Source organism: Geodermatophilus sp. SYSU D00698 (assembly GCF_054050335.1).
The window spans coordinates 1-112,295 of record NZ_JBJGZD010000005.1; the positions used below are offsets into that span (position 1 = coordinate 1).

Below are 112,295 nucleotides of genomic sequence, written 5' to 3' on the forward strand. Positions count from 1 at the left end.
GGCCCGGCTCCTCCAGGAGCCGGGCCCGCGGCGTCCCTAGTGGGCGTTGGCCAGCGGCGGCGGGCGGCCGGGCTCGCCGGTGCGGGCCGCCGGGTCGACGGGGGCGTCGGTGGCCTGGCAGGTCGGGCACCAGTACGTGATCCGCTCCTGCAGGTCCGGGCCCTGGTCGCCGCGCAGGATCGGGGTGCCGCAGCGGTAGCAGGGCTTGTCCTTGCGGCCGTACACCCAGTGGTCGCGGCCGCGGCGCAGGTCGCCGGTGGTGCTCTGCTCGGGGCGGTCGCGGTTGGCCAGCATCAGGGTGCGGGTCCGGTCGACGAGCCCGGGGAGGTCCTCGACGTCGGCCACCCGCATCCACGGGTGCACGCCGCAGACGAACAGCCCCTCGACCTTGTAGAGGTTCCCCGGCCCGCACAGGTTGCGCTGGTCGAGGATCGCGACGCCGATCTGCTCGTCGAGGTGTGCCCGCAGCCGGCGCAGCGCCTCGTCGAGGTCCCAGTCCGGTCCGAGGACGTCGGGGCCGAGGTGGCCGACGACCTGCTCCTCGTCGGTGGTGCGGACCATCGTGACGTCGTGCAGCCGGTAGCCGACGCAGTCCCACCGGTCGGTCGCGAGGATCGCGCGGATGGAGAACGCCGGCCCGCCGTGCCAGCGCGCGCCCTTGCGGTAGATGTGCCAGCTGCCGTCCATGCGGTAGTGGGTGCGCAGGGTCCAGCCGTCGGTGAACCGGGTGAGCATGTGCTTGCCGCGGGGGACCACCTCGCGGACCGTGCGGCCCTTGAGGTCGGTGGCGGCCAGCTGCGGCACCCGCAGCTCCCCGCGGCGCAGCGTCTCGCCGGCCAGCGCGGTGTTCATGCGCTTGGCCGCCAGCCACACGGTGTCTCCCTCGGGCACCTCCCCAGTGTCCCTGGTGACCGTCTCCTCGGCCCCCCGCAGGCGCCCGCCGCGAGCGTGCGAGCGGTGGGGGCAGGGGGTCCTCCGACTGCTGGGGAGCGAGGGACGTCACCCCGGCGGCGGGAACGGCGCGCCGGGTGCGGGCGCTGCAGCACGCGTGCAGCGACGTCCCGCCCCGGCCAGCTCCACGCCCTCACACCTGACGACCGCCGGCGAGCCGGTGACGGTGACCGTCGCCCGTGACGTGCGGCCCGCCCAGCGCGAGGCGTTCGAGCGCTGGGCCGACGACGTCCTCGGCCAGGCCGCGGCGTTCCCGGGCAACTTGGGCACCAGCCTGCTGCGGCCCGGGCCGGGCTCCACCCGCTACCACCTGGTCTACCGCTTCGCCGACGGCGAGTCGCTGGCCCGCTGGGAGCGCTCGGCGCAGCGGCAGCAGGCGCTCGAGCGCGTCGAGCACCTGGCCGACGGCGCCGACTACGCCCGCGTCGCCGGGCTGGACAGCTTCTTCACCGCGCTCACCCCGCCGCGCCCGGGCCCGCGCTGGCGGCTCACCGTGCTGACGATCGCCGTGGTCTTCGCCATCACGCTCGGCTTCCAGCTGCTCGTGGCCCCGCACATCACGGCCTGGCCGCTGCCGGCGCGGCTGCTGCTGTCGGCGACCGTCGTCGTCGTGCTGCTCGGCCAGGTGGTCATGCCGCGGCTGTCGCGCTGGCTCGCCCCCTGGCTCCGCGGCTGCCGCTGAGGACCGTCGCGCAGCCGGGCGTCGGTGCTGGTGGAGGCCGCCCGCGGGGAGCGGGCGGCCCGCACCGGCCGACCTAGCCGAGCGGGCGGACGCCGCTGGCGCTGGTGCCGCGGGCGCCGGAGGTGCGGGTGAACGCGACCCGCTGGCCCTCCTCGAGCTCGCGGTAGCCGCCGTCGTCCTCGATCTCGGAGTAGTGCACGAAGACGTCGTCGCCGCCGTCGTCGGGGGTGATGAAGCCGAAGCCCTTCTCGGCGTTGAACCACTGCACGGTGCCCTCGGCGTCGCCGCCGGCGTCCCCGCCGCGCGGGGCGCGGGCCGGCCGCTGGTCCCGGCCACCGCGGTCGTCCCGGCGGTCGCGGGGTGCGGGGCGGTCGTAGCCGCCGCGGCGCGGGGTCGACGGCAGCAGCCGCACGGAGTCGGCCTGCAGGCCGCGGCTGCCCTCGACCAGCTCGAACTCGACCCGGTCGCCCTCCTCGAGGTCGCCGCCGCGGGTCACCGCGGAGACGTGCACGAAGACGTCCTCGGGGACGATGAACCCGAAGCCGCGGTCGGCGTCGAAGCGCGCCACGGTGCCCTGGACGACGATGCCGCGCGGAGCCCGGCCCCGCCCCCGGTCGTCCCGTCCCCGGTCGTCCCGTCCCCGGTCGTCCCGTCCCCGGTCGTCCCGCCCCCGGTCGTCCCGGCCGCCGCGGTCGTCGCGGCGGCCGCCGCGCGGGGCGCCGCCGGTCGGGCGCACCCGCTCGGCCTGCGGGCCGCGCGGCCCCTCGGTGGCGTCGTACTCGACGGGCTGGCCCTCGTCGAGGGTCCGGAAGCCACCGGTGTCCTCGATGGACGAGAAGTGGACGAAGACGTCGTCCCCGCCGTCCTGGGGCTCGATGAACCCGAAGCCCTTGTCCGCGTCGAACCAGCGGACCGTGCCGGCTGCCATGTCTGTATCCCTCGATCCCTCACGTACTGCGACGGTCCACGGTACGCGTCCGGGGCGGGCCGGCTCCCGTCAGCCGCGGAGACGCAGCCCGCGCGGGGTGGCCGCGAACCCGGCCGCCTGCAGCGCCGACGACAGCGGGGTGTCCTGGTGCACCGAGGCGCCGTCGGCCTTCTGCACCACCATCCGGCCCAGCGCCCCGGCGGCGACGGCGCCCGACAGCGCGGTGGCCGCCTCCTTGAGCGTCTGCTCGTCCTCGGTCCACGACAGCAGCGTCTTGCCGCCGCGCTCGACGTAGAGCACCAGCTCGCCGTCGACGAGGACCACCAGCGCCCCCGCCTTGCGCCCGGCGCGGTGCCCGGTGGCCCGCTTCCCGCCGCCGGTGCCCTCGCCGACGTCGACGGCGACCTGCGCTGCCGACGACCCCGTGGACTCGCCGTCGGCGGAGCCGGTGCGGTCGGGCCAGGGGAGGGCGGCGCCGTAGACGTTGGCCGGGTCGGTGGCCGCGAGCACCACCGCGCCCTCGGGCGTGCGGTCGGGGACGGCGAACGCGCGCAGCCGGTCGACCGCGCCGACCGTGCCGAACTGCGCGGCGCCGAGGGTCTCGACGAAGTAACCGCGCCGCGCCCGGTTGTTCTCCTCGAACGCGCGCAGCACCGGATAGACCGCGGAGAACCCGCCGGGCACCTGCTCGGCCACGACCGCGCCGCGGGTCAGCACGCCGTGCCGCTCGAGCAGCGCCTCGGCCCGGGCGGTGGTGCGCCGGGTGGGGTTGGCCTCCCGGTCGGGCAGCCGCGACCAGCGGCCGGCGACCGTGGGCGGGCCGGTGCGGCTGGGCATCGCCGGGCGGCCCAGCCGGGTGCGGCCGTAGCGGGTGCGGTCCACGCGGGCGCGCGGCGGCGCCGGCGTCCGCTTGTGCGTGCCGCCGCCGGCCAGCCGCGTGCGCAGCGGGGCGAGGGTGTCGTTGGTGAGGAGCCCGGCCCACACCAGGTCCCAGACGACGTCGGCGAGCGCGGTGTCGTCGGTGGAGCCGACCAGGTCGGACAGGCCGCGGAAGAACACCGCCTGCCCGGCCGACAGCTGCTCGAGGACCGCGAACCCGACGCCGCCCTCCTCCGGCAGCTCGACGGTGTCCGGCAGCAGCAGCGGGGCGAGGTCGGCGGGCACCAGGCTGATCCAGCCGTCCCCGCCGGGCAGCCCGCCGGCGCCGGCCCACAGCACCTCGCCGGCGCTGGTCAGCTCGTCGAGCATCGCGGGGGAGTAGTCGCGCACCCGGGTCGGGAGCACCAGCGTCTCCAGCGCGCTCGCCGGCACCAGCGCGCCGGCCAGCTGCTCGACGACCGCGAGGACGCCGTCGACGCCGCGCATCCGGCTGCCCACCGACTGCCAGGCCGGCGTGAACCGGGCCAGCGTGCCGATCGGCACCGGCTCGACCTCCTGGCGCAGCCTGGCCAGGCTGCGCCGGCGCACCGAGCGCAGCACCTCGGCGTCGCACCACTCCTGGCCGGTGCCGCCGGGCCGGAACTCCCCGGTGACCAGCCGGCCGGTGCCGACCAGCCGCTGCAGGGTGGCGGTGACGACGGCGACGCCCAGCCCGAGCCGCGCGGCGACCTCGGCCGGCTGGAACGGGCCGTGGGTGCGGGCGTAGCGGCCGACGATGTCGCCCAGCGGGTCGGCGACCGGCTCGGTGAACGCCTCGGGCACGCCCACGGGCAGCGCGGTGCCCAGCGCGTCGCGCAGCCGGCCGGCGTCCTCGATGGCGACGTGCCGCTCCTCGCCGGCGATCCGCACGACGATCGCCCGCCGCGAGGCCACCAGCTCCTCCAGCCACGCCGCGGGGACGCCGCGCAGCGCCGCCTCGGCGGGGGTGAGGTCGCCCAGGCCGCGGAGCAGGTCGGAGGCGCCGTCGACGTCGCGGGGGTGCCGCTCGGCGGGCAGCCGCTGCAGCTCGCGCTCCACCTCGGCCAGCGCCTCGGCGTCGAGCAGCTCGCGCAGCTCGGAGCGGCCGAGCAGCTCGGCGAGCAGGCCGGTGTCCAGCGCCAGCGCCTGCGCGCGGCGCTCGGCCAGCGGGGCGTCGCCCTCGTAGAGGAACTGCCCGACGTAGCCGAACAGCAGCGACTGCGCGAACGGGCTCGCGGCCTGCGTCTGCACGTCGACCACCCGCACCCGCCGGGAGCGGACGTCGCGCATCAGCTCGACCAGTCCTGGCACGTCGTAGACGTCCTGCAGCACCTCGCGGGCGGCCTCGAGCGTGATGGGGAAGGACGAGAAGTCGCCGGCCACGCTGAGCAGCTGGGCGGCGCGCTGGCGCTGCTGCCACAGCGGCGTGCGGCGGCGCGGGTCGCGGCGGGGCAGCAGCAGCGCGCGGGCGGCGCACTCGCGGAAGCGGCTGGCGAACAGCGCGGAGCTGCCGACCTCGGCGGTCACCTCGCGCTCGACGTCGTCGGGGTCGAGGACGGCGAGGTCGGCCTCGGGCGGCTCGCCGGTGGTGTCGGGCAGCCGCAGCACGATGCCGTCGTCGGAGTGCATGGAGGCGACGTCGACGCCGTAGCGCTCGCGCAGCCGGGCGGCGAGCACCAGCGCCCACGGGGCGTTGACCTGCGCGCCGAAGGGGGAGTGGACGACCAGCCGCCAGTCGCCGAGCTCGTCGCGGAACCGCTCGACCAGCAGTGTGCGGTCGTCGGGGAGGTGGCCGGTGGCCGCCTTCTGCTCGGCGAGGTAGGCGAGCAGGTTGGCCGCGCCCCAGTCGTCCAGGCCCGCGGCCTGCGCCCGCTCCCGGCCCCTGTCCGGCGTCGCCGACCCGACCTCGCGGAGGAACGCGCCGAGCGCCCGGCCCAGCTCCAGCGGCCGGCCGGGGGCGTCGCCGTGCCAGAACGGCATCTTCCCGGGCTGGCCGGGCGCGGGGGAGACGAGCACCCGGTCGTGGGTGATCTCCTCGATCCGCCACGACGACGAGCCGAGCAGGAACACGTCGCCGACCCGCGACTCGTAGACCATCTCCTCGTCGAGCTCGCCGACCCGGCGCCCGCCGGACCCCTCACCGCCGACGAGGAAGACGCCGAACAGCCCGCGGTCGGGGATGGTGCCGCCGCTGGTGACCGCCAGCCGCTGGGCGCCGCTGCGGGCGGTCAGGGTGTCGGTGACCCGGTCCCACGTCAGCCGCGGCCGCAGCTCGGCGAACGCGTCGGAGGGGTAGCGGCCGGCCAGCATGTCGAGGACGGCGTGCAGCGCGGAGTCGGGCAGGCCGGAGAACGGCGCCGACCGGCGCAGCAGCGCACCGACCTCCTCGACCGTGCGCGGGCCCTCGGACACGATCGCCACGATCTGCTGGGCCAGCACGTCGAGCGGGTTGCGCAGGTAGCGGATCGACTCGATCGCGCCGGCCTTCATCCGCTCGGCGACCAGCGCGCACTGCACCAGGTCGCCGCGGAACTTGGGGAACAGCACGCCGCGGCTGACCGCGCCGACCTGGTGCCCGGCGCGGCCGACCCGCTGCAGGCCCGCGGCCACGGTGGGCGGCGCCTCCACCTGGACGACGAGGTCGACCGAGCCCATGTCGATGCCGAGCTCGAGCGACGACGTCGCGACCACCGCCGGCAGCCGCCCGGACTTCAGCGCCTCCTCGACGATCGCCCGCTGCTCCCGCGACACCGAGCCGTGGTGGGCCGCGGCGACCGGCTGCACGCCCTCGGGCACGCCGCCGCCGGAGCCGGCCTGCGCCATGAGCGCCGCGGCGTTGGTGCCGGGCGGGACGGCCTCACCGGTGGCCCGCTCGTAGGCCATCTCGTTGAGCCGGCTGGTCAACCGCTCGGCCAGCCGCCGGGAGTTGGCGAACACGATCGTGCTGCGGTGCGCCTCGACCAGGTCGAGCACCCGCTCCTCGACCGCCGGCCAGATCGACGTCCGCGGCTGGTCCCCGGCCGCCGACCCCTCCAGCTCGCCGGTGGGCTGCCCCAGCTGGCTCATGTCCTCGACCGGGACGACCACCGACAGGTCCCACTCCTTGCCCGCCGGCGGCTGCACCACCCGCACCGGCCGGCCGCCGGCGAGGAAGGTGGCGACCTCCTCGATGGGGCGCACCGTGGCCGACAGGCCGATCCGCTGCGCGGGGCGGTCCAGCAGCTCGTCGAGCCGGTCGAGCGAGACGGCCATGTGCGCCCCGCGCTTGCTGTCGGCGACGGCGTGCACCTCGTCGACGATCACCGTCTCCACCCCGCGCAGCGCCTCCCGCGCCGAGCTGGTGAGCATGAGGAACAGCGACTCGGGCGTGGTGATGAGGATGTCGGTGGGCCGCCGGGTGAAGGCCCGCCGCTCGTCGGCCGGGGTGTCGCCGGAGCGGATGCCGACGGTGATCTCCGGGCGCGGCAGGCCCAACCGCATGGCCGCCTGCCCGATGCCGGCCAGCGGGGCGCGCAGGTTGCGCTCGACGTCGACGGCCAGCGCCTTGAGCGGCGAGACGTAGAGGACGCGGCAGCGGCGGCTCTCGTCGGCCGGCGGCGTGCTGGTCAGCCGGTCCAGCGACCAGAGGAAGGCCGCCAGCGTCTTCCCGGACCCGGTGGGGGCGACGACGAGCGCGTGCTCGCCGCTGCTGATGGCGTCCCAGGCGCCGTCCTGGGCCGCCGTGGGCTCGGCGAAGGCGCCGGTGAACCAGGCCCGGGTGGGCGCGGAGAACCGGTCGAGAGCGGGCACGTGTCCAGTGTCCCCGCGGGTACGACAGTCCGCTGGCCTGCGCCGACGCCCGGAGCGGACGGCGTGCGCCCGGGCCGGGGTGGCGTGCGGCACACTGCCCGCCATGCGCCACTCGCTCCACGAGGCCGAGCACGAGGACTTCCGGCAGACGGTCCGCACGTTCCTGGAGAAGAACGTCGCGCCGTTCCACGACCGGTGGGAGCGCGAGGGGATCGTCCCGCGCGACGTGTGGCTCGCCGGCGGTGAGCAGGGCCTGCTCGGGATGGACATCGAGGAGCGGTTCGGCGGCGGCGGGGTCCGGGACTTCCGCTACAACGCCGTCCTCGACGAGGAGGTCACCCGGGTCGGCGCCAGCGGCCTGGGCTTCGGCCTGCACAACGACGTCGTCTCGCCCTACCTGCGCGACCTGTGCACCGAGGAGCAGGCGCAGCGCTGGCTGCCCGGCTTCTGCCGCGGTGAGCTGATCACCGCGATCGCGATGACCGAGCCGGGCACCGGCAGCGACCTGCAGTCGATCCGCACCACGGCCCGCCGCGACGGCGACTCCTGGGTGCTCAGCGGCGCCAAGACCTTCATCACCAACGGCATCAACGCCGACCTGGTCATCGTGGTGGCGCGCACCGATCCCGACGCCCCCGGCGCCAAGGGCACCAGCCTGCTCGTCGTCGAGCGGGACATGCCCGGGTTCACCCGCGGCCGCAACCTCGACAAGGTCGGCCTCAAGGCGCAGGACACCGCCGAGCTGTTCTTCGACGAGGTGCGGGTGCCGGCGGAGAACCTGCTCGGCACGGAGAACCGCGGCTTCGCCCACCTCATGGAGAACCTGCCGCAGGAGCGGCTGTCGATCGCCGTGGGTGCGGTGGCCGCCTGCGAGACGGTGCTCGCCCGGACCCTCGAGTACGTGACCGGCCGGACCGCCTTCGGCCGGCCGGTCGGCAGCTTCCAGAACAGCCGGTTCGTCCTCGCCGAGCTGCACACCGAGATGACGGTCGCGCGGACGTTCGTCGACGAGTGCGTGCGGCAGCTGGGCACCGGCGAGCTGACCGCCGTCGACGCGGCGATGGCCAAGTACTGGACCAGCGAGCTGCAGAACAAGGTCGCCGACCGCTGCCTGCAGCTGCACGGCGGCTACGGCTACATGGACGAGTACCCGGTGTCCAAGGCCTGGCGCGACGCCCGGGTGCAGTCGATCTACGGCGGCACCAACGAGATCATGCGTGAGATCATCGGCCGGTCGCTGGGGCTGTGACGACGCGGGAGGCCGTCGACGTCGGCCGGGTGCAGCGGCGCAGCGTCGCCGTCCTCTCCGGCGCGGTCGCGCTCGGCGGCCTCGGCGTCACCGTCGGGATCACCGTCGGCGGGCTGCTCGCGCGGGAGGTGTCGGGCAGCGACGCCGCCGCGGGGCTCGGGCAGACGATGGGCGTGTTCGGCGCCGCGGTGCTCGCCGTCCCGCTCGCCCGGGTGTCCGACCGGGCCGGGCGGCGGGCGGGGCTGGCCGCCGGGTACGCCGTCGCCGTCGGCGGCGCGGTGGTCACCGTCGTCGCTGCGGCGCTGTCCTCGCTGCCGCTGCTGCTCGCCGGGCTGTTCGCCTTCGGCGCGGCGACCGCGTGCAGCCTGCAGGCGCGCTACGCCGCGGCCGACCTCGCCGTCCCCGAGCGGCGCGGCCGCGCGCTGTCGCTGGTCGTCTGGGCGACCACGGTCGGCTCGGTCCTCGGCCCCAACCTCGCCGCGCCCGGCGCCGACCTCGGGCGCGCGCTCGGCCTGCCCGCGCTCGGAGGCGGCTTCGCCGTGTCCGCCGCGGTGTTCGCCGTCGTCACCGCCGGCCTGTGGCTCGCCCTGCGCCCGGACCCGCTGCTGCTGGCCCGCCGGCTCGCCGACGACGGCGGACCGGCGCCCGGCCGCCCGCGGCGGGCCACCCGGGGCGCGCTGGCCGCGGTGTGGGCCGACCCCGGCGGCCGGCTCGGCCTGGTCGCCGTCGTGGTCTCCCACGCGGTGATGGTCGGCGTCATGGTCATGACGCCGGTGCACATGGGTCACGCCGGCGGGCACGACGACGCGACGACGCTGCGGCTGGTGGGCGTGGTCATCAGCGTGCACGTGGCCGGCATGTACCTGTTCAGCCCGCTCGTCGGCTGGCTCGCCGACCGGGTGGGCCGGCGGGCGACGGTGGCGCTGGGCGGCGCGCTGCTCCTCGCCGCCGCGGGCGTGGCCGGGACGGCGCCGCCGGAGGCCGCCGGCCGGCTGGGCGTCGGCCTGCTGCTGCTCGGGCTGGGCTGGTCGTGCGGGCTGATCGCGGGCTCCACGCTGGTCACCGAGGCGGTGCCGGCGGAGGTGCGGCCCACCGCGCAGGGCGGCGCGGACCTGCTCATGGGCCTGGGCGCGGCGGTCGCCGGGGCCGTCGGCGGCCCGCTGCTGGCGCTGGGCGGCTTCGGCCTGGTCGCCGGGGTGTCCGCGGCGCTGGTGGTCCCGCTGGCGCTGGTCTGGCTGCGGCGCTGAGCTGAGCGCCCGGCTGCTCAGCGGCCGCGCATGTTGCGCCACAGCATCACCAGCGTGATCAGCAGGCAGACCGCGATGCCGATCTCGAGGACGACGTCCCACGTCGCCGAGCCCGTGCTGGGGAACACGCCTCCAGCCTAGGCCGTCGTATACCGTGAAGGTGGTTCACGGTGTAGGGGGTTCACGATGACGGAGGCGCGGGTCGCGGCACTCGACCGGGTCCTGGAGGTCACCGTCCTGCTCGGGCGGGACATGGCGACGTCGCTGGCGGCCGAGGGGCTGACCGTCGCCCGCACGACGCTGTTGTGGCGGCTGCGCTCGGCCGGCCCGAGCACCCAGCGCGCGCTGGCCGACGCGCTCGGGGTCAGCGCCCGCAACGTCACGGGGCTGGTCGACGGGCTGGCCGGGGCCGGGTTGGTCACCCGCGAGCCGCACCCCACCGACCGGCGGGCCACCCTGGTGACCCCCACCGCCCGCGCCGGGCGGCTGCTGGAGGAGATGGCGGCGGGACAGGCGCAGCTCGCGGAGCAGCTGTTCGGCGGACTGACGCCGGACCGCCTCGACGGGCTGGTGTCCGCCCTCGACGAGGTCCTCGACCGGCTGCGCGCCCTGGTCCCGGGCGGCGCGGCCGCGGGGGAGACCCCGTGACCGCCCGCGAGCTGGTGCGCCGCGCGGTGGCCTTCGAGCTCGGCACCTGGCGCAGCCTGTGGCGGTGGGTGCGCCGCCGTCCCGACGTGCCGGCCGGCGCCGACGCCTTCCCGTACGCCTCGGCGGCCGCGCCCGTGATGTGGACGTTCATCGTGCTGTCGGCGGTCGAGATCCCGCTGGTGGACTGGCTGCTGCCGTGGCCGTCGCTGCGCGTCGCGGTGGCGGTCCTCGGCGTCTACGGGCTGCTGTGGATGGTCGGGATGCTCGCCGGGCAGCGCGTGCACCCGCACACCGTCGACGCCGCGGGGCTGCGGGTGCGCAGCGGCTGGACCGTCGACGTCCGGGTGCCGTGGGAGGAAATCGCCGCCGCGCGCGTGCGGCGGCGCAGCGTCGAGGGCTCGCGCACGGTCGTCGTCGCGGAGGAGGGGGAGCGGCGCGCGGTGTCGGTCGCCGTCGTCGCGTCCACGCAGGTCGACGTCGAGCTGCGGACGTCGCTGGTGCTGCCGCTCGCCCGCACCGGCGGCCGCCCCGTGAGCGAGCTGCGGCTGGCCGCCGACGACCCGGCGGCGCTGGTCCGCCGGCTGCGGACGGGGATCGCCGACCACGCGGCCGCCACGGCCGGCGGGGACGCGCGCTAGCGTCGGGGACGTGCGCCTGCAGGAGTTCTGGTCCCGGCTGGAGACCCAGTTCGGGTCGATGCGGGCGGAGAGCGTCGCGCGCGACCACGTGTTCTCCGTGCTCGGGGGCCGCTCGGCGGTCGAGGCGATCGAGGCCGGGGTGCCGGTGCGCCGCGTGTGGCTGGCGATCTGCGAGGAGTACGACGTCCCCGCACGGGACCGCTGAGCCCGCCGGCGTACTCCGCGCGGAGTAGCCGCCCGCGCCGGAGTGCCTCCTGTCGGCCGACGCGCCGGGGCCGCCGCCGTCCCTAGCGTCGGCGGCGTGATCGAGATCCGCGGACTGACCAAGCGCTACGGCGATCGCACGGCCGTCGACGACCTCACCGTGACCATCCGCCCCGGCCGGGTGACCGGCTTCCTCGGCCCCAACGGCGCCGGGAAGTCGACGACGATGCGCGTCGTCGTCGGCCTCGACCGGCCGACCGCCGGCACCGTGCGGGTCGACGGCCGCCGCTACGCCGACCTCCCGGCCCCGCTGCGCGCCGTCGGCGCCCTGCTCGAGGCCCGCTCCGCCCACCCGGGGCGCACCGCGCGCGACCACCTGCGCCTCCTCGCGGCCACGGCCGGCCTGCCGCGGTCGCGGGTCGACGCCGTCCTCGACCTCGCCGGCCTGGCGTCGGTCGCCGACCGGCGGGTCGGCGGCTTCTCGCTCGGCATGGGCCAGCGCCTCGGCGTCGCGACGGCGCTGCTCGGCGACCCGGCCACCGTCGTGCTCGACGAGCCGGTCAACGGCCTGGACCCCGACGGGGTGCTGTGGATCCGCACCCTCACCCGGCAGCTGGCGGCCGAGGGGCGGACCGTGCTCGTCTCCTCCCACCTCATGAGCGAGATGGCGGTGACCGCCGACCACCTGGTCGTCCTCGGCCGGGGTCGGCTTGTGGCCGACGAGCCGACCGCCGACGTCCTGCAGCGGGCCGGCGGCTCGTCGGTACGGGTCCGCAGCCCGCGCCCCGCCGCGCTCGCGCCGCTGCTGGCCGGCGACGGCGTCGTCCTCTCCTCGCCCGAGCACGGGTTGATCGAGGTGCAGGGGCTCTCGGCCGCCGAGGTCGGCGACCGGGCCGGCCGCGCCGGCATCACGCTGCACGAGCTGACCCCCGTGTCGGCCTCCCTCGAGGAGGCGTTCATGGACCTGACCCGCGAGGACCAGGAGTACCGCACCGACGCCCGGCAGGAGGCCCTGGCATGAGCACCGGCACGGCGGGCACCGGCACGGCGGGCACCGGCACCCTCGACGCGCGCCGCCCCCTCGTGGGCCCCGCTCCGCCCCGACCGGCCGGGGGCGGCGTGCGCGGCCTGCTCGCCGGGCAGTGGGTCGCCGTCCGGTCGCTGCGGACCACCTGGTGGCTGCTCGGCGGAGCCGCGCTCGCCCTGGTCCTGTTCGGCCTGCTGTTCACCGCGACGGCGGAGTCCGGTGGACCCGCGGGGCGGGGCGGCCCGCCCGGCCTGGACCTGGCCGACCCGGTCGCCCTGAGTCTCGGCGGACACAACCTCGCCGGGCTCGTGGTCGGGGTGCTGGGCGTCCTGCTGGTCACCGGCGAGTACACCAGCGGCGCCGTGCGGGTCGTCTTCGCCGCGGTCCCGCAGCGCTGGCCGGTGCTGCTGGCCCGTGCCGCCGTGCTCGCCGCCGTGGCCCTGGTGACCACGTGCCTGGCCGCCCTGGCCGCCTTCCTCGTCGGCCAGGCCGTGCTGGGCGACGCCGGGGTGTCCCTCACCGACGCCGGGGTGGCGCGCACCGTCCTCGGCGCCGCGCTGTACGTGACGGCGATCGGGCTGCTGGGTTCCGGTCTGGGCTGGCTGCTGCGCTCCACCGGCGGCGCGATCGGCACGCTGTTCGCCGTCGTCTTCCTGCTGCCGGTGCTCGGCAGCCTGCTGCCCTCGAGCTGGGGCCCCGACGTCGTCCGGTGGCTGCCCGGACAGGCCGGGTCCAGCGTCGCGCAGCTCGCCACCGGACCCGACGAGCTCGCGCCGTGGACCGGCTTCGCGGTCCTCTGCGGTTACCTCGGGGTGCTGTTCGCGGCGGCGGTGGTGACGGTGCGCCGACGGGACGCGTGAGCTCCCGTCCCGGCCGCGGGGGCGGCACGATGGCGCCCGTGGAGCCGGTGCGGGGGGCGGGCGGGTCGGTGGTGCGGACGGTGGGCCCGGTCGTCGGCGGCGCCCTCCTCTCCGTCGGCCCGCTCGTCCGCTTCGGTGGGCCGACCCCCGCCGAGGTCGCCGTCTCCCTCCTGCTCTGGGCGCTGGCGTTGGCCCGTGCCCGGGCGCCGTTCGCCGCGCTCGTCGCCGGCGTGACGCTGGTGCTCGGCTGGTGGGCCTCGCACGGTCCGGAGCCCCGCGCGCTGCTGCCGGCCGGCGTCGTCGTGTGGTGGCTGCTGGTCTGGGTCGCCGACCGGTGTGAGCCGGTACGCGTCGCCGCCGCCGTCGGGACCTGCCTGCTGGTCCCCCTGGCCGTGGGGGTCGCCGCGCTGGCCGGCCGCCCGGACGGCGCCGCCGTCGTCCCGCTCTCGGCGGTCACCGTGACCGCCGCCGTCGTCGGCCGCAGTCGGCGCACGCGCCGGGCCTACCTGCAGGCCCTGGAGGACCGCGCCGAGCGCGCCGAGCGGGAGCGGGACGCGCAGGCCCGCATCGCCGTCGTCGAGGAGCGCGCGCGGATCGCCCGCGACCTGCACGACGTCGTGGCCCACAACCTGTCGGTCATGACGGCGCTGGCCGACGGCGCCGCTTTCGCGCCCGGCACCGACCAGGCCCGCGCGGCCGTGGCGCAGATCGCCGCCACCGGCCGGGCGGCGCTCGCCGAGATGCACCGCCTCGTGGGCGTGCTGCGCACCGACGGGGACCGGGCGGAGCTGACGCCGGCCCCCGGGCTGGCCGACGTCGGCACCGTCGTCGAGCAGGTGCGCGCCGCCGGCCTGCCCACGGCGCTCACCGTCACCGGGGACCCGGTCCCGCTCACCGCCGGGGCCCAGCTCGCGGTCCACCGGCTGGTGCAGGAGGCGCTGACCAACGTGCTGCGCCACGCCCGCGGCGCCCGGTCGGCCACGGTGCGCCTGGACTGGCACCCGGCCGAGCTGACCGTCGAGGTCGTCGACGACGGCGCGCCCGCCGCAGCAGTCCCCGGCCGGGGCGGCCACGGCCTGGTGGGCATGCGCGAGCGCGTGGCGGCGTGGGACGGGTCGGTCACCGCCGGGCCGCTGCCCGGGGGCGGCTGGCGGGTCGCGGCGGTCCTCCCGCTGTCGGCGGTGCGCGCTGCAGGGGACGGGTCCCCGGTGGCGGCCCCGTGACCACACGGGTCCTCCTCGTCGACGACGAGCCGCTGGTCCGCGTCGGCCTGTCGATGGTGCTGGAGTCGCAGGAGGACCTCACCGTCGTCGGCCAGGCGGGCGACGGCGCCGGGGCGGTCGCCCTGGCCCGCGAGCTGCGCCCCGACGTCGTCGTCATGGACGTGCGGATGCCCGGTGTCGACGGCGTCGAGGCGACCCGCCGCATCGTGGCCGAGGACCTGCCCAGCCGGGTCCTCGTGCTCACCACCTTCGACCTCGACGAGCACGCGTTCGCGGCGCTGCGGGCCGGCGCCAGCGCGTTCCTGCTCAAGAACGCCGAGCCGACCGAGCTGCTGCGCGCCGTCCGCGCCGTCGCCGCCGGGGACGCGGTGGTCTCCCCCCGGGTGACCCGCCGGCTGCTGGAGACCCTCGCCCACCGGCTGCCCGGCGGGACGCCGCCCGACCCGCGGGTCGCGCTGCTCACCGAGCGGGAGCTCGAGGTCCTGCGCGCGGTGGCCCGCGGGGAGTCCAACGCCGAGATCGCCGAGGCACTGGTGCTGTCGGAGCTGACCGTGAAGACCCACGTCGCCCGGATCCTGGGCAAGCTGGAGGTGCGCGACCGCACCCAGGCGGCGGTGTTCGCACACACCCGCGGGCTGGTCTGACCCGACACCGGTCGGCGCCCGTCCGTGGTGCTCGACTCGAACACGTGTTCGCCCTACAGTGACGGGTGGGTCCACAGGGAGGTCGTCCCTCCACAGGTCGAGTCGGTCACCGGAAAGTGTCAGACCCCCGGCCTAGCGTTCCCCTCCGACACCGCATCGACTCCACGACACGCGACTTCCCGAAGGTGAGCACCATGGCAACGCTCGACCGCGACAAGGCCCTCGACATGGCCCTCGCCCAGATCGACAAGCAGTTCGGCAAGGGCTCGGTCATGCGCCTGGGCGACAGCACCGCGCAGGCGATCAAGGTCATCCCGACCGGCTCGATCGCCCTCGACATCGCGCTCGGCATCGGCGGCCTGCCCCGCGGCCGCATCATCGAGGTCTACGGCCCGGAGGCCTCCGGCAAGACCACGGTCGCCCTGCACGCGGTGGCCAACGCCCAGGCCGCCGGCGGCATCGCGGCCTTCATCGACGCCGAGCACGCGCTCGACCCGGAGTACGCCCGGGCCATCGGCGTCGACACCGACGCGCTGCTGGTCAGCCAGCCCGACACCGGTGAGCAGGCCCTCGAGATCGCCGACATGCTGATCCGCTCCGGCGCGCTCGACATCATCGTCATCGACTCCGTGGCGGCCCTCGTGCCCCGCGCCGAGATCGAGGGCGAGATGGGTGACAGCCACGTCGGCCTGCAGGCCCGCCTCATGAGCCAGGCGCTGCGGAAGATCACCGGTGCGCTGAACAACTCGGGCACCACCGCGATCTTCATCAACCAGCTGCGCGAGAAGGTCGGCATCGTCTACGGCTCGCCCGAGGTGACCACCGGTGGCCGCGCGCTGAAGTTCTACTCGTCGGTCCGCCTGGACGTCCGCCGGATCGAGACCCTCAAGCAGGGCACCGAGGCCGTCGGCAGCCGGGTCCGCGTCAAGGTCGTCAAGAACAAGGTCGCCGCGCCGTTCAAGCAGGCCGAGCTCGACCTGCTGTGGGGCGTCGGGTTCAGCCGCGAGGGCGGCCTCATCGACGCCGGCGTCGAGCAGGGCTTCATCCGCAAGTCCGGTGCCTGGTACACGTACGAGGGCGACCAGCTCGGCCAGGGCAAGGAGAACGTCCGCACGTTCCTGCGCGACAACCCCGACCTCGCCGACGAGATCGAGAAGAAGGTCAAGGAGAAGCTGGGCATCGGCCCGCAGGTCGACGCCCCGGCCGCTGACCCGGTCGACTTCTGAGCGACCTCGTGACCGGCTGGTCCGGCCCGGCCCCCGAGGAGGCCGGGCCCGAGCAGGCCGATCGCCCCGCAGGCCGCCGCGCCCGGGGAGCTCGCCAGCCGGGCTCCCCGGGCCGGGGTGGGCGCGGGCGGCGGCGGTCCGGGCCGTCCCCTGACCCGGACGGCCCGGCCGCCGCCGGTGCGGGGACCGCACCCGTCCCCTGGGACCGCGACGCCGACGACCCGGGGGACCCGGAGTCGGTGGCCCGGGCCATCTGCCTGCGGGCCCTGACCGGCGCGGCCAGGACCCGCCGGCAGCTGGCCGACCTGCTCGAGCGCCGCGGCGTCCCGGAGGAGGCCGCGACCGCGGTCCTCGACCGGTTCGGCGACGTCGGGCTCATCGACGACGCCGCCTTCGCCCGCGCGTGGGTGAGCTCCCGGCAGGCCGGCCGCGGCCTGGCCCGGCGGGCGCTGCGCGCCGAGCTGCGCGCCAAGGGCGTCGACGGCGAGGACGCCGAGCAGGCCCTCGCGCAGGTCGACGAGGAGGACGAGCGGGCCGCCGCCCGCCACCTGGTGGAGCGCCGGCTCCCGGCGCTGCGCCGGGTGGACCGGGTCACCGCCACCCGCCGGCTGGTCGGGATGCTCGCGCGCAAGGGCTACAACGGCGGCCTGGCCGCGGGCGTGGTGCGCGAGGTCATGGACGAGACCGGCTTCGGCACCGACCCCGACGAGGACTCCGCGGGCTGGGGCGACGCCGACCTCTGACGGGCCCGTCCCCGTCCGTCCACGGAACGCCAGCGGCCGGCCGCCCTCGGGGCGACCGGCCGCTGTCCGTCCGGAGTGGGGTCAGCCCGCGAGCGGGGTGGCGACGGCGGGCACCGCTGCGGTCGCCGGCGCGTGCGCGGGCCCCGGGACCGCCTGGGCCCTCTGCAGCGGCATCGCCTGGGTCGGCAGGCCGGCCGCCGCGGGCCGGCCGGTCCACGCGGTGAGGTCCACGGCGACGCCGTCGGGCGCCTCGTCGTCGGCCACCAGCCACTCGCCCTCGTCGCCCACCCGGGCGGCCAGCCACTGCTGGATCTGCTGCTCGAACGTGCGGTCGGGCAGCACGGCCGGCCGGCTGACCGGGCCGAGGAAGGTCAGGTCGCGCTCGCTGCCGTCGGCGGCGCGCAGCACCACCCGGCAGCGGGCCCGCCGGTGCCGGGCCGGCGGCACGGCCTCGCGGACCACGGCGGTCTGGGCACCGGCGGCGACGGCGAACTGCACGGCGGCCGCGCGCAGGCGGGTCACGAAGTCCTGGGCGACGTCGACCTGTCCCTCGGGCAGGCGCACCACCGAGGGCAGCGGCGGCACGGCGGGGCGGAGAGCGGTGTCCACGGGTCCCCTCTCGGCAGCCCCGCCGCGCGGGCTGACCACCGACGGGCCCGGGGTGCGCGGCGGGGCGGACGGGACGCCGCGTGACCGTTCCGTGTCCCGCGGCCCCCGGGTCAGACCGGCCCGCCGCCCCCGCCCATCTGCACGTCGGCGGGCAGCTCGACGTCCTTGGCCGCGGCCGCCTTCGTGTTCCGCCGGGTGCGCTTCTCCACGTACCTGGCCAGCCAGGACAGCAGCACGTTGACCACGATGTAGATCACCGCGGCGGCCACGTACAGCTGGAACGTGTAGGTGTTGCCGAAGGAGAAGGCGAAGAACTCCACCAGGCTCCGGGCGGTCCGCAGCAGCTCGACGTAGCCGACGATGAAGCCCAGCGACGAGTCCTTGAGCAGCACCACCAGCTGGGCCACCAGCACCGGCAGCATCCGCCGCACCGCCTGGGGCAGCAGGACCAGGGTCATGACCTGCGTCTTGCGCATGCCGAGGGCGAAGGCCGCCTCCCGCTGCCCGCGGTCCACCGACAGGATGCCGGCGCGGAAGATCTCGGCCAGCACGGCCATGTTGTAGAGCGTCAGGCCGAGGACCAGCGCGCGGAACGCGGTCATCGGGACGCCGACGGTCGGCAGGAACAGCAGGCAGAACAGGATCAGGATCAGCAGCGGCACGGCGCGGAAGAACTCGATCACCACACCGACCGGGGCCCGCACCCAGGCGTGGTCGGACAGCCGCCCCACGGCGAGCAGCGCGCCGAGCAGGGTGGCCAGCACCATGCCGACGGCCGCCGCGGCGAGGGTGTTGACCAGGCCCTCCCACAGCGCCTGCGGCACCCCGGACGCCGGGTCGAACAGGATGGCCCAGCGGTCGGGCTCGAGCTGGCCGTTGACGCCCAGGCGCCACAGTGCCCACCCGACGAGGGCCGCGATGACCAGCGCGCCGACGACGGTGCCGATCCGCTGGCGGCGGCGGGCCTGCGGGCCGGGCAGGTCGAACAGGACGGTGCTGCTCATCGGACGATCGCCACCCGGGTCTCGACCACCCGGATCAGCCAGGCGGAGGGCAGTGTGATGACCAGGTAGCCGGCGACGACCGCGGCGAACACGGCGAGCAGCTGGTCGGCGTTGGTGTTGGCCAGCCGCTGCAGGGCGGCGGTCAGGTCCGTCACCGCGAAGCCGGCGGCGATCGAGGTGTTCTTCGCCAGCGCGATCCACACGTTGCCCAGCGGCGGCACCACGGTGCGGAAGGCCTGGGGGAGCACCACCTGGCGCAGCGACTGGCCGAAGGTCAGGCCCAGCGCGCGGGCGGCCTCCGCCTGCCCCGGCGGGACGGCGTTGATGCCCGAGCGCAGCGCCTCGCAGACGAACGCGGCGGTGTAGAGCGACAGCGCGGCGACGGCGGTGATGAACCGGCTCGGGAACTGCAGGTCGATCTGCACGATGCCGAAGGCGAGGAAGAAGAACACCACCGTCAGCGGGGTGTTGCGGAAGACCTCGACGTAGAAGGTCGCCAGCCCGCGCAGCGGCGGGACGGGGCTCACCCGCATGCCCGCGAGCACGGTGCCGAGCACCAGGGCGCACACGCCGCTGACGACGGCGAGGGAGAGCGTCGTCAGGAACGCGCTCCACAACAGGTCGGAGTTGTCGCTGAGGAACTGCACCGCGCCCTCGGGAGGTCGGGGACGGGGCGACGCCGCCGGGCGGGAGCCCGCCCGGCGGCGTCGCGTCCGTCCGGGTCGAGTGGGATCAGTACCGGTCGACCGTCGGCGGCTCGGGGGCCTCCTCGCCGGTGATGGAGCCGGCGGTGCGGTCCCACGCGTCGGCCCAGCGGCCGTCCTCGAAGGACTCCTCGAGGACGTCGTTGATGAAGTTGCGGAAGTCCGTGTCGCCGAGCTCGAGCCCGATGCCGTAGGGCTCCTCGGTGAACGGGTTGCCCACCAGCTCGAAGGCGCCGTCGCTGCCGGCGACCAGGCCGGTGAGGATGACGTTGTCCGTCGTCACCGCCTGCACGTTGCCGTTGCGCAGGTCGTCGGCGCACTTGGAGTAGACGTCGTAGGTGACCAGTTGGGCCTGCGGGTAGTTGTCCCGGATGTTCTGCGCGGGCGTCGAGCCCTCGACCGAGCACACGGTCTTCCCGGCCAGGTCGTCGGGGCCCTCGATGCCCTCGGGGTTGCCCTCGGCGACCATGATGTCCTGGCCCGCGATGTAGTACGGCCCGGCGAAGTCCACGACCTGCTTGCGGGCGTCGTTGATCGTGTAGGTGGCCACGACCATGTCGACCTGGCCGTTCTGGATGAACGGCTCCCGGTTGGCCGACACCGTCTCGGTCCAGGTGATGCCGTCCTCCGGGATGCCCAGCTCGGCCGCGACGATCTTGGCGATCTCGACGTCGAAGCCCTCGGGGTCCCCGGTCTGCGGGTTGAGCAGGCCGAAGCCGGGCTGGTCGAACTTGGTGCCGATGGTGATGGCACCGGCCTCGTTGAGCTCGGCCATCGTCGTGCCGGCCTCGAACTCGACGTCCTCCTGGACCTCGGCGGTGTTCTCGGCCGACTCCTCGGCCTGGGTGCCCGCCTCGCTGGAGCAGGCGGCCAGGGCCAGGCCGAGGGTGGCCAGGGCCGCGAGCCGTCGGGTGCTGCGCATGGGGTGTCCTCCCGGGTGGGTCAGTGGTTGAGGATCTTGGACAGGAAGTCGCGGGCCCGCTCCGAGCGCGGGCTGGTGAAGAAGGTCTCCGGGTCGGCGGACTCGACGATCCGGCCGCCGTCCATGAACACCACCCGGTTGGCCGCCCGGCGGGCGAAGCCCATCTCGTGGGTGACGACGACCATCGTCATGCCCTCGCGGGCCAGCGAGGTCATGACGTCGAGGACCTCGTTGATCATCTCGGGGTCGAGGGCCGACGTCGGCTCGTCGAAGAGGATGACCTTGGGGTCCATGGCCAGCGCGCGGGCGATGGCCACGCGCTGCTGCTGGCCGCCCGACAGCTGGGCGGGGTACTTGTCGGCCTGGTGCCCGACGCCGACCCGGTCGAGCAGCTCGCGCGCCCGCCGCTCGGCGTCGGCCTTCGGCATCCGGCGCACGCGCGTCGGGGCGAGGGTGACGTTCTCGAGGATCGTCTTGTGGGCGAAGAGGTTGAAGCTCTGGAAGACCATCCCGACGTCGCTGCGCAGCCGGGCGAGCGCCTTGCCCTCCTCGGGCAGCTTCTCGCCGTCGATGCGGATCTCGCCCTGCTGGATGGCCTCCAGCCGGTTGATCGCGCGGCACAGCGTCGACTTGCCCGACCCGGACGGCCCGATGACCACGACGACCTCGCCGCGGTCGATCGAGAGGTCGATGTCCTGCAGGACGTGCAGGTCACCGAACCACTTGTTGACGCCGGTCAGCTGGACGAGAGGTCCTCCGGCGAGCTGGCTGGTCACGTCCGGAACCCTAGGGCCGTGAGCAGGTGCCGACGTCCCGGGGGCGTCACGGTCGAGTAACGAAGGCGGTGACGCCGTGTGACCGGTGTCGCGCCGTACCCTCGCAGGCGTCATGGGAACCGAGGTCGCCAGCCCGCCGCGCACCTACCGGGTGCGCACCTACGGGTGCCAGATGAACGTGCACGACTCCGAGCGGCTGTCCGGGCTGCTGGAGGCCGCCGGCTACGCGGCGGCGCCCGAGGGCGAGGACGCGGACGTCGTCGTGCTCAACACCTGCGCCGTGCGGGAGAACGCCGACAACCGCCTCTACGGCAACCTCGGCCACCTGCGCCCGGTGAAGGACGCGCACCCGGGCATGCAGATCGCCGTCGGCGGGTGCCTGGCGCAGAAGGACCGCGGCGAGATCGTGCAGCGGGCGCCGTGGGTCGACGTCGTCTTCGGGACGCACAACGTCGGGTCGCTGCCGGCGCTGCTGGAGCGGGCCCGGCACAACGCCGAGGCGCAGGTGGAGATCGCCGAGGCACTCGAGGTCTTCCCCTCGACGCTGCCGGCCAAGCGGGACTCCGCCTACTCCGGGTGGGTGTCGATCAGCGTCGGCTGCAACAACACCTGCACGTTCTGCATCGTCCCGGCGCTGCGCGGCAAGGAGAAGGACCGCCGGCCGGGTGAGATCCTGGCCGAGGTGCAGGCGCTGGTCGACCAGGGCGTGCTCGAGGTGACCCTGCTCGGGCAGAACGTGAACGCCTACGGCGTCGAGTTCCGGGACCGGGGCGCGTTCGCCGACCTGCTGCGCGCCGCCGGCCGGATCGAGGGCCTGGAGCGGCTCCGGTTCACCAGCCCGCACCCGCGGGAGTTCACCGACGACGTCATCGAGGCGATGGCCGAGACGCCGGCGGTGTGCCACCAGCTGCACATGCCGCTGCAGTCGGGGTCCGATGACGTGCTGCGCCGCATGCGCCGCGGCTACCGGCAGGACCGCTACCTCGGGATCATCGACCGGGTCCGCGCCGCCATGCCGGACGCCGCGATCACCACGGACGTCATCGTCGGGTTCCCCGGCGAGACCGAGGCCGACTTCGAGCAGACCCTCGAGGTGGTGCGGCGGGCCCGCTTCGCGAGCGCGTTCACCTTCCAGTACTCCAAGCGTCCCGGGACGCCGGCCGCCACGATGGACGGCCAGCTGCCCAAGGAGGTCGTGCAGGAGCGCTACCTGCGGCTGACCGCGCTGCAGGACGAGATCAGCTGGGCGGAGAACCGCGCGCAGGTCGGCCGCACGGTGGAGCTGCTGGCCGCCGCGGGGGAGGGCAGCAAGGACGCCCGCACCGGCCGGATGAGCGGCCGCGCCCGCGACGGGCGGCTGGTGCACTTCGCCGGCGGCGAGGGCGTGCGACCCGGCGACGTCGTCGAGACCGTCGTCACCGCGGCCGCGCCGCACCACCTGGTCGCCGACGGCCCGCTGCTGTCGCACCGCCGCACCCGCGCCGGCGACGCGCACGAGGCCGGAACCCGCCCGACCACGCCCGGCGTGCTGCTCGGCATGCCGCGCATCGGCGCACCCGCCTGACACGGGAGGGGCCCGCCCGGATCCCCGGGCGGGCCCCTCCGGTGTGCGGACGGCTAGCGGCGGGAGGACCGCTCGGCCTCGGCCAGCCACTCGCGGCGGGTCTCCAGGTCCGCCCGCGCCCGGGAGATCCGCTTCGCGTCCCCGGAGGCCTCGGCCTTGGCCAGCTGCTCCTCGGCCTTGGTGACGGCGGCCCGCATCGAGGCGACCATCGGGTTCTCCGGCGCGGTGCGCACCCGGCCGGCGTCCGCGGGGCCCCGGACCCGCTGCTCGACGGCCTGCATGCGGTCCTCCAGCGAGCGCATCGCGCCGCGCGGCACGTGGCCGATGGCGTCGTAGCGCTCCTGGATCCGGCGCAGCGCGGCCTGGGCGCCGCGCAGGTCGGTCGACGGGTCGAGCTTCTCGGCCTCGGCCAGCAGCTCCTCCTTCGCCTGCTGGTTGGCCAGCTGCTCGGAGTTGCGCGCCTTGTCCGACTCCGCGCGGGCGGTGAAGAAGACGTCCTGCGCGGCGCGGAACTGCTTCCACAGGTCGTCGTCGCCGTCGCGGCCGGTGCGCGGCACCGCCTTCCAGCGGTCCATGAGCGACCGCATCGCGGCGCTGGTCGGGCCCCAGTCGGTCGACGTCGACAACTGCTGCGCCTCGGCGATGAGCTCCTGCTTGGCCGCGCGCGCCTCGCCGCGCTGGGCGTCGAGGGCGGCGAAGTGCGCGCCGCGGCGGCGGCCGAAGGCGTCCCGGGCGGCCGCGAAGCGCGACCACAGCGCCTCGTCGGTCTTCCGGTCGATCCCGCGGATGGTCTTCCACTCCTCGACGATCGCCTTGAGCCGGTCGCCGGCGGCCTTCCACGACGTCGACTCCGCGGCGATCTGCTCCGCCTCGGCGGCCAGCGCCTCCTTGCGGGCGACCTGCGCGGCGCGGGCGGCGGCCTTCTCGGCGCGCGACTCGGCGGCGGCGGAGTCGGCGGTGTCGACCATCGCGCGGGCGCGGGCGGCCAGCCCGTCGAGGTCGCCGACGGCGGTGGCCGCGGGGATGGTGTCGGCCAGCGCCTGCGCCTTGGCCTTGATCTCGTTCGGGTTGCCGGTGTGCGCCTTCAGCCGGGCCTCGAGCAGCCCGACCTCGGTCGCCAGGTCGTCGTAGCGGCGGGCGAAGTGCGCCAGGCCCGCGGCCGGGTCGCCGGCCTGCCAGGAGCCGACCGCGCGCTCGCCGTCGGCGGTGCGCACGTAGACGGTCCCGTCCTCGTCGACCCGGCCCCACTGCGCGGGGTCCGACGCCGCCTCGGCGGCCGGCGCGGTCACCACCCCGGCGGGCGGCGCGGCCTCGGGGGTGGCGGCCTCCGGGGCGGCGGTCTCGGGGGTCGCGGTCTCGGGGGTCGCGGTCTCGGCGGCGGGGGTCTCGGCGGCGGGGGTCTCGGCGGCGGGGGTCTCGGCAGCGGGGGTCTCAGCGGCGGGGGCCTCGGCCTCGGGAGCGCTCCCGCCCGCCGCCGGGTCGGCCAGCGCCGCCGCGTCGGGGGTGGGCGCGGCGGGCGTCCCGGCCTCCGGGGTGACCGCGTCGGGACCCGCCGTCTCGGGCGTGGGGACCTGCTGCGACCCGTCTCCGGGGTTCGTCGTGCTCGACACGCACCGCAGTGTCCCACGCCGCATCGGCGAGACTGCTCCGGTGAGCAGCAGTCCCGCCGCAGCCGTCCCGGTCGCGTTCTGCCCGTGCCCGCCGCTGCTGCTCCCCGAGGTCGCCGGACGGGCCGCCGCGGACACCGCCGCGCTGCTCGCCGCGTGCACCGACGCGGTCGCCGCACTGGTGGCGGCCGCACCGGGCCCGGTGGTCGTCGTCGGCCCCGACGCGGAGGGCCGGCACGGCCCGGGCGACGCCGGGGACCTGCGCGGGTTCGGCGTGGACGTCGAGGTGCCGCTGGACGGGGAGGTGCGGCCCGGCGGCCGGCGGTTGCCGCTGTCGCTGACCGTCGGCGCGTGGCTGCTGCGCCGCGCCGGGCACCCCGGCCCGCGCGTCGGCGTCGGCCCCGGCGACCTCGCCGCCGCCGTCGCGGAGCTGCCCGGTGCCGGCCTGCTGGTCATGGGCGACGGCTCCGCGCGCCGCAGCGAGAAGGCGCCCGGCCACCTCGACCCCGCCGCCGCGCCCTTCGACGCCGCCGTCGCCGCGGCGCTGGCCGCCGGGGACGCCGCCGCGCTCGCCGCGCTGGACCCGGCCGAGGGGGAACGGCTGCTGGCGGCCGGCGTGCCGGCCTGGCGGGCGGCCGGCGCGCTGCTGGCCGGCCGGGACGTCGCCGCCGAGCTGCGCTTCGACGACGCCCCGTTCGGCGTGGGCTACCTCGTGGCGTCCTGGACGGCCGCCGGGACCACCCCGTGACGGCGCCGCCCGTCGTCGCCGTCGTGGGGCCGACGGCGACCGGCAAGACCGCGCTCGCGGTGACGCTGGCGCAGCGGCTCGGCGGCGAGGTGGTCAACGCCGACTCGATGCAGCTCTACCGCGGCATGGACATCGGCACCGCCAAGCCCGACCTCGCCGAGCGGCAGGGCGTGCCGCACCACCTGCTCGACGTCTGGTCCGTGCGGCAGGCGGCGTCGGTGGCCGAGTACGCGCGGCTGGCGCGGGCGGAGGTGGACCGGCTGCGGGCTCGCGGGGTGCTGCCGCTGCTGGTCGGCGGGTCGGGGCTGTACGTGCGCGCCGTCCTCGACGACCTCGACATCCCCGGCACCGACCCCGCCGTGCGGGCCCGGCTGCAGGCGGAGCTGGAGGAGTCCGGCCCCGCCGCGCTGCACGCCCGGCTGGCCGCGGTCGACCCCGCCGCCGCGGCGGCGGTCCTGCCGTCGAACGGGCGGCGGATCGTGCGCGCGCTGGAGGTCGTGGAGATCACCGGCCGGCCGTTCCGCGCGACGCTGCCCGAGCCGCGGCCGCACTACCCGGCGGTGGTCGTCGGCCTGGACCGCGAGCCCGCCGAGCTCGACGAGCGGGTCGCCGCCCGGGTGGACCGGATGTGGGCCGCCGGGTTCGTCGCCGAGGTCGAGGCGCTGGTGGCCGAGGGTCTGCGCGAGGGCCCCACCGCCTCCCGGGCGCTCGGCTACGCGCAGGTGCTCGCCCAGCTCGACGGCGCGCTCACGGCTGACGAGGCGCGCGAGCGGACGGTGGGCACCACCCGCCGCTTCGTCCGCCGTCAGCGCTCCTGGTTCCGCCGGGACGCGGCGACGACGTGGTTCGACGCCGCCCGCCCCGACCTCGCCGACGCCGTCGGGGCGCTGCTCGCCGGCCGTACGATCGGGCGGTGAGCGACCGGTTCCTCCTCGGGCACGGCACCGAGAACGACTTCGTCGTCCTGCCCGACCCCGACGGGGACCGCTGGCCCGAGGCCCGCCTCGACGCCGCCCTCGTGCAGCGGCTGTGCGAGCGCCGTGCCGGCCTCGGCGGCGACGGCGTCCTGCGGGTCGTGCGCAGCCGGCACGTGCCCGACGCGCCCGCCGTCCTCGGCGACGCCCTCGACGCCTGCGAGTGGTTCATGGACCACCGCAACGCCGACGGCTCGCACGCGGAGATGTGCGGCAACGGCATCCGGCTGTTCCTGCACGCGCTGGTCACCGAGGGCCTGCTCGACCGCGCCGCCTGCGCCGACGGCGTGCTGGTCGGCACCCGGGGCGGCCCGCGGCGGGTCGGCGCGGGCGCCGACGGAACCTACTGGGTCGACATGGGCCCGGCCCGGCCGTTCGGCCGCGGCGAGGCCACCGTCGGCGGCCAGGCGTTCCCCGGTCAGGCGGTGTCGATGGGCAACCCCCACCTGGTCTGCCTGACCGACGCCGACCTCGACGCCCTGGACCTCGGCCGGCAGCCGGACTTCGACGCGGGCCTGTTCCCCGAGGGCGTCAACGTCGAGTTCGTGCGGGTGCTCGCGAGCCCGGCCGAGGGCGCCGACGCGCACGTGCGGCTGCGGGTGCACGAGCGCGGGGTGGGGGAGACTCGCTCCTGCGGCACCGGCGCCTGCGCCACGGCGTACGCGGCGCTGGCGGCGGGCGCGGACGACGCCGCGGTGCGCGGCACCGTCGTCGTCGACGTCCCCGGCGGCCGGCTCACGGTGGACGTCTCCCCGGAGACGACGGTGCTGCGCGGTCCCGCCGTCGTCGTCGCCTCCGGCGAGCTGACCCGGGAGTGGCTCGGCGCCTGACTAGGGGGTGTCCGGGGTGTCGGCGCGCGTCTCGGGCTCGTCGGTCGGCGCCTCGGGCTTGTCGCCGGGGCCCACGTTGCCGGTGCCGCGCGGCTTGCCGGCCCCGGTGTCCTGGTCGGCGCCGCCGAAGGGGTTGCGCGGCACCTCGAGGCCGGCGGGGTCGCGGCCGGGGTCGTCGGTGCCGGCGTCGCTGCTGGTGCTCACGGGAGTTCCTCCTCGGCTGTGGTGTCCGTCCCGCCCTACCCGCCTCCCGGCGGGATGCACCTGACCCGTTCCGGTGTTGTAGGGGACGTATGACGACTGCAGAGACGACAACCCAGGTGACCGGCGCGGCCTCGCGTGTCACGCTGGACGTGATGACGACCGCCCCCGAGAGCACCCCGCTCGACGACGACACGCTCGCCGAGACCCGTCCCGCGCCGGCCGGCCAGTGGGACGAGGACGACGACACGACCGGCTCCTACGCCCTCGAGGCCCGTGGCGCACTGCGCCGGGTCGCCGGGCTGTCCACCGAACTCGCCGACGTCACCGAGGTCGAGTACCGGCAGCTGCGCCTCGAGCGCGTGGTGCTCGTCGGCGTGTGGACCGAGGGCACCCAGGCCGACGCCGACCGCTCGCTGGCCGAGCTGGCCGCGCTCGCCGAGACCGCGGGCTCCCAGGTCCTCGAGGCGGTGAGCCAGCGGCGGGACAAGCCCGACGCCGGCACCTACGTGGGCTCGGGCAAGGCGAACGAGATCCGCGACATCGTGGCCGCGACCGGCGCCGACACCGTGATCTGCGACGGCGAGCTGACCCCCGGCCAGCTCAACGCGCTGGAGAAGATCCTCAAGGTCAAGGTGGTCGACCGGACCGCGCTGATCCTCGACATCTTCGCCCAGCACGCCACCAGCCGGGAGGGCAAGGCCCAGGTCGAGCTGGCGCAGATGCAGTACATGCTGCCGCGCCTGCGCGGGTGGGGTGAGTCGATGTCCCGGCAGGCCGGTGGGCGTGTCGCCGGCGGTGGCGGCATCGGTACCCGCGGCCCCGGTGAGACCAAGATCGAGACCGACCGGCGGCGGATCCGGTCCCGGATGAGCAGGCTGCGCCGGGAGATCACCGGCATGGCCACCGCCCGGGTCACCCAGCGGCAGTCCCGCAGCCGCAACGCCGTCCCGAGCGTGGCGATCGCCGGGTACACCAACGCCGGCAAGTCCAGCCTGCTCAACCGGCTGACCGGCGCGGGCGTGCTCGTGGAGAACGCGCTGTTCGCCACGCTCGACCCGACGGTGCGCCGCGCCATGACGCCCGACGGCCGCGAGTTCACGCTCACCGACACCGTCGGCTTCGTGCGGCACCTGCCGCACCAGCTCGTCGACGCCTTCCGCTCCACGCTGGAGGAGGTGGCCGGCGCCGACCTGCTGCTGCACGTCGTCGACGGCTCCGACCCCGACCCGCTCGGCCAGATCGACGCGGTGCACGTGGTGCTGCGGGAGATCGACGCCGCGGCGGTGCCCGAGCTGATCGTCGTCAACAAGGTCGACGCCATGACCGAGGACGACGTGCTGACCCTGCGCCGGGCGCTGCCCGGTGCCGTCTGGGTCTCCGCGCGCACCGGTGAGGGCCTCGAGCAGCTGCGCGAGGTCGTGGCCGCCCGGCTGCCGCACCCGGACGTCGAGGTCGAGGTGCTCGTGCCCTACGACCGCGGCGACCTGGTCGCCCGCGTGCACCGCGACGGCGAGGTGCTCAGCGAGGAGCACGAGGCCGCCGGCACCCGGCTGACCGCCCGCGTCGACGGCGGGCTGGCCGCCGCGCTCGAGCGGTTCGCCGTCCCGGTCGGCTGACCGCCACTGCACCCAGGGCCGCCCGGGTGCCCGGCTCCGCGCCGGGTGCCCGGGCGGCTCGCCGTTCCGGCCCGCCGAGGTCACGGACGGGTCACGGCCCGGTACCGTGATCCGGTGACCAGCGGCGTGGTGCGGCGCACTCCCGGCGCGCCGGCCGGGCGCCCGGAGCGGACCGCCCGGCCGCCCGCCGTGGTGCGTGCCGGGCGCCCGCCGTGGTGGCTGCTGGTCGTCGCGTTCGCGGTCACCGTCGGGGTGACCGTCGACCTGCTCAGCCGCGGGGTGCTCGAGCGGCTGGACCTCGAGGTCTCCGAGGTGGTCAGCGCCTGGGACCTGCGGAACTCCCCGGCCTACTGGCCGGTCTGGGCGGTCACCCAGATCGGCGGCCGCGGGACGATCCTCATCGTGCTCGCCGCCCTGGTCGGCTGGCTGTGCCTGCGGGAACGGACGCTGCTGCCGCTGGTGCGGGTGGTCACGGCGCTGGCGCTGCTCACCGTCGTCGTCTACGCGTTCAAGTTCGGCACCGGCCGCACCGCGCCCGCCTATCCCGGCTCCTTCTTCCACCGCGACGGCGCCAGCTACCCCTCCGGGCACGTGGCCAACGCGGTGCTCATGTGGGGCGTGGCGCGCTGGCAGGCGGTCGAGTACGGGCTCGGGCCGCGGGTGCAGCGCACGCTGTGGTGGCTGGCCGTCGTCGGGCCGGTGGCCACCGGGATCGCGATGGTCTCGCTGGACTTCCACTGGGTCACCGACGCCGTGGTGGGCGCGGCCGTCGGGCTGCTGCTGCTGGGCGTGGTCCACGCACTGGACGCGCTGGTGCTGTCACGCTGGGCGAGTGCCCGAGCCGGCCGCCCGTCCGCGTAGCGCCGCCCGGCGGGCACCGGCCGTCCTGCTGACCGCGGGCCTGCTCGCCCTCCCGGCGGCCCCGGCCGGCGCCGAGGAGCCGGCCGCCCCGTCGGTCCGCTGCCAGGTGACCGACCTGCGGCTGGCTGAGCTCTCCGGCCTCGTCGACGTCGGCGACCGGATGCTCGCCGTGGTCGACGGCGGGGACCAGGTGGCCGTGTACGTGCTCGACGACGCGTGCCAGGTGGTCGACGTGACCACCGCGCCGGTGGACCCCTACGACCCCGAGGACCTCGGCGTCGGTCCCGACGGCACCGTGTGGCTGGCCGACACCGGCGACAACACCACGGTCCGGACGACGGTCGCGCTCGTCGCGCTGCGCCCCGACGGCGGGACGGCGCTGTACCGGCTGACCTATCCCGACGGCCCGCACGACGCCGAGGCGCTGCTGCTGGCCCCCGACGGCACCCCGTACGTGGTGACCAAGGAGGTGCTCGGGGCCAGCCACGTCTACCGGCCCGCCGCTCCGCTGGTCGACGGCGGCACGGTCGCGCTGGCCGACGTCGGCACGGTCGCGTTCACGCTCACCGGCACGCCGGGCGGTCCCGTGGGCCGGGCCGGTCAGCTGCTGGTCACCGGCGGGGCGGTCGCCCGCGACGGCAGCCGCATCGCGCTGCGCACGTACACCGACGCCTACGTCTGGCCGCTGACCGGTGCCGACGTCCCGGGGGCGCTGGCCGGCGAGCCGGTGCGGATCGCGCTGCCCGAGGCGCCGCAGGGGGAGGCGGTGTCGTTCACCGCGGACGGCCGCGCGCTGCTGCTGGCGGGCGAGGGCGTGCCCGGGGACGTCACCGCGGTACCGGTCCCGGCGGGGTCCGCGCCGCCCGCGCCGGCAGGGTCCGACGCCGCCGACACCTCGCCGTCGGCGCTGCTCGGGGGGGACCCCGCGGGCCTCTCGCCGGTGACCGCGGGCGTGGCCGCCGCCGTCGTCGCGACCGCGCTGGTGTGGATCGGCGGGCGACTGCGCCGCCGCCGGTCCGGTGGTCCGCCCGCCGGCGCCTGAGCTCCGGCGCCGGCGGGGGACCTGCGGCTCAGACCCGCCGCAGGACCGTGACGACGCGGCCGAGGATGGTGGCCTCGTCGCCGGGGATCGGCTCGTAGGCCGGGTTGTGCGGCAGCAGCCAGACGTGCCCGTCGCGGCGCTTGTAGGTCTTCACGGTGGCCTCGCCGTCGAGCATCGCGGCGACGATCTCGCCGTTCTCGGCGGTGGGCTGCTGGCGGACGACCACCCAGTCGCCGTCGCAGATGGCCGCGTCGACCATCGAGTCGCCGGCGACGCGCAGCATGAACAGCGTGCCCTCGCCGACGAGCTCGCGGGGCAGCGGGAAGACGTCCTCGACGGCCTGCTCGGCGAGCACCGGGCCACCGGCCGCGATCCGCCCGACCAGCGGCACGTAGGTCGGGGCGGCCGAGCCGTCGGCGGCCGCGGCGGGTGCCGCCGGGGCGGCCTCGCCCGCGGTCTCGCCGGGCAGCCGCACGTCGAGCGCGCGGGGCCGGTTGGGGTCGCGCCGCAGCCAGCCCTTCTTCTGCAGCACCGACAGCTGGTGGGCGACCGACGACGCCGACGACAGGCCGACCGCCTCGCCGATCTCGCGGACCGAGGGCGGGTAGCCCCGCCGCTCGATCGAGTCGCGGATGACCTCGAGGACCCGGCGCTGGCGCTGGGTCAGGCCGTCACCGGCCTCCCCGCGGTCGGGGAAGGTGCGCACGGCGCCCGTGCCGTCCGTGCCGGCGCCGCGCTCCGCGGCCGGACGGCGGGTCGCCGTGCCGCCGCCCCGGGTGCCCTGGCCGGTCCCGCTCGTGCCCGCCACGTCTCCTCCTCGCCGGCCGCGTCCCCGCGGCCCGTCCGTCGCCCTCCCGGCCCGGGGGCCGGTCGGCGGGCGGTACGCCCGCACGGACCGTAGCGCGCCGGCGCCGCAGGTTCAAACGTGTGTTCGAAGGACACGCCGCGCCGCTCTCGCACTCGTCGGACCCGTGCGGTAGACATCCGGACAGACGTTCGATCGAACACGCGTTCGAAGCGTTCGACCCGATCAGGAGGAGCGGTCATGGGCAGCGTGCGGCAGGCAGTGCTCGAGTTCGACGCGGCGGTCCGGGTCCCGTGGCGGCCGCCGCTCCGCGGGGAGGTCGCGACCGCGTCCGCCGGCGCACGCCGGTCCGCCTCCCCGGGTGGCGCCGGCCGGCCGGCGCAGCGCGCCGCCCTGCCGGGCTCCGGTCCCCGCGTCACCGGGCACCTGCGGCCGGTGCCCGACCGTCCCGCCGCGGCTCCCGCGCGCACCGCCGGCCCGGCCGCCGAGGGGCCGCGCACCCGCCGCGACCCGGCCCGCCCGAGCGGGCGGCCGGTGCGCTCGGAGCCCGCCCGGGCCGCCGTCCGCGCGCGGTGCGCACCGGCCCCGGCGCCGGTGCGGCTGACCCGCCGCGGGCGCCGCCTGGTCACCGTGCTGGTCCTCGCCGCCGGCGTCGGCGGCGCCGCCCTCGGCCGCGGATTCCTCGCTCCCGACGACGGCCTGCGCCTGGCCGGCGAGAGCAGTGTCGTGGTCGAGAGCGGTGACACGGTGTGGTCGATCGCCGCGGAGGTCGCCGGCGCCGGCCAGGACGTGCGCGCGGTGGTCGACGCGATCCAGGCGCTCAACGACCTGGAGGGGGCGGTCGTCGTCCCCGGGCAGGTGCTGCGCCTGCCGTAGGCGCTCCGCCCGGCGTCGTCGTCACGAGAAGTGACGAGAGCGCGCCGGTGACTTCGTCAACCCTCCGGGCCCGGTCGTTGACGGTCCGGAGTCATCAGGACACTTACGGTCAGGAGCGTGTCAGCAGCCGTGAACAGCAGCGCAGCGGTGACCTTCCGCTCCCCGCAGGACGTCGAGGTCCTCGTGGACGGCGCCTGGGTGCCGGGCGCCATGCTCGGCTGGCGGCACGACGCGACCGGCGGCTGCGAGGCCCGGGTCCGGCTGCGCGACGCCGGAGTGGCCGTGGGGGAGCAGGAGGCCTGGGTGGACCTGGTCGCCGTCCGGCTGCCCGAGCGGCACCTGACGCTGGCGTCCGGCCGCGCGGACGGTGCCGCCGACGCGGCGGGGACGGTCGTGATGCCGGCCGTCGGCCCGCGCGCCGTCGTCCCGGGGGCGCGCCCCGCGCGCCGGGGCGTCCGCCGGCACGGTGGCGACGTCACCGCCGAGCAGCCCGCCGTCGCCCCGTCCGCCGTGGGCCGGCACCGCGCGCCCGGCGGTTCGGGCCGGCACCGCGCGGCGACCGCCGAGATGCCGGTCGTCACCTGCCCGGCCCCGGCCGGCGGTGCGGTCGCCGACGAGCCGGACATGCTGACCCGCCCGATCCGGCTCGGTGACCTGGTGCCCCACCCCCGCGGCGGTCGTCCCGCCGTCCGCCCCACCGCCTGACCCGTCGCCGGGGCGTGTCCCCGGCGGCCCCTCCGCACACCTCCACCGGCGTCCCCGGGAGGCGCCTGCGCGCCCTCCGGGTGCCCGCCCGCGTCCTGCCGGCTGCGGCCGGGTACACCCGCACGACCCCTCCCGCGCGCCGACACGCGCGGTACCCCGGCGTGTCGTGTGACGGGAGGGGTCCCTGCTCGCGCCTGGTCACCACGGGGTCACGGCCGGATCTCGGTGGAAGAGACACGCGGGTTCTCGTCTTGCAGATGTAGTGGAGCGCGGCCTACTGTCCCCCTACATCTAGTAGTTGCACCGATGGAAGTCCTCCACAGGCCGTCCTCAGGACCTCCACGGGGTGTCCACCGGATGTCCCCAGAGGGGTCCACAGACAGACGCAGGCGGGCGGGTCCGGCAGGACCGGACGAGCCCGCCGGCACGAGCCGCCCGAGCCGGGGTCCCCGGTCCGGGCGGGTCTTCCGCGGAGGGAGGTGAACCGCAGTGCGCTGCCCGTTCTGCCACAACCCCGACAGCCGCGTGATCGACTCGCGCGAGGCCGACGAGGGGGCCACCACCCGTCGCCGCCGCTCGTGCCCGGCCTGCGGCCGCCGGTTCACCACCGTCGAGGAGGCGGTGCTCGCCGTCGTCAAGCGCAGCGGGGTGAGCGAGCCGTTCAACCGGACCAAGGTCGTCGCCGGCGTGCGGCGTGCCTGCCAGGGCCGGCCGGTCGACGAGGACCAGCTCCAGCAGCTGGCCCAGCAGGTCGAGGACGCCATCCGCGCCAGCGGCGTGGCCGAGGTCCCCAGCCACGAGGTGGGGCTGGCCATCCTGCAGCCGCTGCGCGAGCTCGACGAGGTCGCCTACCTGCGCTTCGCCAGCGTCTACCGCGCCTTCACCTCGGTCGAGGACTTCGAGAAGGAGATCACCGAGCTGCGGGCCCGCCACCACCGCGGCGGCACCCCGCCGCTGCCCGGGCTGCAGATCGAGCCGCCGGCGCCGCGCCGCCGGGGCTCCGCCCGCACCCCCTCCACCGCCCGCGACGGCTGACCGCCGCCCGCGCGACCAGACGTGCGCCGGCAGCGTCGCCGGCCCTCTCAGCACCACCGGAACCGTCAGCAGGACCAGATAGGAACAGGGTGGCTCTCTTCCCCAGCCGCCCGCACCACTCACCGAGGGAGAGCTCGTGACCGAGATCGAGGACCGCCCGGCAGGCCGTACGCGCCGGGCCGCCAAGGCGCCGACCAGGGGGAAGGGCCTGAAGGTCAAGCGGGTCTACACGACCGCCGGCGTCCACCCGTACGACGAGGTGACGTGGGAGCGTCGCGACGTCGTCATGACCAACTGGCGTGACGGCTCGATCAACTTCGAGCAGCGCGGCGTCGAGTTCCCCGCCGAGTGGAGCATCAACGCCACCAACATCGTCACCACGAAGTACTTCCGCGGCGCCGTCGGCACCCCGCAGCGGGAGACCAGCCTGCGTCAGCTCATCGACCGGGTGGTGCTCACCTACGGCGCGGCCGGTCGCGAGCACGGCTACTTCGCCACCGAGGGCGACGCCGAGGTCTTCGAGCACGAGCTGACCTGGATGCTGCTGCACCAGGTGTTCAGCTTCAACAGCCCCGTGTGGTTCAACGTCGGCACGAGCGCGCCGCAGCAGGTCAGCGCCTGCTTCATCCTCGCCGTCGACGACACGATGGACTCGATCCTCAACTGGTACCGGGAGGAGGGGCTGATCTTCAAGGGCGGCTCCGGCGCCGGCCTGAACCTCTCCCGCATCCGCTCGTCCAAGGAGCTGCTGTCCTCCGGCGGCACCGCCTCCGGCCCGGTCAGCTTCATGCGCGGCGCCGACGCCTCCGCCGGGACCATCAAGTCCGGTGGCGCCACCCGGCGCGCGGCCAAGATGGTCGTCCTCGACATCGACCACCCCGACATCGAGGAGTTCATCGAGACCAAGGCGCGCGAGGAGGACAAGATCCGCGCGCTGCGGGACGCCGGGTACGACATGGACCTCGGCGGCAAGGACATCACCAGCGTCCAGTACCAGAACGCCAACAACTCGGTCCGGGTCTCCGACGAGTTCATGCGCGCGGTGGAGGACGGCACCGACTTCGGCCTGCGCGCCCGCCTCGACGGCTCGGTCATCGAGGAGGTCGACGCCCGGGGCCTGTTCCGCAAGGTCACCCAGGCCGCCTGGGAGTGCGCCGACCCCGGCATCCAGTACGACGACACCATCAACGACTGGCACACCAACCCCGAGACGGGCCGGATCAACGCGTCCAACCCCTGCTCGGAGTACATGAGCCTGGACAACAGCTCGTGCAACCTGGCGTCCCTGAACCTCATGAAGTTCCTCAAGGACGACGGGACGTTCGACGCCAAGACCTTCGTCAAGGCCGTCGAGCTGGTCATCACGGCGATGGACATCTCGATCTGCTTCGCCGACTTCCCGACCGAGCCGATCGGTGAGACCACCCGCGCCTACCGGCAGCTGGGCATCGGCTACGCCAACCTCGGCGCGCTGCTGATGGCCACCGGCCACGCCTACGACTCGCGCGGCGGCCAGACCCTGGCCGCGGCCATCACCTCGCTGATGACCGGCACCGCCTACCGCCGCTCGGCCGAGCTGGCCGGCATCGTCGGCGCGTACGAGGGCTTCGCCCGCAACGCCGACGCGCACGCCCGGGTGATGCGCAAGCACGCCGCCGCCAACGACGCCATCCGCCCGGTCGGCGCCGACGACGCCGACGTGCTGCGGGCCGCCACCGCCCAGTGGCAGGAGTGCCTGGAGATCGGCGCGGACAACGGCTGGCGCAACGCGCAGGCCTCGGTCCTCGCCCCCACCGGGACCATCGGCTTCATGATGGACTGCGACACGACCGGCATCGAGCCGGACTTCTCGCTGGTCAAGTACAAGAAGCTGGTCGGCGGCGGGTCCATGCAGATCGTCAACCAGACGGTCCCGCGGGCGCTGAAGAGCCTCGGCTACCAGGACGAGCAGGTCGAGGCGATCGTCGAGTACATCGCCGAGCACGGCCACGTCGTCGACGCCCCGAGCCTGCGCCCGGAGCACTACGAGGTGTTCGACTGCGCCATGGGTGAGCGGGCCATCTCCCCGATGGGCCACGTCCGCATGATGGCCGCGGTGCAGCCGTTCATCTCCGGCGCGATCAGCAAGACGGTCAACATGCCGGAGACGGCGACCGTCGAGGACGTCGAGAACATCTACTTCCAGGGCTGGAAGCTCGGCCTCAAGGCACTGGCGATCTACCGCGACAACTGCAAGGTCGGCCAGCCGCTGTCCGACGCCAAGGCCAGGAAGACCACTGCCGACGGTGGGGCCAAGGCCGAGGTGGAGGCCGCCCCGGTCGCCGCGACGTCGCACCCGGTCCGCCGCCGGCTGCCGAAGAAGCGGCAGAGCATGACGACGTCGTTCAGCGTCGCCGGCGCCGAGGGCTACATGACCGCCGGGATGTACGAGGACGGCAGCCTCGGCGAGGTGTTCCTCAAGCTCGGCAAGCAGGGCTCGACCCTGGCCGGTGTCATGGACGCCTTCTCGATCGGCATCTCGATCGCGCTGCAGCACGGTGTGCCGCTGGAGACCTACATCCAGAAGTTCACCAACATGCGCTTCGAGCCGGCCGGCATGACCGACGACCCGGACATCCGGATCGCCCAGTCGGTGATGGACTACATCTTCCGTCGCCTGGCACTGGACCACCTGCCGGTCGAGACCCGCGCGACCCTCGGCATCTTCACCGCCGAGGAGCGGGCGGCGCAGGTGTCGGGCACCTACGGCGGCTCCGCCTCGACGGCGGAGGTCGTCGAGGAGGAGGAGGTCGACGTCGAGGCGCTGCGCGGCTCGGTGCCGACCGAGGCGCCCGCCAAGCCGGAGCCGGCCGCCGAGAAGCCGGTGAAGGAGGCCCACTCCTCGGCCGAGCTGCTTGAGCTGGTCACGGGCAACGTCACCGACGCGCCGCTGTGCATGACCTGCGGCACGAAGATGCGTCCCGCCGGCAGCTGCTACGTCTGCGAGGGCTGCGGCTCCACCAGCGGCTGCAGCTGACCTGACCGGTCAGCGACGTCCCGCACCAGGCGGCAGGACGTCGGTGACCGATGACCGACCCGTCCACCGGCCCGGTCCCCTCGCGGGGCCGGGCCGGTGGCGTTCCGTGGGTCCGAGGACCGCTGGGAGCGAGGTGGACCGGGTGCTCCGTCCCGCTCGGCTGGGAAGGCGAGCGGGCCGGAGGCTCCGCACGGGCACCACCCACCGCACGGCAGGTCTCCGGCATGACCAGGCGGCGCGCTGGGCCAGCCACGGGTCACCACACGCCGGGACCCGCCGGTCGACCGGGGATCCGGGGGAACGCGCACGGGTGTCCGGCCGCGGATCACGTGCGACGGTGCTCCATCGCTTCCCAGCGGTCACGGACCACCGGAGGCGATCTCGAGTCCGCAGGGAGTCGCCATGCCGCTCGACCATGCTGTCCTCACCCGCCTGGCCCGGTCCGTCGCCGGTGAGGTGCTGCGACCGGCCGACCCCGGGTTCGCCGCGGCACGGGCCGGGGCCGTCTGGAACGGCGCCATCACGCGCCAGCCGGCGCTGATCGTGCGGCCTACGTCGGCCGAGGAGGTCGCGCGGACCCTCGCTGTCGTGCGCGAGGAGGGGGTGGACCTGACCGTGCGCGGGGGCGGCCACAGCGGAGCCGGGAACGCCGTGGCCGAGGACGCCGTCATGATCGACCTGTCCCGGATCGCCGGCGTCCGGGTGGATGCGGAGGCCCCCCGGGTCCACGTGGGAGGCGGCGCGACGTTGGCCGCCGTCGACGCCGCGACCGCGCCGCTCGGACTGGCCGTGGCCGGCGGCACGGTCAGCCACACGGGCGTCTCCGGGCTCACGCTCAGCGGCGGCCTGGGCTGGTTGACGTCCCAGCAGGGGCTGGCGTGCGACAACCTGGTGGCCGCCACCCTGGTCACCGCCGACGGGCGCACCGTGACCGCCTCCGAGGACACGGAACCCGAGCTGTTCTGGGCGCTGCGCGGCGCCGGCACCAACTTCGGGATCGTGACCGAGCTCGTGTTCGCCCCGCACGCGCTCAACCCCTTGGCGAACGTGGGCATGTTCTTCTGGCGACCGGACGACGCCCTCGAGCCGCTGCGCTTGCTCCGTGAGTACCTGTTCGACCTCCCGGCCGGGACCACCGGGGCCGTGGTCGGGATGTCCGCGCCGCCGGAGCCGTTCGTGCCCGAGGAGCACCGCGGCGAGCGGGGCGTCGCGGTGATGGTCGCCGGCTGGGGCAGCGTCGAGGAGCACGCCGCGGCGATCCGGCCGCTGCGGGAGCGCGACCCGCTGTTCGAGATGGTCACCCCGATCCCGCACGTGGCGCTGCAGCAGATGCTCGATGACGCCAACCCGTGGGGCATCCGCTCCTACGACAAGGGGCTGAACCTCGACCACCTGGGCGATGACGCGCTCGCGGTCATCCTGGAGCGGCTCCCCCTCATGCGCTCGCCGCTCTCCTACGTGCCGATGTTCCCGCTCACCGGCCGGTACAGCGAGATCTCCGACGACGCGACGGCGTGGGGCAGCCCCCGACGTCCGCACTGGGCGCTGGCTCTCCTCGCCATGGCCCCCGACGACGAGTCCTATGCGGCCGACCACGTCTGGGTCCGCGACCTCTGGAACGCCTTGCGCCCCTACGCCCCCGACGACGGGACGTACCTGAACTTCGAGGCCGACACCGACGACCGGCGGGTGCGAGCCTCCTACGGGGAGCGCAAGTACCGCCGCCTCGCCGAGCTCAAGGCCGTGTGGGACCCGGACAACGTCTTCCGGCACAACCCCAACATCCCGCCCGCCCCGGCCGGCATCCCCTCGCCCCGCGAGGCCGTGCCGGCGCGGACCGGCGGGACCGTCCGCTGACCCCGGCGGCGCTCGTCGTCCGGCACGTCGGATGGGGATCGTTCCGGACGGCGCTCCACGCGGTGACCGACGCCGCTCCCGGGTCCCGTCCTCCGGGCCCTCCGGTGGGTCCGTCCGGTCAGGGCAGCCGCGCGAGCAGCGCCCGGGCGAACGCCTCGGCCGCCGGGTCGGCCGGCTCGTGCGTCGCCGCGGCGCGCAGCCAGCCCGCGAGCGGCGCGGCCAGCGCGGGGGAGAGAGCCGCGATCCACGCGCCGGTCCCCGCCCGCGCCTCGGCCACGTGCTCGGTGCTCCCGTCGGGGAGGTGCGCGACCACCTCGGGGCGGGTCGCCAGCAGTCCGCCGGTCCGCCAGTCGCCGGGGGTCGTCCCGGCGGCGAGCGCCTCGAGGCGGTCGGCCGCCGTCCGCAGCAACTGCTCGGGGTCCACGGCCGGATGGTGCCCGACGCTGCGACCGGGGGGCCCGGGACCAGGGTCTCCTGCTCCGGCCGGGCGCCGGGTCTCGACTCCCTGGGCGCCGCCGGGCCGGACCATCGCCGAGCGTCTGGACAGCCCACACCCGGCGGCGGTGCACTACCGGTCCGCACAGGAGGCGCCATGACTGCGGAGCACGTCGTCGAGCCCGCCCGCGCCGGTGCACGCGGCGCCGCGGACTCCCTCGGATCCCCTCACGTCGCCGGCGGCACCCGGAGCTGAGGCTCCACGCTCAACGCTCACCGACAGGAGGACGTCCCGTGGACACCTTCCTCTCCACCGACCTCACCGGCCTGCCCGAGGCCGTCGCGCCCGAGGTGATCGAGCTGCGGAACGGCGAGGAGCTGCGGCTGCGCCCGGCTCCGGTCGCCAAGCGGATCGGGAACAGCACGGTGCGGATGCTGGCCTACAACGGCTCGATCCCCGGTCCCACGCTGAGGGTCCGGCAGGGCTCGGAGGTCGTCGTGCACGTCGTCAACGGCACCGACCTCGACACCACCGTCCACTGGCACGGGCTGCGCCTGGAGAACCGTTACGACGGCGTGCCGCACGAGACGCAGACCCCGATCCCGCCGGGCGGGGAGTTCAGCTACCGCATCCAGTTCCCCGACCCGGGCCTGTACTGGTACCACCCGCACGTCCGCGAGGACGTCACCCAGGAGCTGGGCCTCTACGGCAGCATCCTGGTCGACCCGGCCGAGTCGGACTACTGGCCGCCGGCGCACCGCGACGTGGTGCTGACCGTCGACGACCTGCTGCTCGAGGACGGCGCGATCGCGCCGTTCAGCCGCACCGAGACCAACTACGCGGCGATGGGCCGCTACGGCAACGTGATGCTCACCGGCGGGGAGACCGATCCGGCGTTCACCGCGCGGACCGGCGAGGTGGTGCGGCTGTGGCTGACCGACACGGCCAACAGCCGCGTCTTCCGCGTCGGGGTGCCCGGTGCCCGGCTGAAGCTCGTCGGCGGCGACAGCGGCCGGGTGGAGCACGAGGAGTTCGTCGCCGACGTGGTGCTGGCCCCGTCGGAGCGGGCGGTCGTGGACGTGCTGTTCGACCGGGCGGGCGAGTTCGCACTGGAGCACCGCACCCCGAACCGGACCTACCGGTTGGCGACGATCACCGTCACCGGCGAGGTCGCCGAGCCGCCGCTGGCCGAGCGGTTCGAGGCGCTGCGGACTGCTCCGGAGCTGGTGGCCGAGCGGGAGCAGCTCGGTGCGTGGCTGGCCGCGGCGCCCGACGAGGTCCTCGCGATCGTCGCCGAGATGGACGACCGGGCCGCGCCCGCGGCGGCGGGACCGGCGACCTACGCCTGCCCCATGCACCCCGAGGTGGTCAGCGACCAGCCGGGGCGCTGCCCGAAGTGCGGCATGAAGCTGATGGCGACCGCCTCGGGCGGGAGCCACGGTCACGACGCGGGCCACGGTCACGACGCGGGCCACGGCGCGGACGCCGCGGAGACGTCGGCGACGGGCCACGACGCCGCGCACACCCACCACCCCGGTCCCGCCACCGCCGACGGGATCGAGTGGGAGGACGAGATGGCCGAGACGAACCGGGCCACCACCACGGAGACGATGCGCTGGAAGCTGCTGGACCGCACCGCCGGCCGCGACGGGCTCCCCGTCGACTGGCACTTCACCGTCGGTCAGCGGGTCAAGATCCGGCTGGTCAACGAGATGGACTCCGACCACCCGATGCACCACCCGTTCCACGTCCACGGCGCCGGCCGCTTCCTCGTCCTCGCCCGGGACGGGACCCCCGAGCCCAACCTGGTGTGGAAGGACACCGTGCTCATCCCGACCGGTCAGACGGTCGACATCCTGCTCGACGTCACCAACCCCGGCCTGTGGATGGCGCACTGTCACATCGCCGAGCACATGCACGCCGGGATGATGTTCAGCTTCACCGTGGACCGGGGAGCGACGCCGTGACGGCGCCGACCGAGCCGCTCGACGTCGTCGTCGTGGGCGGCGGTCAGGCCGGCCTCGCGGCCGCCTGGCACCTGCGCGAGCGGGGACTGCGCTTCCTGGTCCTGGAGGCGGCGGCGGAGCTCGGGCACACCTGGCGCACGCGCTGGGAGTCGCTGCGGCTGTTCACCCCGGCCGAGCACGACGCGCTGCCGGGCCTGCCGTTCCCGGCGCCGGCCGGCACCTACCCGGGCAAGGAGGCGGTCGCCGACTACCTGCGCGACTACGCCGCCGCCTTCGACCTGCCGGTGCGGCTGGACGCGCGGGTGACCGGGCTGCAGCACACCGGTGCCGGGTTCCGGATCAGCACCGCCGGGGGGACGTACAGCGCCCGGCAGGTCATCGTGGCCACCGGACCGTTCCAGACCCCGTTCGTCCCGCCGCTGTCCGCCCGGCTGGACGGGCCGGTGACCCAGCTGCACAGCTCCGGGTACCGCAGCCCCGACGCGCTGCCCGAGGGGCCCGTCCTGGTGGTCGGCGGCGGCAACTCCGGCTTCCAGATCGCCGAGGAGCTGGCCCGGACCCGGCCGGTGCAGCTGTCGGTCGGCTCGGCGTACACGGCCCTGCCACAGCGACTGCTCGGCCGCGACCTGTTCTGGTGGCTGACCCGGCTGCGGCTGATGCAGGTGCCCGCCGGGTCCCGGCTCGGCCGCCGGATGCAGTCCCGCGGCGAGTTCCTGATCGGCAGCAGCCGGCGCGGCCTGCAGCGCACCGGCGTCCGCTTCCGGCCGCGGCTGGTCGACGCCGCCGGCCGCACGGTCCAGTTCGCCGACGGCACCAGTGGGGAGGTGGGCGTCGTCGTCTGGGCCACGGGCTACCGGCCCGACCTGTCCTGGATGGACGTCCCGGGGGTTCTGCGCGACGGCCGTGTGGTCCACACCCGCGGGATCACCGACGTCCCCGGGCTGTACTTCCTCGGCCTGTCCTGGCAGCACACCCGCGGCTCCGCGCTGCTGGGCTTCGTCGCCGACGACGCCGCCCACGTGGTCGACGCCGCCGCGAGGGCCGCCGCCCGCGTCCCCGGGCCGCGCGGTGCGCCGGACGCGCAGGCGGCTCCGCGCGACGTCCGGCACTGACCGCCCACCACCGGAGGGGAGACCGCCGTGCCCGGCCAGGAGAGGGTCCTCGCGTTCCCGGTCCACCCCGGCGTGACGCCGCTGGACCTCATCGGCCCGCTCACCGTGCTGAAGACCCCCGGCATCGGCGGCATGCGGTACCGCACCGTCGTGGTCGGCGAGCGCGCCGAACAGCTGGCCACCGACACGCCGCTGGGGCTGCTGCCGGCCGCCACCTTCGCCGAGGTGCCGGACCCGTGGGCGGTGATCGTGCCCGGCGGCGGGGCGAGCACCCTCACCGCGACGGAGGACGAGGCGCTGCTGTCCTACGTCCGCTCGGCCGCCACCGGGGCGGAGGTCGTCGGCTCCACCGGCAACGGAGCTCTCGTGCTGGCCGCCGCCGATCTGTTGCGCGGCGCGCGGGCGGCCGTGCACCGGGCCTACCGGGAGCCGCTGGAGGAGCTGGGCGCCATCGCCGCCCGGCAGCGGTGGCTCGTCGACGGCCGGCTGCACACCGCCGCCGGCGGCACCGCCGGCATCGAGCTGGCGCTGCTCCTGCTGGCCCGGCTGCGCGGCCGGGCGATCGCACGGCTGGGCCAGCTGTCCGCGGAGTACGACCCGCAGCCGCCGTTCGGCCGGGTGGGGCCGGATCCCGCCGACGACGACCTCGCCCGGACGCTGCGCGACCCCGGTGGCGCCCCCACCGGCGGACCCGCGCCGGACGAGCGGCTCATCGCCTTCGTGCTCCACCCGGGGCTGACCGTGCTCGACCTCGTCGGTCCGCTGCAGGTGCTGACCGTGCTGCAGGGGTTCGCGCCGGGCTACCGCCCAGTCACCGTGTGGGCCCGTCGTGAGCCCGTGCCCACCGACGCAGGGGTGGCGGTGGTGCCCGACCGGACGTTCGAGGAGGTCCCGCACCCGGCGATCGTGCTCGTGCCCGGCGGCGCGCTGCCCACCATCCGCGCGATGGGCGACCCGCGGGTCCGCGACTACGTGCGTTCCGCCGCCGCCTCGGCGGAACTGGTCACCTCGGTGTGCACCGGCTCGCTGATCCTCGGCGCGGTCGGGCTGCTGGAGGGGCGCGACGCCACCACCAACTGGTTCTACTCCGGGATCCTGGAGCGCCTGGGTGCCACGTACCACCAGCGGAGGTGGGTCGAGGACGGCGACCTGGTCATGTCCGCCGGCGTCTCCGCCGGCATCGACATGGCCCTGCACCTCGCCGCCCGCCTGACCGACGAGGCCACCGCCCGCCGGGTGCAACGAGCCGTCGACTACGACCCGCAACCACCCTGGGGCGGCATCGACTACGACCGGATCCCACGTCTCCCCCGCGCCGTGCGCGGCGCGATCGGGCTGACCGCGCCGGTGGTCGCCGGACGCGCCAGGCGGCTCACCCGCGCCGGACGCTGACCCGCGGCCGGACCGGCGTCGCGTCAGGGAGGGGAGGAGCGCGTGACGACCTCCGAGAGCGCGCAGCGCCGCGGCGCGACGGCCGCCGGGGTGCGCGCCCTGCGTGCACCGATCGCCTGGGGCGTGGTCTGGGGCTGCCTGCAGGCCGCGTCGCCGCTGGCCTTCCCCTGGCTCGACGACGCCACCGTCTACTCGATGGGGCTCGTCCTGATCGCCGCGGTCTACATCGGGTTCAGCGTGGCCGACGGGCGGGGCAGGGTCATCGCCGTCGAGACCGTCGTCGCCGGCGCCTTCGTCGTCGTCGCCGCGGCGGGGGTGACCGGCTCGGCCTGGCTGCTCGTGGCCGGCCTGGCCGGCCACGGCCTGAAGGACCTCTGGCAGCACCGCACCGGGTTCGTGGCCGGCACCCGCTGGTGGCCGCCGTTCTGCGCCGCCGTCGACGCCGTCGCCGCCGCGCTCCTCGCCGTCGGGATCGTGGCCGACGTCCACCTCGGGTGGTGAGCCGGCGCGGTGGTGCCGGCGCTCAGGCCGCGGTCGGCACCGTCCGGGCCAGTGCGGCGGTGAGGGTCAGCCGGAGGTCGAGCAGGTCGTCGAGCGCCTGCTGGGCCGCCTGGCACAGCGTGAAGCCCTCGCCGCTCGGGGAGTCGCGGAACCCGTCGCGGGCGGTGCCGAGCTCCTGGTAGGCGACCACGATGCGGCGGTCGACGTCGGGGACCTGGGGACGAGGGAGCGACACGTCGCCTCCTCCTGCGGTTCGGTGGTGCCGGGAGGGGGTTCCCGGTCGTCCGTGCGGCGCTCTACCCACCCGGGGCCGTGCGCACGCACGTTCCGCCGCGCGCGCACCGGGCACCCGGACGGGGGAACGCCGCCGGAGGAGTGTCGGTGCCGTCCCTGCGGTGAGGACCGTGACCCGTCGCACCTCCCGTCCTGCCCCGACTGCACCGGGTCCCCGCGCGCGGTCCCGCTCCTGTTCGGGCTGCCCTCCGCGGAGGCGTTCGACGCGAGCGACCGCGGTGAGGTCGTGCTGGGCGGCTGCCTGCTGACCGAGGGCGAGCCGCTGCCCGACCGGGCCTGCCCGCAGTGCCGGCGGCCGCTGTCCTGACCGTCGCGGGTCAGCCGATCCCGCACTCGTCGCGCAGGTAGGCCTCGACGTCGTCGCTCGCCGTGTCCAGCCCGTTCCCGGCCTCCTCCAGCGCCGCGACCGAGTCCGCGTCGGTCAGGTCGAGGTCGGCCACCGCGTCGGCCATCCGGTCCAGCCCGGTCCGCATGGTGTCCCAGTCGTCGGCGATCGCCTCCGGCGCGGTGATGTCCCGCATCTCCTCGGCGAGCTGACGGAAGACGTCGGGGACCGAGGTGTCGCCGCCGGCCTCGTCCACGGCCGCCTCGACCCGCTGGTCGAGGTCGGCTGCCCGGGTGCAGAAGTCCTCCCCGGCCGCCGTGTCCTCCGCGGGGGAACTGGTGGCCGGGGAGTCGGCTGCGGAGCCCCCGCCGTCGCCCGAGCCGCCGTCGTCGCCGGAGCACGAGGCGAGCAGGACGACGCCGAGGACCGCGGCCACCCCGGCCCGGACAGGACGCAGCTTCTGGCGCATGGAGCGACCGTCCCGCGACCGGCGGCCCGGGGGCAGGGTCGAAGGACCGCTCGGGGCGAGCGAGGTCACAGCGAGCGGCCTGCTGGCGCACGACCCGGCCCAGGTGGTCACCGACGCCGTCGTCGGCGCGGGCAACGCCGCGGTGCTCCCCGCCCTGCTGCTCACCCAGCCGGCGCTGCGCACCCGGCGGGTCCTGGCCCGCACCGCCTCCGGCGCCGCCGGGCTGACCGCCGTGGTCGGCGGCTGCCTGGTCGCGGTGGACCTCGGCGCCGCGCCGGCCGCGGCCGCCGCCGTCCTCGCCTCCGTGGCCGCGGTCGTCGGCGGCGCCGCCGCGGTGCCCCAGCCGCTGGGCCTGCTGCGCGACCGCACGCAGGACGTCTCCGGGCTCTCGCCGGTGCGGTGGTGGCTCGGCGCCGGGTCCTGCGCCGCGTGGACCGGCCACGGCCTCGCGGCAGGGCAGGTGGCCGTGGCGCTGTCGGCCGCGGTCGGGCTCGCGTGCGCCCTCGTCACCTGCGCGGTGCTCGCCTCCCGCCGGACGCCGGCGCCGGTCGTCCCGCTGCCGGTCCGCCGCCCGGTCCGCCCCGCCGAGGCGCGCCCGGTACTGGCCGCCGCGGCCCGAGGACGCCGCCCGGGCGAGGATCGGGCGACGTCCGCACCCACCCCGAGGAGTCGCGTTGAGCCCGAGCCCCGTCGCCGTCACCGGCTCGACCGGACAGGTCGGGGGCCGGGTCGCCCGCCGGCTGTCCGCCGCCGGCGTCCCGCAGCGCCTGCTGGTCCGCGACCCGTCCCGCGCGCCGCGGCTGCCGGGCGCGACCACCGTCGTCGCGCCGTACGCCGACGGCGACGCCGTCCGCCGGGCGCTGGAGGGCACAGGGACCGTGTTCATGGTGTCGGCGTCGGAGTCCGCCGACCGGGTCGACCAGCACCGCGCCTTCGTCGACGCCGCCGCGGCCGCCGGCGTGCGGCACGTCGTCTACCTGTCGTTCCAGGGTGCCGCCCCGGACGCGACCTTCACCCTCGCCCGCGACCACTGGGCCACCGAGGAGCACGTCCGCGCCCGCGGGCTGCGCTCCACGTTCCTGCGCGACGCGCTCTACGCCGACTTCCTGCCCGGCCTGGTGGGGGAGGACGGCGTGATCCGCGGCCCGGCCGGTGACGGGCGGGTCGCCGCGGTCGCCCAGGACGACGTCGCCGACGCCGCGGTCGCCGTCCTCCGCGACCCGGCCGCGCACGCCGGGCGCACCTACGACCTGACCGGTCCGGAGGCGCTGACCCTCGCCGAGGTCGCGGCCGCGATCACCGCCGTCACCGGCCGCCCGGTCCGGTACCACGCGGAGACCGTCGAGGAGGCCTTCGCCTCCCGCGCCTCCTACGGCGCTCCGGACTGGCTGGTCGAGGCGTGGGTGTCGACGTACACCGCGATCGCGGCCGGTGAGATGGCCGCCGTGAGCAGCGCCGTCCCCGGCCTGACCGGTCATCCGGCCACGCCGTTCGAGCAGCTGCTGCGGGTCGGCGACCGAGCCGCCCGCGCCATTCCGCCGACAGCGGAAGAATTGCGCGAATGGTGAAACGGGACCATTCGGGGGCGCATTCCTGCTGCGTTCCCGATTGACTGCGGCCGTCCGACCCCGGCGGCCCAGGAGGTACCGACCGTGCAGACCCCGACCGGCTCCCCGTCCTTGCACGACGCCGTCGCCGACCGCCTGCTCCGCGAGCGCATCGTCGTGCTCGGCAGCGAGGTGGACGACGACGTCGCCAACCGCCTGTGCGCGCAGATGCTGCTGCTCGCGGCCGACGACCCGCGACGCGACGTGCACCTCTACGTCAACTCACCCGGCGGCTCGGTGACCGCCGGGATGGCCGTCTTCGACACGATGCAGGCGATCGGCTGCGACGTCGCCACCTACGCGTTCGGGACGGCGGCCTCGATGGGGCAGTTCCTGCTGACCGCCGGCGCGCCGGGCAAGCGGTTCACGCTGCCGCACACCCGGATCCTCGTGCACCAGCCCTCGGGCGGGCTCGGCGGCACGCAGTCCGACGTCGCCGTCCAGGCCGAGGCGCTGCGCCGGCTGAAGCGAGACCTCGACGAGCTGCAGGCGCTGCACACCGGGCAGACCGTGGAGCAGATCGAGCGGGACTCCGACCGGGACCGCTGGTTCACCGCGCAGGAGGCCGTCGCCTACGGGCTGGTCGACCACGTCGTCGCCTCGGCCGCGGCGCTGCCCGGCCCGGCGCTGGTCCCCACCGGGTGGGGCGCGCCGTGACCGACTGGCTCACCGCGACCCTCGACGGCGCCCGCGCGGCCGAGCTCCGGCGGTCGGTGCGGCACCACCGCCGGGTCGCCGCCGCGGCCCGCCGACGCCGCGCCCGCCGGCTGGCCGCCCGTGCCGCCGCTCTCGCCGAGCGCTCCGCCGTCCTCGCCGCCCGGGCGGCGCTGCTGTCGCCCGGATCCCGTGCGGGTGCGCAGCCGGGGCGCGGGGCGGACCGACGGGCGGTCGTCTGACCTGCGCTCTCCCCTGTAGATGCGTTGCCGCCCACGTCCTGCGGCACCGGCCTCATCGCGACGACCACCCCACCGCCCCACCAGGCGGGGCCGGGAATGTCCCGGCGGACGGTGCGTTGGAGGGTGCCGGTCCGGTCCATGCCCCCGGGCCTCACCTCCTGCCGCTGCGAGCGGCCACTCGCCGAGAGGCGGCTGTCGGGCCGGCGCTGCACGATCCGGCCGTCCGGTCCACCAGGACCGGGCGGCCGTCCGCGTCCGGGGACCGGCCGAGGACGTGCCAGGGTGGCGGGCGTGCGTGTCCTCGTCACCGGGAGCTCCGGCCACCTCGGCGAGGCGCTGGTCCGCGTGCTGCGCGACGCCGGGGACGACGTCGCCGGCCTGGACCTGCTGCCCTCGCCGTGGACCGACGTCGTCGCCTCGGTCACCGACCGCGCCGCGGTCCGGGACGCCCTCGCCGGCGCCGACGCGGTGCTGCACACCGCCACGCTGCACAAGCCGCACGTCGGCACGCACGGCCGGCAGGCGTTCGTCGACACCAACGTCACCGGCACCCTGGCCGTCCTCGAGGAGGCGGCGGCCGCCGGTGTCGGGCGGGTGGTGGTCACCAGCACGACCAGCGCCTTCGGCCGCGCGCTGACCCCCGCGCCCGGCGAGCCCGCCGCGTGGGTCACCGAGGCCGTGCCGCCGCGGGTGCGCAACGTCTACGGCGCCACCAAGGTCGCCGCCGAGGACCTCTGCGAGCTCGTCGCCCGCGACACCGGCCTGCCCGTCGTCGTCCTGCGGACCTCGCGCTTCTTCCCGGAGGGCGACGACAGCGACGACGTCCGCAGCGCCTACGCCGACGACAACGCGAAGGTCAACGAGCTGCTGCACCGGCGGGTGGACCTCGCCGACGTCGTCTCCGCCCACCGCGCCGCCCTCGACCGCGCGCCGGCGCTCGGGTTCGGCCGCTACGTCGTCAGCGCCACCACGCCGTTCGGCCGGGACGACCTGGTGCAGCTGCGCACCGACGCCCCGGCCGTCGTCGGACGGCTCTTCCCCGACGCCCCGGCGCTGTACGAGCGGCTGGGCTGGCGGCTGTTCCCGTCGATCGACCGGGTCTACGTCAACGCCGCCGCCCGCGCCGACCTCGGCTGGACGCCGGAGTGGGACTTCCGCGCCGCCCTCGACGCCCTCGCCGCCGGGCGCCCGCCGCGCAGCGAGCTGGCGCGGACGGTCGGCGCGAAGGGCTACCACGCCGTCCCGACCGGCCCCTACACCGCCCGCTGACCGGGGGACTCCAGCACCACGACGTCGTCCTCGTGCAGGCCGGAGGCCACCAGCGTGCCGCCGCGCTCGGCGACCGCGGTGACGAAGCCGTAGCCGGCGTCGGTGGCGCGCAGGTCGTGCACCCGGCGGCCGTCGGCCGGGTCGAACGCCATCACCCAGGCGATCGGCGTCGCCTCCGGCCGCACCCGCTCCGGCACGTTCCACAGCAGCAGCCGCAGCACGCCCGGCAGCGGCAGCAGCCGGTCCAGCAGCGCGTTGCGCGGCGCGGCGATCGCCACCCACAGCAGCCCGTCGCTGCCGAGCGAGGCGTTGTCGGGGAAGCCGGGCAGGTTCTCCACCAGCGGCTCGGTCGTGCCCGCGCGCTCCCCGGTCAGCCAGTGCCGCAGCACCCGGTAGCGGGAGGTCTCGGCCAGCAGCAGGTGCGAGCCGTCGGGCGCCCGCACCAGCCCGTTGGCGAAGCCGAGCCCGGACAGCACCGTGGTCACCGTGCCGTCGGGGTCCCGCCGCACCAGCCGCCCGGTGGCCGAGTGCTCGAAGAAGTCACCGAGGTGGTGCTCGACGTCCCACCGGGTGGTCGACGTCGTGAACCACACCGTCCCGTCGGGCGCCGCGACGACGTTGCTCGCGAAGGTCACCGGCTCGCCGTCGACCTCGGACACCAGCACCTCCACCTCGCCCGAGGCGCCCACCCGCAGCAGCCCGAGGTCGTGGTCGCAGACGAGCACGCTGCCGTCGGCGCGCGGCTCCACCCCGAGCGGGCGGCCGCCGGTCCGGCCGACCGGCGTCCGCTCGCCGGTGACCGGGTCGATCCGCACGACGCTGCCGTCGCGCAGCCCGGTGACCACCAGGCCGGCGTCGTCGAAGAGCACGTCCTCGGGGCCGGAGTCGCCGGTCGGCAGCCGGCGGGCGACGCGCAGCGGCGCGGTCGGGCCGGGGTCGGCGAACGCCGGCGGCGTCCACCGGCGCGGCCGGATGCGGCGGCGGGTGAGCAGCGGACTGCCGACCTGCGCCGCGGCGCGGTCGGGCGTGAGCCGGCCGGCCCGCCGGATCACCGCCAGGCAGCGCCGCTCGAGCAGCCGGACGGCGAGGCCGAAGGAGCGGAACGCCGGGTTCGTCGTCTGCCCCGCCCGGTAGCGCGCCCACACCTGCTGGGCGATGACCGCGACGCGGAACAGGCCGAACGCCTCGTACCAGGCCCACTCGGCGTTGGTGACCCGCTGCCCGGTCCGCGCGCTGTAGTACGCGACCACCTGCTCGCGGCTCATCATCCCGGGCAGCGTCGTGGGCTGGCGGCTGAACCGGCGCATCAGCGGGCCGTCGTCGGCCTGGATCCAGTAGCCGAGCGCGCTGGCCAGGTCCATCAGCGGGTCGCCGACGGTGGCCAGCTCCCAGTCGAGCAGGCCGACCGGGCGGGTGGGGTCGGCCGGGTCGAGGACGACGTTGTCGAACCGGAAGTCGTTGTGCACCAGCGTGTGCGGCCGGTCGGCGGGCTGGTGCTCGGCCAGCCACGCGGTCACCCGGGCGAAGGCGGGCACGTCCCGCGTGCGGGCCCGCGCGTACCGCTTCGTCCAGTTCTCCACCTGGCGGCGCACGTAGCCGGGGCCGCGGTCGAGGCCGGCCAGCCCGGCGGCCCGCACGTCGACCGCGTGCAGGTCGACCAGCAGGTCGACGACGTTGCGGCACAGCCGCGCGACCTGCTCCCGGTCGAGGTCCACGCCCGGCGGCAGCGAGCGGCGGGGGATCGGCCCCTCGACCCGCCGGACGACGGAGAACGGCGTCCCGACGACGGCGGTGTCCTCGCACAGCGCGACGGTGCGCGGCACGTGCGGGAGGACCCGGCCCAGCGCGTCCTGGACGCGGTACTCGCGGGCGACGTCGTGCGCGGTGCCGGCGTGCTCCCCGCGCGGCGGGCGGCGCAGCACCAGGTCGCCGTCGGGGTAGCGCAGCAGGTAGGTCAGGTTGGAGACGCCGCCGGCGAACTGGCGCACCTCGGGGACGGCGGACAGGTCGACGCCGGCCCGCGCGGGGTCGGCGTGCGCGGCCAGCCAGGCGGCGACGGCGGGGACGTCGAAGGCGTCCTCGGCCCGGACCGGGCGCGCGTCGGTGGCGGTCACGAGAGCCGCCGGACGACGGAGAGCGGCAGCACCCGCATCGCGACGCCGATCGGCACCCACGGCCAGGCCGGCACGTACGCCTTCGCCCTGCGCGCCTCGATCGCCTCGACCATCGCGCGCACGCCGGTCCCGGTGTCCACCATGAACCGGGTGGCCTGCTGCACGTGCTCGTTCATCTCCGACCGGATGTAGCCCGGGTACACCACGGACACGTCGACGCCGGGGATGCGCTCGGAGCGCAGCCCCTCGGCGAGTGCCGCCACCCCGGCCTTGGTGGCCGCGTAGGTGGTCATGCTCCTCCGCATCCCGCGCAGCGCGGACATCGACGAGACGAGCACCAGGTGGCCGCGGCGCTGCCGGCGGAACACCTCCAGCGCCGCCTCGCACTGCGCCAGCGCGCCGACGAAGTTGGTCATCGCCGTCTCGCGGTTGGCGTCGGCGCGGCCGGTGCCGAGCGGGGCGCCCTTGCCCAGGCCGGCGTTGACGACCACCCGGTCGAGCCCGCCGAAGGCCTCGTCGAAGCGGCGGAACACCGCGGGCACGGCGTCGGCGTCGGTGACGTCGAGCGCCGCCGTCTCCACCCGCCGGCCGCTCGCCGTCCGGATCCCGTCCGCGAGGGCGTCCAGCCGGTCGGTCCGGCGGGCGCACAGCGCGAGGTCCCAGCCGCGGGCGGCGAACTGGCGCGCCATCTCCGCGCCGAGCCCGGAGCTCGCCCCGGTGACCAGGACGACACCCCTGCCCGGGCGGGCCTGGGGGGAGGACGGACCGGGACCGGGGGAGGAGGAGGGCACCCGGGCACGCTAGATCCGGCCGGTGCCGGCCCGGTGCCCGGGGGCCCGGCGGCCTCAGGCCCGGACGGCGGGACGCACCTGCGCCAGCACGAAGGCGGCGACGACGTCGTGCACGGCGTCGCGGTCGTGCTCGTTGAGGACGTCGTGCAGGTCGCCCGGGAAGGTGCGCAGCGTCGCCCGCGGCAGCCGCGCGACCAGCGCCCGGGAGTTCTCCAGCGGGACGACCGGGTCGGCCTCGCCGTGCAGGACCAGCGTCGGGACGTCGGGCCGGCCCCGGGTGAGCCCGTCGGCCACCGCGGCCCACGAGCGGACCACCGCCTCCAGGGTCTGCCGGGGCACCGGCCCGCGGTTCACCAGCGGGTCGGTGCGCAGCGCCTCCAGGTAGCCGGGGTGGGTGCTGAACACCTCCGCCGGGTCCGGGGGCTCGACCTCCCCGGCGTCCTCGGCGAGCATCGCCTCGATCACCGGCACGGGGAGGGCGGGCGGGTCGGAGACGACCAGCGCCTCCGCCAGGTCGGGGGACCGCTGGGCCAGCAGCAGCGCGGCCACGCCCCCGCCGGAGTGGCCCGTCAGCACCAGCGGCCGGCCGGGGTGCCGGGCCCGGGCGATCGCGGCCAGCGTGCGGAGGTCGTCGGCCTGGTCGTCCCGGCTGAGCATCAGGTCGCGCGCGCCGTCGCTGCGGCCGTGGCCGATCGCGTCCAGGGCGTGCACGGCGATCCCGTCGGCGGCCAGCCGCCGGCCGAGGGGCGCGTAGAGGCCCAGGTGCTCGCCGAAGTCGCCGTGGTGGAGGACGACGACGGCGCGGGCCTCGCCGTCGGGGAGCCAGGCGTCGTGGTGCACGCGGCCCCGGGTGCCGTCGAAGAAGGGCATCGCGGCCCCTCCCTCCGGGTCGGGCGGACGGGCCCCCGCGCCGGTGATCGTCCTCGCCGTCGCCCCGGTGCAGCCGGGTCCCGCCCCCTCCCGGGGGAGGGCCCGGCGCTGCGTCACCCGGGGCGCCCGGTTCGGCTCCCCGCGTGCCGGGCAGGATCGTCGTCATGACGTATGCCGCAGCCGAGGGACGCTACGACTCGATGACCTACCGCCGGACCGGCCGCAGCGGCCTGGACCTCCCGGCGATCAGCCTGGGGCTGTGGCACAACTTCGGCGACGACGTGCCGCTGGACCGCCAGCGCGCCATCCTCCGCCGGGCCTTCGACCTGGGCATCACGCACTTCGACCTGGCCAACAACTACGGCCCGCCCTACGGCAGCGCGGAGACCAACTTCGGCCGCCACCTGCGCGACGACTTCCGCCCCTACCGCGACGAGCTGGTGCTCTCCACCAAGGCCGGCTGGGACATGTGGCCCGGCCCCTACGGCCAGGGCGGCGGCTCGCGGAAGTACGTGCTCGCCAGCCTCGACCAGTCGCTGCGGCGGATGGGCCTGGACTACGTCGACGTCTTCTACTCGCACCGGCCGGACCCGACGACGCCGCTCGAGGAGACGATGGGGGCGCTGGACACCGCCGTCCGGTCGGGGAGGGCGCTCTACGCCGGCATCTCCTCCTACTCGCCGGAGGACACCGCGAGGGCCGCCGCGATCCTCGCCGACCTCGGCACGCCGCTGCTGATCCACCAGCCCAGCTACTCGATGCTCAACCGCTGGATCGAGACCGAGGGCCTGCTCGACACCCTCGCCGACGTCGGCGCCGGCTGCATCGCGTTCTCGCCGCTGGCGCAGGGGATGCTCACCGACAAGTACCTCGGCGGCATCCCCGAGGGCTCGCGGGCCAGCCAGGGCAAGTCGCTGTCGCCGGACCTGCTCACCGACGAGGCGATCACGCACGTCCGCGCGCTGGGCGAGCTGGCGGCCGAACGCGGGCAGTCGCTGGCGCAGATGGCGCTGGCCTGGGCGCTGCGCGACCCGCGGGTGACCAGCGTGCTCATCGGCGCCAGCAGCGTCGCCCAGCTCGAGCAGAACGTCGGCGCGCTCGAGCGGCGGGACTTCAGCGACGAGGAGCTCGCCCGCATCGACCGGCACGCCGTCGACGCCGGCATCGACCTGTGGGAGGGCGCCCGCACCGCCTGAGTCCGTCGGTGGCCGGGCCTAGCCTCCGCGCATGGACCCCCGGGTGGTGGCGTGGCGGCGGACCGACGAGGACGCCGGGCACAGCCTGGCCCGCGTCGAGCGGCGGGACGGCGGCTGGCTGCTCCACGGCACCGAGGTCCTCGCGGGCCCGGGGACCGTCCTCGCCTGCACGTTCCGCGTGCGGCTCGACGAGACGTGGGCCACCCGCGCGGTCGAGGTCTCGTCGGTGTCCGCCGCCGGAGAGCGCCGGCTGGCCCTGTCGGCGGACGACCACCGCCGGTGGACCGTCGACGGCGAGCGCGCCCCGGAGCTCGACGGGTGTGTGGACGTCGACGTCGCCGCCACTCCGTTGACCAACACCTTCCCGATCCGGCGGCTGGCGGGCCTCGGCGTCGGCGAGGAGGCGACGACGCCGGTCGCCTGGGTCGACGTGCCGGCGCTCGGGGTGACGCGGGTCGACCAGACCTACCGCCGGCTGGGCCCGCTGCGGTGGCGGTACTCCGACGACGCGCACGGCGCCTTCGAGCTCACCGTCGACGGCGACGGCCTGGTCGTCGACTACACCGGCATGGCCACCCGCGTCGCCGGCTGACCGCGCTCAGGCGCCGGTCACGACGACGCGGTTGCCGTCGGGGTCGGTCAGCCGCAGCACGCGGCTGCCGCCACCGGGCTCGGGCCCGTCGTGCGCGACGCCCGCGGCGGCGAGGTCCTGCGCGGTCGCGTCGAGGTCGGCGGCGCCGATCACCACCGTCGAGCGGCCGCTGCGCCCCGGCTCGCGCCACACCTGCACGCCGGCGGAGTCGGTGAGGTGCCACTCGAGCAGGCCGTCCATCGGGCGGCTGTCGGGGGCGCGGCCGAACAGCGCGGCGAACCAGCGCTCGGCGCGGTCGAGGTCGGCGACGGTGGCCTGGGCGAGCACGCGGGTGGCGTACACGGGGACCTCCTCGGGGTCGGGTTCCCCAGGGGGACCCGCCGGTGGCCGCGGACTCATCGGTCCGGCGTCACCGGTCCCGGCCGCGCGCCTCCGCCGCCGCCAGGCCCGTGGCCAGGCGGCCGTCCGGGTCGAGCCGTTCCAGGAGCGCCCCGGCGACGTCGGCGAGCTGGCCGACCTGCTCCGGCGTCAGCGCGTCGATGACGTGCTCGCGCACCGTCGCCAGGTGCCCGGGCGCGGTCTCGCGGACCTTGGTCCAGCCGGCGTCGGTGAGCCGGGCGTTGGTGGCCCGCCCGTCGGAGGGGCACGGCGCCCGCTCGACCAGGCCGCGCTCCTCCAGCCGCCGCACGACGTGCGACAGGCGGGGGAGCGTGGCGTTGGTGCGGGTGGCCAGCTCGGTCATCCGCAGCGTGCGCTCCGGCGCCTCGGACAGCATCGCGAGCACGTGGTAGTCGAAGTGGGTCAGCCCGGCGTCGCGGCGGAGCTGGCCGTCCAGCACGCCGGGCAGCAGCTCGACGACGGCGACCAGGCGCAGCCAGGCCCGCATCTCGTCGTCGTCCAGCCACCGGGGTCCCACGACGACATCGTCCCACCCGGGTGCTTGTCGCTTCAACCAACGGGGACTAGGGTCATCGGTTGTAGGTACAAGTGACGTGGAGGCCGCAGTGACCCTCTCCCTCGACCCGGACCTGGTGTCCCCGGTCCCCTCGGCGACGGTGCGCACCCGGGTGACCGTGCCGCTGCGCTTCGCCGACGGGTACGCCACGACGGCCGAGGTGGTGACCTTCGACGGGCTGGCCGACGGCCGGGAGCACCTGCTGCTGGGTCTCGGCGACTGGCGCGGCGCGCTGACCCGCTCGGCTGCCGGCGGGCAGGCGCCGCTGGTGCGCCCGCACAGCGAGTGCCTCACCGGCGACGTCCTCGGCTCGCAGCGCTGCGACTGCGGGCCGCAGCTGCGCGAGGCCGCCGAGCGGATCGCGGACGAGGGCGGCTTCCTGCTGTACCTGCGCCAGGAGGGCCGCGGCATCGGCCTGTACGCCAAGCTCGACGCCTACGCGCTGCAGGACGCCGGCCTCGACACCTACGAGGCCAACCGGGCGCTGGGCCGCGGCGAGGACGAGCGCGACTACACGGCCGCCGCGCAGATGCTGCAGGCGCTGGGCGCCGACCGGGTCCGGCTGCTGTCGAACAACCCCGACAAGGCCGCGCAGCTCGAGCTGCGCGGCGTCGCGGTGACCGAGCGGGTGCCCACCGGCGTCCACCTGTCGGCGGCCAACGCCCGCTACCTCGCCGTCAAGCGCGACCACACCCAGCACACCCTGGACCTGCACCCCCTGGACCTGCACGCCCTCGACCTCCCGCTGGCGGGCTGACCCGTGCACCCCACCGCCGCCGCGGACGCGCTCGTCGACCCCCGGCACCCCTTCGCCGCGCACCTGCGGCACGTCGCCGGGCTGGGGGAGCACCGCCCCTGGACGCCGGACGACGGCCCGCTGCCGTCGCTCTACCTCAGCCACGGCGCGCCGCCGCTGTTCGAGGACGCCGCCTGGATGCGCGAGCTGGCCGCCTGGGCCCGGGCGCTGCCCCGGCCGCGGGCGGTGCTCATCGTCAGCGCGCACTGGGAGTCCGACTCCCTCGGCATCACCAGCACCGTGCCCACCGAGCTCGTCTACGACTTCGGCGGGTTCGACCCGATGTACTCGCGGATGCGCTACGACACCCCGGAGTCGACCGAGCTGGCGCGGCAGCTGCTCGCCGTCCTGCCGGAGACGGCGCACGTGTACGAGCACCGCGGCCGGGGCCTCGACCACGGCGCGTGGGTGCCGCTGAAGGTCATGTACCCGGAGGCCGACGTCCCGGTGCTGCAGCTGAGCCTGCCGACGCACGACACGGCGACGCTGCTGGCGCTGGGGGAGCGCCTGCGGCCGCTGCGCGAGCAGGGCGTGCTGGTGGTCGGGTCGGGGTTCATGACCCACGGCCTGCCGTACCTGACCCGCGAGATGCTCGGCGGCGCCGTCCCCGGCTGGTCGGCGGACTTCGACGCCTGGGCCGCCGACGCGCTCGACCGGGGCGACGTCGAGGAGCTCGCCCGCTTCCGGCTGCGGGCGCCCGGCCTGCGCTACGCCCACCCGACGGTCGAGCACTTCACGCCGCTGTTCGTCACCCTCGGCGCCGCGACCGACCCGACGGCCGGCGTCACCACCGCGATCGACGGCTTCTTCATCGGCCTCGCGAAGCGCTCGTTCCAGGTGGCGTAGCGCCCGGTCGTCGCCGAGTGGCCGGTCGCCGGGGTCGTCGGGCACCCGAGACCCCCGTCGCTGACCACTCGCGTCCCCGGTGTCGACCTGCTGCCGTCTCGGCGCCCCGGAGACGGCAGCAGGTCGACGACCGGCGGGGTCAGGCCCGCTGGGCGCCCAGCTCGGCGAAGGTGTCGGCCACCCAGTCGGCGATGAAGGTGCTCACGAACGGCAGGTGGTCCAGGCCGATGTGCTCGGTCGCGCCCTCCTCGGGCGTGAACACCCGCAGCTCCCGCTTGGGCGAGTTGACCGCCTGGTCGTGGGACCGGTGCGCCATCTCCAGCGGGATCTGCCGGTCGTTGGCCCCGTGCGCGACGAGGAACGGCACGCGGATCCGCTCGACGACGCCCTCGAGGGTGACCTGGTCGGCGAAGTCGAGGAACGCGTCGAGGTGGTCCTCGTCGCCGTCGACGCCCCACACCCACAGGACGTGCTCCCAGTAGTGCGGCACCGGCCGCTCGCCCTCGCGCTGACGGCGGCGCCGCTGCACCGCGCCCCAGTCGTGGTTGGCGCCCCACGCCACGCACAGGGCGAACCGCGGCTCGAACGCGGCGGCCCGCGGGGCGTAGTAGCCGCCCAGCGACCAGCCGACGATGCCGATGCGGGAGGCGTCGACGTCGGACCGCTGCTCCAGCCAGTCGACGGCGGCGCCGGCCCACGCCTCGGTGTCGACCCGCGCGGTGAGCCCCTGCAGGCGCAGCGCCTCGCCGGTGCCGGGCTGGTCGAGCATCAGGCAGGAGATGCCGCGCGCGGCCAGCTCCTCCCAGTGGTTCGAGGCGTACATGTGCTCCTTGGTGGAGTCCAGCCCGTTGACCAGCACCACCACCGGGACCGGGCCGTCGTCGGCGGCCGGCGCCTGGGAGAAGTAGGCCGGCAGCGTCGTCCCCTCGTAGGGGACCGCGACGCGGGAGACGCGCGGGCTGTGCGTGTCGAACGCCTTCTGCGCGATCTCCAGCATCCGCCGGTAGGTGGGCACCCGGTTCGGGTCGGAGTGGGCGAGCATCCGCTCGGCCTGCGCGAGGTAGTTGCTGGCGCGGAACCACAGCTGCCCGGCGGTGCGCACGTGCCCGGCCTTCTCGGCCGCCTCCGCCTGGCCGACGAGCTGGTCGGTCAGCGCGGTCCAGGCGCGCAGGAAGTCCGGCGTCCCGGCGTCCTCGCCGGCGTTCGCGGCGTCCTTGATCGGCCGGCAGGCGCGGTCGACCTCGTCGATGAGCCCGCCGGAGTTCAGCGTGGCGACGACGCCGAGGTTCCAGGTGTAGGGACCGGTGGGGAAGTACTCGAACACGGGGCGGTTCCTCTCAGGATGCGGCCGGCGCCGCGGCGGACACGGCGTCGCTGATCGACTTCACGCCGCCGTGGGCGGTCATCCCGCCGTCGACGGGGATCTCGGCGCCGGTGATGAACGAGGCGCCGTCGCCGAGCAGGAAGGCGACCAGCGGCGCCACCTCGTCGACGGTGCCGGTGCGGCCGAGCGGGGTCTCGGCGACGTTGGCGGCGCGGAACGCCGGCGCCGCCGAGGCGGTCATCGGCGTCTCGACGTAGCCGGGGTGGATCGTGTTGACCCGGATGCCGCGCGGGCCGAGCTCCAGGCAGGCCGCCTTGGCCAGCCCGCGCAGCCCCCACTTGGACGCGGTGTAGGCGACCGGGAAGTGCCCGGTCAGCGCGGCCACCGAGCCGACGACGACGACCGAGCCGCCGCCGGTCATCAGCGGGGTGAGCGCCTGGATGCCGAGCAGCGTCCCGGTGACGTTGACCTCGGACACCCGGGCGAGGTCGGCGGGGTCGAGGTCGGCCAGCCGCGCCCGCCAGGTGACCCCGGCGTTGGCGACCAGCCCGTGCACCCGGCCGTGCTCGGCGCGGAGGTCCCCGGCCAGCGCGGCCCAGCCGGCGGCGTCGGTGACGTCGAGCCGCCGGTAGGCCGCCCCGCCGAGGTCCTCGGCGGGGCCGTCCTGCACGTCGGTGGCGACGACGGTCGCGCCCTCGGCGGCCAGCAGCCGGGCCTCGGCCGCGCCCTGCCCCTGGGCCGCGCCGGTGACGACGACGACCCGGCCGGTCAGGCTCACGCCGGGCGCTTGCGGGTGCGCGGCCGCGGCCGGGCGGCCGGCACCGGCGGCAGGTCGACGCCCTCGACCACCCGGTTGCGGATGGTGCCGATGCCCTCGACGGTCATCTCCACGACGTCGCCGGGCCGCAGCGGCGGCGGAGCGGCCTCGCCGCGGCGGCCCCACAGCTCGGCCAGGCAGCCGCCGTTGCCGCAGGTCCCCGAGCCGAGCACGTCGCCGGCGCGGACCTCGGTGCCGCGGGAGGCGTAGGAGACGAGCTCCTCGAACGGCCAGCCCATGTTGGACAGCAGGTCCTGGCCGACCTCGGTGCCGTTCACCGACACCCGCATGTCCAGCGCGAGGAAGCCCTCGTCGTCCCGGAAGGGCTCCAGCTCGTCGGCGGTGACCAGCCACGGGCCGAGCGTGGTGGCGGAGTCCTTGCCCTTGGCCGGGCCGAGGTTGACCTTCATCTCGCGGGCCTGCAGGTCGCGCGCGGACCAGTCGTTGAGCACCGTGTAGCCGAAGACGTGCTCGCGGGCCTGCTCCGGCGTCAGCGAGGCGCCGTCCCGGCCGACGACGACCGCCACCTCCAGCTCGAAGTCGAACCGCTGCGAGCCCGGCGGCACCGCGACGTCGTCGTGCGCGCCGACCAGCGCGTACGGGTTGGTGAAGTAGAACGTCGGCGCCTGGTACCACTCGTCGACCACGCCGGCGACGCCGTCGATCGCCTTGCGCACGCCTTCGACGTGCTCCTCGAACGCGACGAAGTCGCGCACGGTCGGCGCCTCCAGCGGCGGCAGCAGGCGGACCGACCCCAGCGGCACGGCCGGGCCGCGCAGCGCCTCCTCGCCGGCCGACAGCGCGGCGGGCAGGCCGGCGCGGACCAGGTCGAGGACCGTCGTCCCCTCCGGCAGGGCGTGCAGGCCGGCCGTGCCGTCGGGGAGGTCGCTGACGACGCCGGCCCGCACCGCGCCCCCGGAGGACCAGGTGGCGAACCGCATCAGACCGGGGGAGCGACGAACAGACCCTTGTCGGGGTCGTTGAACGACTTCCTCGCGACGAACTCGTTCATCGCGTTCGCGGTGCCCCACTGGTCGCTGACCTCGGGGTTGCTGAAGTCGTAGACGTGCGGGTGCCAGGTGTCCTCGTCGAGGACCTCGAGCTCGGTCGTGTACTCGACGGTGTTGCCGTGCGGGTCGAGGAAGTAGGAGAAGGTGTTGTTCCCGGCCAGGTGGCGGCCCGGGCCCCAGATCTTCTCCACGCCCTGGCGCAGCAGCCGGCCGGTGCCGCGCATGTACTCGTCGAGGCCGCGCAGCTCGAACGAGGCGTGGTGCAGCGAGGCGTGCGGACCGCGGGCGATCGCCATCGAGTGGTGCCAGGCGTTGGTCCGCATGAACCACATCATGTTGCCCATCCGCGGGTGCATCAGGGTGTCCGACAGCGAGAACGCCAGGTGCTTCTCGTAGAAGGCCAGGGTGCCCTCGGGGTCGGCGGAGTTGACGACCACGTGGGACAGCCGCACCGGGATCGACTCGCCCTCCTCGACCGCGCGGTGCTGCCGCACGGCGACGTCGGCGCTGACCTCGATCGTGCGGCCCTCGTTGTCGAAGAACCGGAAGCCGTAGCCGCCGCCGGGGGTCTGCAGGTCGGTCGGCTCGTGCACCAGCTGGACGCCGTCGCGGGCCAGGTTCCCGGCCAGGGTGTCGACGTCGGCCCGGTCCTTGGCGCCGAAGCTGATCAGGTCGATCCGCTTGTCGGTGGCCTCGCGCAGCCGGACGACGTACTGCTCCGGGCTGCCCTCGGCGGCGAGGAAGGCCAGGCCCGAGTCGGAGTGCTCGGCCGTGAGGCCCCAGGTGCCGGAGAAGAAGTCGAGCTGCTTGGCGAAGTCGGGCACGGCCAGGTCGACGTGCCGCAGGTGGGTGATCAGGCGCTGGGTCATGGGGTCTCCCTGGGTTACGCGGGCTGGGCGACGAGCTGGGCGATCGAGCGCATGAGGCCCGGGATGTCGCCCTGCACGTGGTCGAGCTGCCACTGGGCGAGCTGGTTGGAGGCGTCGACGACGGTCTTCGCGCGGTCGAAGCGGCGGGCGGTGAAGGCGTCCCACAGGTCCTGGTCCAGCGCGGACCGGGTGAGCAGCAGGTCGGTGAGCGCGTAGGCGTCCTCGAGCGCCTGCGCGCCGCCCTGGGCGATGGTGGGCGGGCAGGTGTGCGCGGCGTCGCCGACCAGCACCACCCGGCCGCGGTTCCACGGGGCGGGCAGCACGTGGGTCTCGAACCAGGTGTAGTTCACCCGGGACGGGTCGGTGAGCGTCTCGCGGACGTCGTCCCACGGCCCGTGGTAGGCCGCGGCGAGCTCGCGCATGGTGGCCAGCTGCTCCTCGGGCGTGAGCGTCGAGCGGTCCTGCGCCGGCTCCACGATGTAGGCGTAGAGCGAGTCCTCCCCGGTCGGGCAGTAGCCGGCGATGAACGACGGCCCGCCGTAGTACAGGTCGGTGCGGGTCACGCTCGCCGGCCGCGGGCCGAACGCGCGCCAGATGCCCATGCCGACCGGCCTGGTCTCCAGCTCGATGCCGAGCGCCCGGCGGGTCCACGAGCGCAGGCCGTCCGCGCCGACGACGAGGTCGTACCGGCCGGTCGAGCCGTCGGCGAAGGCGACGTCGACGCCGGTCGCGTCCTGGCGCAGCTCGGTGTGCGTCGTCCCGAACCGGACCTTGACGCCGACCTCGGCGGCGCGGTCGGTGAGGATGCGCGCCAGCTCCGGGCGCGACATCCCCATGACGGCGGGCAGGTCCGGGCCGCCCGTCTTCGCGTCGGGGACCTCCGCGACGACGGTGCCGGCCGGGTCGGGCGCCCGGATGCCGGTGACGTCGAAGGCGTACCCGGCGGCGGACACCCGCTCCCACACGCCGAGGGTGCGCAGCTCGCGCAGCGCGTTGCCCTGCAGCGTGATGCCGGAACCGAGGGCGGTCACCTCCGGCTTGATCTCGACCAGCTCGACGGCGACGCCGGCCTCGGCCAGGCGGATGGCGGTGGCGGCGCCGGCGAGGCCGGCACCGACCACCAGGACGTTGCTGACGGCGGGCATCGGGGGCCTCCTACTTGACGGCGATCGGGTTGACGGGGGCGCCGACGGCGCCGGTCACGGGCAGGGGGGCGGCGGCGAGGAAGAACTCCCAGACGCCGTCGGCGGCGCAGTCGGCCGCGAGGGCGTCGAGGTCCCACAGCTCGCCGAGGAACAGCCCGGTGTTCGGGATGCACACCTGGTGCAGCGGCTGGAAGGCGACGTCGAACTCGTTGGGCCGCACCTCGAAGCCCCAGGTGTCGGTGGCGACGCCGGCGATCTCGGTGGCGTGCAGCCAGTCGGCGGTGGTGAAGCTCAGGCCGGGCGCGGGGCCGCCGGCGTAGTCGCCCCACCCCTGCCCGGCGGCGACCGAGCGGCGGGCCCGGGTGAGCTGGCCGGTGCGCACCAGCAGCAGGTCGCCGCGGCCGACCCGGGCGGACCCGCCCTGGGCGGCGATGGTGGCCTCGAGGTGGTCGGGGGTGATGGCGAAGCCGTCCGGCAGCTCGCCGTCGGTGCCGATCGCGCGGCCGACGTCCAGCAGCACGCCGCGGCCGGCGATGCGGTCGGCGACGGTCTCGATGCCGGTGACGGCGTCGCCGAGGCTGGTGACGACGTCGCCGGCGCGGCGGCCGTTCCAGGCGTTGCCGTGGTCGAAGATGTGGCCCAGGCCGTCCCACTGGGTGGAGGCCTGCAGCGGCATCGCGATCACGTCATCAGCGCCGCCGATGCCGTGCGGGAAGCCCTGCACGCCGCGCTCGGCGTCGGTGCCGGTGTCGAGCATCGTGTGCACCGGGTTGGTGCGCCGGCGCCAGCCCTTCTGCGGGCCGTCGGCGTCGAACCGCTGCGACAGCGAGAAGCTCACGCCCCGGCGCACGAGCGCGGCACCCTCGCGGCGCTTGTCCTCGGTGAGGAAGTTGAGCGTGCCGAGCACGTCGTCGGCGCCCCAGCGGCCCCAGTTGGAGCACCGCTCGGCAGCGGCCTTGATCGCCGTCTCGGGGTCGGTGCGGTCGAGCTCGGCGGGGTCCAGCCAGGTGCGGTCGGGCACGGTCGCGTCTCCTTCGTCGTGACGCGGACCACGGTCCGTCACCCCGGGTGGGGGAGGGAAGACGAGATGTCTGATGGGGGTCATAGACGGCGCCGATACCGTCGGTGTCGTGAACCTCGCGAGCCTGGACCTCAACCTGCTCGTGTCCCTCGACGCCCTGCTCCAGCAGCGCAGCGTCACCCGGGCCGCGGCGCAGATGGGGCTGTCCCAGCCGGCGCTGTCGGCGTCGCTGGCCCGGCTGCGCCGCCACTTCGGCGACGAGCTGCTCACCCGGGTCGGCAACGAGTACCGGCTCACCCCGCTGGCCGTGCAGCTGCGCGAGCTGGTGCGGGTGGCGCTCAGCGGCGTCGAGCGGGTGTTCACCGCCCAGCCCGGGTTCGACCCCGCGTCGTCGACCCGAGAGTTCTCCGTGCTGGTGAGCGACTACGTCGTCGTCGTCCTCGGCGACACCATCGCCGCGCTGCTCGCCGAGGAGGCGCCGCACACCCGGCTGCGGCTGACCCCGCACTCGCCGGCGATCGTGGAGACCGCGTCCTCGGCGCTGCTCACCACCGACCTCATGCTGCTGCCGCACGGGTTCGCCGCCGACCTGCCGCACCGCGACCTCTACCGCGACGAGTGGGTGTGCGTGGTCGCCGCCGACAACCCCGTGGCCGAGCGGGGGCTCACCGTCGAGGACCTCGAGGAGCTGCCGTGGGTGGCGACCTACCACGGGCAGACGGCGTCCACCCCCGCCGCGCGGCAGATGCGCCAGCTCGGCATCGAGCCGCGGGTGCAGGTGGTCAACGAGAGCTTCCTGACCGTCCCGGCGCTGGTGGCCGGCAGCGACCGGATCGCGCTGCTGCAGCGCCGGCTGGTCGACCTGCTGCCGCTCGGCTCGGGCATCCGGGCGCTGCCGCCGCCGTTCGAGGCCGGGCCGCTGGTCGAGGCGATGTGGTGGCACCCGGTGTACGACGACGACCCCGAGCACCGGTACCTGCGCGACGTCGTCTCCCGGGCGACGGAGCTCGCCGTCCCACCGGGCGGGCGGGAGGGCATCGACCTGGCTGATACGGCACCCCGGGAGAAGTGATCCCCGCTCCGGGCGGGCGGTGCCCCCACCCCGGCGGCCGCCCGCTCGGAGGGGCTGCCGGCGCTGCCCTGGGCCCGGCTGGCCGCGCCGGTCGGGGTCACCCTGCTCGGCGGGCTGGTGTTCCACGTCCTGGTCGTCGAGCTGTCGTTCGAGCTCGACGCGATCGGCGTGACCGCCACCGGCACCGGCACCATCGGCGCGGTCAGCGCGACCAGCTCGCTCGGCACCGCGGTGGCCGCGCGCACCGACCGGCCCGCCCCGGCACCCCTGGACCTCCGGGGTGCCGGGGCGGTGCACTGGGCGCCCCGCGCCCGAGGAGGTCCCCGTGGACGTCACCGTCGTCTCCGTGCCCGTCACCGACCAGGACGCCGCGCTGCGCTTCTGGACCGGCCAGGTCGGCCTGGCGGTGCTGCGCGACGCGGAGTTCGCACCCGGCATGCGCTGGGTGCAGGTGGGCACGCCGGGCTCGGGCACCTCGCTGACGCTGGTCACCTGGTTCGACCGGATGCCGCCGGGCTCGCTGCAGGGCCTGGTGTTCGAGGTCGACGACGTCGACGCCGAGTACGCGCGGATGGCCGGTGCGGGCGTCCCGTTCGAGGGGCCGCTGACGACCGAGGCGTGGGGCCGGCAGGCGGTGTTCGCGGACCCGGACGGCAACCGGTTCGTGCTGAGCAGCCGCGCCCGGGTGCCGGCCTGAGGCTCAGCGGCGGGTGCGCTCCCGCATGCCGAGGGCGGCGGTGACGAGCAGGAGCCCCAGGCCGACGAGGACCAGCCAGAACAGGCCCTCGACGACCCACCCGACGATCGTCACGACCAGCCAGACGACCAGCAGCAGACCGAGCAGACGCAGCAGCACGGGGACCTCCGGGGGACGGCTGCGGCCAGCCTAGGCCCGGACCGGGGCAGGATGGCCGGGGTGGACGACGACCCGTGGGACCTCCTGCTCGCCGGCCTGCCGCCCGCCACCGCCGACCTCGTCCGCGCCGCGGACGCCCTCGTCCGCGAGGCCGACCCCGGCGTCGTGCGGGTGGTGTGGCCGCGCCAGCGCACCGTCGGCTACGGCGTGGGCCCGCGGAAGAACTCCGAGCACTACGCCTACCTCGACGTCTACGACCGGCACCTCAACCTCGGCTTCAACCGCGGCGCGGCGCTGGCCGGCGCCGGCCTCGACGGCGGGCTGCTCGAGGGCACGGGGACGTCGTTCCGCAAGGTCGCCGTCCGGGACGCCGCCGTCCTCGCCGACCCGCGGCTGCCCGGCCTGCTGCGGGCCGCCCGCGACGAGCGGCTGGCCGCGCTCGGCCGGTGAGCGGTCCTACTCGCGCAGCAGGGTGACCTCCTCCAGGTCCATCTCGTGCTGCACGCGCCGGAACACCTCGTCGTCGATGCGCCGCGCGTCGCGGTACCGGACGAACACCTCGCGCTCGGCCTCGAGCATGGCCCGGCGCATCCGCCGGTAGACCGCGCTCGGCGTCTCGCCGCCGCCGGGGACGGGGCCGCCGAGCCGCTCCCACGCCGCGTTGGTGCGCGCCTCCATCCGCTGCCGCAGCTCGGCGACGGTGGCGGCGTGCAGCGGGTCGCCGTCGTCGAGGCTGTCGAGCCGGGCCACGGCGGCCCGGCCGGCGTCGTTCTGGGCCTGCGCCTCGGCGAGGGCGTCGGCGGCCTCGTCCGAGGCCTGCACGCCCAGCCGCCGGATCACCGCCGGCAGCGTCAGCCCGTGCAGCAGCAGGGTGCCCACGGTGACCACGAAGGTCAGGTAGACGATCTCGTCACGCCCGGGGAAGGGCGCGCCCGACAGGGTGGTCAGCGGGATCCCGGCCGCCGCGGCGAGCGAGACCACGCCGCGCATCCCGGCCCAGGAGATGACGGCGGGGTACGTCCACGGCGGCGGGGTCCAGTCCGGGCGGCGGCGGGCCAGCGGCCGCAGGTAGGTGGTGGGGAAGACGAACACGACCCGGGCGGCCAGCGCGACGAGCACGAGGAACAGGCCGACCGCCGTCAGCGTGCCCACCGACGGACCGACGCCGGTGACCACCGCCCGCAGCTGCAGGCCGATCAGCGCGAAGACCGTCGCCTCGAGGACGGTGTCGGCCGCCTGCCACACCGCGCGGTCCTGCAGCCGGGCGACCGGGTGCGCCGCGGGGGAGCGGTGCCCGAGGTAGAGGCCCGCGAGGACCACCGCGAGGACGCCCGAGGCGTGCACCTCCTCGGCGACGGTGAAGCCGATGAACGGGACGAGCAGGCCGAGCGCGCTCTCCAGCACGCCGTCGCGCAGCAGCCGGCGGATGCGGTGCACCAGCCAGCCCAGCGCCCAGCCGATCGCGGCGCCGCCGGCGGCGGCGAGGACGAACACGCCCACGCCCTCGGCGATGCCGTAGCCGGCGCCCGCGGCGACCGCGACGGCGACCCGGTACACGGTGAGCGCGGTGGCGTCGTTGACCAGGCTCTCGCCGCCCAGGATGGTCATGACCTTCCGCGGCAGTCCCAGCCGGCGGCCGACCGAGGTCGCCGCGACCGCGTCCGGCGGGGCGACGACGGCGCCGAGCACCAGCGCCGAGACCAGCGGCAGGCCCGGCACCAGCCACCACGCGGCCAGCCCCACGGCGACCGTGGTGAGCAGCACCGCCCCGACGGCGAGCATGCCGATCGCGCGGAGGTTGGCCCGCAGCCGCAGGTAGGAGCTGTCCAGCGCCGCGGAGTACAGCAGCGGCGGCAGGACCAGCGTGAGGATCAGGTGCGGGTCCAGCGCGTAGTCGGGCACGCCCGGCAGGAAGGACACCGCGAGCCCGACCAGCACCAGGAGCAGCGGCGGGGAGATCCCCAGCCGCCGGGCCAGCGCACTGACGGCGAAGGAGCCGGCCAGCAGGCCGACGAGGGGCAGTTCCATCACACCAGCGCCTGGTCGACGTAGCACCAGCGCCAGTCCTCGCCCGGCTCGACCGAGCGGACGATGGGGTGGCCGCTGGCGCCCGCGTGCGCGGTGGCGTGCCGGTTCGGGGAGGAGTCGCAGCAGCCCACGTGCCCGCAGGACAGGCACATCCGCAGGTGCACCCACCGGCTGCCGATGGCGAGGCAGTCGCCGCAGCCCTCGTCCGAGTCCGGCGAGACGTCGCGGATCTGGTCCAGGTGCCCGCACGTCGTCATCACGGTCCCCCTCTCGTCGCGGCTGTCGCCGGGAGTCGACCACCCGCGCGACGCGGGCGGCAACGTCCCCCGGCCGGTCCGCTCTTCCCGTGGCAGGGTCGGCGGCGACCGTGCGAGCCGGGAGGAGGCGCCGTGGACCTCGACGAGGTCGCCGAGGAGCTCTATGCGGTGCCGCCCGGGCAGTTCGTCGCCGCCCGCACCGAGGCCGCCTGCCGCGCCCGGGCCGCCGGGGACCGGGCGCTCGCGCGGGGGATCGGCACCCTCACCCGGCCCACGGCCGCGGCGTGGGCCTGCAACGTCCTGGTGCGCGAGCAGCCCGACGAGATCGCCGGCCTCGTGGAGCTCGGCGACCTGCTGCGCGAGGCGCAGCAGACCCTGGCCGGCGACGAGCTGCGGCAGCTGGGCACCCAGCGCTCCCGGCTGCTGGCCGCGCTCACCCGCCGGGCCCGGGCGGTGGCCGCGCGCCGCGGTACCCCGCTCAGCGACGCCGTCGCCGACCAGGTGGAGGAGACGCTGCGGGCCGCGCTGGCCGACCCGGACGCGGGGGAGGCGCTGTTGGGCGGCCGGCTCACCGCGCCGCTGTCCTCCCGCGGCCTCGGGCCCGGCTTCGGCACCCGCCCGGACCTGCGGGTGGTGCCCCCGCCGCGGACCGGGCGCACCGCGCCGGCACCGGAGCGGCACGCCCGGGCGGACGCCGCCCGGCGCGCGGCGGAGGAGCGGCGGCGGGCCGCGCAGGAGCGGCGCGAGCGCGAGCTGGCCGCGGCCCGCGAGGAGGCGGGGACCGCGGAGCGGGAGGCCGCGGAGGCGGAGGAGGCCGCCCGGGCCGCGCACGAGCGGGCCGGGCGGGCCGCCCGCCGGCAGGAGGAGCTCACCGCCCGCGTCGGGGAGCTGGAGGCCGAGCTCGAGCGGGTGCGTGCCGACGCGGAGGCGGCCGGGGCCGAGGCCGCCAGGACCGGCCGGCGGGCGGCGGCGGCCGACCGGGCGGCGCGGCGGGCGGCCGCCGACCGCGACCGCGCCGCCGACCGCGTCACGGAGCTGGAACAGGCGCCGCTGGAGGCCTGACCCGTCAGCCCGTCGTCTTCTGCCCGGCGAGGGACTCGCGCAGGACGTCGGCGTGCCCCGCGTGCTGCGCGGTCTCGGCGATCACGTGCGGGAACACCCGCCGCGCCGACTGCACCGCGCCCGGCGCGAACCACGGCGCCTTCGCCCACCGGCCGATCCGGCGGCGCACCTCGTCGGCCGGGGCGGCGACGTCGGCCCGTGCCCGGGGAGCGCCCGGGCGGCTGCCGGGTGCGCGTCGACGGCGACGACCTCGACTGGGCGGCGTGCGCGCTGGTCGTCACGGGTGCGCCGTCCACCGTCCTGGGCCCGCCGGAGTTCGCCGCGCACCTGCGGGAGGTGGCCGCTCGCCGCACCGCCGCCGCGCGGGCCCCTGACGCCGCCCCCAGCATGGGGGCATGACGGAGTCAGCGAACCGCGTCGCGGTCGTCACCGGGTCGGAGTCGGGCATCGGGCGGGCGGTCGCGGTCGCGCTCGCCGAGCAGGGCTGCGACGTCGGCATCACCTGGTACCGCGACGAGGCGCACGCGCAGGGCACCGCCGACGAGGTGCGGGCCCGCGGGCGCCGGGCCGAGGTGCGCCACGTCGACCTCACGAAGCTGCCGGGCGCCGCCGCCGTCGTCGACGACCTGGCCGACGCCCTCGGCGGCGTCGACGTCCTGGTCAACGACGCCGGCACCGGCCACTCCACGCTGGTCCTGGACACCGACTACGAGACCTGGCGCGAGGTGCTGGCCACCGACCTCGACGCGGCGTTCCTCTGCCTGCAGCGCGCGGCCCGCCGCATGGTGGCCGCCGGGCGGGGCGGGCGGATCGTGAACGTGACGAGCGTGCACGAGCACCAGCCGCGGGTCGGCGCGGCCGCCTACTGCGCGGCCAAGGGCGGGCTCGGCCTGCTCACCCGGGTCGCGGCGATCGAGCTGGCCGAGCACGGCATCACCGTCAACGCCGTCGCGCCGGGGGAGATCGCCACCCCGATGACCGGCCAGGAGGACGAGGACCCGACCGCGCCCGGCCACGAGCGCCCCGGCGTCCCGGTCGGCCGGCCCGGGGACGCGCACGAGGTGGCCGCCGTCGTCGCCTTCCTCGCCTCGCCCCAGGCGTCCTACGTGACCGGCTCCTCGTACGCCGTCGACGGCGGCATGCTGCAGATGGGCCCGATGGCGGGCTCTCACCTGACCGGCGACGACTGGCGCCGCCCCTGACGAGTCACCGGTGTCAGGGCTCGGGGTCGTCAGAGTCCGCAGCGAGGGTCTGCGGCTCCGTCTCGGCCTCGCCGGAGGCCCCGGCCGGGGCAACTGCGGCGAGGAGGTCCGCGATCGTCGTCACCTGGTCGACGAGCGATCTGATGGTCTCATCCTCACTCGCCGAGGCAGGCAGGACGAGTGGGACGGCGAGGGAGCGATCCCTCTCGAACAGCCCGACGCCGCCTGCTGCCGCGAAGGGGGCGAGTGCCTGCTGCAGCAGGCGCCGGCTCCACAGTGGTGTGGGAAAGACCTCGGCCCAGAGCGGCGAGACGCCGTGATCCGCCCAGGTCTCGCTCCAGTAGCCGAACCAGAGCCGCTTTCCGGTCGATCGCGTGGCGACTCCCCAGCCGCTGAAGCCGTGGCGGTGTGACTCCCTCCGGCTGGCGTCCTGGAGGACGCCGAGTTCGAGAAGGTGACGGCAGCTCGCGTCGACGAGTCGTCTGAGCTGGTGCACCTGACGACCGACCTGCTGGTTGAGGTCCTCCGGGCGGACCGGCTCGTAGGCGCGGTCGTCCATCGCCTCGGTGAGGGCGAGCAGCTGTCTGACGTCCTGCCCGAGTCGCCGTTCGCCGGCCTGCTCGACAGCGTCCAGGACGCCGGTGACCAACCTCCGCCAGGAAGTCAGCGCGAGTCGGTGACCACGACCTGTCTCCAGGGATGCACGCGTCGGTGCGGCGGTCGAGGGCGCCGGGGCCGGACCAGCGCCGGGTAGGGCAGCCACGAGTTCCGACCAGAGGCTGGCCTGACGCCTCTCCGGCGCCACGACGAGCAACATCCCCGTCTCCTCGAGTGGCAGGCGACGCAGGTAGCCGCCCGGTTGGTGCTCGGTCAACGCGGCAGCGAACTTGGCCTCGATCAGCAGGCGCTCGCGACCCTGCTCGTCAGTTCCGACGACGTCCGGACGGCCGGTCTCGCTGTCGCTGACCTGGCCGGAGAAGTCGAGGTCCGCGGGCAGTTCGGCGCCCAGACTCCGAGCCGAGTCGATGACCGCGGCGCGGGCGGCGGGCGAGCGACGTAGCACCCAGGTCAGTGTCTCGGTGGCGATGACTTCCTCGCTGCGGGCGAAGCGGCGGGCCAGATGCGCGAGGACATGCTGCTCGGTCACCGTTCGTGGATACCCGGTCACCACACGGCAGCCCAGCGCAACCCGCCGGGCGGTCACGGCGAGCCGCCGTCCCTAGGCGGCCAGCAGCTCCAGCAGCCGGGCGCGGTCGGGGCCGGGGAACGGCCGCGGCGGGTCGGGCACCGCCGCGGCCACCCGCTCGCGGACCAGCGGCACGGCCAGCAGGTCGGCCAGCGGCGCCATGCACAGCCGGTACTCGAGCATGGCCCGGAACACGTCGGCGTCCTGCATCGCGACCCCGAGGAAGGCCGCGAGCTCCGGGTACAGCGGCGGCTCGGGCGCCCCGCGCCGGGCGGCGTCCATCTGGGCCAGCCGGGAGCGGTCCTCGGCCAGCTGGTCGGTGACGAACGGCCCGACCCGCCGCTCGGTCGCCGCGTCGAAGGCCGCGGCCAGGTCGGCGGGCCGGTCCAGGTCGCGGGCGACCGCGGCGCGCAGCAGCGCGGCGTGCGCGATGCCGACCGACAGGCCGCGGCCGGCCGACGGGTTGGTGCACGCCCACGCGTCCCCGACGGCGGCGAACCCGGTCACCACCGGCCGGCCGTCGACGGTGAAGCGGCGGCTGCGGTCCAGGCCCCCGGCCATCGCCGTGACCCCGCCCAGCGGCCGCCCGTCCAGCCAGTGCGCCTGCAGCGGGCAGGCCGCGACCACCCGGTCGAACACGGCGGGGTCGCGCAGCTCCCGCAGCGGCCGGTCACCGGTCAGCCCGAACACGGTCACCGACCAGGTGTCGTTGTCGCTCTCCACCGTGAGCACCGAGACGCTGCCCAGCGGCATGAGCCCGGGAGCGCGGCGCACCGGCCGGTCGGGGCCGGTGAAGTAGCGCGTGTAGTAGACGAACCCCGAGGCCTGCGCCCGCTGCTCCGGCGGCCGGGCGCCGAGGTCGGCCAGCCACTGCGCCGAGCGGGTGCGCCGGCCGGTGGCGTCGACCACGAGGTCCGCCCGCAGCTCCTCGCCCGCCGCCGTCCGCACCCCCGCCACGTGCGGGACGCCGCCGGCCGCGGGCGTCCCCGGCAGCAGAGCGGCCACCTGCACGCCGCGGCGCACCGTGACCCGCGGGGCCTCCTCGGCGGCGGCCGCCACCGTGGACTCCACCACCGGCCGGCGCCCGGTGACGAAGCGCAGCCGCTCGTCGGCGACCCGGGGCGCGCGGTCGGGGATCGACCGCGGCAGCATCGTGGTGTAGTCGATCCACACGCACCCGTCGGCGACCAGCCGGTCGGTGAGGCCGGGGAGCTCGTCGTCGGCGACCGCGCGGAACCGGGCGAAGAGGTTGTGCGGCTGCCGGAACTGCGCGACCCCGGTGCGCCGCCAGGACTCCCACGCCTCGGCGGGCGTGGTCGGGGCGCCGTCGGGGTCGGACTCGAGGACGGTGACGTCGTGACCGTCGGCCGCGAGCATCATCGCGGCGCACAGCCCCACCACGCCGCCGCCGCACACCACCACCGAGGCCATGGCCGCCCCCTCGCGCCCGGGACGGCGCGCGCGACCGGTCGCCGGGCGGGCCCAGGGTGGCACCGGCGGCGCCGCCCGGGCGGTGCCGCGGTCGGGCGGCGGCGGGGTCCGTGGCGCGTCGGCACCGAGGGGTGCCGGGCCGACGCGGGAGGTCAGCCGGCGGCCGGGTGGCGGGCGCGCTTCTCCCGGTACAGCGCGGCGTCGGCGCGGGCCAGCGTCGCGGCGAGGTCCTCGCCGGGCCGGGCGCCGGCCGCCCCCGCCGACCACGCCCCGACCGAGACGGCGCGCAGCCGGTCCAGCAGCTCGGCGGCGCGGTCGGTCCCGGTGCCGGGCAGGCAGAGCACGAACTCGTCCCCGCCGAGGCGGCCGAGCAGGTCGGAGCGGCGCAGCTCCCGGCTCCAGGCCGAGGCGAGCGAGCGCAGCAGCGCGTCGCCGGCGGAGTGGCCCCCGGTGTCGTTGACGGCCTTGAACCCGTCGAGGTCGAGGACCACGACGGTCAGCGGCTCCCCGGCGCGCTGCGCGTGGGCGAGCAGCCGGGCGGACTCGGCCTCCCAGGCGCGGCGGTTGGCCACCCCCGTCAGCGGGTCGGTGCCGGCTGCGCGGCGCAGCGCCCCGGACTGCCGGATCTGCGCCTCGGTGAGCACCGCGACCGTGGCGACGGCGGCCAGCCAGGCCGAGAGGAACCCCTCCGGCGTCGCGGCGAGCGCGCCCGCGGTGACGACGGCGACCCCGCCCGCGACGTGCAGCCGCGCCTGCGCGGGCGGCAGCACGTGCCCGGCGAGCACCCCGAGCGCCACCACGACCGGGCCGAGGCCGACGACGCCGACCGCGGTGACCGAGCGCCAGGCGAGGACCGCGGTGAGCAGGGACAGCAGCGCGAGGGCGGCGTGCACGACGGCCATGGGGGAGCGGCCCGTCGGCGCGTGCTCGCGCAGGTGCCACAGCGCCGCGGAGCCGAGCCCGCCGACGACCGCGAGCGCGGTCAGCAGGACGACCGGTGTCCGGGGGTGCATCGGCCACAGCGCACCGGCGGCGCACAGGACGGCGGCGCAGCCGTACAGCAGCGCGAGCAGGCCCAGCCCACCCCTGCGGTCTCCCTGCACGGGTCCTCCCTCCGTCGCGGACGACATCGTCACCCGTCACGCCGGTCCTGAGCGCGACGACGGCCGTCCCCCTCGGAGGGAGGGCGCCGGGGAGGGTCAGCCGGTGAGCTCGGTGGGCACCGCGATGACGTCGACCATCGCCCCGAGCCGGTACACCGTGACCGGCAGCGGCCGGCCGATCGCCTCGGCGAACAGCAGCCGCTGCAGGCTCTGCGCCTCGGCCACCGGCGCCCGCCCGGCCTCCAGCACCAGGTCGCCGGCGCGCAGCCCGGCCCGGTCGGCCGGCGACCCCGGGACGACGTCGACCACCCGCAGGCCGCGGCGCCGGCCGGTGCGCTCGGCCAGCGGGGCCGGCAGCGGCGCGGGGCTGCTGACCAGGCCCAGGTAGGCGCGGCGCACCCGCCCGTCGCGGACCAGCGCGTCGACGATGCGGCGGGTGGTGGCGTTGACCGGCACCGCCAGGCCCAGGCCCCACCCGGCGACGGCGGTGTTGATGCCGACCACCCGGCTGGCCGAGTCGGCGAGCGCGCCGCCGGAGTTGCCGGGGTTGAGCGCGGCGTCGGTCTGGATGACGTCCTCGACCACCCGGGCGGTGCGCCCGTCGCGGGTGGGCAGCGAGCGGCCCAGGCCGCTGACCACGCCCGCGGTCACCGACCCGGCCAGTCCGAGCGGGTTGCCGACGGCGACGACGAGCTGGCCCACCCGCAGCTGCGCGGCGTCGCCGAGCTCGGCGGGCTCGGGCGCGCCGGCGGTCGCCCGGACGACGGCGAGGTCGGACAGCGGGTCGGTGCCCACCACCTCGACGGGCGTCTCGGTGCCGTCGCCGAACACCGCGCGCCCGCTGCGCGCCCGGCCGACGACGTGCGCGTTGGTGAGCATCAGCCCGTCACCGGGGACGACGACCGCGGAACCGGCGCCGCCGCCGCGGCCGTCGGGCGAGGTCACCTGCAGGGCGGCGACGTGCGGGGTGAGGTCGGTGGCGACCGCGGTGACCACCTGGGAGTAGGCGTCCAGGGCCGCGTCGGTGTCGGGTCGGGCCACGGTCCACCTCCGGTCGTGATTACAGCGTTGCACCGACCAGTGCACGCCTCCCCGGGCCGCCCTGCCACCCCCTCCGTTGCGCCCACGGTGAACGGCGGGAGGTGTCCCGCGCGCACTCGTGCTCTGCCCACTCCTGCGGCCAGAGCACGAGCGGCCACGGCGGCACCTGCGGCGTCCCCCTTCGTGCTCTGCGCACGTGGGTGTGCAGAGCACGAGCGTGCTGGTCAGCAGGTGCGGCGGGGCCCCGGCGGCCGTAGCGTCGGCCTGCCCGGCGTCCGGACCGGCACCGAGGAGGGGCGTGCGCACCGACGGCCTGCAGACCGAGGGCGGTGCGGTCGGGCGCACCCTCGGCGTCGAGGAGGAGTTCCACCTCGTCTCCCCGGACACCCTGGAGCTGACGCCCGGCCCCCGGGCGTCCGCGGCGGCGCTGGCCGGCGAGGCGGGGGAGCGGGTGCACCCGGAGATCGCCACCACGCAGCTGGAGATCGCCACCGGCGTGTGCACCACGCTCGAGCAGGTGCGCGCGGAGCTGGTGGCCGCCCGCACCGAGGCGGCCGCCGCGGCCGAGCGCGACGGCCTGCTGCTCCTGCCCGCCTCCACCCACCCGTGGGACTCCTGGCACACCATGCCGGTCACCCCGGGCGAGCGGTACGAGGCGATGGTCGACCGCTGGGCCGGGCTCGCGCGCCAGCAGGACATCTGCGGCTGCCACGTGCACGTCGGCGTCCCCGACCTCGACACCGCCGTCGCCGTCCTCGACCGCACCCGCCCCTACCTGCCGGTGCTGCTCGCGATGACCGGCAGCTCGCCGTTCCACGACGGCGTCGACACCGGCTACGAGTCCTGGCGGACGCTGTGGTGGACCCGCTTCCCGCACGCCGGTGCGCCCGAGCCGCTCGGCGACGCCGACGGCTACCGCCGGGTGCTGTCCGCGCTGGTCGCCTCCGGCGTGGTGGCCGACGGGTCGCACCTGTACTGGGACGTCCGCCCCTCGGCGCGGCTGCCCACGATCGAGTTCCGGCTGGCCGACGTCTGCACCACCCTCGACGACACCGTCCTGCACGCCGCGCTGGTCCGCTCGCTGGTGCGCGTGCTCGCCGGGCGGGCGCAGCGCGGCGAGCCGGTGCCGGAGCTGCGCCCGGAGGTGCTGCGCGCGGCGCGGTGGCGGGCGGCGCGCTCCGGGCTCACCGGCCCGCTGTTCGACCCGCTGCGCGAGGAGCTGGTCGACGCCCGCACGGCGGTGACCGGGCTGCTGGCCGAGCTGGAGGAGGACCTGACCACGGCGGGGGAGTGGGACGAGGTGACCGCCCGGGTGCAGGACCTGCTCGGCCGGGGTACGTCGGCGGCGCGGCAGCGGAGCACCTGGCTGCGCACGGGCGACCGCCGGGCGGTCGCGGAGTGGGTCGTCCGCGAAGGGGCGGCCGGGAGGTCCTGATGGACGGCTTCGGGGAGCTGGCCCGCCCGCTGCGCGACGACGCCGACCTCGACCCGCTGCTCGAGCGCATCGGGGAGGCGCGCGTGGTGGCGGTCGGCGAGGCCAGTCACGGCACCCACGAGTACTACGCCTGGCGCGCCGCGCTGACCCGCCGGCTGGTCGAGGAGCGCGGGTTCGGGCTGGTCGCGGTCGAGGGCGACTGGCCCGACTGCGCCCGCGTCGACCGCAGCGTGCGGCTGCGGCCCAGGGGCGCCGAGGACCCGCGGACGGCCCTGGACGCGATCGACCGCTGGCCGACCTGGATGTGGGCCAACGACGACGTCGTCGACTTCTGCCGGTGGCTGCGCGGGGTCAACGCGGGCCGCCCCGAGGCCGCGCGGGTGCGCTTCGCCGGCCTCGACGTCTACAGCCTCTGGGACTCGATGCACGAGCTGCTGGCCTGGGTGCAGGAGCACGAACCCGGCCACGTCGAGGCCGCCCGGCAGGCGCTGCGCTGCTTCGAGCCCTTCGGCGAGGACGGCGTCGAGTACGCCTTCGCCCAGCGGTTCGCCCCGGCGGCGTGCGAGGAGACCGTCGTCGCGCTGCTGCGGCGGCTGTGCGAGCAGCGCGGCGCGGACGACGACCCCGACGACCGGTTCTCCGCCGAGCAGAACGCCGCGGTGGTCGTCGGCGCGGAGCGCTACTACCGGGCGATGGTCGGTGGCTCGGCGGAGTCGTGGAACGTCCGGGACGTGCACATGGCCGACACCCTCGACCGGCTGGTGGGCCACACCGGCGCGAAGGCCGTGGTCTGGGAGCACAACACGCACGTCGGCGACGCCCGGGCCACCGACATGGCCGACGCCGGCATGACCAACGTCGGCCGGCTGCTGCGCGAGCGGCACGGCGCCGACGACGTCGTCCTGGTGGGGTTCGCCGGCCACCGCGGCGGCGTCGTCGCCGGGCGGGAGTGGGGCGCGCAGGTGGAGCGGATGACCGTGCCGCCCGCGCGCGAGGGGAGCCTCGAGGACCTGCTGCACCGCGAGGTCGGGCACGACGCGCTCGTCGTCGTCCCGCCCGGGGAGCGCCCGGACTGGCTGGACCGGCGGCTCGGGCACCGGGCGATCGGCGTCGTCCACCGGCCCGAGCGGGAGCGCTGGGGCAACTACGTGCCCACGGTGACCGGCGACCGCTACGACGCTCTGCTGTACCTGGAGGAGACGACGCCGCTGCAGCCGCTGCACCTCGAGCGGCCGGACGAGCACGTGCCGCCGATGGCACACGCGGTGTAGTCCGGTGGCACTGCCCGCGGCCGGTGCCGGCCGCCTCGACGCCCGCCCCGGTGCGCAGCCCGCCGGGCCACCGCTGCCGGCCGGCACGACGGCGCTGGAGCTGGGCGGCCCGGAGGCGCTGGTCGCCGTCCCCGGCGGCCCGCCCGGCCCACGCCCGCTGCTCGTGTTCTGCCACGGGGCGGGCGGGACGGCGGACCAGTCGCTGGCCGCGGTGGGCGACGTCGCCACCGCCCGCGGGGTCGCCGTCCTCGCGACCTCCTCGGTCGCCTCGACCTGGGACCTGCTCGCCGGCGGGCTCGGCCGGGACGTGGCGGTCCTCGACGCGGCGCTGGAACGGGTCGCCGCCGGCCTCGCGGTCTCCCGGGTCGCGCTCGGCGGCTTCTCCGACGGCGGCTCGTACGCGCTGTCGCTCGGGCTGGCCAACGGCGACCTGTTCGAGGCGCTGCTGGCGTTCTCACCGGGCTTCGTCGCCCCGCCGGGCCGCACCGGCCGGCCGCGGATCTGGATCACCCACGGCACCCGCGACCGCGTGCTGCCGGTGGCGCGCTGCGGCCGCCGGGTGTCCCGGGACCTCGCCGCCGCCGGTTACGACGTCACCTACGACGAGTTCGACGGCGGCCACGTCGTGACCCCGGACCTCGTGACCGCCGCCCTGGACGCCTGGCTGCGCTGAGCCCGGACGCGCGACGGCCCGGCCCCCTCACCGGGGGTCCGGGCCGTCGGGACGTACGGGGTGGCTACGCGGTGCGGCGGCCGACGAAGTCGTGCTGCTGCTCGGCGTTGACCTCGTCCGGCGTGTGCGGGTGGTCCTTCGGCCCGCCGGTCTTCGACGCCTCGAAGCCGGGGCCGAGCTTCTCCAGCGCCAGCCGGCCGTAGACCTGCTGCTGGGTGGCCACCCGCTGCGACCGGCCGCGGCCGAGGAAGCTGACCATCCAGTGCAGCACCGTGGTGACCCGGCTCTTGAAGCCGATGATGTAGAAGAGGTGCACCACCAGCCAGATCACCCAGGCGATGAAGCCCTCGAACTTCATCTTCTTGATGTCGGCGACCGCGGAGAACCGCGAGATGGTCGCCATGTTGCCCTTGTCCCGGTACCGGAACGCGCCGCGCGGCTCCCGGCCGGCGAGCCGGCGCTTGATCTGGTCGGCGGCGTAGCGCCCGCCCTGGATGGCCACCTGGGCGACGCCGGGCAGCCGGTCGGGGTGGTTGGCCATGTCGCCGACGACGTGGATCTCCGGGTGGCCGGGCAGCGTCAGGTCCGACTGGACGGCGATGCGCCCGGCGCGGTCGACCTCTGCGCCGGTCTTCTCGCCGAGCAGCCGGCCCAGCGGCGAGGCCTGCACGCCGGCCGCCCACACCTTGGTGGCCGCCGAGATGCGGCGCAGCTGGCCGTCGGAGTCCTTGACGGTGAGGCCGTCGGCGTCCATGTCCGTGACCAGCGCGCCGAGCTGGACCTCGACGCCGATCTCGTTGAGGTGCCGGCGGGCCTTCTCGCCCAGCTTCGGCCCGAACGGCGGCAGCACCTGCGGCGCACCGTCGAGCAGGATGATGCGGGCCCGCTGCGGGTCGATGTTGCGGAAGTCGCGGCGCAGCGTGCGGTGCGCGAGCTCGGCGATCTGCCCGGCCATCTCCACCCCGGTCGGGCCGGCGCCGACGACCACGAAGGTCATCAGCCGGTCCACCTCGGCGGGGTCGGTGGCGAGCTCGGCCAGCTCGAAGGCGCCGAAGATGCGGCCGCGCAGCTCCAGGGCGTCGTCGATGCTCTTCATGCCGGGGGCGAACTCGGCGAACCGGTCGTTGCCGAAGTACGACTGCCCGGCGCCCGCGGCGACGACCAGCTCGTCGTAGGGGTGGATCGTGGTGCGGCCCAGGATGGTGGAGGTGACCGTGCGGGCGTCCACGTCGATGTCCACGACCTCGCCGAGGACCACCTTGGCGTTCTTCTGGTGGCGCAGCACCTCGCGGGTGGCCGGGGCGATCTCGCCCTCGGAGAGGATGCCGGTGGCCACCTGGTAGAGCAGCGGCTGGAAGAGGTGGTGGCCGGTCTTGGCGACCACGGTGACGTCGACGTCGGCGTTGCGCAGGGCCTTCGCGGCGAACAGCCCGCCGAAGCCGGAGCCGATGATCACCACCCGCGGCCGGCCGGTCGAGGAGCTGGCGGTGGGCGCAGGTGATGTCGTCATGATGACTGTGATCCTCTCCCGTCAGGGGCTCCGCTGTCTCCCGGCGGGCCCGTTCCGGGGGTGATCCCCGTCACGGCGGCCCTCCGCCGGTGCACTCGCGGTGTCCGGTCCTGCCCGGTACAACCAGGTCGGTGCCCGTCGTCATCCCCCGGCTCGTGGTCGTCCCGGGGCTGGGCCTGGACGGGCGGTCGTGGTCACGGCTGCGCCGGCGGTCGCCCGCCGACGTCGTGGTCCTACCCGGGATGGGCCGGTCTGCACCTGTGCCTCCGCTCGACGTGCTGGCCGCCCGGCTGCGGGACCGGCTCGGCCCCGGTCCGGTCGTGCTGGCCGGCCACTCGCAGGGCTGCCAGGTGGTGGCCGCGGCCGCCGTCGACCCGCGGGTGGCCGGTGTCGTCCTGCTCGGCCCGTCGACCGACCCGCGGCTGCGCCGGCCCGTCCAGCTGGCCGCGCGGTGGCTGCGGACCGCGCTGCACGAGCCCTGGTGGCAGGCGCCGCTGATCCTGGCGCAGTGGCTGGCCACCGGCCCCCGGGCGATGCGGGCGCTGTGGCGGGTGGCCGCGCCCGATCGCATCGACGTCCGGCTGCGCCGCGTCGGCGTCCCGGTGACCGTCGTCCGCGGCACGCGGGACCGGCTCTGCCCGGCCGACTGGGCCGCCGCGGTGGCCGCCGCCGCGCCGTCGGGACGGGTCGTCGAGGTGCCCGGGGCGGGGCACATGACCGTCCAGACCCACCCGGACGCCGTCGCCGCCGTCCTCCGGGAGGTTCTCCGAGCTGCCGGGATCGCGGAGGAGGGGGGACGCGCCTCCGGCGTGTCACCATGACGTCATGGCCTCCACGTCCGCCTCGGCCGGCGCACTGCTGCACCACGTGCGCACCGGCCGCGCGCGGAGCCGGGCCGAGCTGGTCGCGCTCACCGGGGCCGCGCGCAACACCGTCAGTGCCCGCGTCGACCAGCTGATCGCCGCCGGCCTGCTGCAGGAGGGCGGCCGCGGCGGCAGCACCGGCGGCCGCCCCCCGACGCTCCTGCGGTTCAACAGCGGCGCCGGCTGCGTGCTCGCCGTCGACCTGGGGGTCACCAGCGTCGACGTCGCGGTCACCGACCTGTCCGCGCAGATCCTCGCCACCGTCGGGCACCCGATCGACATCGCCGACGGCCCCGACGTCGTGCTCGCCGAGGTGGACCGGCTGGCCCAGAAGGTGCTCGCCGAGGCCGGGCTCACCCCGGCCGACGTGTGCGCCGTCGGGGTGGGCGTGCCGGGGCCGGTGGAGTTCTCGACCGGCCGGCCGTCCCACCCGCCGATCATGCCGGGCTGGCACGACCACGACATCCCCGGCGCGTTCGCCCGCTACGGCTGCCCGGTCCTCGTCGACAACGACGTCAACGTCATGGCGCTCGGGGAGATCGGCGTCGGCGGCTCGGCCGAGGACGTGCTGGTGGTCAAGGTCGGCACCGGCATCGGCTGCGGGGTCATCGTCGACGGCGAGGTGTACCGGGGCGCGCAGGGCAGCGCCGGCGACATCGGGCACATCCACGTGCCGACGCCGGACGGCCGCACCGTGCTGTGCCGCTGCGGCAACGAGAACTGCCTCGAGGCGCTCGCCGGCGGTGGCGCGCTGCTGCGCGACGCCGTCGAGGCGGGGCTGCCGGTGACCAGCACCCGGCAGGTCATCGAGCTCGCCGCCCAGGGCGACGGCCCGGCACTGGACCTGGTCCGGCGGGCCGGGCGCACCATCGGCACGGTGCTGGCCGCGCTGGTCAACTTCTTCAACCCGCACCGCATCGTGATGACCGGCGGGGTCGCGCAGGCCGGGGCGCCGCTGCTGGCCGGCATCCGCGAGGCGGTCTACGGCCGCTCCATGCCCCTGGCCGCCCGCGCGCTGGAGATCACCGTCAGCGACGCCCCCGACCTGTCCGGCCGGGTGGGCGCCGCGCTCATGGCCATCCAGGGCTACCTCGACGGGGACTCGGTCCACCAGGCCCTGGCCCGCTGAGCCACCGGCTGCCGTCGAAGGACGGCAGAGAGGGCCGTCTCCGCCCTGACCTGGCCCGTCGCAGGTCTCGGTTCGGTGACGCCGCTCACGGGGTCTTGACCCCTTGTGACTCCGTTCATATGGTCACCGCTGCACAGACTAATGGTCAGCGTTGAGCAGAAGTCCGAGGTGAGGCCATGCCACCGGCAGGGGCGCCGCTGCTGGAGATGCACGGCATCGTGAAGACCTTCCCGGGCGTCCGTGCGCTCGGGGGCGTGGACCTCGACGTCCGCGCGGGGGAGGTGCACTGCCTCCTCGGTCAGAACGGTGCCGGCAAGTCGACCCTGATCAAGGTCCTCGCCGGCGCGCACCAGCCGGACGAGGGCACCATCCTCTGGCGCGGCGAGCAGGTCCGGCTGTCCACGCCGCAGGCCGCGCTGGGCCTGGGCATCGCGACGATCTACCAGGAGCTCGACCTCGTCGCCGGGCTCACCGTCGCCGACAACGTCTTCCTCGGCCGGGAGCAGGCCCAGATGGGCTTCGTGCGGCCGCGCGAGCTCAACCGGCGGGCGGGGGAGCTGCTCACCCGGCTCGGCCACCCCGAGATCCGGCCGGCCGCCGAGGTGGGGTCGCTGCCCGCCGCCTCCCAGCAGATGGTGAGCATCGCGCGGGCGCTGTCCCAGGACGCGCGGCTGATCATCATGGACGAGCCCTCGGCGGTCCTCGACAACGAGGAGGTCGAGCGGCTGTTCACGGTCATCCGCGACCTCACCGCCCACGACGTCGCCGTCGTCTACATCTCCCACCGGCTGGAGGAGATCCGCGAGATCGGCGACCGGATCACCGTCCTCAAGGACGGCCGGACCGTCGCCACCGGGCTGCCGGCCCGCGAGACGCCGACCCGCGAGGTCATCACGCTGATGACCGGCCGGGACATCGAGTACGTCTTCCCCGAGCGCCACCACCGCCCCGCGCCCACCGCCGAGCCGGTGCTCGAGGTCGAGGACCTGTCGCTGCACGGTTCGTTCTCCCACGTCTCCTTCTCGGTGCGACCCGGCGAGATCGTCGGCCTGGCCGGGCTGGTCGGCTCCGGCCGGTCGGAGATCCTCGAGACCGTCTACGGCGCGCGACACGCCACCGGCGGCGCGGTCCGCGTGGACGGTCGCCGGCTGCGGCACGGCGACGTCGGCGCCGCGGTGGCCGCCGGCGTGGGGCTGGCGCCCGAGGAGCGCAAGAGCCAGGCCCTGCTGCTCGGCGAGTCCGTCGCCCGCAACATCAGCATCTCCAGCCTGGCCCGCTTCGCCCGCGGCGGCTTCCTCTCCGGCGCCGCCGAGCGCAAGGCCGCCCGCGAGCAGGTGAAGTCGCTCGACGTGCGCCCGGCCGACGAGACCCGCGAGGTGCGCACGCTGTCCGGCGGCAACCAGCAGAAGGTCGTGCTCGCCCGCTGGCTGCTGCGCGACTGCCGGGTGCTGCTGCTCGACGAGCCCACCCGCGGCGTCGACGTCGGGGCGCGCTCGGAGATCTACGCGCTGGTGCGCGACCTCGCCGACCGCGGCGTCGCGGTGGTCGTCGTCTCCAGCGAGATCCCGGAGGTGCTCGGTCTGGCCGACCGGGTCCTCGTCGTCGCGGAGGGCCGGGTGCTGGCGGAGGAGCCCGCCTCGGCCCTCGACGAGCACCGTGTGCTCGACCTGGTCATGGAGGGGACGTCGACGCACGGCGTCCCGGTGCACGAAGGGGACGTCGCATGAGTGGGCAGGGCATGAGTGAGGGCAGCACCGCGGTGACCGCGGGCTCCGGCAAGGACGCCGGCCGCAACCGGTCGGGGGGCGGGTTCATGAGCGGGCCGGTCGGCCGCAACCTGGGCCTGGTCGTCGCGCTGGTGGTCCTGTGCGTCGTCGGCGTCATCACGGCGGGGGACCGCTTCGCCGACGTCGACAACATCCTGACCATCCTGCGGCTGGCCTCGGTCATCGGCGTGGTGAGCGTCGGCATGACGTTCGTGATCATCGGCGGCGGCATCGACCTGTCGGTCGGCGCGCTGGTGGCGCTGGCGTCGGTGTGGGCCACCACGCTGGCCACCCAGCAGATGGCCGAGGACTTCCACTGGATCGTCATGGTCTTCACCGCGCTGGTCGTCGGCGCGGTGGCCGGGCTGATCAACGGCGTGGTCATCGCCTACGGCAGGCTCGCGGCCTTCATCGCCACCCTCGCCATGCTCGCCGCCGCGCGCGGCCTGGCCGAGATCATCGCCAACCGGCGCACCCAGATCGTGCAGGACAGCGACTTCCTGTCCTTCTTCTCCGGTGACGTGCTCGGCGTCCCGACGCTGGTGATCATCTTCGCGCTGGTCGCGATCGCCGGGTGGGTGCTGCTCAACCGGACCACGTTCGGCCGGCGCACCTTCGCCGTCGGCGGCAACGCCGAGGCCGCCCGCCTCGCCGGCATCCGGGTGCAGCGGCACACCGTCAAGCTCTACGTGCTCTCCGGCATCACCTGCGGCATCGCCGCGGTGATGATCATGGCGCGGACGACGACGGGCAGCTCGACCCACGGCACGCTCTACGAGCTCGACGCCATCGCCGCGGTCGTCATCGGCGGCACGCTGCTCATCGGCGGGCGCGGGACGATCGTCGGCACCGTCCTCGGCGTCCTCATCTTCACGACGCTCGGCAACGTCTTCACGCTCAACAACCTGTCGAGCTCGGCCCAGGCCGTGGCCCGCGGCGTGATCATCGTCCTCGCCGTCCTGCTGCAGCAGCGGCTGGCCACCGGCGGGTTCAGCTTCCGCCGGCCCACCGCGGGACCGCCGTCCGGCGGCCTGCCCCCGGCGGGCGGCCCGGCCGGGGCGGTCTCCGGCGGCTCGACCGTCGAGGGCGGACCGGGTGGCACGCGCCCGGCCGCGAGCGGCAAGACCCTCTGACTCCCGGCGCGCGACCCCGCGCGCCGGACCGCACCACCCACCGGACCCCCGTCCGGTGGCAGCCCACCGCCTCCGGAGAGGGGGCGACACTCGAGGAGAGAGCATGTCCGCAACGAGGCAGCGTCCGTTCCGCCGCCTGCCGTACGCCACGGTCGCCCTGCTCAGCGCGGGCGTGCTCGTGGCCGGCTGCACGAGCAACACCCCGGAGGAGTCGGGCGGCGGCGGGGGCAACCAGGCCGCCAGCGACAACGACGAGGCCGGCGACACCGTCACCATCGGCTTCTCGGCGCCGGCCGCCGACCACGGCTGGATGGCCGGCATCACCGAGGCCGCCCGCGCCGAGGCCGAGAACTACGAGGACGTCGAGCTGGTGGTCGCGGAGGGCACCAACGACGTCAGCACCCAGATCAGCCAGGTGGAGACGTTCATCAACGACGGCGTCGACGCCATCGTGCTGCTGCCCTTCGACGGCGCCGCGCTGACCCCGGTCGCGCTGCAGGCGATGGAGGCGGGCATCCCGGTCATCAACGTCGACCGCGAGTTCGACAGCCCGTTCGCCGCCCGGGCCACCGTCCTGGGTGACAACTACGGCATGGGCGTCTCGGCCGGCACGTACATCTGCGAGCAGCTGGGCGACAACCCCGACGCCGTCGTCGCGGAGATCGCCGGCATCGACTCGCTGCCGCTGACCCAGGACCGCAGCCAGGGCTTCGCCGACGCGCTGGCCGACTGTGGCCTCAACGTCGACAACCGCGTGGCCGCGGACTTCACCGTCGAGGGCGGCGAGGAGGCGGCGGCCAACCTGCTGCAGGCGGCGCCGCAGATCGACGCGATCTGGAACCACGACGACGACCAGGGCGTCGGTGTCCTGGCCGCGATCCAGAACGCCGGCCGCGACGAGTTCTTCATGGTCGGCGGCGCCGGCTCGGCCAACGCCATGCGGGCGATCCAGGAGGGCAACTCGGTCCTCCAGGCGACGGTCATCTACCCGCACACGCAGGCCGCCGACGGCATCAAGCTGGCCCGGCTCGTGGCGCAGGACAAGGCGCTGTCGGACCTGACCGAGGTGGAGGTCCCGCGGCAGATCGTGCTGAACGCGCCGGTCGTCACCGCTGACAACGTCGACCAGTACATCGACAACGCCTTCGAGTCCTGATCCACCCGGGCGGGGCCGCCGGTGCACGCCGGCGGCCCCGCCCCGTTCCGGGAGCCCTCATGACCTCACCTGACCGGCCGACCCTCGGGGTGGGCCTCATCGGACACTCCTTCATGGGCGCGGCGCACTCCCAGGCCTGGCGCACCGCCCCCCGCTTCTTCGACCTCCCGCTGCGCCCCGAGCTCACCGTCCTCGCCGGCCGGGACCGGGAACGGGCCACCGACGCCGCCGCCCGCCTGGGCTGGGCCTCGGTGGAGACCGACTGGCGGCGGGTCCTCGAGCGCGACGACGTCGGCCTGGTCGACGTCTGCACCCCCGGTGACACCCACGCCGAGATCGCCATCGCGGCGCTGGAGGCCGGCAAGCACGTCCTGTGCGAGAAGCCGCTGGCCAACTCCGTCGCCGAGGCCGAGGCCATGACCGAGGCCGCCGAGCGGGCCGCCGCGCGCGGCGTCCGCTCGATGGTCGGCTTCACCTACCGCCGGGTGCCGGCGATCGGGCTCGCCCGGCAGCTGGTCGCCGAGGGCCGGATCGGCCAGGTGCGCCACGTGCGCGCCCAGTACCTGCAGGACTGGATCGCCGACCCGTCGGCGCCGATGTCGTGGCGGCTGGAGAAGGACAAGGCCGGCTCGGGGGCGCTCGGCGACATCGGCGCGCACATCGTCGACCTCACGCAGTACATCACCGGCGAGACGGTCACCGGCGTCAGCGCCCTGCTCGAGACGTTCGTCAAGGAGCGCCCGCTGCCCGCCGCGGCCGGGTCGCTGTCCGGCGTCGCGGGCGAGGGCACCGGCCGGGTCACCGTCGACGACACCGCGGTGTTCCTCGGCCGGTTCTCCGGCGGCGCGGTGGCCACCTTCGAGGCCACCCGGTTCGCCCTGGGCCGCAAGAACGCCATCCGCATCGAGGTCAACGGCTCCGCCGGCAGCCTGGCCTTCGACTTCGAGGACATGAACGTCCTGGAGTTCTTCGACGGCGGCGAGCCCGCCGAGGTGGCCGGCTTCCGCCGCATCCTCGTGACCGAGCCCGGGCACCCCTACGTGTCGGCCTGGTGGCCGGCCGGGCACGGGCTGGGCTACGAGCACGGCTTCACCCACCAGGTCGTCGACCTGCTCACCGCCATCGCCAAGCAGGAGGACCCCACGCCGTCCTTCGCCGACGGCCTGCAGGTGCAGCGGGTGCTCGAGGCCGTCGAGCGCAGCGCCGCGGCCGACTCCGTGTGGACCCCCGTCCCCGCCTGACCCGAGAGGACACCCCCGACATGCCCCGTCCCGTCACCCTGTTCACCGGCCAGTGGGCCGACCTGCCGTTCGAGGAGGTGGCCCGGCTCGCGTCCGAGTGGGGCTACGACGGCCTGGAGATCGCCTGCTGGGGCGACCACCTCGACGTCGAGCGCGCCGCGAACGACGACTCCTACGTGGAGGAGCGGCTCGCGCTGCTCGACAAGTACGGCCTCAAGGTCTGGGCCATCTCCAACCACCTCAACGGCCAGGCCGTCTGCGACGACCCGATCGACGAGCGCCACCGCGACATCGTCAACAAGCGGGTCTGGGGCGACGGCGACCCCGAGGGCGTGCGGCAGCGCGCCGCCGAGGAGATGAAGCTGACCGCCCGCGCGGCGGCCAAGCTCGGAGTGAAGACCGTCGTCGGGTTCACCGGGTCGAAGATCTGGAAGGCCGTGGCGATGTTCCCGCCGGCCCCGGCCTCGATGATCGAGGACGGCTACGCCGACTTCGCCGCCCGCTGGAACCCGATCCTCGACGTCTTCGACGAGGTCGGCGTCCGGTTCGCCCACGAGGTGCACCCGTCGGAGATCGCCTACGACTACTGGACGACGGTCCGCACCCTCGAGGCGATCGGCCACCGCGAGGCGTTCGGCCTCAACTGGGACCCCAGCCACTTCGTCTGGCAGGACCTCGACCCGGTCTCGTTCATCTGGGACTTCAAGGACCGGATCTACCACGTCGACTGCAAGGACGCGAAGCGCCAGGTGGGCAACGGCCGCAACGGCCGGATGGGCTCGCACCTGCCGTGGGCCGACCCGCGGCGCGGCTGGGACTTCGTCTCCACCGGCCACGGCGACGTCCCGTGGGAGGCATCCTTCCGGATGCTCAACACGATCGGCTACGACGGGCCGATCTCGGTGGAGTGGGAGGACGCCGGCATGGACCGCCTGGTCGGTGCCCCCGAGGCGCTCGCCTTCGTCCGCCGGCTCGCGTTCGACCCGCCGGCCGCGGCGTTCGACGCCGCGTTCTCGTCCCAGGGCTGAGCGACCCGGCGGTGGACGGGCGGGACCGCCCGTCCACCGCCGGCCTCAGCGGCCGGTGCGCCGGCGGGTGAGGCCGGCCAGCACGACGAGCACGACGACGGCGGCGGCCTCCACCCAGAACGACTCCCACCACAGGGTCGCCTCGGTGGTCTCGACGAAGTCGAAGAGCCCCACCGTCGTCGACACGACCAGCGCGGCCAGCGACCCGGCCGCGAACGCGGCCCCCAGCACGGCCGCCCAGGTCACCAGGCGCGCCGGCGCGGCGAGCAGGAGCAGTGCGCCGCCGAACCCGAGCACGGTCTGCACCAGGAACGCCGGGCCGATGACGTCGATGCCGCTGTAGCCCTGCTGCCACAGGTAGGCGTGGATGACGGCGATCGCCGCCAGCAGCGCGGCGCCCACGAGCCGCAGCACCCCGATCGCGACGCCGCCGCGCGAGGAGCGCGTCGCGGTGTGCCCGCTCATGCCGCGACCGTCACGTCGGTCGCCATGCCCATGGCCCGGTGGTTGCCGATCGAGCAGTAGAAGACGTACTCGCCCGCCTCGAGGGTGACCGTCAGCGTGGTCGACTCGCCCGGTCCGATGGTGTCGCTCGCGGCGACGTCCTGCCCGTCCCGCTCGACGACCAGGTCGTGGGTGGCGTTGCCCTCGTTGACCACCTCGATGGTGTACTCGCCGGGGGCGAGCGAGCTCTCCGAGAGGTCGATGTACATCTCGCCCTCGGTGGCGGTGACGCTCCGCGCCTCGACCGGCGCGGTGGTGCTCCCGGACGCGGTGCTCCCCGGCGCGGTGCTGCTCGCGGCGGCGCTCTCCTGCGGGGCGCTCGAGGAGGGTGCGCTCTCCGTGTGCTCGGCCTCGGCGTGCTCGCTGGTCGTGGCGGCGGCGGCGGGATCACCGCCGCCGCCGCCGTCCGAGCAGGCACTGAGCAGGCCGACGCCCAGGGCGACGACCAGCGGTACGACACGTCGGGTGGGCTGGGACACACGGACCTCCTCGGAGCCGACGGTGGGCCCGCTCCGGCGACGGCCCACCGCAGGCCCGCGATACTGCAACGCTGCCCCCACTCCCCGTAACCCCTTCCCGCCTCCGCTCAGGACGGGGACGCCACGGCACCCACCCGCCGGCACCAGGCCGCCACGGTGGCCAGCACCTCGGCGTCCACGGGTCGGCGCAGCTCGCCGCGGTAGGCGCGCAGGGACGCCGGCCCCGGCTGGCGGCGCAGCGTGTGCGTGAGGTCGGGGACGAGCAGGGTCTCCACCGGGCCGGGGACCGTCGCCGCGATCGTCCCCAGGTCCGCCGGGGGCACCTGCAGGTCCTTCGCCCCGGTCACTGCGAGCACCGGCACGGTCAGCCGGGCGAGGTCGGTGCGCGGGTCGTGGTCGAGGAACTCGCGGTGCCAGCGCGCGTTGAGCCGCGCCCCGCCGATCCGGGCGACGTCGGTGGTCGTCGCCCGGAGGCGCTCGTGGTTGGCGGCCACCTTCCGCTCCAGGTCGGTGCGCAGGAGCCGGAGCAGGCCCCGGACCGGCGCGGGCAGGGTCGGCCCGATCTGCCGGGCCTGCCAGCGGAGCAGCTCGTCGCCGGGCGTCGCGGAGCCGGCGAGCAGGACCACCCCGGCCACCGGGACGCCGCGGGCGGCGACCGCCGCGGCGAGCAGCGCGCCCTCGCTGTGGCCGGCCAGCACGATCCGCCCGGGGTCCACCTCGGGCCGGGCGGCCAGGGCGTCGCGCGCCCGGGCGAGGTCGTCGACGGCGTCGTGCAGCCCGGCCCGCCGCCAGTCGCCGGGCGTGCCACCGACGCCGCGCTTGTCGTACCGCAGGGACGCGAGACCGCCCTCGGCGAGCGCGTGCGCCAGCTCGCGGGTGACGCCGAACCGGGCGCGCCGGTGGTCGGAGTCGCGGTCCAGCGGGCCGGAGCCCGGCGCGAGCAGCACGGCGGGGACGGGGCCGGGCGCGTCGGGGAGGGTGAGCGTGCCGGCCAGCGGGGGCTCGCCGGGCACGGTCACCGGCAGCTCGCGCGGACTCATCGGGGAGTGCCCGACAGCGCCGCGACGACGGCCGCGGCGTCGTCGACGGTCACCAGGACGGTGTCGAAGCGCTGACCGGTCAGCTCCAGGCGCACGGCCGCCCCGCGCCGGACGCTCACGAACGTCCTCCCGCCCCGCCGGCGCCAGGTGCCGATCTTGCGCACACCGGGCAGGCCGAGCCCGGGGGCGCGCAGGCCGCCGGCGGCGGCCAGCCCGTCGGGGACGACCTCGGCCGAGCGCACCGCGGACAGCGGGACCTCGAGGTCGCGCAGCAGGCCGAGCACCTTCTCGGTCGGGGTGAGGGTGATCCGCAGGGTCTGGGGTGTCGTCGTCACGGTCGCCATGGAATGATCATTCCCAACAATGAGACCGTTGTCAATCATGAGAGAGGTCGAGCGCGTGGCGTCTGCGGACCTGCTGCTCCACCCGGTGCGCCTGCGCGTGGTGCAGGCCCTGCTGGGCGACCGGAGCCTGACCACCGGCGAGCTGCACGCCGAGCTGCCCGACGTCCCGGTGGCCACGCTGTACCGGCACGTCGGCGTGCTCGCCGAGGCCGGCGTGCTGGAGGTCGTGGGGGAGCGCCGGGTGCGGGGCAGCACCGAGCGCACCTACCGGCTGGTGACCGCCGCGGCCTCCGTCGGGCCGGAGGAGGCGGCGGGCATGACGCCCGAGCAGCACCGCCGCGCCTTCGACACCTTCGTCGCGGCGCTGCTCGCGGACTTCGACCGATGGGTCGACGCCGGTGCCGCCGCCCCGGACGGGCTCGATCCCGCCCGGGACGGCGTGGGCTACCGGATGACCGGGCTGTGGCTGGACGACGAGGAGTTCGCCGGCCTGCTCGACGACGTGCGCGGCGTGCTCCGCGCGCGCCTGGAGAACGCCCCGCGCGAGGGACGCCGTCGCCGGCTGGTCGGCACGGTGTTCCTGCCGGGGGAGTGAGGGGCTAGGCGGCCCGGGCGGCCCTCCGCTCGGCCCGGCGCTCGGCCTTCGACACCCGCGCGTTGGCCCTGGCCAGGGTCTTCGCGGCCCGCTGCACCCGGCGCGACCCGCGGTCCACGGTGCCCCGGGTGAGCAGGCCGACGCCGATGCCGAGCAGCCACACGTCCTTGGCGACGGTGAGGCCCTGCTCGGTCGGGGCCAGGCTGCCCTCCTTGCGCATGCCGGGTGTGCGCAGGTAGAGGCCGAGCAGGCCGCCGGCGAACCCGGTGAGCAGGGCGCCGGCCAGCGCCGTGGGCACGAACGGCGTCAGCAGTGCGGCGCCGACCGCGATCTCCGCCGTCGACAGCGCCTGGACGAACTGCCGCGGCTCGACGTCCTTGAGGAACGGGTACGTGCCGGAGGCGAAGCCGTGCAGGCCGGCGGCGGTCTGCTCGTCGGCGCCGCGCTTGCCCAGCCCGCTGTTGAGGATGAACGCACCGGCCGAGATCCGCGGGCCGATCTCGGACAGGGTGATGGGCAGGGCCATCGGGCACCTCGCAGGGTCGTCGGGGACGGTCGGGACGACTCTTCCCGACCGTCCCCGACGTGACACCCCGGGGTCAGCGGCCCCCGCGCCGGGAGCGGCCGCTGAACGACGCCGCCGAGTGCGTGCCGGCGCGGGCGGCGAGCTCCGCGCGCGTGCGCGCCGGACCCTGCGCGCTGCGGGCCTGGGTGGTGCGCGTCTGGGCACGGCTCCCGGCCGCCTTCGCGGTCGTCGCGGGAGCCGCGGAGCCTCCGGCGGAGCGCCGGCGCCGGCCGCCGCCCTGGCCCTGCGGCTGGGGAGCCGGGGCGGGGGCGGGCTCGACGTGCGGCGCGGCCGGACCGGTGAGCGCGGTGATCTGCTCCGCGCCCGGGCGCACCTGCGTCACGACCGGCGTGATGCCGGCCTGGCGGGCCAGGGTGCGCACCTCGGCGGCCTGGTCGGGCGTCGAGACCGTGACGACGGTGCCGCCGGCGCCGGCGCGCGCGGTGCGCCCGGACCGGTGCAGGTACGCCTTGTGCTCGGCCGGCGGGTCGACGTGCACGACCAGCGTGACGTCGTCGACGTGGATGCCGCGCGCGGCGATGTCGGTCGCGCAGAGCACCCGGGTGCCACCGGTGCTGAACGCCTCGAGGTTGCGCTCGCGGGCGTTCTGGCTGAGGTTGCCGTGCAGGTCGACGGCCGGGGTGCCCGCGGCGGTCAGCTGCCTGGCGAGCTTCTTGGCCTGGTGCTTGGTCCGGGTGAACAGGACGCTGCGGCCCAGGCCCGAGGCGAGCTGGCGCACCACCTCGGCCTTGTCGGCGGCGCTGACCTGGAACACGTGGTGGGTCATCGTCGCGACCGGCGCGACGGCGGGGTCCACCGAGTGGGTCACCGGCTGCGAGAGGTAGCGCTTGACCAGCACGTCGACGCCGTTGTCCAGCGTGGCCGAGAACAGCATCCGCTGGCCGACCTTCGGGGTGCGGTCGAGCAGCCGCTTGACGCCGGGCAGGAAGCCGAGGTCGGCCATGTGGTCGGCCTCGTCGAGCACGGTCACCTCGACGGCGGACAGGTCGGCGTGCCCCTGCCCGATGAGGTCCTCGAGCCGGCCGGGGCAGGCGATGAGCACGTCGATGCCGGCGGCCAGCGCCTGCACCTGCGGGTTCTGGCCCACGCCGCCGAAGACGACGGTGGAGCGCAGGCCGAGGGCGGTGGCCAGCGGCTCGACCGTGGCCAGCACCTGGTTGGCGAGCTCGCGGGTCGGCACGAGCACCAGCGCGCGCGGCTTGCGGGCCTGGCGGCGGGTGGTCGAGGTGGCGAGCCGGGCGACCAGCGGGAGGGCGAAGGCGATGGTCTTGCCCGAGCCGGTCCGGCCGCGGCCGAGCACGTCGCGGCCGGCGAGCGAGTCGGGCAGCGTCGCGACCTGGATCGGGAACGGCGCGGTGATGCCGCTGGCGGTGAGCACCTCGACCAGCGGGGCGGGCACGCCGAGCTCGGCGAAGGTGGCGTCGGTGGGGAGCACGGTGGCGACGTCGCCGGCCGGGATCTCCTGCGGCTGGGGCTGCGGCTGCGTGGTCGCGGCGGGGGTGGGGGTGCTGCCGGCGCCGCGGCCGCGGCCGCCGCGACGGCGGCGGGGCCGGGACGTGCCGGCGGGCGTGGGGGCTTGCTGGGAGGTCATGGGTTCCTCGGTGGTACTCGGGTCGCCGTCCTCGACCACCGCACGCGGGCGCACGCCGGCCCCGTCTGCGGGGCGGGTCGCGCCGTGGGCGACGTCGGACAGCCGGGCGCGCCTCCGTGGCGCTGCACCAGCCCGACGTCGAGTCCTGCAGCTCCGGATGAGCGAGGGCGGCGCCGGTATGCCCCACTCAACCAGACGCGGCGGCCGATCCTGCCGTGGGCGGGGGAGTCGCGTGTCACACCGCCGTGCGGCCGGCCCCGCGGTAGGTGCGGCGGTAGGCGCCGGGCGAGACCCCGATCGCCGCGCGCAGGTGCGCGCGCAGCGACGCCGGCGTGCCGAACCCGGCGTCGGCGGCGACCCGGTCGACGGGGGCGTCGGTGGACTCCAGCAGCCGGCGGGCCAGCGCGATCCGCTGCCCGGCGAGCCACCGCTGCGGCGACACCCCGGTCTCGTCGCGGAACCGCCGGGTGAAGGTGCGCACGCTCATCCGCGCGTGGGCGGCCAGGTCCGCGAGGGTCAGCGGCTCGCCGAGGTGCTCGAGCGCCCAGGCGCGGGTGGGCGCGGTCCCGGCCTCGCCGGCCTCGGGCAGCGGCCGCTCGACGAACTGCGACTGCCCGCCCTCCCGCCACGGCGCGACGACGTTGCGCCGCGCCACCCGGTTGGCCACCTCGCTGCCGTGGTCGCGCCGCACCAGGTGCAGCAGCAGGTCGATGCCCGCGGCGACGCCGGCGGAGGTGAGCACGTCCCCGTCGTCGACGAAGAGGACGTCGGGGTCGAGCCGGACGGCGGGGAAGGTGCGGCGGAACTGCTCGGCGTCGCGCCAGTGCGTGGCGGCCGGCCGGCCGTCGAGCAGGCCGGCCGCGGCGAGCACCGAGGACCCGGTGCAGATCGACACCATCCGCGCCCGTGCGGCCGCCCCGCGCAGGGCGTCGCGCAGGTCGTCGGGGATCCGGCCCTCGACGACGGCGGGGCCGCCCATGATCCCCGGGACGACGACCGTGTCCGCCTCCGCGAGGACCGACCCGTCGTGGTCGGGCAGCACGGAGAAGCCGTCGGCCGTGCGCACCGGCCGCCCGTCGAGGGTGGCCACCCGCACCCGGTACAGGGGCCGGCCGTGCGCGTCCTCGGCCAGGCCGAGCAGGCGGTGGGGCAGCCCGAGCTCGAGGCCGACGACGCGGTCGACGGCGACGACGACCACCTCGTGGACGGCCGTGTCCCGGCTGGGTGTCATGGCCGGATCCTTGCACGTGTTGACCGGCGGGCCACTGGTCCGGGAGGCGGACCGTCGGTCATGCTCTCCGCCCGTGAGGACGACCGTGCCCCGCCGGACCGCGCGCATCCACCCCGCCTGGTGGGTGGCCGCGGTGACGTTCCTGGCGCTGGTCGGGGCCGCGGCCTTCCGCGCCGTGCCCGGGGTGCTCATCGACCCGCTGCGTGAGGAGTTCGGCTGGTCGGTGTCGACGATCTCCGCCGCCGTCGCGGTGAACATGGCGCTGTACGGGCTGACCGCGCCGTTCGCCGCCGCGCTCATGGAGCGGTTCGGCATCCGCCGCGTCGTCGTCGGGGCGCTGCTGCTCACCGCGCTCGGCAGCGGGCTGACCGTGTTCATGACGGCGAGCTGGCAGCTGGTGCTGCTGTGGGGGTTCGCGGTCGGGCTGGGCACCGGGTCGATGGCGCTCTCGCTGGTGGCCACGGTGACCGGCCGCTGGTTCGTCGCCCGGCGCGGGCTGGTCAGCGGCATCCTCACCGCCGGCGGCGCGACCGGGCAGCTGGTGTTCCTGCCGGTCGTCGCGGCGGTCGCGCAGACCGGTGGCGGCTGGCGGGCGGCGTCGCTGGGCACCACGGCCGCCGCGCTCGCCGTCGTCCCGCTGGTGGCCTGGCTGCTGCGCGACCGCCCGCGCGACGTCGGCGCGGTGCCCTACGGCGGGACCGCCGCCGACGACGCCGAGCCGGTGCGCACCGGTGCCGCGCGCACCGCCGTCCGCGGGCTGCTCGACGCCGCGCGCACCCGGCCGTTCTGGCTGCTGGCCGCGGGCTTCTTCATCTGCGGCGCCTCGACCAACGGGCTGGTGCAGCCGCACTTCATCCCGGCCGCGCACGACCACGGCATGCCGGTGACGACGGCGGCGTCGCTGCTCGCCGTCGTCGGGATCTTCGACATCGCCGGGACCGTGCTGTCCGGCTGGCTCACCGACCGCACCGACCCGCGGGTGCTGCTGCTGGCCTACTACGCGCTGCGCGGGTTCTCGCTGTTCCTGCTGCCGCCCCTGTTCGGGCCGGACCTGCACGTCAGCATGGTCGCGTTCATCGTCTTCTACGGCCTGGACTGGGTGGCCACCGTGCCGCCGACGCTGGCGCTGTGCCGCGAGCACTTCGGCCCGCGGGCGCCGGTGGTGTTCGGCTGGGTGTTCGCCTCGCACCAGGTGGGGTCGGCGGTGGCCGCGTTCGGCGGCGGCGTGGTCCGCGACGTGACCGGCTCGTACGACCTCGCCTGGTTCGGCGCCGGCGCGCTGTGCCTGGTGGCCGCGGCGCTGTCGATCTCCATCCGCCGCGCCCGCTCCGCGTCGTCCGACGTCGGCCTCCCGCCGACGCCGACGCAGGCCGCGGCCGGCCAGGCGCACGGCTGAGGGTCCGGGGCAGTCAGCCGCCGGGGCCGGGGACGGAGTGCGCAGCGCAGGGCCCGTGGTGGCACGGCGTCGCCGCCGGGGAGAACAGCGCCGACGAGCAGACCGCGACGCCGCAGAGCACGAGCGCGAAGCCGACCGGCCGGACGAGCCGTGCGCCCCAGCGGGTGGTCTTCTCGGCGACCATGACGGCGGTGAGGCCGAGCATCCAGGCCAGGCTGCCCGCGCCGGTGACCAGCAGGAGCAGCATCAGCGCCCAGCAGCAGCCCAGGCACCACAGGCCGGCCCGGACGCCGAGCCGGGCGGCGCCGCCGAACCCGCGGCGGTAGTGCTGCCACAGGAACGACGCCGGGGACCGGCAGGTGGTCAGGCAGGCCTCCTTGAAGCGGCTGAACTGGTAGCCCCCGGCCAGGAGCAGGGCCGCACCCAGGACCAGCCCGTCGCGGGCCGCCAGCCACGGCCACACCGCCACCGGCCACTGGAGCCCCCAGGCCGCGGCCAGGGCCACCGGCGCGACCGCGACCCAGGTCGCCAGGTAGCCGGTGTAGAGGCCGCCCCGGGTCAGGTGCGGGCGGGCCGCGCGGGTACTGACCACCGCGAAGAGCCGGGCGAGCGGCACCAGGGTGGGCAGCATCATCGCGCCGAGCATCACCGTCCAGGCGGCCAGGAAGACGGCGACCTGCGCCGGCCAGGGCAGGCCGGCGTCCACGGGTGCGTGCGCGTGCGCGGCCCCCGACGTGAGGACCAGTGCCAGCGTGCCCGCCCAGCACGCACCGGCCACACCCCACAGGAGCAGCGCCGGGTCGTGGCGGAGGCGGGCCGCGGGTGTCGTCCGTGGCGCCGTCGCCGTCATGCCGGCTCAGCCGGTGAACCGGAAGTGGCCCTGGATGGCGTTCCTGCCGGAGACGTCGACGTCGGGCCGGCCCAGCACCTGCCCGGCCTGCCGGTAGACGGTGGCCTTGCCGGGGAAGGCCGGGGAGCCGGGGATGGTGCTGAACACCGTCTCGGTCAGCGTGGTCGTCCGGCCGGTGGCGCCCTGGAACGGGGCGAGCCGGGCCTCCACGACGTCCCCGATGCGCAGCATGCCGGCGCCCTTCTCGACGGTGAAGGTCAGCGGGGCCCTCTGCACCGAGACGACGTCACCGATCAGCGCGGCGAGGTCGGCGACGGGGCCGCCGAGCTGCCCGGTGAACACGTCGAGGAGCGCCTGCTGCTGCTCGTCGGTGCAGCGGTCGTCTACGAAGAGGGCGACGCGCCAGTTCCCGGCCAGCACGTTGCCGGGGATGTGGGTGACCGACGCCAGCGCCCGGTCGGAGACGTCGACCCCGCGCACCGTTCCGGAGTCGACGTACCAGGCCAGCGACGAGTCGCAGACCCCTCCGTCGGGGTTCTCCCCGACCCAGCAGGGACAGATGGCCTCACACGTGCACACCTCCAGGAGGCGGCCCTCGAGGGTGTAGGTCGTGCCCTCTTCGGTCAGGGCGGTCGCGGTCATGGGAGTCCCCTAGCGCGCCGGGTCAGCGGGCACGCTCATCGCAGCACCGCCGGGTCGGCGTCGGCAGGGTCGCCGGTCCCTGACCGGGAGGGACCCTGCCGACGCCGGTCAGGCGGTCGCGGCGAAGACGGGGTCGACGGTGCGGCCGGCCATGAGGTCGGCGGCGCGCTCCGCGATCATGATCGTCGGCGCGTTGGTGTTGCCGCGGACCAGCGTCGGCATCACCGAGGCGTCGACCACCCGCAGGCCGTCGAGCCCGTGCACCCGCAGTTGCGGGTCCACGACGGCGGAGTCGTCCACGCCCATCCGGCACGAGGACACCGGGTGGTACAGCGACTCCAGCGTCTCCCGGACCTTCGCCCGCAGCGCGTCGGCCGTGCGCACCGTGCCGCCGGGCGACCACTCGGCGGCCAGCACCTGCGCCAGCGGGCCGACCGACGCGATCTCCCGCGCCTTCTCCACGCCGGTCACCAGCGCGTCGAGGTCGCGCTCGTCGGTGAGGTAGCCGGCGTCGATGGCCGGCGCCCACGTCGGGTCGGCCGAGCGCAGCCGCACCGAGCCGCGCGAGTGCACGTGCACCAGGACGGCAGCGGCGGTGAACGCGTCGACGTCGGGGTCGACCTCCGCCTGCCGCCAGAACTTGACCGGCAGGAAGTGGTACTGCAGGTCGGGCTGGCCGAGGTCCGGCCGCGAGCGGGTGAACAGCCCCGCCTCGGCCAGGTTCGACGACAGCGGCCCGCGGCGGGCGCCGAACCACTGCGCGTACCCCGACGGCGACTCCGCCCGGAGCAGCGACCTCCCCGACCGCACGTCCCAGACGACCGGCACCAGCGGGTGGTCCTGCAGCCCGCCGCCCACGCCGGGCAGGTCGTGGACGACGTCGACGCCGACCTCGCGCAGGTGCGCGCCCGGCCCGATGCCCGACAGCATCAGCAGCTGCGGCGAGTTCACCGCGCCGCCGCACAGCACGACCTCACCGGCCGCGTGCGCGGTGTGCGTCCGCCCGCCGCGCCGGTACTCGACGCCGGTGGCTCGCCCGCCCGAGACCAGCACCCGGGTGGTGAGCGCGCCGGTGAGCACGGTCAGGTTGGGCCGGCCGAGCGCCGGGCGCAGGTAGGCGTCGGCGGCCGACCAGCGGCGGCCCCGCCGCTGCGTCACCTGGTACCGGCCCACGCCCTCCTGGGCGGCGCCGTTGAAGTCGTCGTTGCGGGGGTACCCGGCGGCCACCGCCGACTCGACCACCGCGCGCGTCCACGGGTGCGGCGAGCGCAGGTCCTCCACCCGCAGCGGCCCGCCGACGCCGTGGAAGCGGTCGGCGCCGCGCGCGTTGTCCTCCATCCGCCGGAACAGCGGCAGCACCGACTCGTAGGACCACGACGGGTCACCGGTCAGCCGGGCCCACTCGTCGTAGTCGGCCGCCGCGCCGCGGACGTAGATCATCGCGTTGATCGACGACGACCCGCCCAGCAGCTTCCCGCGCGGCCAGAACAGCCCGCGCCCGCCGAGACCCGGCTGCGGCTCGGTGGTGTAGTTCCAGTCCCGCCGGGTGCGCCAGACCTTGTACAGCGCCGCGGGGATCCGCACCTCGAGGACGTCGTCGGAGCCGCCGGCCTCCAGCAGCAGCACCCGCACCGACGGGTCCTCGGTCAGCCGCGCGGCCAGCGCGCAGCCGGCGGAGCCGGCCCCGACGACGACGACGTCGAACTCGTCGCGCCCGTCGGCGCTCACCGGTGCCGCCCGTGCACCATGCCCATGACCCGCGCCACCGCGTCGAACGCGGCCGGCGGGCGGGCGAAGGACATGAGGTTGACCGGCAGCGCGTACCTCTGCCGGGTGATCGCCTTGGCGCGGGTGAACTCCCTGAGCCCGTCCTCGCCGTGGATCCGGCCGAAGCCGCTCTCGCCCACGCCACCGAAGGGGAGCGAGGGCACCCCGGCGAAGGTCAGCACCGAGTTGACACTGGTCATGCCGCTGCGCATCCGGCGGGCGAGGTCCATCGCGCGCGCCCTCGACCGCGAGAACACCGCGCCGGCCAGCCCGTACGACGTCGCGTTGGTGCGCTCCAGCGCCTCCTCGGCGTCGGCCACGCGGGTGATGGTCAGCGTCGGCCCGAACGTCTCCTCGCGGACCGCGGCCGACTCCTCGGGCACGTCGAGCAGCACCGTCGGCGCGACGTAGCCGGCGTGGGGGAGCCCGCCGTCCACCGTGCCGCCGAGGACCGCCCGGCCGCCGCGTGAGGTCGCGTCGTCGAGGTGCCGCCGCACGACGTCGGTCTGCGACGCCATGGTCATCGGGCCGTAGGCGGCCTCCTCGTCGGACCCCGGGCGCAGGGCGCGCACCCGCTCGGTCACCTCGGCGACGAAGGCGTCGTAGACCTTCTCCGTGGCGTAGACCCGCTCGATGCCGATGCACGTCTGCCCGGCGTTGCTCATGCCGCCCCAGACGGCGGCGTCGGCGGCGGCGGCCACGTCGGCGTCGTCGTCGACGATCATCGCGTCCTTGCCGCCGAGCTCCATGAGCACCGGGGTGAGCGTCTCGGCGCAGGCGGCCATGACCTTGCGCCCGGTGGCCCCGGAGCCGGTGAAGGCCAGCTTGTCCACGCCGGCCCGGCACAGCGCGGCGCCGGTCTCGCCGGAGCCGGTGACGACCTGGAGGGCGTCGGCGACGTCGGGGACGGCCGCGCGCCAGGCGGCGGCCAGCCACGCGCCGACGGCGGGGGTGGACTCCGAGGGCTTGAAGACGACGGCGTTGCCGGCGGCCAGCGCGTAGGCGATCGAGCCCATCGGCGTGAACACCGGGTAGTTCCACGGGCCGATGACGCCGACGACGCCCATCGGTTGGTACTCGAGGTAGGCGGCGTGGTTGGCCGCGAGCATCCCGGCGCGCACCCGGCGCGGGCCCAGCGTCTTCCGCGCGTGCGCGCCGGCCCAGGCCAGGTGGTCGATCGCGAGGGTGATCTCGAGGAGGGCGTCGGCGTGCGGCTTGCCGTTCTCCCGGTGCACCAGGTCGGCCAGCTCGTGCATCCGCCGGGCCAGGTAGCCGCGGTAGGCGGCCAGCCGCTGCCGGCGGCCGTCGAACCCGAGCCCGGCCCAGCGCGCGGCGGCCGGCCGGGCGCGCCCGACGGTCTCGCGGACGGCGTCGGCGTCGTGGACCGGGAAGACGCCGACGACGGCGCCGGTGGCCGGGTCCGTCGACTCGAAGGTCTGGGTGGTGGCGTGCCGGTCGACCGTGCCGGCTGCGGCGTCGGTGACCGTGTCCATCTGCTCGGCGAGCGACATGTGGCGCAGGTTACCCGGCAAGTTACTCACGCGTAGGTCCGGTCCACGACCCATGCTCGTGCCCGTGGCCGACCCCTTCGACACCGCGGGGCTGCGCCGCGGCGTGCTCGCCGCGTGGACCGACTCCCCGGCGCGCTTCCGCGAGGACGCCAACGCCGAGGAGGACCTGGTCCGCGGCGGCTACCGGGACCGGCTGCTGGTCGAGCTGGCGCAGAACGCCGCCGACGCCGCGGTGCGCGCGGGCGTGCCCGGGCGGCTGCGGCTGGAGCTGGCCACGGTGGGCGGCGGGGGAGAGGTGCTGCGGGCGGCCAACACCGGCGCCCCGCTGGACGCCGCCGGGGTGAACGGCCTGGCGACCCTGCGCGCCTCCGCCAAGCGCGACGAGGCGCGGACCGTCGGCCGGTTCGGGGTCGGGTTCGCCGCCGTCCTCGCCGTCTCCGACGAGCCCGCCGTCCACTCCACCACCGGCGGCGTGCGGTTCAGCGCGGCGCACACCCGCGCCGCGGTGGCCGACGTCCCCGCGCTCGCCGGCGAGCTGGCCCGCCGCGACGGCGCCGTGCCGGTGCTGCGGCTGCCGTGGCCGGCCGACGGGCCCCCGCCCGACGGGTTCGCCACCGAGGTCGTCCTGCCGTTGCGCGCCGGGTCGCGGGCCGCCGTCCGGGGCGCGCTGGAGGCGCTGGAGGCCGAGCTGCTGCTGGCGCTGCCGGGCCTCGCCGAGGTCGAGGTCGCCGTCGACGGCGCCGTCCGCACCCTGTCCTGCACGCGCACCCCGCCGCTGGCCCGGGTCCGCGACGGCGACCGCACCACCACCTGGCGGCTGGCCACCCGCAGCGGCGAGCTGCCCGCGGAGCTGCTGGCCGGCCGCCCGGTCGAGGAGCGCGCCCGCCGCGGCTACGACGTCACCTGGGCGGTGCCCCTCGACGACGGCCGGCCGGTCCCGCTGACCGGGCGCCAGGTGGTGCACGCCCCGACCCCGAGCGACGAGCCGCTGTCCCTGCCGGTCCGGCTCGTCGCGCCGTTTCCGCTCGGCCCCGACCGCCGGCACGTGGCGCCCGGCCCGGTCACCGACGCGCTGGTCGACGTCGCCGCGGACACCTACGCCGACCTGGTCACCGCGCTCCCGGCCGACCCCGCCGTGCTGGGCCTGGTGCCGCGCATCGGGCTGGCCGCCGCCGAGCTCGACGCCGCCCTGGGCTCCGCCGTCCTCGACCGGCTGCGCGCCGCGGCCTGGCTGCCGGCCGCCGACGACCCCGCCCGCCGGCAACCCCCGGACCGCGCCGCGGTCCTCGCCGACGATCCCGACGAGCGGGTCGCCGTCCTCGCCGGGGTCGTGCCCGGCCTGCTGCCGGCGGGCTGGTCCCGGCGCGACGGGGCACCCGCGCTGGCCGCTCTCGGCGTGCGGCGGGTCGGCCCCGCCGAGGTGGTGGAGGCCGTCTCCGGGATCGGCCGGCCGGCGGACTGGTGGGCGCGGCTGTATGCCGCCCTCGACGGCGCCGACCGCGAGGAGCTGCGCGCGCTGCCGGTGCCGCTGGCCGACGGGCGGACCGCGCCCGGCCCGGCCGGGGTGCTGCTGCCCGGTGAGGACCTGCCGGTCGCCCGGCTGGGCCCGCTGCACCTGCGGGTCGCCGACCCCGGCGCCGTCGCCGACCCGGCCGCCCGGCGGCTGCTCGAGCGGCTGGGCGCCCGCCCGGCGGCCGCCGCGGTCGTGCTCGCCGACCCGGCCGTGCGGGGCGCGGTGGAGGAGTCGGTCGACGCGGTCGAGGAGGGCTTCGACGACGGCGACCCGGCGGCGCTCGCCGAGGCGGTGCTCGCGCTGGTGGCCGCGGCCGGCACCGCGCCGGGGGAGCTGCCCTGGCTGGCCGAGCTCGCCCTGCCCGACGCCGAGGGCGCGTGGGCGCCGGCGGGGGAGCTGCTGCTGCCCGGCGCGCCGCTCGCCGCCGTCCTCCGCGACGGCGCGCTGGGGACGCTGGACCCGGGGTTCGCCGCCGCGCACGACCCGGCCGTGCTGCGCGCGGCGGGCGTGCTCGCCGAGTTCGCGCTGGTGCACGCCGACGACCCCGACGACCTCGACGTCGACGCCGCCGGCGAGTGGGCCGACGCCGTCCTCGACCGCCTGCCGCCCGGCGGACCCCCGCCGGCGTGGCCGCCGCTGACCGCCGTCCGGGACCTGGAGCTGGTCGCCGACTGGGCCGGCGCGCTGCCGCTGCTGGCCGCCGCGCCGGAGGAGGCGTGGGCCGACGTCGTCCTCGACGGGGTCGCCGTGCCCTGCTACCTGCGCTGGTGGCTGTCCACCCACCCGGTGCTCGCCGGCCGGCGCCCCGACCGGCTGTGCGCGCCCGGCAGCCGGGAGCTGCGGGGGCTGTACGACCCCGCCGACGGGCCCGCGGCGGTGCTCGGGCGGCTGCGGCTGCCGGCCACCGTCGACGACGTCCTCGCCGACGTCGACACCGCGCTCGACCTGCTCGACCGGCTCGGCGACCCCGCGCGCACGGTGCCGCCGCCGGTGCTGCGCACGGTCCACGCCCGGCTGGCGCGCGCGCTCGACGGCGTCGACGTCGACCCGCCGCGCCGCGTGCGGGTGGCGCCGGACCGGGTCGCCGACCCCGCGCGGGAGGCCGTCGCCGTGCTCGACGTCCCGTGGGTGCAGCCGCTGGTCGACGCGCTGCTGGTCCCGGCCGGCGGCGCGCCGGCGGCGGTGGCCGACCTGCTCGACCTGCCGCTGGCCGGCGAGCGGGTGCGGGCGGAGGTCACCAGCACCCCGGTGCGCCGGCAGCCGTGGGCGTCGGTGCCGGGAGCCGGCCTGGCCGCCGCCCGGCTGGGCGTGCCGGAGCTGACCGGCGAGGTCGCCGTCCACGAGCCGCTGCTGGCCGGCGGCCGGCCGGTGCCGTGGTGGCCCGGCGACGGCGTCGACCACGTGGACGGCAGCCCGGCCGCCCTCGGCCGGGCGCTGGCCTGGCGGGCTCGCGCCTGGCCGCTGCGGCAGGCGCTGGCCGAGGCGTTCGCCGACCCCGGCCGAGCCGCCGACCTCGCCGCGGAGGACGCGATCGGCTAGCCCGGCCGGGTGCTCAGAACCAGCGCGGGACGGCCTGGGCGCCGGGGGCGTGCCCGTGCGCGGAGGCCCGGCCGCCTGTCCTCCGGCCCCTCTGCAGGGGCCCGCCGCGAGCGTGCGAGCGGTGGGGGGCAGAGGGGTCCTTCGACCACTGCTCGGCGGACAGGGACCCGGCCCGGGTGGTCGGGGCGAGCCCCGCGGTCCGCAGCCAGCGGACCCCGGCGACGCCGGGCAACTGGGCGCGCAGGACCGGGCCCAGCGCCGCGCCGGGCGAGGCGAGCACGGCCGAGGCCAGCCGCTCGAAGGCGGCGGCGTCCGCGGGCGGGAGGGCGTCGCGCGCGGCGGCAGCCGCGGCGGGCAGGGGACGGGAGGGACGTGACACGGGTGCCTCCGGGAGGAGGTCGGACCGGCCGCGGGCGGCCGGCAGCCAGGGGAGGGGCGGAGGGGAGCGGGGAGCGGCGGCTCGACCCGCGGGCGTCCCGGTGGCAGGACGCGGACGTCGCGGCGAGGCGGTCGGCTCAGGAGCGCATGCCGCGACGGTAGGGAGCCCCGGCCCGGCCCGTCGAGTCCTTATCCGGGAGGCGGTTACCGCTGCGGGGCGTCGTCGGCGCCGGCCGAGCGGGCGGCCTTGCGCGCCTGGTGGGCCTCCCACCGCTCGCGGTCACGGGCGCGGGAGTCCGCGGTGCGCTCCCACCGGGCCTTGCGCCGGCGCGCGCGGACCATCTCCCGCTCCTCGAAGGAGGAGTGCGTGTCCCAGTCCCGGGCCATGACGAGCACCAGGAGGAGCACGGCCCCGAAGATGACCAGCCCGGCGGCGACGATCACGTCCGGGATCGCGAGGAACGCCACGACCGAGACCGCCGCCCAGATGAGGCCCGCCAGCACCAGTCGCCCGTTCACGCCGTCCAGTATCCCCGCGTCCGGTGAGCGGGGGCCGTCCCCGGGGTCCCGGGTGAGGAGTGCCTGGTCACGGCCCCGCGCGCCGCGGGCGACACGCCGGTCGACGCACGGTGGACACCTCGGTGCGGACCTTGCGCCCCATCCGTCCCGCGCCTACCGTCCGGGTTGCGGTTCAACATCCAGCCGTGCTCCGCCAATGCCGGACTCCGCGCCGTGGTGTGGCTCTCGAGCCGCTGTCCTCCGCACGGGCCCGCCCTCGATCGAGAGGCGCACCGTGACCACACTCTCCTCAGGCCCCCCGACGACCTCGGGCGCCGCCGACGACCTGCTGACCGTCGAGACCGTCTCCCTCGACGGCGTCACCCGGCTCCTGTGCGCCGGTGAGGTCGACTGCGCCAGCGCGCCGCTGCTCCGCCGTGAGCTCGACGGCGCCCTCGCCGCGGACCCGCGGGTGGTCACCGTGGACCTCGAGGCCGTGACCTTCCTCGACTCGGCCGGCCTGTCCGCGCTGGCGGTCGCGCACCGCACCGCCGAGGCGCAGGGCACCCGGCTGCGGGTGCTGGTCGGCACCCGGGCGGTGGCCCGGGCGCTGCAGGTCACCGGCCTCTGGGACCTGCTGGGCGTCGAGCAGGTCCGGCCCGGCGCCGGGGCCGGCGCCGCCTGACGGAGGGACTCCTCCCCCGTCTCCCACGCTCGCGGCGGGCCCCTGCGAGGGGGCCGCTCCCGACCTGACTGCGCGCGGCCCCTCGCCGGGGAGCACACTCGGCGGCGGTGCGGGGCCTGCCCGCCGGCCGAGTCGAGGAGGACGCCGTGCGTGACGCGGTCATCTGTGAGCCGCTGCGGACCCCGGTCGGGGGCTTCGGGGGGTCGCTGCGGGACGTGCCCGTGCAGGACCTCGCCTCCACCGTCGTCAGGGCGCTCATGGAGCGCACCGGCCTGCCGCCGGAGTCGGTCGACGACGTCGTCCTCGGCCACTGCTACCCGACCATGGAGGCACCGGCCATCGGCCGCGTCGCCGCGCTCGACGCCGGCCTGCCGGTGACCGCGAGCGGCATCCAGGTCGACCGCCGCTGCGGCTCGGGCCTCCAGGCGGTGCTGTACGCCGCGATGCAGGTGCAGACCGGCGCCGCCGACGTCGTGCTGGCCGGCGGTGCCGAGTCGATGAGCAACGCGCCGTTCTACTCGACCGCCATGCGCTGGGGCGTCAAGGCCGGCCCCGGCGTCCTGCTGCAGGACGGTCTGGCCCGCGGCCGCGTCACCGCCGGCGGCGTGAACCACCCGGTGCCCGGCGGCATGCTCGAGACCGCGGAGAACCTGCGCCGCGAGTACTCGATCGGCCGCGAGGAGCAGGACGAGTACTCCGTCCGCAGCCACCAGCGGGCCGCCGCCGCCACCGAGGAGGGCCGGTTCGCCGACGAGATCGTCCCGGTGACGGTCAAGGGCCGGAAGGGCGACACCGTCGTCGAGCGCGACGAGCACATCCGCCCCGACTCGAACGTCGAGACCCTCGCCAGGCTCCGCCCGATCATGGGCAGGGACGACCCCGAGGCCACCGTCACCGCCGGCAACGCCAGCGGCCAGAACGACGGGGCCGCGGTCTGCGTCGTCACCTCGCCGGAGAAGGCCGCCGAGCACGGGCTGCGCCCGCTGGCCCGCGTCGTGTCCTGGGCGGTGGCCGGCGTCCCGCCGCGGACCATGGGCATCGGCCCGGTCCCCGCGACCGCGAAGGCGCTGGACCTCGCCGGCCTCAAGCTCTCCGACATCGACCTCATCGAGCTCAACGAGGCCTTCGCCAGCCAGGTGCTGGCGGTGACCCGCGAGTGGGGCTTCACCGAGTCCGACTTCGACCGGATGAACGTCAACGGCTCGGGCATCTCGCTGGGCCACCCGGTCGGCGCCACCGGCGGGCGGATCCTCGCCACGCTGACCCGCGAGATGGACCGCCGCGGCGCCCGCTACGGCCTGGAGACCATGTGCATCGGCGGCGGGCAGGGCCTGGCCGCCGTCCTCGAGCGGGTGTGAGGACCCGCCCCGGCGGGTGACACCCCACCCGGCGTGTCCGGGGCTGCCCGGCATGATCGGCCGGCAGCCCCCGACCCCGAGGAGAACCTCCCCATGAGCGAGTCCCCCGCCCGCGTCGCCATCGTGACCGGCGCCGCCCGTGGCATCGGTGCGGCCACCGCGCTCCGCCTGGCCGCCGACGGCTTCGCCGTCGCCGTGCTCGACCTCGACGAGTCCTCGACCGCGGGCACCGTCCAGGCGATCGAGGCCGCCGGGGGGCGCGCGCTGGGGGTGGGGGCCGACGTCGGCGACGCCGAGCAGGTGCAGGCCGCCGTCGACCGGATCGCCGCCGAGCTCGGCCCGCCGGTCGTGCTCGTGAACAACGCGGGCGTCACCCGCGACAACATGCTGTTCAAGATGACCGACGCCGACTGGGACCTGGTCATGCACGTCCACCTGCGCGGCTCGTTCCTCATGACCCGCGCCTGCCAGAAGCACATGGTGGACGCGAAGTGGGGCCGGGTGGTCAACCTGTCGAGCACCTCGGCGCTGGGCAACCGCGGCCAGGCCAACTACGCCACCGCGAAGGCCGGGCTGCAGGGCTTCACCAAGACCCTCGCCATCGAGCTGGGCAAGTTCGGCGTCACCGCCAACGCGATCGCCCCGGGCTTCATCCAGACCGAGATGACCAGGGCGACCGCCGAGCGGATCGGCCGCGACTGGGAGGAGTACGTGGCCGAGCGCGCCGCGGCGATCCCGGTGGCCCGCGCCGGCGTCCCCGAGGACATCGCGCACACCGTCTCGTTCTTCGTCAGCGAGGGCGCGGGCTTCGTCTCCGGCCAGGTCGTCTACGTCGCCGGCGGCCCCCGCACCTGAGGAAGGCCCCCCACGCCTCGCACGCGCAGGCGGAGGGCCCCGCACGGGGGCCGTTCCCGCACGTCACTGCGACGGGTCGCGGTCGGGGTAGCGGGCGCGGGCCAGGGCGTAGACGCCGAACGCCGCGAACCCGGCCGCGACGACGGTGAGCAGCCACGGTCCCGCGCCGGTGTGGCCGATCGTGGTCACCGCGCCGTCCAGGCCGGTGGCGGTGGAGACGTCGGCCGTCGTCGCCGCGCGCCACAGCAGCACCCCGACGACGCCGAACGCCACGCCCTTCGCCACGTACCCGACCCGCCCGACGGCCTCGATCACCGGCTCCCACCGGTCGGGGGCGGCGGGCAGGTCGACGTCCTTCATGAAGCCGCCGGTGGCCCCGCGCCACAGCGAGTACAGCCCCACCGCGACGACGCCGGTGGCCGCGACCGCCACCGCCACCGCGCCGCCGGGCACCTCGAGGGTCTCGCCGGTCAGCTCGCGCAGCCGCTCGTCGGCCTCGTAGTCGGCGCCGACGGCGAACAGCAGCGCGGTGACGCCGAGGACGGCGTACACGAACGCCTTGGCCAGGCACTTGGCGCAGACGACGGCGGTGCGGGTGCGGTGCGCCGGGTCGAGCAGCCCGCGCCACCACAGCAGCACCTCACCGCCCTGCCAGAGCGCCAGCGCCAGCAGTCCCAGGCCGATCGCCCACAGCAGCACCGACCCGCCGGGGGTGCCGGCGACCGTCTCCAGCGCCCCGGTCTGGTCGGCGTCGGTGCCGCCGGCCCCGCGGGAGACCCGCCAGGTCAGCCAGCCGATGAGCAGGTGCACCACCCCGTAGGCGACGAGCCCGACGCGGGCGGTGGCCTCCAGCACCGGGTGGTCGGTGACCTCCCGGGCGGCCGCGACCGCCCGGTGCACACGGGAGAGCGGCCCCGTCACGTCCGCTCGGGGTAGCGCGCCCGGACGAAGCAGAAGACGCCGAACGCGGCGATGCCCACGGCCACCAGGGTCAGCAGCGCCTTCCCGAACGGGGCCTCGAGGATGGTGCGCATCGCGCCGTCGAGGCCCGAGACCTTGGCCGGGTCGACCGTGACCGCCGCGTAGACCAGCAGGGCGCCGACCACCCCGAACGCCACGCCCTTGGCCGGGTAGCCGACCTGGCCGAGCCGGGTGACCGTGCGGCGGGCGGCCGGGGGTGCGGCGGCGAGGTCGATCTCGTCGACGAAGCTCTTCCTGACGCCCTTGAGCACGTGGTGGACGCCGATGCCGATCACCACCAGGCCGGCCGCGCCGACCAGCCAGCGCCCGCCGGGCCAGCCGAACACGCCGGCCGCGGTCTGCTGCTGCTGGGCCGCGCTCGACTGGCCGGCGCCGGCGGCGAACCGGAACGCGGTCACCGCCAGCACGACGTAGACCACCGCCTTGGCCAGCGCCTTGACCGACTTCGTGACCGCCTTCTTCCGCAGCTCACCGGACGCCGACCAGCCGTACCGCCAGCGCAGCACCTCGGCGGCCTGCCACAGCGCGAGTGCGACCAGCCCGATGGCGAGCACCCACAGCAGCGGCTTGCCGACCGACGTGGCGGCGAGGGTGCCGAGCGCGCCGGACTGGTCGGCCGGCTGCCCGCCGCCACCCCAGGCCAGCTGCAGCGCCAGCCAGGCGACCAGCAGGTGGACGACGCCGTAGGCGACCAGCCCCACGCGCGCCAGGTTCTCGAGGGCGTCACTCCTGCCGGACCTGCCCGCCGCCGTCCCCGTTCCGGTCATGGCCGCCCTCCTCGGTCCGCTCCTGTGCCGCGTCAGCGTGGCACGCGGACGGCCGCCGCGCCGGTCAGCCGACCGGGTGCCGGGCCCGGGCCAGCAGGTAGACGGCGAAGGAGGCCAGCCCGGTGGCGACGACGACCAGCAGCCACCGGCCGTAGGGCTCCCCGGCGACGGCGCGCAGCGCCCCGTCGAGACCGGTGGCGCGCGCCGGGTCGAAGGTCGCCGCGGCCCAGCCCACGATGCCGCCGACGAGGACCAGCGCCACGCCCTTGAGCACGAAGCCCAGCTGGGCGAACCGGTGGGTGAGCCGGCACAGCGCCGGGGCGACGGTGCGGAGGTCGATCTCCCCGAGGAAGTCCGACCGCAGGCCCTTGCGCACGTGGTAGAGCCCGATGCCGACGACGACCGCCGCGACGCCCACCACCAGCTCCTGTCCGGCCGGCCACGACAGCACGCCCCGCACGGCCTCGCGGTCCTCGGCGGGCGGCTGCACCAGGCCCAGGGCCTGCCGGACCGCCGCCACCGCCAGGTAGCCGTAGAGGGCCGCCGTCCCCACGGTCTTGACCACCTGCACCAGCGCCGCGCGGCGCTCGCGGCCCGGCGGCGGCAGCCGGTGGTGGTGGCGCAGCACCTCGACCGCCTGCCACAGGCACAGGCCGGCCAGCGCGCCGGCCAGCACCCACAGCAGGACGTTGCCCAGCGGGGTGGCGGCGAGCAGGGCGAGCGCGCCGGCGGAGTCGGTCGACTCGGCGGGGGTGACCAGCCCGGGCGTGCCCCAGCCCAGCTGCAGCGCCAGCCAGGCGACCAGCAGGTGGATGAGGGCGTAGCCGACCAGCCCGGCGCGGGCGACGTGCTCGAGCAGGCGGCTGCGGGCAGCGCGCTGCGGCGCCCGGACCCCGCCCTCGGTCACGCCGCCCCCGTCGTCCTCGCCCGTGCGCCTGCTCGCGCGGGACCCGAGCGTCGCACGCGCCGGGCCGCCGCGCCGGGTCCGGCGGCCGATGCGGGACACTGGGCGTCGTGGTCAACGCGACGACGGCACGCACGAAGACAGGTCCCGCTCCTCTCCGCACGGAGCGGGACGTCGCCCGCCGCGCCTGGCCGCTGCGCGCCGCCCTCGGTGTCGTGCTCGTCGTCCTCGCGGTGCTCGCCGTCGTGACCGGGGACCTCGGCGCCCGGCTGCTGCTGGGGGGGCTGGGCGTCCTCGCCGCCGCCCGCGGCGCCGGGCTGCTGCGCGCCGGGTCGGTCCCGGCCGGGGCGGCCGCCGTCGCCGGCGGGGTCGCCGCGGTCGCGGTCGCCGTCGTCTCCGCCGCCGCGACCGGCTGGGTGCTGCTCGCCGGCGTCCCGCTGGTGCTGCTCGCCGGCTCGGCCGTGGCGTTCGCCCGCGGGGGCGCCGCCCGCCGCGGCGGCGCGGCGCTGCTGGTGTGGACGGTGCTGGTCGGCGCGCTGCTCGCCGGCACGCTCGCCGTCCAGGGCGCCGGCCGCGCCGCCGACGTCGCCACGGTGGTCGCCGCCCTGGCCACCGGCCTGGCGGCGGTGCCGCTGCTGGTCGCCGCGGCCGGCCTGCGCGCCGTCGCCACCGCCCCGGTCCCGGCCCGTCCGGCCGGGTGCGCGGGCTGCGCCTGCTCGGCCGGCGGCTGCGGCGTCCCGCAGGCCGGCTGACGCGGCCGCTCCGGTCGCGAGTTCCCACCCGCTGCCGTTCCGTCGCGGCGGTGCCGTGGGTAGGGGACCGGGCGTGAGTGCACACGTCTTCGTCGTCGGCGCCGACCTGACCCGCCTGTCCTGCGACGACGTCCTGGTGCCCACCGGCCGGACGCTGCGCGTCGCCGCCAGCTGGCGGGCGCTGCTGCCCGACGACCTGGTCACCGACGAGGACGCCGACGGCGTGTGCGTCGACCTGGCGTGGCACGGCGACGAGCGGGTGCTCGAGGTCCCCGGCAGCGGGCCGCGGCGGGCCTGGCTGCTCGACACCGTCGACGACCGCGGCCGCGGGCTGGGCTGGCTGCTCGACGGCGCCCGCGAGGCGCTGGCCGCCGTCGCCCGCCGCGAGGTGACCGAGCCGGTGCACGGCCGGGCGCGGCGGCTGGTCGGGCTGCCGGCGCTGGGCACCGGCTGGGGCGGGGCGGCCGGGCGGCGCGGCGACCTGCTGCAGCAGCTGCTGCCGGTGCTGCGCGAGGCCGCGGACGAGCACGGCTTCGACGTCGCGCTGGTGCTGCGCGGGCCCAGCGACCTCGCCGCCGCCCAGCGGGTGCGCCGCGGCGACGACGGTGGCTGGGACCTGCCCGAGCCGCTGAGGGCGCTGGCCGAGCAGCTGGGGGAGCGCGCCCGCCGCGGCCAGCTGGCGCTGTTCATCGGCGCCGGGGTCAGCGCCGCCGCCGGCCTGCCGACGTGGGAGGAGCTGCTCGGGGAGCTGGCCGCCCGCTCCGGCCTCGACGACGACCTGCGCGAGGGGCTGTCCCGGCTGCCTCCCCAGGACGCCGCGGCGCTGCTGGCCCGGGAGCTCGGCCGCGACGAGCTCGAGCGGTTCGTGCAGGAGCGCTTCGGCCCCGGGCCGTACGCGCTGGCGCACGCGCTGATCGCCGACCTGCCGGTGCAGGAGTTCGTGACCACCAACTACGACCCGCTGGTCGAGCTCGCCGCCGCCGACATGGGCCGGGAGCTGTCGGTGCTGCCCTACGACGAGCCCCGGCCCGGCCGGCCGTGGCTGCTCAAGCTGCACGGCGACGCCGCGCACCCGGCCGGCGTCGTGCTGACCCGCGAGGAGTACCTGCAGCTCGGCGACTCCCGCGCCGCGCTCTCCGGCGTCCTGCACTCGCTGCTGCTCACCCGGCACGTGCTGTTCGTGGGCACCTCGATGCTCGACGACGACCTGATCCGCATCGCCCACCAGGTGCGCAGCGCGGTGCAGGTGCCCGGGCGCGAGCCGCGCCGCCGCTCCGGCACGGTGCTCGCGCTGCGCGAGGACGCCGCCCGCAGCCGGCTGTGGGAGCAGGACGTCGAGACCGTGGCGATGGGCGGGCCGGACGCCCCGCCGGCCGAGGCCGCGCGCCGGCTCGAGGTGCTGCTGGACCTGCTCGGCTGCCTGTCCACGCCGCCCACCGGCTACCTGCTCGACCCGGCCTACCGCGGGATGCTCTCGGACGAGGAGCGGGTGCTGGCCGAGGCGCTGCAGCCGGTCGCCGAGCGCCTGCCGGAGGGGGCGTCGACACCGTCGGCGGCGGGGGAGGTGGCCGCGCTGCTGCGCCGCCTGGGCGCCGGGCGGTCGGCCGGTGCGCGCGACGGGTCCGGCGACGACCGGCCCGCCGACGACCGCCCCGTCGACGAGGCCACCGACGCCCGCGACGACCGGCTGCAGCAGCAGCGCCCGGGCTGAGGTCGGCCCCACCCGGCCGGGGTTGACCCGCCCGCGTACGGGGAACCGCG

General features: G+C 76.2%; 109 protein-coding genes and 1 pseudogene. 60 read left to right on the forward strand and 50 right to left on the reverse strand.

What is annotated here, in order from left to right; all coding sequences use genetic code 11:
- Positions 1 to 36 precede the first annotated feature (36 nt).
- Positions 37 to 891 carry a DNA-formamidopyrimidine glycosylase family protein gene (locus ACI8AB_RS06020; protein ID WP_456949347.1) on the reverse strand — a complete coding sequence of 285 codons (855 nt, stop codon included), beginning with the start codon at positions 889 to 891 and terminating at the stop codon, positions 37 to 39.
- A 226-nt stretch (positions 892 to 1,117) separates the two neighbouring features.
- Here ACI8AB_RS06020 and ACI8AB_RS06025 point away from each other — a divergent pair, with 226 nt between their 5' ends.
- Positions 1,118 to 1,633 carry an antibiotic biosynthesis monooxygenase gene (locus ACI8AB_RS06025; protein ID WP_456949348.1) on the forward strand — a complete coding sequence of 172 codons (516 nt, stop codon included), beginning with the start codon at positions 1,118 to 1,120 and terminating at the stop codon, positions 1,631 to 1,633.
- Positions 1,634 to 1,706: 73 nt separating this feature from the next.
- Here ACI8AB_RS06025 and ACI8AB_RS06030 read toward each other — a convergent pair whose 3' ends face one another.
- Both ACI8AB_RS06030 and ACI8AB_RS06035 read right to left on the reverse strand, forming a co-directional pair.
- Positions 1,707 to 2,561 carry a cold shock domain-containing protein gene (locus tag ACI8AB_RS06030; protein ID WP_456949349.1) on the reverse strand — a complete coding sequence of 285 codons (855 nt, stop codon included), beginning with the start codon at positions 2,559 to 2,561 and terminating at the stop codon, positions 1,707 to 1,709.
- 69 nt (positions 2,562 to 2,630) lie between these two features.
- Positions 2,631 to 7,247 carry an ATP-dependent helicase gene (locus ACI8AB_RS06035; RefSeq protein WP_456949350.1) on the reverse strand — a complete coding sequence of 1,539 codons (4,617 nt, stop codon included), beginning with the start codon at positions 7,245 to 7,247 and terminating at the stop codon, positions 2,631 to 2,633.
- Between the two features lie 103 nt (positions 7,248 to 7,350).
- Here ACI8AB_RS06035 and ACI8AB_RS06040 point away from each other — a divergent pair, with 103 nt between their 5' ends.
- From ACI8AB_RS06040 to ACI8AB_RS06090, 11 genes are all read left to right on the forward strand, one after another.
- Positions 7,351 to 8,496: an acyl-CoA dehydrogenase family protein gene (locus ACI8AB_RS06040; protein WP_456949351.1), complete on the forward strand. Its 1,146-nt coding sequence runs from the start codon at positions 7,351 to 7,353 to the stop codon at positions 8,494 to 8,496.
- A complete protein-coding gene (locus tag ACI8AB_RS06045) occupies positions 8,493 to 9,743 on the forward strand; it encodes an MFS transporter (RefSeq protein ID WP_456949352.1) in 1,251 nt (416 codons plus the stop codon). The genes ACI8AB_RS06040 and ACI8AB_RS06045 overlap by 4 nt, the downstream gene beginning before the upstream one ends.
- A 186-nt stretch (positions 9,744 to 9,929) precedes the next feature.
- A complete protein-coding gene (locus ACI8AB_RS06050; RefSeq protein ID WP_456949353.1) occupies positions 9,930 to 10,391 on the forward strand; it encodes a MarR family winged helix-turn-helix transcriptional regulator in 462 nt (153 codons plus the stop codon).
- Complete coding sequence (locus ACI8AB_RS06055) at positions 10,388 to 11,029, forward strand: hypothetical protein (RefSeq protein ID WP_456949354.1); 642 nt, start codon at positions 10,388 to 10,390, stop codon at positions 11,027 to 11,029. Before ACI8AB_RS06050 ends, ACI8AB_RS06055 begins: the two co-directional genes overlap by 4 nt.
- Before the next feature lie 10 nt (positions 11,030 to 11,039).
- The gene (locus ACI8AB_RS06060) at positions 11,040 to 11,234 is read left to right on the forward strand and encodes a DUF3046 domain-containing protein (protein ID WP_387993686.1); all 195 of its coding nucleotides are present in this window, start codon (positions 11,040 to 11,042) and stop codon (positions 11,232 to 11,234) included.
- A 96-nt stretch (positions 11,235 to 11,330) separates the two neighbouring features.
- On the forward strand, positions 11,331 to 12,254 hold the full coding sequence (locus tag ACI8AB_RS06065; protein ID WP_456949355.1) for an ATP-binding cassette domain-containing protein: 924 nt from the start codon (positions 11,331 to 11,333) through the stop codon (positions 12,252 to 12,254).
- Positions 12,251 to 13,120 (forward strand): hypothetical protein, encoded by an 870-nt coding sequence (locus ACI8AB_RS06070; protein ID WP_456949356.1) that lies wholly within the window; start codon positions 12,251 to 12,253, stop codon positions 13,118 to 13,120. The genes ACI8AB_RS06065 and ACI8AB_RS06070 overlap by 4 nt, the downstream gene beginning before the upstream one ends.
- A gap of 38 nt (positions 13,121 to 13,158) precedes the next feature.
- Positions 13,159 to 14,343: a sensor histidine kinase gene (locus ACI8AB_RS06075; protein WP_456949357.1), complete on the forward strand. Its 1,185-nt coding sequence runs from the start codon at positions 13,159 to 13,161 to the stop codon at positions 14,341 to 14,343.
- The gene (locus tag ACI8AB_RS06080) at positions 14,340 to 14,987 is read left to right on the forward strand and encodes a response regulator (protein WP_387993676.1); all 648 of its coding nucleotides are present in this window, start codon (positions 14,340 to 14,342) and stop codon (positions 14,985 to 14,987) included. Before ACI8AB_RS06075 ends, ACI8AB_RS06080 begins: the two co-directional genes overlap by 4 nt.
- Before the next feature lie 194 nt (positions 14,988 to 15,181).
- Complete coding sequence (recA, locus tag ACI8AB_RS06085; RefSeq protein ID WP_387993673.1) at positions 15,182 to 16,213, forward strand: recombinase RecA; 1,032 nt, start codon at positions 15,182 to 15,184, stop codon at positions 16,211 to 16,213.
- 239 nt (positions 16,214 to 16,452) lie between these two features.
- Positions 16,453 to 16,956 (forward strand): regulatory protein RecX, encoded by a 504-nt coding sequence (locus ACI8AB_RS06090; RefSeq protein WP_456949358.1) that lies wholly within the window; start codon positions 16,453 to 16,455, stop codon positions 16,954 to 16,956.
- Positions 16,957 to 17,037: 81 nt separating this feature from the next.
- Here ACI8AB_RS06090 and ACI8AB_RS06095 read toward each other — a convergent pair whose 3' ends face one another.
- From ACI8AB_RS06095 to ACI8AB_RS06115, 5 genes are all read right to left on the reverse strand, one after another.
- The gene (locus ACI8AB_RS06095) at positions 17,038 to 17,565 is read right to left on the reverse strand and encodes a hypothetical protein (protein WP_456949359.1); all 528 of its coding nucleotides are present in this window, start codon (positions 17,563 to 17,565) and stop codon (positions 17,038 to 17,040) included.
- 110 nt (positions 17,566 to 17,675) lie between these two features.
- A complete protein-coding gene (locus ACI8AB_RS06100; protein ID WP_456904205.1) occupies positions 17,676 to 18,569 on the reverse strand; it encodes an amino acid ABC transporter permease in 894 nt (297 codons plus the stop codon).
- A complete protein-coding gene (locus ACI8AB_RS06105) occupies positions 18,566 to 19,216 on the reverse strand; it encodes an amino acid ABC transporter permease (protein WP_456949360.1) in 651 nt (216 codons plus the stop codon). The genes ACI8AB_RS06100 and ACI8AB_RS06105 overlap by 4 nt, the downstream gene beginning before the upstream one ends.
- An 85-nt stretch (positions 19,217 to 19,301) precedes the next feature.
- Entirely contained in the window at positions 19,302 to 20,195 is an 894-nt protein-coding gene (locus ACI8AB_RS06110) for a glutamate ABC transporter substrate-binding protein (protein ID WP_387993660.1), read from the reverse strand.
- 20 nt (positions 20,196 to 20,215) lie between these two features.
- Complete coding sequence (locus ACI8AB_RS06115) at positions 20,216 to 20,971, reverse strand: amino acid ABC transporter ATP-binding protein (protein WP_387993657.1); 756 nt, start codon at positions 20,969 to 20,971, stop codon at positions 20,216 to 20,218.
- A 112-nt stretch (positions 20,972 to 21,083) separates the two neighbouring features.
- Between ACI8AB_RS06115 and miaB the strand changes: the two genes are divergently transcribed.
- Positions 21,084 to 22,535 carry a tRNA (N6-isopentenyl adenosine(37)-C2)-methylthiotransferase MiaB gene (gene miaB / locus ACI8AB_RS06120; RefSeq protein ID WP_456949361.1) on the forward strand — a complete coding sequence of 484 codons (1,452 nt, stop codon included), beginning with the start codon at positions 21,084 to 21,086 and terminating at the stop codon, positions 22,533 to 22,535.
- Positions 22,536 to 22,588: 53 nt separating this feature from the next.
- Here miaB and ACI8AB_RS06125 read toward each other — a convergent pair whose 3' ends face one another.
- Entirely contained in the window at positions 22,589 to 24,145 is a 1,557-nt protein-coding gene (locus ACI8AB_RS06125; RefSeq protein WP_456949362.1) for a DUF349 domain-containing protein, read from the reverse strand.
- A gap of 40 nt (positions 24,146 to 24,185) precedes the next feature.
- On the opposite strand from ACI8AB_RS06125, the gene ACI8AB_RS06130 reads away from it, so the two are divergent.
- The 3 genes from ACI8AB_RS06130 to dapF are packed head-to-tail and all read left to right on the forward strand — an operon-like array spanning position 24,186 to position 26,694.
- Positions 24,186 to 24,890 carry a hypothetical protein gene (locus ACI8AB_RS06130; RefSeq protein WP_456949363.1) on the forward strand — a complete coding sequence of 235 codons (705 nt, stop codon included), beginning with the start codon at positions 24,186 to 24,188 and terminating at the stop codon, positions 24,888 to 24,890.
- Complete coding sequence (miaA, locus tag ACI8AB_RS06135) at positions 24,887 to 25,807, forward strand: tRNA (adenosine(37)-N6)-dimethylallyltransferase MiaA (protein WP_456949364.1); 921 nt, start codon at positions 24,887 to 24,889, stop codon at positions 25,805 to 25,807. The genes ACI8AB_RS06130 and miaA overlap by 4 nt, the downstream gene beginning before the upstream one ends.
- On the forward strand, positions 25,804 to 26,694 hold the full coding sequence (dapF, locus tag ACI8AB_RS06140) for a diaminopimelate epimerase (RefSeq protein ID WP_456949365.1): 891 nt from the start codon (positions 25,804 to 25,806) through the stop codon (positions 26,692 to 26,694). The genes miaA and dapF overlap by 4 nt, the downstream gene beginning before the upstream one ends.
- On the opposite strand, the gene ACI8AB_RS06145 is transcribed toward dapF, so the two are convergent.
- Positions 26,695 to 26,898 carry a hypothetical protein gene (locus ACI8AB_RS06145; RefSeq protein ID WP_456949366.1) on the reverse strand — a complete coding sequence of 68 codons (204 nt, stop codon included), beginning with the start codon at positions 26,896 to 26,898 and terminating at the stop codon, positions 26,695 to 26,697.
- A 152-nt stretch (positions 26,899 to 27,050) separates the two neighbouring features.
- Here ACI8AB_RS06145 and hflX point away from each other — a divergent pair, with 152 nt between their 5' ends.
- From hflX to ACI8AB_RS06160, 3 genes are all read left to right on the forward strand, one after another.
- Positions 27,051 to 28,514, forward strand: a complete 1,464-nt coding sequence (gene hflX, locus ACI8AB_RS06150) for a GTPase HflX (protein WP_456949367.1) — start codon at positions 27,051 to 27,053, stop codon at positions 28,512 to 28,514.
- Positions 28,515 to 28,628: 114 nt separating this feature from the next.
- A complete protein-coding gene (locus ACI8AB_RS06155; RefSeq protein ID WP_456949368.1) occupies positions 28,629 to 29,375 on the forward strand; it encodes a phosphatase PAP2 family protein in 747 nt (248 codons plus the stop codon).
- Positions 29,347 to 30,417: a hypothetical protein gene (locus ACI8AB_RS06160; RefSeq protein WP_456949369.1), complete on the forward strand. Its 1,071-nt coding sequence runs from the start codon at positions 29,347 to 29,349 to the stop codon at positions 30,415 to 30,417. Before ACI8AB_RS06155 ends, ACI8AB_RS06160 begins: the two co-directional genes overlap by 29 nt.
- A 28-nt stretch (positions 30,418 to 30,445) precedes the next feature.
- On the opposite strand, the gene lexA is transcribed toward ACI8AB_RS06160, so the two are convergent.
- Entirely contained in the window at positions 30,446 to 31,225 is a 780-nt protein-coding gene (gene lexA, locus ACI8AB_RS06165; RefSeq protein WP_456949370.1) for a transcriptional repressor LexA, read from the reverse strand.
- A gap of 237 nt (positions 31,226 to 31,462) precedes the next feature.
- Here lexA and ACI8AB_RS06170 point away from each other — a divergent pair, with 237 nt between their 5' ends.
- The 5 genes from ACI8AB_RS06170 to ACI8AB_RS06190 all read left to right on the forward strand — a co-directional run bounded on the left by ACI8AB_RS06170 (position 31,463) and on the right by ACI8AB_RS06190 (position 38,711).
- Positions 31,463 to 32,098, forward strand: a complete 636-nt coding sequence (locus ACI8AB_RS06170; RefSeq protein ID WP_456949371.1) for a LysM peptidoglycan-binding domain-containing protein — start codon at positions 31,463 to 31,465, stop codon at positions 32,096 to 32,098.
- A gap of 117 nt (positions 32,099 to 32,215) precedes the next feature.
- A complete protein-coding gene (locus ACI8AB_RS06175; RefSeq protein ID WP_456949372.1) occupies positions 32,216 to 32,803 on the forward strand; it encodes a hypothetical protein in 588 nt (195 codons plus the stop codon).
- Between the two features lie 489 nt (positions 32,804 to 33,292).
- Positions 33,293 to 33,838, forward strand: a complete 546-nt coding sequence (gene nrdR, locus ACI8AB_RS06180; RefSeq protein WP_387992657.1) for a transcriptional regulator NrdR — start codon at positions 33,293 to 33,295, stop codon at positions 33,836 to 33,838.
- A 136-nt stretch (positions 33,839 to 33,974) separates the two neighbouring features.
- Entirely contained in the window at positions 33,975 to 36,854 is a 2,880-nt protein-coding gene (locus tag ACI8AB_RS06185; RefSeq protein WP_456949373.1) for a vitamin B12-dependent ribonucleotide reductase, read from the forward strand.
- A 402-nt stretch (positions 36,855 to 37,256) separates the two neighbouring features.
- Positions 37,257 to 38,711 carry an FAD-binding oxidoreductase gene (locus ACI8AB_RS06190; protein WP_456949374.1) on the forward strand — a complete coding sequence of 485 codons (1,455 nt, stop codon included), beginning with the start codon at positions 37,257 to 37,259 and terminating at the stop codon, positions 38,709 to 38,711.
- 118 nt (positions 38,712 to 38,829) lie between these two features.
- Here ACI8AB_RS06190 and ACI8AB_RS06195 read toward each other — a convergent pair whose 3' ends face one another.
- Positions 38,830 to 39,135 carry a hypothetical protein gene (locus tag ACI8AB_RS06195; RefSeq protein WP_456949375.1) on the reverse strand — a complete coding sequence of 102 codons (306 nt, stop codon included), beginning with the start codon at positions 39,133 to 39,135 and terminating at the stop codon, positions 38,830 to 38,832.
- Positions 39,136 to 39,440: 305 nt separating this feature from the next.
- Here ACI8AB_RS06195 and ACI8AB_RS06200 point away from each other — a divergent pair, with 305 nt between their 5' ends.
- The 4 genes from ACI8AB_RS06200 to ACI8AB_RS06215 are packed head-to-tail and all read left to right on the forward strand — an operon-like array spanning position 39,441 to position 44,119.
- Complete coding sequence (locus ACI8AB_RS06200) at positions 39,441 to 41,114, forward strand: multicopper oxidase domain-containing protein (protein ID WP_456949376.1); 1,674 nt, start codon at positions 39,441 to 39,443, stop codon at positions 41,112 to 41,114.
- Entirely contained in the window at positions 41,111 to 42,226 is a 1,116-nt protein-coding gene (locus ACI8AB_RS06205; RefSeq protein ID WP_456949377.1) for a flavin-containing monooxygenase, read from the forward strand. The genes ACI8AB_RS06200 and ACI8AB_RS06205 overlap by 4 nt, the downstream gene beginning before the upstream one ends.
- Positions 42,227 to 42,253: 27 nt before the next feature.
- Positions 42,254 to 43,618 carry a DJ-1/PfpI family protein gene (locus ACI8AB_RS06210; RefSeq protein ID WP_456949378.1) on the forward strand — a complete coding sequence of 455 codons (1,365 nt, stop codon included), beginning with the start codon at positions 42,254 to 42,256 and terminating at the stop codon, positions 43,616 to 43,618.
- 42 nt (positions 43,619 to 43,660) lie between these two features.
- Entirely contained in the window at positions 43,661 to 44,119 is a 459-nt protein-coding gene (locus ACI8AB_RS06215; protein WP_456949379.1) for a hypothetical protein, read from the forward strand.
- A gap of 22 nt (positions 44,120 to 44,141) precedes the next feature.
- On the opposite strand, the gene ACI8AB_RS06220 is transcribed toward ACI8AB_RS06215, so the two are convergent.
- On the reverse strand, positions 44,142 to 44,354 hold the full coding sequence (locus ACI8AB_RS06220) for a hypothetical protein (protein WP_387992680.1): 213 nt from the start codon (positions 44,352 to 44,354) through the stop codon (positions 44,142 to 44,144).
- 376 nt (positions 44,355 to 44,730) lie between these two features.
- On the reverse strand, positions 44,731 to 45,207 hold the full coding sequence (locus ACI8AB_RS06225) for a hypothetical protein (protein WP_456949380.1): 477 nt from the start codon (positions 45,205 to 45,207) through the stop codon (positions 44,731 to 44,733).
- A gap of 674 nt (positions 45,208 to 45,881) precedes the next feature.
- On the opposite strand from ACI8AB_RS06225, the gene ACI8AB_RS06230 reads away from it, so the two are divergent.
- From ACI8AB_RS06230 to ACI8AB_RS06245, 4 genes are all read left to right on the forward strand, one after another.
- On the forward strand, positions 45,882 to 46,775 hold the full coding sequence (locus ACI8AB_RS06230; RefSeq protein WP_456949381.1) for an SDR family oxidoreductase: 894 nt from the start codon (positions 45,882 to 45,884) through the stop codon (positions 46,773 to 46,775).
- A gap of 39 nt (positions 46,776 to 46,814) precedes the next feature.
- The gene (locus tag ACI8AB_RS06235) at positions 46,815 to 47,471 is read left to right on the forward strand and encodes an ATP-dependent Clp protease proteolytic subunit (RefSeq protein WP_456949533.1); all 657 of its coding nucleotides are present in this window, start codon (positions 46,815 to 46,817) and stop codon (positions 47,469 to 47,471) included.
- The gene (locus ACI8AB_RS06240) at positions 47,468 to 47,710 is read left to right on the forward strand and encodes a hypothetical protein (protein ID WP_456903499.1); all 243 of its coding nucleotides are present in this window, start codon (positions 47,468 to 47,470) and stop codon (positions 47,708 to 47,710) included. Before ACI8AB_RS06235 ends, ACI8AB_RS06240 begins: the two co-directional genes overlap by 4 nt.
- Positions 47,711 to 47,992: 282 nt before the next feature.
- Positions 47,993 to 48,979 (forward strand): NAD-dependent epimerase/dehydratase family protein, encoded by a 987-nt coding sequence (locus ACI8AB_RS06245; RefSeq protein ID WP_456949382.1) that lies wholly within the window; start codon positions 47,993 to 47,995, stop codon positions 48,977 to 48,979.
- Here ACI8AB_RS06245 and ACI8AB_RS06250 read toward each other — a convergent pair.
- The 3 genes from ACI8AB_RS06250 to ACI8AB_RS06260 are packed head-to-tail and all read right to left on the reverse strand — an operon-like array spanning position 48,964 to position 52,754.
- Positions 48,964 to 51,093, reverse strand: a complete 2,130-nt coding sequence (locus ACI8AB_RS06250; protein WP_456949383.1) for a phosphotransferase — start codon at positions 51,091 to 51,093, stop codon at positions 48,964 to 48,966. The genes ACI8AB_RS06245 and ACI8AB_RS06250 overlap by 16 nt on opposite strands.
- Positions 51,090 to 51,884: an SDR family oxidoreductase gene (locus ACI8AB_RS06255; protein ID WP_456949384.1), complete on the reverse strand. Its 795-nt coding sequence runs from the start codon at positions 51,882 to 51,884 to the stop codon at positions 51,090 to 51,092. The genes ACI8AB_RS06250 and ACI8AB_RS06255 overlap by 4 nt, the downstream gene beginning before the upstream one ends.
- A gap of 54 nt (positions 51,885 to 51,938) precedes the next feature.
- Positions 51,939 to 52,754, reverse strand: coding sequence for an alpha/beta fold hydrolase (locus ACI8AB_RS06260; protein WP_456949385.1), 816 nt, complete (start codon positions 52,752 to 52,754; stop codon positions 51,939 to 51,941).
- A gap of 164 nt (positions 52,755 to 52,918) precedes the next feature.
- Here ACI8AB_RS06260 and mgrA point away from each other — a divergent pair, with 164 nt between their 5' ends.
- The gene (mgrA, locus tag ACI8AB_RS06265) at positions 52,919 to 53,950 is read left to right on the forward strand and encodes an L-glyceraldehyde 3-phosphate reductase (RefSeq protein WP_456949386.1); all 1,032 of its coding nucleotides are present in this window, start codon (positions 52,919 to 52,921) and stop codon (positions 53,948 to 53,950) included.
- A gap of 31 nt (positions 53,951 to 53,981) precedes the next feature.
- A complete protein-coding gene (locus ACI8AB_RS06270) occupies positions 53,982 to 54,542 on the forward strand; it encodes a putative glycolipid-binding domain-containing protein (protein WP_456949387.1) in 561 nt (186 codons plus the stop codon).
- Between the two features lie 6 nt (positions 54,543 to 54,548).
- Here the strand turns inward: ACI8AB_RS06270 and ACI8AB_RS06275 are convergent, their stop codons facing one another.
- The gene (locus tag ACI8AB_RS06275; RefSeq protein ID WP_456949388.1) at positions 54,549 to 54,884 is read right to left on the reverse strand and encodes a VOC family protein; all 336 of its coding nucleotides are present in this window, start codon (positions 54,882 to 54,884) and stop codon (positions 54,549 to 54,551) included.
- A 67-nt stretch (positions 54,885 to 54,951) separates the two neighbouring features.
- On the reverse strand, positions 54,952 to 55,458 hold the full coding sequence (locus tag ACI8AB_RS06280) for a MarR family winged helix-turn-helix transcriptional regulator (RefSeq protein ID WP_387992716.1): 507 nt from the start codon (positions 55,456 to 55,458) through the stop codon (positions 54,952 to 54,954).
- An 88-nt stretch (positions 55,459 to 55,546) separates the two neighbouring features.
- Here ACI8AB_RS06280 and ACI8AB_RS06285 point away from each other — a divergent pair, with 88 nt between their 5' ends.
- Together ACI8AB_RS06285 and ACI8AB_RS06290 are read left to right on the forward strand one after the other, a co-directional pair.
- Positions 55,547 to 56,254 (forward strand): GTP cyclohydrolase II, encoded by a 708-nt coding sequence (locus ACI8AB_RS06285; protein WP_456949389.1) that lies wholly within the window; start codon positions 55,547 to 55,549, stop codon positions 56,252 to 56,254.
- Positions 56,255 to 56,257: 3 nt separating this feature from the next.
- The gene (locus tag ACI8AB_RS06290; RefSeq protein ID WP_456949390.1) at positions 56,258 to 57,139 is read left to right on the forward strand and encodes a dioxygenase family protein; all 882 of its coding nucleotides are present in this window, start codon (positions 56,258 to 56,260) and stop codon (positions 57,137 to 57,139) included.
- 139 nt (positions 57,140 to 57,278) lie between these two features.
- On the opposite strand, the gene ACI8AB_RS06295 is transcribed toward ACI8AB_RS06290, so the two are convergent.
- From ACI8AB_RS06295 to ACI8AB_RS06320, 6 genes are read right to left on the reverse strand one after another with little or no spacing between them, the layout of a single operon-like run.
- The gene (locus ACI8AB_RS06295) at positions 57,279 to 58,463 is read right to left on the reverse strand and encodes an alpha/beta hydrolase family protein (RefSeq protein ID WP_456949391.1); all 1,185 of its coding nucleotides are present in this window, start codon (positions 58,461 to 58,463) and stop codon (positions 57,279 to 57,281) included.
- Positions 58,464 to 58,476: 13 nt separating this feature from the next.
- Positions 58,477 to 59,241: an SDR family NAD(P)-dependent oxidoreductase gene (locus ACI8AB_RS06300; RefSeq protein WP_456949392.1), complete on the reverse strand. Its 765-nt coding sequence runs from the start codon at positions 59,239 to 59,241 to the stop codon at positions 58,477 to 58,479.
- A complete protein-coding gene (locus ACI8AB_RS06305; protein WP_456949393.1) occupies positions 59,238 to 60,221 on the reverse strand; it encodes a fumarylacetoacetate hydrolase family protein in 984 nt (327 codons plus the stop codon). The genes ACI8AB_RS06300 and ACI8AB_RS06305 overlap by 4 nt, the downstream gene beginning before the upstream one ends.
- Entirely contained in the window at positions 60,221 to 61,159 is a 939-nt protein-coding gene (locus tag ACI8AB_RS06310) for a VOC family protein (RefSeq protein WP_456949394.1), read from the reverse strand. The genes ACI8AB_RS06305 and ACI8AB_RS06310 overlap by 1 nt, the downstream gene beginning before the upstream one ends.
- Positions 61,160 to 61,173: 14 nt before the next feature.
- Complete coding sequence (locus ACI8AB_RS06315; RefSeq protein ID WP_456949395.1) at positions 61,174 to 62,304, reverse strand: FAD-dependent oxidoreductase; 1,131 nt, start codon at positions 62,302 to 62,304, stop codon at positions 61,174 to 61,176.
- Positions 62,305 to 62,314: 10 nt separating this feature from the next.
- Positions 62,315 to 63,325, reverse strand: a complete 1,011-nt coding sequence (locus tag ACI8AB_RS06320) for a cyclase family protein (protein ID WP_456949396.1) — start codon at positions 63,323 to 63,325, stop codon at positions 62,315 to 62,317.
- A gap of 109 nt (positions 63,326 to 63,434) precedes the next feature.
- On the opposite strand from ACI8AB_RS06320, the gene ACI8AB_RS06325 reads away from it, so the two are divergent.
- Both ACI8AB_RS06325 and ACI8AB_RS06330 read left to right on the forward strand, forming a co-directional pair.
- Entirely contained in the window at positions 63,435 to 64,397 is a 963-nt protein-coding gene (locus ACI8AB_RS06325; RefSeq protein ID WP_387992743.1) for a LysR family transcriptional regulator, read from the forward strand.
- 325 nt (positions 64,398 to 64,722) lie between these two features.
- Positions 64,723 to 65,094, forward strand: coding sequence for a VOC family protein (locus ACI8AB_RS06330; RefSeq protein WP_456949397.1), 372 nt, complete (start codon positions 64,723 to 64,725; stop codon positions 65,092 to 65,094).
- Positions 65,095 to 65,097: 3 nt separating this feature from the next.
- On the opposite strand, the gene ACI8AB_RS06335 is transcribed toward ACI8AB_RS06330, so the two are convergent.
- A complete protein-coding gene (locus ACI8AB_RS06335; RefSeq protein ID WP_456949398.1) occupies positions 65,098 to 65,253 on the reverse strand; it encodes a hypothetical protein in 156 nt (51 codons plus the stop codon).
- 60 nt (positions 65,254 to 65,313) lie between these two features.
- On the opposite strand from ACI8AB_RS06335, the gene ACI8AB_RS06340 reads away from it, so the two are divergent.
- Positions 65,314 to 65,703 (forward strand): hypothetical protein, encoded by a 390-nt coding sequence (locus ACI8AB_RS06340; RefSeq protein WP_456949399.1) that lies wholly within the window; start codon positions 65,314 to 65,316, stop codon positions 65,701 to 65,703.
- A gap of 6 nt (positions 65,704 to 65,709) precedes the next feature.
- On the opposite strand, the gene ACI8AB_RS06345 is transcribed toward ACI8AB_RS06340, so the two are convergent.
- Positions 65,710 to 67,281, reverse strand: coding sequence for a Na+/H+ antiporter (locus ACI8AB_RS06345; RefSeq protein WP_456949400.1), 1,572 nt, complete (start codon positions 67,279 to 67,281; stop codon positions 65,710 to 65,712).
- Positions 67,281 to 67,538 carry a ubiquitin carboxyl-terminal hydrolase 14 gene (locus ACI8AB_RS06350; RefSeq protein ID WP_456949401.1) on the reverse strand — a complete coding sequence of 86 codons (258 nt, stop codon included), beginning with the start codon at positions 67,536 to 67,538 and terminating at the stop codon, positions 67,281 to 67,283. The genes ACI8AB_RS06345 and ACI8AB_RS06350 overlap by 1 nt, the downstream gene beginning before the upstream one ends.
- Positions 67,539 to 67,670: 132 nt before the next feature.
- Here ACI8AB_RS06350 and ACI8AB_RS06355 point away from each other — a divergent pair, with 132 nt between their 5' ends.
- Entirely contained in the window at positions 67,671 to 68,600 is a 930-nt protein-coding gene (locus ACI8AB_RS06355) for a hypothetical protein (protein ID WP_456949402.1), read from the forward strand.
- A 4-nt stretch (positions 68,601 to 68,604) separates the two neighbouring features.
- Here ACI8AB_RS06355 and ACI8AB_RS06360 read toward each other — a convergent pair.
- Positions 68,605 to 68,781, reverse strand: a pseudogene (locus tag ACI8AB_RS06360) (mycothiol transferase); the annotation flags it as partial.
- Positions 68,782 to 68,798: 17 nt separating this feature from the next.
- On the opposite strand from ACI8AB_RS06360, the gene ACI8AB_RS06365 reads away from it, so the two are divergent.
- Entirely contained in the window at positions 68,799 to 68,999 is a 201-nt protein-coding gene (locus ACI8AB_RS06365) for a WCX domain-containing protein (protein ID WP_456949403.1), read from the forward strand.
- Positions 68,996 to 69,802: an SDR family oxidoreductase gene (locus ACI8AB_RS06370; protein ID WP_456949404.1), complete on the forward strand. Its 807-nt coding sequence runs from the start codon at positions 68,996 to 68,998 to the stop codon at positions 69,800 to 69,802. Before ACI8AB_RS06365 ends, ACI8AB_RS06370 begins: the two co-directional genes overlap by 4 nt.
- Positions 69,803 to 69,815: 13 nt before the next feature.
- On the opposite strand, the gene ACI8AB_RS06375 is transcribed toward ACI8AB_RS06370, so the two are convergent.
- The 4 genes from ACI8AB_RS06375 to ACI8AB_RS06390 form a co-directional block, all read right to left on the reverse strand.
- Positions 69,816 to 70,949 carry a hypothetical protein gene (locus ACI8AB_RS06375; RefSeq protein WP_456949405.1) on the reverse strand — a complete coding sequence of 378 codons (1,134 nt, stop codon included), beginning with the start codon at positions 70,947 to 70,949 and terminating at the stop codon, positions 69,816 to 69,818.
- A gap of 72 nt (positions 70,950 to 71,021) precedes the next feature.
- On the reverse strand, positions 71,022 to 72,419 hold the full coding sequence (locus ACI8AB_RS06380; protein ID WP_456949406.1) for an NAD(P)/FAD-dependent oxidoreductase: 1,398 nt from the start codon (positions 72,417 to 72,419) through the stop codon (positions 71,022 to 71,024).
- A 152-nt stretch (positions 72,420 to 72,571) separates the two neighbouring features.
- Positions 72,572 to 73,522 (reverse strand): GGDEF domain-containing protein, encoded by a 951-nt coding sequence (locus ACI8AB_RS06385; RefSeq protein WP_456949407.1) that lies wholly within the window; start codon positions 73,520 to 73,522, stop codon positions 72,572 to 72,574.
- Between the two features lie 96 nt (positions 73,523 to 73,618).
- Positions 73,619 to 74,563: a S1C family serine protease gene (locus tag ACI8AB_RS06390; RefSeq protein WP_387992776.1), complete on the reverse strand. Its 945-nt coding sequence runs from the start codon at positions 74,561 to 74,563 to the stop codon at positions 73,619 to 73,621.
- Between the two features lie 298 nt (positions 74,564 to 74,861).
- Here ACI8AB_RS06390 and ACI8AB_RS06395 point away from each other — a divergent pair, with 298 nt between their 5' ends.
- From ACI8AB_RS06395 to ACI8AB_RS06405, 3 genes are read left to right on the forward strand one after another with little or no spacing between them, the layout of a single operon-like run.
- Positions 74,862 to 75,998 (forward strand): carboxylate-amine ligase, encoded by a 1,137-nt coding sequence (locus tag ACI8AB_RS06395; RefSeq protein ID WP_387992779.1) that lies wholly within the window; start codon positions 74,862 to 74,864, stop codon positions 75,996 to 75,998.
- A complete protein-coding gene (locus ACI8AB_RS06400; RefSeq protein ID WP_456949408.1) occupies positions 75,998 to 77,269 on the forward strand; it encodes an erythromycin esterase family protein in 1,272 nt (423 codons plus the stop codon). Before ACI8AB_RS06395 ends, ACI8AB_RS06400 begins: the two co-directional genes overlap by 1 nt.
- A 4-nt stretch (positions 77,270 to 77,273) precedes the next feature.
- Entirely contained in the window at positions 77,274 to 77,942 is a 669-nt protein-coding gene (locus ACI8AB_RS06405; RefSeq protein ID WP_456949409.1) for an alpha/beta hydrolase, read from the forward strand.
- Between the two features lie 64 nt (positions 77,943 to 78,006).
- On the opposite strand, the gene ACI8AB_RS06410 is transcribed toward ACI8AB_RS06405, so the two are convergent.
- A complete protein-coding gene (locus ACI8AB_RS06410; protein WP_456949410.1) occupies positions 78,007 to 79,452 on the reverse strand; it encodes an NAD(P)/FAD-dependent oxidoreductase in 1,446 nt (481 codons plus the stop codon).
- 155 nt (positions 79,453 to 79,607) lie between these two features.
- Here ACI8AB_RS06410 and ACI8AB_RS06415 point away from each other — a divergent pair, with 155 nt between their 5' ends.
- The 7 genes from ACI8AB_RS06415 to ACI8AB_RS06445 all read left to right on the forward strand — a co-directional run bounded on the left by ACI8AB_RS06415 (position 79,608) and on the right by ACI8AB_RS06445 (position 87,768).
- Positions 79,608 to 80,273, forward strand: coding sequence for an alpha/beta fold hydrolase (locus ACI8AB_RS06415; protein ID WP_456949534.1), 666 nt, complete (start codon positions 79,608 to 79,610; stop codon positions 80,271 to 80,273).
- 4 nt (positions 80,274 to 80,277) lie between these two features.
- Positions 80,278 to 81,444 (forward strand): ROK family protein, encoded by a 1,167-nt coding sequence (locus ACI8AB_RS06420; RefSeq protein WP_456949411.1) that lies wholly within the window; start codon positions 80,278 to 80,280, stop codon positions 81,442 to 81,444.
- A 176-nt stretch (positions 81,445 to 81,620) separates the two neighbouring features.
- A complete protein-coding gene (locus ACI8AB_RS06425) occupies positions 81,621 to 83,171 on the forward strand; it encodes a sugar ABC transporter ATP-binding protein (protein WP_456949412.1) in 1,551 nt (516 codons plus the stop codon).
- Positions 83,172 to 83,182: 11 nt separating this feature from the next.
- Positions 83,183 to 84,343 (forward strand): ABC transporter permease, encoded by a 1,161-nt coding sequence (locus ACI8AB_RS06430; protein ID WP_387992800.1) that lies wholly within the window; start codon positions 83,183 to 83,185, stop codon positions 84,341 to 84,343.
- A 103-nt stretch (positions 84,344 to 84,446) separates the two neighbouring features.
- Positions 84,447 to 85,499: a substrate-binding domain-containing protein gene (locus ACI8AB_RS06435; RefSeq protein ID WP_387992803.1), complete on the forward strand. Its 1,053-nt coding sequence runs from the start codon at positions 84,447 to 84,449 to the stop codon at positions 85,497 to 85,499.
- A 59-nt stretch (positions 85,500 to 85,558) separates the two neighbouring features.
- Positions 85,559 to 86,740 (forward strand): Gfo/Idh/MocA family protein, encoded by a 1,182-nt coding sequence (locus ACI8AB_RS06440; RefSeq protein ID WP_456949413.1) that lies wholly within the window; start codon positions 85,559 to 85,561, stop codon positions 86,738 to 86,740.
- A 20-nt stretch (positions 86,741 to 86,760) separates the two neighbouring features.
- Positions 86,761 to 87,768, forward strand: coding sequence for a sugar phosphate isomerase/epimerase family protein (locus tag ACI8AB_RS06445; protein WP_387992809.1), 1,008 nt, complete (start codon positions 86,761 to 86,763; stop codon positions 87,766 to 87,768).
- A 45-nt stretch (positions 87,769 to 87,813) separates the two neighbouring features.
- Here ACI8AB_RS06445 and ACI8AB_RS06450 read toward each other — a convergent pair whose 3' ends face one another.
- The 4 genes from ACI8AB_RS06450 to ACI8AB_RS06465 all read right to left on the reverse strand — a co-directional run bounded on the left by ACI8AB_RS06450 (position 87,814) and on the right by ACI8AB_RS06465 (position 90,126).
- Positions 87,814 to 88,233: a hypothetical protein gene (locus tag ACI8AB_RS06450; protein WP_456949414.1), complete on the reverse strand. Its 420-nt coding sequence runs from the start codon at positions 88,231 to 88,233 to the stop codon at positions 87,814 to 87,816.
- Complete coding sequence (locus tag ACI8AB_RS06455) at positions 88,230 to 88,751, reverse strand: cupredoxin domain-containing protein (protein WP_456949415.1); 522 nt, start codon at positions 88,749 to 88,751, stop codon at positions 88,230 to 88,232. Before ACI8AB_RS06455 ends, ACI8AB_RS06450 begins: the two co-directional genes overlap by 4 nt.
- 107 nt (positions 88,752 to 88,858) lie before the next feature.
- On the reverse strand, positions 88,859 to 89,791 hold the full coding sequence (locus ACI8AB_RS06460) for an alpha/beta hydrolase family protein (protein ID WP_456949416.1): 933 nt from the start codon (positions 89,789 to 89,791) through the stop codon (positions 88,859 to 88,861).
- A complete protein-coding gene (locus tag ACI8AB_RS06465) occupies positions 89,788 to 90,126 on the reverse strand; it encodes a hypothetical protein (RefSeq protein ID WP_387992821.1) in 339 nt (112 codons plus the stop codon). Before ACI8AB_RS06465 ends, ACI8AB_RS06460 begins: the two co-directional genes overlap by 4 nt.
- A gap of 64 nt (positions 90,127 to 90,190) precedes the next feature.
- On the opposite strand from ACI8AB_RS06465, the gene ACI8AB_RS06470 reads away from it, so the two are divergent.
- Positions 90,191 to 90,730 carry a helix-turn-helix domain-containing protein gene (locus ACI8AB_RS06470; protein WP_456949417.1) on the forward strand — a complete coding sequence of 180 codons (540 nt, stop codon included), beginning with the start codon at positions 90,191 to 90,193 and terminating at the stop codon, positions 90,728 to 90,730.
- Between the two features lie 4 nt (positions 90,731 to 90,734).
- Here ACI8AB_RS06470 and ACI8AB_RS06475 read toward each other — a convergent pair whose 3' ends face one another.
- The 3 genes from ACI8AB_RS06475 to ACI8AB_RS06485 all read right to left on the reverse strand — a co-directional run bounded on the left by ACI8AB_RS06475 (position 90,735) and on the right by ACI8AB_RS06485 (position 94,138).
- A complete protein-coding gene (locus tag ACI8AB_RS06475) occupies positions 90,735 to 91,256 on the reverse strand; it encodes a hypothetical protein (RefSeq protein WP_387992827.1) in 522 nt (173 codons plus the stop codon).
- 73 nt (positions 91,257 to 91,329) lie between these two features.
- Positions 91,330 to 92,907, reverse strand: coding sequence for a DEAD/DEAH box helicase (locus ACI8AB_RS06480; protein ID WP_456949418.1), 1,578 nt, complete (start codon positions 92,905 to 92,907; stop codon positions 91,330 to 91,332).
- A 235-nt stretch (positions 92,908 to 93,142) separates the two neighbouring features.
- Positions 93,143 to 94,138 carry a GlxA family transcriptional regulator gene (locus ACI8AB_RS06485; RefSeq protein WP_456949419.1) on the reverse strand — a complete coding sequence of 332 codons (996 nt, stop codon included), beginning with the start codon at positions 94,136 to 94,138 and terminating at the stop codon, positions 93,143 to 93,145.
- Between the two features lie 73 nt (positions 94,139 to 94,211).
- Here ACI8AB_RS06485 and ACI8AB_RS06490 point away from each other — a divergent pair, with 73 nt between their 5' ends.
- Positions 94,212 to 95,534, forward strand: a complete 1,323-nt coding sequence (locus tag ACI8AB_RS06490) for an MFS transporter (protein WP_456949420.1) — start codon at positions 94,212 to 94,214, stop codon at positions 95,532 to 95,534.
- A gap of 13 nt (positions 95,535 to 95,547) precedes the next feature.
- Here the strand turns inward: ACI8AB_RS06490 and ACI8AB_RS06495 are convergent, their stop codons facing one another.
- The 4 genes from ACI8AB_RS06495 to ACI8AB_RS06510 form a co-directional block, all read right to left on the reverse strand.
- Positions 95,548 to 96,384 (reverse strand): DUF2182 domain-containing protein, encoded by an 837-nt coding sequence (locus tag ACI8AB_RS06495; protein ID WP_456949421.1) that lies wholly within the window; start codon positions 96,382 to 96,384, stop codon positions 95,548 to 95,550.
- A 6-nt stretch (positions 96,385 to 96,390) separates the two neighbouring features.
- Positions 96,391 to 97,026, reverse strand: coding sequence for a DUF1326 domain-containing protein (locus ACI8AB_RS06500; protein WP_456949422.1), 636 nt, complete (start codon positions 97,024 to 97,026; stop codon positions 96,391 to 96,393).
- 108 nt (positions 97,027 to 97,134) lie between these two features.
- Positions 97,135 to 98,754, reverse strand: a complete 1,620-nt coding sequence (locus ACI8AB_RS06505; protein WP_456949423.1) for a GMC family oxidoreductase — start codon at positions 98,752 to 98,754, stop codon at positions 97,135 to 97,137.
- Positions 98,751 to 100,304 (reverse strand): aldehyde dehydrogenase family protein, encoded by a 1,554-nt coding sequence (locus ACI8AB_RS06510; RefSeq protein ID WP_456949424.1) that lies wholly within the window; start codon positions 100,302 to 100,304, stop codon positions 98,751 to 98,753. The genes ACI8AB_RS06505 and ACI8AB_RS06510 overlap by 4 nt, the downstream gene beginning before the upstream one ends.
- A 64-nt stretch (positions 100,305 to 100,368) precedes the next feature.
- On the opposite strand from ACI8AB_RS06510, the gene ACI8AB_RS06515 reads away from it, so the two are divergent.
- Positions 100,369 to 103,356 (forward strand): sacsin N-terminal ATP-binding-like domain-containing protein, encoded by a 2,988-nt coding sequence (locus ACI8AB_RS06515; protein WP_456949425.1) that lies wholly within the window; start codon positions 100,369 to 100,371, stop codon positions 103,354 to 103,356.
- Between the two features lie 13 nt (positions 103,357 to 103,369).
- Here the strand turns inward: ACI8AB_RS06515 and ACI8AB_RS06520 are convergent, their stop codons facing one another.
- A complete protein-coding gene (locus ACI8AB_RS06520) occupies positions 103,370 to 103,735 on the reverse strand; it encodes a hypothetical protein (protein WP_456901928.1) in 366 nt (121 codons plus the stop codon).
- Between the two features lie 203 nt (positions 103,736 to 103,938).
- On the reverse strand, positions 103,939 to 104,253 hold the full coding sequence (locus ACI8AB_RS06525) for a hypothetical protein (protein ID WP_456949426.1): 315 nt from the start codon (positions 104,251 to 104,253) through the stop codon (positions 103,939 to 103,941).
- 274 nt (positions 104,254 to 104,527) lie between these two features.
- Here ACI8AB_RS06525 and ACI8AB_RS06530 point away from each other — a divergent pair, with 274 nt between their 5' ends.
- The 3 genes from ACI8AB_RS06530 (at position 104,528) to ACI8AB_RS06540 (ending at position 107,130) form a co-directional block, all read left to right on the forward strand.
- Positions 104,528 to 104,917, forward strand: a complete 390-nt coding sequence (locus ACI8AB_RS06530) for an STAS domain-containing protein (RefSeq protein ID WP_456949427.1) — start codon at positions 104,528 to 104,530, stop codon at positions 104,915 to 104,917.
- A gap of 146 nt (positions 104,918 to 105,063) precedes the next feature.
- Positions 105,064 to 106,275 (forward strand): acetyl-CoA C-acetyltransferase, encoded by a 1,212-nt coding sequence (locus ACI8AB_RS06535; protein WP_387992855.1) that lies wholly within the window; start codon positions 105,064 to 105,066, stop codon positions 106,273 to 106,275.
- Positions 106,276 to 106,368: 93 nt separating this feature from the next.
- Positions 106,369 to 107,130 carry an SDR family oxidoreductase gene (locus tag ACI8AB_RS06540; protein WP_387992857.1) on the forward strand — a complete coding sequence of 254 codons (762 nt, stop codon included), beginning with the start codon at positions 106,369 to 106,371 and terminating at the stop codon, positions 107,128 to 107,130.
- Positions 107,131 to 107,193: 63 nt separating this feature from the next.
- On the opposite strand, the gene ACI8AB_RS06545 is transcribed toward ACI8AB_RS06540, so the two are convergent.
- The 3 genes from ACI8AB_RS06545 to ACI8AB_RS06555 form a co-directional block, all read right to left on the reverse strand.
- Positions 107,194 to 108,051 (reverse strand): DUF1206 domain-containing protein, encoded by an 858-nt coding sequence (locus ACI8AB_RS06545; RefSeq protein WP_456949428.1) that lies wholly within the window; start codon positions 108,049 to 108,051, stop codon positions 107,194 to 107,196.
- The gene (locus ACI8AB_RS06550; RefSeq protein ID WP_456949429.1) at positions 108,048 to 108,878 is read right to left on the reverse strand and encodes a DUF1206 domain-containing protein; all 831 of its coding nucleotides are present in this window, start codon (positions 108,876 to 108,878) and stop codon (positions 108,048 to 108,050) included. Before ACI8AB_RS06550 ends, ACI8AB_RS06545 begins: the two co-directional genes overlap by 4 nt.
- Positions 108,879 to 108,942: 64 nt before the next feature.
- Positions 108,943 to 109,785: a DUF1206 domain-containing protein gene (locus tag ACI8AB_RS06555; RefSeq protein WP_456949430.1), complete on the reverse strand. Its 843-nt coding sequence runs from the start codon at positions 109,783 to 109,785 to the stop codon at positions 108,943 to 108,945.
- 107 nt (positions 109,786 to 109,892) lie between these two features.
- On the opposite strand from ACI8AB_RS06555, the gene ACI8AB_RS06560 reads away from it, so the two are divergent.
- Together ACI8AB_RS06560 and ACI8AB_RS06565 are read left to right on the forward strand one after the other, a co-directional pair.
- Positions 109,893 to 110,534 carry a hypothetical protein gene (locus tag ACI8AB_RS06560; protein ID WP_456949431.1) on the forward strand — a complete coding sequence of 214 codons (642 nt, stop codon included), beginning with the start codon at positions 109,893 to 109,895 and terminating at the stop codon, positions 110,532 to 110,534.
- A 73-nt stretch (positions 110,535 to 110,607) separates the two neighbouring features.
- Entirely contained in the window at positions 110,608 to 112,245 is a 1,638-nt protein-coding gene (locus ACI8AB_RS06565; protein WP_456949432.1) for an SIR2 family protein, read from the forward strand.
- Positions 112,246 to 112,295 lie beyond the last annotated feature (50 nt).

What these genes read in the sequence shown, in the direction of transcription:
- ACI8AB_RS06030 (WP_456949349.1), bottom strand. Translation starts at nt 2,561, where the DNA reads ATGGCAGCCGGCACGGTCCGCTGGTTCGACGCGGACAAGGGCTTCGGG.
- ACI8AB_RS06040 (WP_456949351.1), top strand. Translation starts at nt 7,351, where the DNA reads ATGCGCCACTCGCTCCACGAGGCCGAGCACGAGGACTTCCGGCAGACG.
- ACI8AB_RS06050 (WP_456949353.1), top strand. Translation starts at nt 9,930, where the DNA reads ATGACGGAGGCGCGGGTCGCGGCACTCGACCGGGTCCTGGAGGTCACC.
- ACI8AB_RS06070 (WP_456949356.1), top strand. Translation starts at nt 12,251, where the DNA reads ATGAGCACCGGCACGGCGGGCACCGGCACGGCGGGCACCGGCACCCTC.
- recA (WP_387993673.1), top strand. Translation starts at nt 15,182, where the DNA reads ATGGCAACGCTCGACCGCGACAAGGCCCTCGACATGGCCCTCGCCCAG.
- ACI8AB_RS06100 (WP_456904205.1), bottom strand. Translation starts at nt 18,569, where the DNA reads ATGAGCAGCACCGTCCTGTTCGACCTGCCCGGCCCGCAGGCCCGCCGC.
- ACI8AB_RS06110 (WP_387993660.1), bottom strand. Translation starts at nt 20,195, where the DNA reads ATGCGCAGCACCCGACGGCTCGCGGCCCTGGCCACCCTCGGCCTGGCC.
- miaB (WP_456949361.1), top strand. Translation starts at nt 21,084, where the DNA reads ATGGGAACCGAGGTCGCCAGCCCGCCGCGCACCTACCGGGTGCGCACC.
- hflX (WP_456949367.1), top strand. Translation starts at nt 27,051, where the DNA reads ATGACGACCGCCCCCGAGAGCACCCCGCTCGACGACGACACGCTCGCC.
- ACI8AB_RS06170 (WP_456949371.1), top strand. Translation starts at nt 31,463, where the DNA reads ATGGGCAGCGTGCGGCAGGCAGTGCTCGAGTTCGACGCGGCGGTCCGG.
- ACI8AB_RS06190 (WP_456949374.1), top strand. Translation starts at nt 37,257, where the DNA reads ATGCCGCTCGACCATGCTGTCCTCACCCGCCTGGCCCGGTCCGTCGCC.
- ACI8AB_RS06225 (WP_456949380.1), bottom strand. Translation starts at nt 45,207, where the DNA reads ATGCGCCAGAAGCTGCGTCCTGTCCGGGCCGGGGTGGCCGCGGTCCTC.
- ACI8AB_RS06260 (WP_456949385.1), bottom strand. Translation starts at nt 52,754, where the DNA reads ATGCCCTTCTTCGACGGCACCCGGGGCCGCGTGCACCACGACGCCTGG.
- mgrA (WP_456949386.1), top strand. Translation starts at nt 52,919, where the DNA reads ATGACGTATGCCGCAGCCGAGGGACGCTACGACTCGATGACCTACCGC.
- ACI8AB_RS06270 (WP_456949387.1), top strand. Translation starts at nt 53,982, where the DNA reads ATGGACCCCCGGGTGGTGGCGTGGCGGCGGACCGACGAGGACGCCGGG.
- ACI8AB_RS06305 (WP_456949393.1), bottom strand. Translation starts at nt 60,221, where the DNA reads ATGCGGTTCGCCACCTGGTCCTCCGGGGGCGCGGTGCGGGCCGGCGTC.
- ACI8AB_RS06310 (WP_456949394.1), bottom strand. Translation starts at nt 61,159, where the DNA reads ATGACCCAGCGCCTGATCACCCACCTGCGGCACGTCGACCTGGCCGTG.
- ACI8AB_RS06315 (WP_456949395.1), bottom strand. Translation starts at nt 62,304, where the DNA reads ATGCCCGCCGTCAGCAACGTCCTGGTGGTCGGTGCCGGCCTCGCCGGC.
- ACI8AB_RS06345 (WP_456949400.1), bottom strand. Translation starts at nt 67,281, where the DNA reads ATGGAACTGCCCCTCGTCGGCCTGCTGGCCGGCTCCTTCGCCGTCAGT.
- ACI8AB_RS06350 (WP_456949401.1), bottom strand. Translation starts at nt 67,538, where the DNA reads ATGACGACGTGCGGGCACCTGGACCAGATCCGCGACGTCTCGCCGGAC.
- ACI8AB_RS06370 (WP_456949404.1), top strand. Translation starts at nt 68,996, where the DNA reads ATGACGGAGTCAGCGAACCGCGTCGCGGTCGTCACCGGGTCGGAGTCG.
- ACI8AB_RS06380 (WP_456949406.1), bottom strand. Translation starts at nt 72,419, where the DNA reads ATGGCCTCGGTGGTGGTGTGCGGCGGCGGCGTGGTGGGGCTGTGCGCC.
- ACI8AB_RS06400 (WP_456949408.1), top strand. Translation starts at nt 75,998, where the DNA reads ATGGACGGCTTCGGGGAGCTGGCCCGCCCGCTGCGCGACGACGCCGAC.
- ACI8AB_RS06410 (WP_456949410.1), bottom strand. Translation starts at nt 79,452, where the DNA reads ATGACGACATCACCTGCGCCCACCGCCAGCTCCTCGACCGGCCGGCCG.
- ACI8AB_RS06420 (WP_456949411.1), top strand. Translation starts at nt 80,278, where the DNA reads ATGGCCTCCACGTCCGCCTCGGCCGGCGCACTGCTGCACCACGTGCGC.
- ACI8AB_RS06425 (WP_456949412.1), top strand. Translation starts at nt 81,621, where the DNA reads ATGCCACCGGCAGGGGCGCCGCTGCTGGAGATGCACGGCATCGTGAAG.
- ACI8AB_RS06430 (WP_387992800.1), top strand. Translation starts at nt 83,183, where the DNA reads ATGAGTGAGGGCAGCACCGCGGTGACCGCGGGCTCCGGCAAGGACGCC.
- ACI8AB_RS06435 (WP_387992803.1), top strand. Translation starts at nt 84,447, where the DNA reads ATGTCCGCAACGAGGCAGCGTCCGTTCCGCCGCCTGCCGTACGCCACG.
- ACI8AB_RS06440 (WP_456949413.1), top strand. Translation starts at nt 85,559, where the DNA reads ATGACCTCACCTGACCGGCCGACCCTCGGGGTGGGCCTCATCGGACAC.
- ACI8AB_RS06445 (WP_387992809.1), top strand. Translation starts at nt 86,761, where the DNA reads ATGCCCCGTCCCGTCACCCTGTTCACCGGCCAGTGGGCCGACCTGCCG.
- ACI8AB_RS06450 (WP_456949414.1), bottom strand. Translation starts at nt 88,233, where the DNA reads ATGAGCGGGCACACCGCGACGCGCTCCTCGCGCGGCGGCGTCGCGATC.
- ACI8AB_RS06460 (WP_456949416.1), bottom strand. Translation starts at nt 89,791, where the DNA reads ATGAGTCCGCGCGAGCTGCCGGTGACCGTGCCCGGCGAGCCCCCGCTG.
- ACI8AB_RS06475 (WP_387992827.1), bottom strand. Translation starts at nt 91,256, where the DNA reads ATGGCCCTGCCCATCACCCTGTCCGAGATCGGCCCGCGGATCTCGGCC.
- ACI8AB_RS06480 (WP_456949418.1), bottom strand. Translation starts at nt 92,907, where the DNA reads ATGACCTCCCAGCAAGCCCCCACGCCCGCCGGCACGTCCCGGCCCCGC.
- ACI8AB_RS06485 (WP_456949419.1), bottom strand. Translation starts at nt 94,138, where the DNA reads ATGACACCCAGCCGGGACACGGCCGTCCACGAGGTGGTCGTCGTCGCC.
- ACI8AB_RS06495 (WP_456949421.1), bottom strand. Translation starts at nt 96,384, where the DNA reads ATGACGGCGACGGCGCCACGGACGACACCCGCGGCCCGCCTCCGCCAC.
- ACI8AB_RS06500 (WP_456949422.1), bottom strand. Translation starts at nt 97,026, where the DNA reads ATGACCGCGACCGCCCTGACCGAAGAGGGCACGACCTACACCCTCGAG.
- ACI8AB_RS06510 (WP_456949424.1), bottom strand. Translation starts at nt 100,304, where the DNA reads ATGTCGCTCGCCGAGCAGATGGACACGGTCACCGACGCCGCAGCCGGC.
- ACI8AB_RS06540 (WP_387992857.1), top strand. Translation starts at nt 106,369, where the DNA reads ATGAGCGAGTCCCCCGCCCGCGTCGCCATCGTGACCGGCGCCGCCCGT.
- ACI8AB_RS06550 (WP_456949429.1), bottom strand. Translation starts at nt 108,878, where the DNA reads ATGACCGGAACGGGGACGGCGGCGGGCAGGTCCGGCAGGAGTGACGCC.